The sequence below is a fragment of the Streptomyces sp. MS19 genome (genome assembly GCF_047200595.1).
Lineage (GTDB): Bacteria > Actinomycetota > Actinomycetes > Streptomycetales > Streptomycetaceae > Streptomyces.
This window is the reverse complement of record NZ_JBJZOH010000007.1, coordinates 1-110525: the sequence shown is the minus strand read 5'-3', so window position 1 is coordinate 110525 and position 110525 is coordinate 1. Positions and strand designations below refer to the sequence as shown.

Sequence of the window (110525 nt, the reverse complement as noted above, 5' to 3'; positions counted from 1 at the left end):
TCCCCTCGTCCGTCAACGGCACGGTTCACGCTAGGAACGGGACACCCCCCGCCACATCTGCCGATGGGCAGCGCCCACCCCTGACTTTCGGCAGTCCCCGCACCGGCACCGCTTGACCTCAAGGAAAGTTGAAGTCGAAGACTGGGCCACATGACGCACACCGACACCGACACCGACACCGACACCGGCGCCGACGCCCTGCGCGACCGCGCCGAGATCACCGACCTGCTGAACGGCTTCCTCCTCTCCCTCGACGAGCGCGTCCACGACCCCGCGCGCTTCGACGCGGCGTGGGCCCGCGCGTACTTCACCGAGGACATCGCCATGGAGATGCCCATCGGCACGGTCCACGGGCGCGACGCGGCCGCCGCCCGCATCCGGGCTGGCATGTCCCTCTTCGACCGGACCGTGCACATGGCGACCGGCCCCGTCGTCACGATCGACGGCGACCGCGCCACCGCCACCGGCCCCCAGCTGAGCACGCACATCCTCGCGGGCGGCACGGGCGGCGACGGCGACCTCTTCGTCTCCGCCGGGCACGCCTCCAGCGACCTGGTCCGCACCGCCGAGGGCTGGCGTATCGCCCGCTCGGCGCTGCGCATCGTCTGGACGCAGGGCACCCCGCCACGCGTCCCCGCCGCCCAGTCCTGACACCCGGCCCCGACACCCGACACGACACATCCCCGGCGCACCCGGTGCCCCGCCGCACCGGGTGCGCCGCCCACACCACGGGCCCCCCTTCACACCTCCGGCACGCCGGACGGACATCCCGCCGCATTCGCCACCCACGCGTCGTCAGCGTCGCGCAATGCCAGTCAAGTCATGACCCATGCGCCCGACACCCCCACAGCCCGTCAGGTATGCCGAGCGCTCGGCTGGCCAGGAAGGGAAGGACGCCACACTGTCCGAGGTCGCGGCCGTCCGCCCCCGGCCGGCACCACGCCGGCCACCGGAGCCCCCGCGCCGCGCGGCGGCGACACGGACCCCACGACGACGAGCGGGCACCCCCGCCCACGCGCCCGCCCGCACGCCGGCGGGCACGCCCGAGCGGGAGTTCAACCAGCTGCCACGCTGCCCCTGACCGTCGCCTGACACGGCCGCGGGGGCCGTCGCGCACACCGCGCCACGGCCCCCGCCGGTCCCGCGTCGCTCAGCAGTACTTCAGCGCGCCCGCGTCGTCGAGGTTGCCGTCCCAGATCCAGCCGTTGATCGACTTGTTGTCGAACCGGTTGTAGGCACGGACGTGGGTCCAGGTGTTGTTGGCCGAGTTCCGCACGTAGCAGTGGTAGTAGATGTCGTTGTGGAAGTAGGCGTACTCCCCGTTCACCAGGGGGCAGCCCTCGTTCGGCCCCGTGCGGAGAGCCGCGCGGGACAGGCCGTCCCGCAGGCGGCCCACCCCGGAGTCCTTGTTGGACCAGCTGGGATGCGTGCAGGTCGCCGCCGCGCTCACGTCCGCGACCGCCACCGGCGCCGCCCCCAGCCCCACCGCCAGGAGCATCGCCGACAGACCGGTGACGAGCCAGCGTCTGTATCCGTTCACAGCACACCTCTTCCACATGACAGGCAGCCGGTTCCCCGGCCGACCATACGGTTGCGTATGGAAGGTAGCCCATCCCGCTCCGCCCCCGCACCTTCGGCCGTATGCCGGGAAACGCCAGGTGCCCGCCCCCCTGAGGGGACGGGCACCTGGGTGCGTGCGTACGCGGACGGCGTGCGCCGTCAGGACTCCTTGCCGCCCTCGGGCGACTCGTCCTTCGCCTCGTCGGCGGCCTCGTTCGCGGCCTCCGTCTCCGCGTCGGCCGGGGCGTCCTGCTGCGCCTTGGCCTCGTCCGACTCCTTCACCGAGCGACGGGTCGCGGCCTCGGCCTCGCCCACCGCCTGCTGCTGCACGGTGAGGGCCTCGACCAGCTCGATGACGGCCATCGGCGCGTTGTCGCCGCGGCGCGGACCGAGCTTGGTGATGCGGGTGTAGCCACCCGGCCGGTTGGCGAACTTCGGGCCGATCTCCGTGAAGAGGGTGTGGACCACGCTCTTGTCGCGGATGGTCTGCATCACCTGGCGACGGTTGTGCAGGTCGCCCTTCTTCGCCTTGGTGATGAGCCGCTCGGCCACCGGGCGCAGCCGCCGGGCCTTGGCCACGGTGGTGGTGATGCGGCCGTGCTCGAACAGCGAGGTGGCGAGGTTCGCCAGCATCATGCGCTCGTGAGCGGCACTGCCGCCGAGCCTGCGGCCCTTGGTGGGCGTAGGCATGTCTCTCTCCTGTCATTCCTGAGACCGGCCGTACCAGGTACCGGCTCAGTCCGGTGCCGCCGGGGAGACCCCCGGCGGCGGGAACCGGCCTCCCGGGAGGAGCCGGTCACGTGCTCAGTGCTGCTCGGTGCTGCTCAGTACTGCTCGGTCTCCGCGAAACCGGTGTCGCCGTCGTCCTCCGCGCCGAACGCGTCGGCCGCGGTGGTCGGGTCGAATCCGGGCGGGCTGTCCTTCAGGGCCAGGCCCATGCCGGCCAGCTTCGCCTTGACCTCGTCGATCGACTTGGCGCCGAAGTTGCGGATGTCGAGCAGGTCCGCCTCGGAGCGGGCCACCAGCTCGCCCACCGAGTGGATGCCCTCGCGCTTGAGGCAGTTGTAGGAGCGGACCGTCAGCTCCAGCTCCTCGATCGGCAGCGCCAGGTCGGCGGCCAGCGCGGCGTCGGTCGGCGACGGGCCCATGTCGATGCCCTCGGCGTCGACGTTCAGCTCGCGCGCCAGGCCGAACAGCTCGACCAGCGTCTTGCCCGCCGAGGCCATGGCGTCACGCGGACGCATGGACTCCTTGGTCTCGACATCGACGATCAGCTTGTCGAAGTCGGTGCGCTGCTCGACACGGGTGGCCTCGACCTTGTAGGTGACCTTCAGCACGGGGCTGTAGATCGAGTCGACCGGGATACGGCCGATCTCCTGGCCCGCCGCCTTGTTCTGCACCGCCGAGACGTAGCCGCGGCCGCGCTCGACGGTCAGCTCCATCTCCAGCTTGCCCTTGCTGTTCAGGGTGGCCAGGACCAGGTCGGGGTTGTGCACCTCGACACCGGCGGGCGGCGCGATGTCCGCGGCGGTCACCAGCCCCGGGCCCTGCTTGCGCAGGTACATCACGACCGGCTCGTCGTGCTCCGAGGAGACGACGAGCTGCTTGATGTTGAGGATGACGTCGGTGATGTCCTCCTTGACGCCCGGCACGGTGGTGAACTCGTGCAGGACACCGTCGACGCGGATGCTGGTGACAGCCGCACCCGGGATCGAGGAGAGGAGCGTACGCCGCAGGGAGTTGCCGAGGGTGTAGCCGAAGCCCGGCTCCAGCGGCTCGATCACGAACCGGGAACGGAACTCGTCCACGACCTCTTCGGTCAACGAGGGACGCTGAGCGATCAGCATGTAGAGAACTCCAGTCTTCGGCACCCACTATTTGATGCCGAGCCAGGGGATGAACGGTGGTACCGCACCACCCAGGGTACGGGCGCCCCCGGAGGAGACGCCCGCACCCCGCGCGGTGCCGTACGGCTTACTTCGAGTACAGCTCGACGATCAGCTGCTCCTGCACCTGGGTGTCGATCACCTGGCGCTCGGGCAGCGAGTGCACGAGGATCCGCAGCGTCGTGGGGACCGCCTCCAGCCACGCCGGAACGGTCTTGTCGCCGGCCTCCGCCTTGGCCACCTCGAAGGGGGTCAGGTTGCGGGAGGACTCGCGCACCTCGATGATGTCGCTCGGCGACACACGCGCCGAGGGGATGTCGGTCTTCCGGCCGTTGACCGTGATGTGGCCGTGCCGGACGAGCTGACGGGCGTGGTCACGGGACTTGGCGAAGCCGGCCCGGTAGACCACGTTGTCGAGGCGGGACTCAAGGATGCGCAGCAGGTTCTCGCCGGTCTTGCCCTGCTGGCGGTTGGCCTCGTCGTAGTACCCGCGGAACTGCTTCTCCAGGACACCGTAGATACGCGCGCACTTCTGCTTCTCGCGCATCTGGAGGAGGTACTCGCTGTCCTTGGTGCGCCCGCGTCCGTGCTCACCCGGGGGGTAAGGACGGATCTCGATCGGGCACTTAGCGCTCTCGCACTTGGCTCCCTTGAGGAAGAGCTTCTGCTTCTCCCGACGGCAACGCTTGCAGTCGGCCCCGGTGTAACGCGCCATGATGTCTTCAGTCTCCTACTTCACCTGGTCAGACTCGGCGGCGCTTGGGCGGGCGGCAGCCGTTGTGCGGGGTCGGGGTCACGTCCTGGATCGAACCGACCTCCAGGCCGGTGGCCTGGAGCGAGCGGATCGCGGTCTCACGGCCGGAGCCGGGGCCCTTGACGAACACGTCGACCTTGCGCATGCCGTGCTCCTGCGCACGGCGCGCGGCGCTCTCCGCGGCCATCTGCGCGGCGAACGGCGTGGACTTCCGGGAGCCCTTGAAGCCGACGTGGCCGGCCGAGGCCCAGGAGATCACGTTGCCGGTCGGGTCGGTGATCGAGACGATGGTGTTGTTGAACGTGCTCTTGATGTGGGCGTGCCCGTGAGCGACGTTCTTCTTCTCCTTGCGGCGCACTTTCTTGGCGCCGGCCGTACGGCCCTTAGGAGGCATGGGGTGTTAACTCCTGTGGAGGTGATCGGTCCTGCTACCGGACCCTGACTGGTGGCTCGGTGCGGACTACTTCTTGCCCGGCTTCTTCTTGCCGGCGATCGCGCGGCGCGGACCCTTGCGGGTACGGGCGTTGGTCTTGGTGCGCTGGCCGTGCACGGGAAGCCCGCGACGGTGACGCAGCCCCTCGTAGCAGCCGATCTCGACCTTGCGGCGGATGTCGGCCGCGATCTCACGGCGGAGGTCGCCCTCGGTCCTGAGGTTGGCGTCCACATAGTCGCGGATCTTGACGAGGTCTTCCTCGGCGAGATCGCGGACACGGGTGTCGGGGTTCACCCCGGTGCTGGCCAGGGTCTCCTGTGCACGGGTGCGCCCGATGCCGAAGACGTAGGTGAGAGCGACCTCGACGCGCTTGTCACGCGGGAGGTCGACGCCTGCGAGGCGTGCCATTGGTCCGGCTCCTGATGTTGTCGGCGGAGGTCTGCCGCAGCACCGTTCCCGCAGGGGCCGCGCGATGTGCGCGCCCGCGGGTCCCCGGCCTCCGACCGGGGGTGTCGTCCCCGCGCGCTGCGCGCGAGGGGTCGGGTGACTGCGTATCTCTGAGTGGCGTGTACAAAAAGGTGCTGCGTGGAGTGCGCGGCGTACCGCGAGATCAGCCCTGGCGCTGCTTGTGGCGCAGGTTCTCGCAGATGACCATGACCCGGCCGTGGCGGCGGATCACCTTGCACTTGTCGCAGATCTTCTTGACGCTCGGCCTGACCTTCATGGTTCTGAGGTTCTCCGGGTCGAGAGATCCAACTGATCTCGATCTACTTGTAGCGGTAGACGATCCGCCCGCGGGTCAGGTCGTAGGGAGACAGCTCCACCACGACCCGGTCGTCGGGCAGGATACGGATGTAGTGCATCCGCATCTTGCCGCTGATGTGCGCGAGGACCTGGTGCCCGTTCTGAAGCTCCACCTTGAACATCGCGTTCGGCAGAGATTCGACGACCGTGCCCTCGATCTCGATGGCCCCTTGTTTTTTGGCCATACTTGAGCGCTTCACCTTCCGGGATCGGCTACCTGGACAGCCCTGAACACATGGGTGCACCAGGACCGAAGGGTCAGTTTACGCCTGCCCACCCGAAAAGACGAATCAGAGATCATTCCCCATCCGGCGGTACGGAAAACAGCCGGGAGGCGGAACAACAGCCCGGAAAACCTGACCGTACGCGACCGTATGTCACGCCGCGCGACATGACCGCGGCGGTGGGCTCAGGCCAGCGGGTCCGGGGCCGCCGTGACGCCGAGCGCGGCCAGCCTCTCGCGACCGCCGTCCGGCGCGGTCAGCACGATCGGGCCCTCCTCCGTCAGGGCGACGGAGTGCTCCCAGTGCGACGACCAGGTGCCGTCGTTGGACTTCACGGTCCACTCGTCGGCCAGCACGTGCGTCTTCGGTGTCCCCAGGGTGATCATCGGCTCGATCGCCAGGCACATCCCCGGCACCAGGCGCGGGCCGCGGCCGCGGCGGCGGTCCACGTAGTTCAGCAGGTGCGGGTCCATGTGCATCTCGCTGCCGATGCCGTGCCCGCCGTACTGCTCGACGATGCCGTACTTGCCCGAGACGGGCAGCGGCTGCCGCCGGATGTACGTCTCCACCGCCCGCGAGATGTCCACGAGCCGGTTCCCCTTGCGCATGGCCGCGATCCCGGCCCACAGGGAGTCCTCGGTGACGCGGCTCAGCTCGACCAGCTCGGCGCCGTGGCCCTCGCCGACGAGGACGGTGATCGCCGCGTCGGCGTGCCAGCCGTTCACGATGGCGCCCGCGTCGATCGAGATGATGTCGCCGGACTTCAGGACCGTCTTGCGGTCCGGGATGCCGTGGACGACCACGTCGTTCACCGATGTGCAGATCGTCGCGGGGAAGCCGCCGTAGCCGAGGAAGTTCGGCTTGGCGCCGCGCTCGGCCAGGACCTGGGCGGCGATGTCGTCCAGGTCCTTGGTGCTGGCGCCCGGCACGGCCGCCTCCGCCGTACGGCGGTGCATCTCGGCGACCACGAGCCCGGCCGCGCGCATGTGCGCGATCTGCTCGGGGGTCTTCAGCTCGGCCATGGCGCTCTTCCTCCGTTACGCCGCGCTCAGGCGGCGCGCTCCGACAGGGCGGCGAGGGCCCTGCCGGTCACTTCGCCGACCGGGGCGAGGGCCGGGATCGTGGCGACCAGGCCCTGCTCGCGGTAGTAGTCGATGATCGGCTCGGTCTCCTCGTGGTAGACCGCCAGCCGGTGGCGCACGGTCTCCTCGCGGTCGTCCTCGCGCTGGTACAGCTCGCCCCCGCACACGTCGCACACGCCCTCCTGGCGCGGCTTCTTGTACTGGACGTGGAACGTGTGGCTGCTGTCGTTCCTGCACGTGCGGCGGCCCGCGATGCGCTTCACGACCTCGTCCTCGGGGACCTCCAGGTCGAGCACCGCGTCCAGCCGCTGGCCGGCCTCCCCCAGCACGTCGTCCAGGGCCTTGGCCTGGGCGATGTTGCGGGGGAAGCCGTCGAGCAGGAACCCGTCCTCGGCGTCCGGCCGCGCCATGCGGTCCGCGGCCATCGCCAGCGTGATCTCGTCCGGCACGAGGCCACCCTCACGCAGGATGGACTCGACCTGGCGGCCCAGTTCCGTACCCTGCCGGATGTTCGCGCGGAACAGGTCACCGGTGGAGATGTGGGGGATCGACAGGCGCTCGGCGAGCAGGGCGGCCTGCGTGCCCTTGCCCGCACCCGGCGGACCGACGAGGACGATGCGCATCAGCGGAGGAACCCTTCGTAATTACGCTGGTGGAGCTGGCTCTCGATCTGCCGCACCGTTTCCAGGCCGACACCCACGATGATGAGGATCGAGGTTCCTCCGAAGGGGAAGTCCTGCTGCGCGTCGAACATCACCAGCGCCACTGTGGGCACCAGGGCGATGAGTCCCAGGTACAGCGACCCGGGCCAGGTGATGCGGTTCAGCACGTAGCTCAGGTATTCGACCGTGGGACGGCCCGCCCGGATGCCCGGGATGAAACCACCATACTTCTTCATGTTTTCGGCCACGTCCTCAGGGTTGAAGGTGATGGCCACGTAGAAGAAGGCGAAGAACACGATGAGCAGGAAGTACGTCGCGATGTAGTACGGGTGGCTACCCTGCGTGAAGTACCGCGTCACCCAGTCCGTCCAGCCACCGGAGTCCGACCCGGCGAACTGCACGAGCAGCTGGGGGATGTACAGCAGCGACGAGGCGAAGATGACCGGGATCACACCCGCCTGGTTCACCTTGAGCGGGATGTAGGTCGAGGTACCGCCGTACGAGCGACGGCCGATCATCCGCTTGGCGTACTGCACCGGGATGCGGCGCTGGGCCAGCTCCACGAAGACGACCAGGCCGACCATGGCCAGGCCGCAGAGCACGACGACGCCGAACTCGATCCAGCCGTCCGCCAGGCTGCCCTGCTGCTTGATCTGCCAGAGGGCGGCCGGGAAGCCGGCGGCGATCGAGGTGAACATCAGCATGGACATGCCGTTGCCGATGCCGCGGTCCGTGATCAGCTCGCCGAGCCACATGACGAGCGCGGTGGCCGAGGTCAGGGCGATCACCATCACCATGGTGGTGAAGATGCCGTCGTCCGGGATGATGTCGTTCCGCACCGAGCACGAGGGGAAAAGGGTGCCACTGCGCGCGGTCGCCACCAGGCCGGTGGCCTGGAGCACCGCGAGCGCCATGGTGAGGTAGCGGGTGTACTGCGTGATCTTCGCCTGGCCGGACTGGCCCTCCTTCTTGAGAGCCTCAAGACGGGGGATGACCACGACGAGCAGCTGAAGAATGATGCTCGCCGTGATGTACGGCATGATGCCCAGCGCGAAGATCGTCAGCTGCAACAGGGCGCCGCCGCTGAACATGTTGACCAGACCGAAGAGGCCGGAACCCGCACCGGCGGCGTCAGCCTCAGTCACACACTGGTCGACGTTCTGGAAGCTGACGCCCGGCACCGGCACATGCTGTCCGAGCCGGAACACCACGACGATGCCTAGGGTGAAGAGCAGCTTTTTACGCAGGTCGGGCGTCTGGAACGCCCGTGCGAACGCGGTGAGCACGGCTCCTCCTGCGCCCCCCGCGTCGCCCGCGAGAGGTTTCGGTCTGAATGGCCAACGTAAGTGACAAACGTAAGGGACAGTTGCGGAAGTCTGAAGGTGGCAACGGGGGCCACCTTACCGGCGTAAGGGCCGGGCCGGAACGACTGACCGGGGATGCCCTTGGCGCAGGCATCCCCGGTAAGTCACGCGGCCAACAGAGAGTTCACCGCTTTTGTTCAGGAACGGTCGGTAATGGTTCCACCGGCGGCGGTGATCTTCTCCTTGGCGGACGCGGAGACGGCGTCAACCGTCACCGTCAGCGCCACGGAGATGTCACCCGAACCGAGGACCTTCACCAGCTCGTTCTTGCGCACGGCGCCCTTGTCCACCAGGTCCGCGATCGTGACCTCGCCACCCTGGGGGTAGAGCTCGGCCAGCCGGTCGAGGTTGACGACCTGGTACTGCTTGTGCGCCGGGTTGCGGAAGCCCTTGAGCTTCGGCAGCCGCTGGATCAGCGGCAGCTGCCCGCCCTCGAAGCCCGCCTTGACCTGGTACCGGGCCTTGGTGCCCTTGGTACCGCGGCCCGCGGTCTTGCCCTTGGACGCCTCACCGCGGCCGACGCGGATCTTGTTCTTCTTGGCGCCGGGGGCCGGACGGAGGTTGTGCAGGCCCAGGGGCTCGCCCTGCGCGCCGCCTTCTCCCTTGGAGAGGTCAGCCATCTCAGTCCACCTCCTCGACCGTCACGAGGTGCCGCACGGTGTTGGCCATGCCGCGGATCTCCGGGCGGTCGTCCTTCACCACCACGTCGTTGATGCGGCGCAGCCCGAGGGAGCGCAGCGTCTCGCGGTGGTTCTGCTTGCTCCCGATACGGGACTTCACCTGGGTGATCTTGAGCTGCGCCATCACGCACCCACCCCGGCGCGCGCCCGCAGCAGAGCGGCGGGAGCGACGTCCTCCAGCGGCAGGCCGCGACGGGCCGCGATCTCCTCGGGGCGCTGAAGCCCCTTCAGAGCGGCCACCGTGGCGTGCACGATGTTGATCGGGTTCGACGAACCGAGCGACTTGCTCAGCACGTCGTGGATGCCCGCGCACTCCAGCACGGCACGCACCGGGCCACCGGCGATCACACCGGTACCGGGCGACGCCGGCTTCAGCAACACGACACCCGCGGCCTCCTCACCCTGGATCGGGTGCGGGATGGTGCCCTGGATACGGGGGACCTTGAAGAAGTGCTTCTTGGCCTCCTCCACACCCTTGGCGATGGCGGCCGGCACCTCCTTGGCCTTGCCGTAACCGACACCCACGGTGCCGTCACCGTCGCCCACCACGACCAGCGCGGTGAAGCTGAAGCGACGACCACCCTTCACTACCTTGGCGACACGGTTGATCGCGACGACACGCTCGACGTACGCGGTCTTCTCAGCGGCAGCGCCGCCGTCCCGGCCCTTACGGTCCCGCCGCTCGCCGCCACCGGCGCCGCCACCGCGGCGCTGGGGTCCAGCCATTGGATTACCTTCCTCGTTACTCGTAGCGGGACCGGCTCAGAACTTGAGCCCCGCCTCGCGGGCGGCGTCGGCCAGTGCGGCGACCCGCCCGGCGTACTTGTTGCCGCCGCGGTCGAACACGACGGTCTCGACACCGGCGGCCTTCGCACGCTCGGCGACCAGTGCGCCGACCTGCTTGGCCTTGTCGCTCTTGTCACCCTCCACGCCGCGGATGGACGTGTCGAGGGACGAGGCGGACGCCAGGGTGTGACCGACCGTGTCGTCCACGATCTGGGCCACCATGTGGCGGTTGGACCGCGTCACGACCAGGCGCGGACGCTCGGCCGTGCCGGAGATCTTCTTCCGGATACGGATGTGGCGCCGCTTGGTCGCCGCGCGCTTGCGCGCGTCGCCCTTGGCGATCTTGACACCGTATGCCATGGCTACTTACCAGCCTTTCCGACCTTGCGGCGGATGACTTCGCCCTCGTACTTGACACCCTTGGCCTTGTACGGGTCGGGCTTGCGCAGCTTGCGGATCTTCGCCGCGACCTCGCCCACCTTCTGCTTGTCGATGCCCTCGACGCTGAACCGCGTCTGGTTCTCGACCTTGAAGGTGATGCCTTCCGGGGGCTCGACCACGATCGGGTGGCTGTAGCCCAGGGAGAACTCCAGGTTGGAGCCCTTGGCCTGGACGCGGTAGCCGACACCGCTGATTTCGAGCTTCTTGACGTAGCCCTGCGTGACGCCGGTGATCATGTTGTCCACCAGCGTGCGGGACAGACCGTGCAGGGCACGGTTGCGGTTCTCGTCGTTCGGGCGGGTCACCTGGATGGTGCCGTCCTCGGCGCGCTCGACCGAGATCGGCGCGGCGACGGTGTGGCTCAGGGTGCCCTTGGGGCCCTTCACGGCCACCGTGCGGCCGTCGATGGTGACGTCCACGCCGGCGGGAACCGGGATGGGCTGCTTGCCGATGCGCGACATTGGCTTGTCCTCCGTTCCCTTCCGTTACCAGACGTAGGCGAGGACTTCCCCACCCACGCCCTTCTTCTGCGCCTGCTTGTCGGTGAGCAGGCCGTGCGATGTCGAGATGATCGCGACGCCCAGGCCGCCGAGGACCTTCGGCAGGCTGGTGGACTTCGCGTAGACCCGCAGGCCCGGCTTCGAGATCCGCTTGATGCCGGCGATCGAACGCTCGCGGTTCGGGCCGTACTTCAGCTCAAGGACCAGGGCGCGGCCCACCTGGGCGTCCTCGGTCTTCCAGCCGGTGATGTAGCCCTCCTGCTGGAGGATCTCCGCGATGTGCGTCTTGATCTTGCTGTGCGGCATCACCACGGAGTCGTGGTACGCCGAGTTCGCGTTGCGCAGACGGGTGAGCATGTCCGCGATCGGGTCGGTCATGGTCATGAAACGGCCTTGGGCCTCTCTCGCCGGGGTTTCCGCCTCTCGGGGACCTACGGCGTAGTCGGTGTTACCAGGAGCTCTTCGTGACGCCCGGCAGCTCGCCGCGGTGCGCCATCTCACGGAGGCAGACGCGGCACAGGCCGAACTTGCGGTACACGGAGTGGGGGCGGCCACAGCGCTGGCAGCGCGTGTAACCCCGCACACTGAACTTGGGCTTGCGGCCGGCCTTGGCGATCAGGGCCTTCTTCGCCATCGGTCACGCCTCCTTGAACGGGAATCCGAGGAGACGCAGCAGCGTGCGGCCCTCTTCGTCGGTGTTCGCCGTGGTGACGACGGTGATGTCCATGCCGCGCGTCCGGTCGATCTTGTCGGGGTCGATCTCGTGGAACATGACCTGCTCCGTGAGACCGAACGTGTAGTTGCCCCGGCCGTCGAACTGCTTCGGCGACAGACCGCGGAAGTCGCGGATGCGCGGGAGCGCGAGCGACAGCAGACGGTCCAGGAACTCCCACATGCGGTCGCCCCGCAGCGTCACATGGGCGCCGATGGGCTGGCCCTCGCGCAGCTTGAACTGCGCGATGGACTTGCGGGCCTTCGTCACGGTCGGCTTCTGGCCGGTGATCGTGGCGAGGTCGCGCACGGCGCCCTCCATCAGCTTGGAGTCGCGGGCGGCGTCGCCCACACCCATGTTGACCACGATCTTGGTCAGGCCCGGCACCTGCATGACGTTCGTGTACTCGAACTCGTCACGCAGCTTGCCGATGATCTCTTCGCGGTACCGCGTCTTGAGACGCGGCGCGCTGCTGGTGGCAGTCGTCATCAGATGTCCTCACCGGTACGGCGGGCAACGCGGATCTTGTTGCCCTCCTCGTCGAAGCGGAAGCCGACCCGGGTGGTGACCTTCTTGCCGTCCTTCTCCACCACGAGCGCGACATTGCTGACGTGGATCGGAGCTTCGGTCGTGATGATGCCGCCGGTCTTGGACCCGCGGGCCGTCTGCCCGGCCTTGGTGTGCTTCTTGACCCGGTTGACACCTTCGACCAGGACACGGTCCTCGCGGGGGAAGGCCACGATGACCTTGCCCTGCTTGCCCTTGTCCTTGCCGGTGATGACCTGGACCAGGTCGCCCTTCTTGATCTTCATCGGTTACAGCACCTCCGGCGCGAGGGAGATGATCTTCATGAACTTCTTCTCGCGCAGTTCCCGGCCCACGGGGCCGAAGATACGGGTGCCGCGGGGGTCGCCGTCGTTCTTCAGAATGACGGCCGCGTTCTCGTCGAAGCGGATGTACGAGCCGTCCGGACGCCGGCGCTCCTTCACGGCGCGCACGATGACCGCCTTGACGACATCGCCCTTCTTCACGTTGCCGCCGGGGATCGCGTCCTTGACGGTGGCGACGATGACATCGCCGATGCCCGCGTAGCGGCGCCCGGAGCCGCCGAGAACGCGGATGCAGAGGATCTCCTTCGCACCCGTGTTGTCGGCGACGCGCAGTCGCGACTCCTGCTGGATCATGTCGTTACTTCGCCTTCTCCAGAATCTCGACGACGCGCCAGCGCTTGGTGGCCGACAGCGGTCGCGTCTCCATCAGGAGGACGCGGTCGCCGACGCCCGCCGCGTTCTGCTCGTCGTGCGCCTTGAGCTTGCTGGTGCGGCGGATGATCTTGCCGTACAGGGCGTGCTTCACCCGGTCCTCGACAGCGACAACGACGGTCTTGTCCATCTTGTCGCTGACGACCAGACCCTCGCGGGTCTTCCGCCGGCCGCGCTCGGTCGTCTCAGTCACAGTGTTCTCACTCATCAGGCGTTCTCCACCGCCTCGGCGTCGCCGGCGGGCAGCGCCGACTCGATGCCGAGCTCGCGCTCGCGCATCAGGGTGTAGACCCGGGCGATGTCCTTGCGTACGGCCCGCAGCCGGCTGTTGTTCTCCAGCTGGCCGGTGGCCGCCTGGAAACGGAGCCTGAACAGCTCCTCCTTCGCCTCGCGCAGCTTGACGACGAGCTCCTCGTCGTTCAGCTCACGCAGCTCGGAGGGCTTGGTACCGGCAGCCATCAGGACTCACCTGCCTCGCGCCGGACGATCCGGCACTTCATCGGGAGCTTGTGAGCGGCGCGGATCAGCGCCTCACGAGCGATCTTCTCGTTGGGGTAGGACAGCTCGAACATCACGCGCCCCGGCTTGACGTTCGCGATCCACCACTCCGGCGAGCCCTTGCCGGAACCCATGCGGGTCTCGGCGGGCTTCTTGGTCAGCGGGCGGTCCGGGTAGATGTTGATCCAGACCTTGCCGCCACGCTTGATGTGCCGGGTCATCGAGATACGCGCGGCCTCGATCTGCCGGTTCGTCACGTACGCGGCGGTGACGGCCTGGATGCCGTACTCACCGAACGCGACCTCGGTGCCACCCTTGGCCTGGCCACTCCGCTTGGGGTGGTGCTGCTTGCGGTACTTGACCTTGCGAGGGATAAGCATGGTCTCAGCTCTCCGTTCCTGCTGCGCCGTCGGCAGCCGGGGCGGCGGACGCGTCGGCCTTCGGGGCCTCGGCGGCGGGCGCGCCCTGCTGCTGCGGCCTGCGGCCACCACGACCACCGCGCTCGCCACGGCCACCGCGGGCCGGACGGTCGCCGCCGGCGCCACCACGGGCGGGACGGTTACCGGCGCGGGCGGCGGCGTTCTCGGCGCGGACCTCGGCGATGTTCTTCACGTCGCCCTTGTAGATCCAGACCTTCACACCGATGCGGCCGAAGGTGGTGCGGGCCTCGAAGAAGCCGTAGTCCACGTTCGCGCGGAGGGTGTGCAGCGGCACACGGCCCTCGCGGTAGAACTCCGAGCGGGACATCTCGGCGCCGCCGAGACGTCCGCCGCACTGGATCTTGATGCCCTTGGCCCCGGCCTTCATCGTGCTCTGCATCGACTTGCGCATGGCACGGCGGAAGGAGACACGGGACGACAGCTGCTCGGCGACCGCCTGGGCCACCAGCTGGGCGTCCAGCTCGGGGTTCTTGACCTCAAGGATGTTGAACTGGATCTGCTTGCCGGTCAGCTTCTCCAGGTTGCCCCGGAGGCGGTCGGCCTCCGCACCGCGGCGGCCGATGACGATGCCGGGCCTGGCGGTGTGGACGTCGACGCGGACGCGGTCACGGGTGCGCTCGATCTCCACCTTGGAGATGCCCGCGCGCTCCATGCCCTGCGTCAGCATGCGGCGGATGGCCACGTCTTCCTTGACGTAGTCCTTGTACAGCTTGTCGGCGTACCAGCGCGACTTGAAGTCGGTGGTGATGCCGAGGCGGAACCCGTGCGGGTTTACCTTCTGACCCATTACCGGGTTCCCTCCTTGCTGCCCACGACCACGGTGATGTGGCTGGTCCGCTTGCGAATCCGGTAGGCGCGGCCCTGGGCGCGCGGCCGGAACCGCTTCAGGGTCGGGCCCTCATCGACGTAGGCCTCCTTGACGTAGAGGCTGTCGATGTCGGTGTGGTCGAAGTTGTGCGCGGCGTTGGCGATGGCGCTGTCGAGCACCTTGCCCACGGGCACGCTGGCGGCCTGGGGGGCGAACCGCAGGACGGCCTGCGCCTCGCCGGCGCCCTTGCCGCGGATGAGGTCCACCACACGGCGGGCCTTCATGGGCGTGACGCGGATGTACCGCGCACGGGCCACGGCTTCCATGGTTGTCCCTTCGGTGTTGTTCCGGGAGTCCGGCATGATCAGCGCACCCCGCTCAGCGACGCCGCGACTTGCGGTCGTCCTTGACGTGCCCGCGGAACGTACGGGTCGGTGCGAACTCGCCGAGCTTGTGGCCGACCATCGACTCGGTGACGAACACCGGGACGTGCTTACGGCCGTCGTGCACCGCGATCGTGTGGCCCAGCATGGCCGGGATGATCATCGAGCGTCGAGACCAGGTCTTGATGACGTTCTTGGACCCCGAGTCGTTCTGCGCGTCCACCTTCTTGATCAGGTGGTCGTCGACGAAGGGCCCCTTCTTGAGACTGCGCGGCATCGAAACCTGCTCCTAGCGCTTCTTGTTCGTCTTGCGGCGGCGGACGATGTACTTGTTGCTGGCCTTCTTCGGCGAGCGAGTACGGCCTTCCTTCTTGCCCCAGGGGGAGACCGGGTGGCGACCACCCGAGGTCCGCCCCTCGCCACCACCGTGGGGGTGGTCGACGGGGTTCATCACGACGCCGCGGACGCTCGGGCGGACGCCCTTCCAGCGCATCCGGCCGGCCTTGCCCCAGTTGATGTTCGACTGCTCGGCGTTGCCGACCTCGCCGATGGTGGCGCGGCAGCGGACGTCGACCAGGCGGATCTCACCGGAGGGCATGCGCAGGTGGGCCATGCGGCCCTCCTTCGCGAGCAGCTGCACGGAGGCACCGGCGGAGCGGGCGAACTTGGCGCCGCCGCCCGGCTGGAGCTCGATCGCGTGGATGACGGTACCCACCGGGATGTTGCGCAGCGGCAGGTTGTTGCCGGGCTTGATGTCGGCGCCGGCGCCGTTCTCCACCCGGTCACCCTGCTTCAGGTGGGCCGGGGCGATGATGTACCGCTTCTCGCCGTCCGCGTAGTGCAGCAGCGCGATACGGGCGGTGCGGTTGGGGTCGTACTCGATGTGCGCGACCTTGGCCGGCACACCGTCCTTGTCGTGCCTGCGGAAGTCGATCACCCGGTAGGCGCGCTTGTGGCCACCGCCCTGGTGACGGACGGCCACGCGACCGGCGTTGTCCCGGCCACCCTTGCTGTGCAGGGGGCGGACCAGCGACTTCTCCGGCGTGGACCGCGTGATCTCGACGAAGTCGGCGACGCTGGCACCTCGACGGCCCGGCGTCGTCGGCTTGTACTTGCGGATTCCCATGTCTTAGTCCTCGTCCGGTATCGGACGGACCGGTATCTCCGTCAGGAGAGGACCGGACCGCCGAAGATGTCGATGCTTTCGCCCTCGGCAAGAGTCACGATGGCGCGCTTGGTGCCGGCGCGCCGGCCGTAACCGGTGCGGGTGCGCTTGCGCTTGCCCTGCCGGTTGATGGTGTTGACCCCGACGACCTTGACCGAGAAGACCGCCTGGACGGCCTGCTTGATCTGGGTCTTGTTGGCCCGCGGGTCGACGATGAACGTGTACTTGTTCTCGTCGAGCAGCGCGTAGCTCTTCTCGGACACGACGGGCTTGATCAGGATGTCGTGCGGCGCGGTGAACTCCTTGCTGGAGGTCCCGTTGCCGGTGGTCCCGTCACTCATCAGGCGTCGCTCCCTTCGGGCGTCTCGTCGGCCGTGGCGGACGCGGTGCGGCCGGCCACGAAGCGGTCGAAGGCGGCCTTGGTGAAGACGACGTCGTCGGAGTCGAGCACGTCGTACGTGTTGAGCTGACCCGGGTCGAGGATGTGGACCTGGGGCAGGTTGCGGGCCGACAGCCACGCGTTCTCGTCGGAACGGTCGGCGACCAGCAGGACCTTCTTGCGCTCCGTGATCTTGCCGAACAGGCCGCGCGCGGCCCTCGTCGAGACCTCGCTGTCCACCACGCCGGAGACGACGTGGATGCGGTCGTGGTGCGCCCGGTCGGTGAGGGCACCGCGCAGGGCGGCGGCCTTCATCTTCTTCGGGGTCCGCTGGGTGTAGTCACGCGGCACGGGGCCGTGGACGACGCCACCACCGGTGAACTGCGGGGCGCGGACGGAACCCTGGCGGGCGCGGCCGGTGCCCTTCTGGCGGTACGGCTTCTTGCCGCCACCGCGGACCTCGCCGCGCGTCTTGGCCTTGTGCGTGCCCTGACGGGCCGCGGCCAGCTGCGCGACGACGACCTGGTGGATCACCGGGACGCTGATCTTCGCGTCGAAGATCTCGGCGGGCAGTTCCACCGTGCCGGACTTCTCGCCGGCCGGGGAGAGGATGTCAATGCTCTTCGGGTTACTCATGGCTCAACTCACGCCCCCTTGGCCGCGGTGCGGACCAGGACGAGGCCGCCGTTGGGGCCGGGGACGGCGCCCTTGATGAGCAGCAGTCCCTTCTCCGCGTCAACGGCGTGGACGGTCAGGTTCTGGGTGGTGACGCGCTCGTTGCCCATACGGCCGGCCATGCGCAGGCCCTTGAACACGCGGCCCGGGGTGGCGCAGCCGCCGATGGAGCCCGGCGAGCGGTGCTTGCGCTGGGTGCCGTGCGAGGAGCTGAGGCCCTTGAAGCCGTGCCGCTTCATGACACCGGCGGTGCCCTTGCCCTTGCTCTTGCCGGTCACGTCGACGCGGACGCCGGAGTCGAACACCTCGGCGGTGATCTCCTGGCCGAGGGTGTACTCGGCGGCGTCGGCGGTCCGCAGCTCGACCAGGTGGCGGCGCGGGGTGACGTCGGCCTTGGCGAAGTGGCCCTTGAGGGGGCGGTTCACCTTGCGCGGGTCGATCTCGCCGAAGGCGATCTGGACGGCCTCGTAGCCGTCGCGGTCGTTGGTGCGCACCTGGGTCACGATGCAGGGTCCGGCCTTGACCACGGTCACCGGGACGACACGGTTGTTCTCGTCCCAGACCTGGGTCATGCCGAGCTTCTCGCCCAGGACACCCTTGATCTGCTTGGTCATCTCTCTGCCAGGCCTCTCAGAGCTTGATCTCGATGTCGACGCCGGCCGGAAGGTCCAGGCGCATCAGCGAGTCAACGGTCTTGGGGGTCGGGTCGAGGATGTCGATCAGCCGCTTGTGGGTGCGCATCTCGAAGTGCTCGCGCGAGTCCTTGTACTTGTGCGGCGACTTGATGACGCAGTACACGTTCTTTTCCGTGGGCAGCGGCACCGGGCCCGCGACCGACGCACCCGTGCGGGTCACCGTCTCGACGATCTTCTTCGCCGAGTTGTCGATGACCTCGTGGTCGTAGGCCTTGAGCCGGATGCGGATCTTCTGTCCCGCCATGGCTGGTTCGCAGTCCTGTCTCTTCTTCACGCTCTGGCAGTCCGGCGGCGCCTTCCCCACCCCCGCTCCGACCCACGCGGTCGGGCGTGTCGTACTCACCTTCGGAACGCGCCACCTGGGTTTCACACCGCAGGGGGTTTCCTCCGTGAGGAGTGTGGGGAGAACTTCCACCGGGTGCCTGGCTGGAGCCCCGCCCACGCTTCCCGGAAGATCCCGGTATTTCCGCACCTGATCAGGGGCGACGAATACAGTGGGACTCGCTTCCGGTCCTCCCGGCGGGAGGCGCGCAGCATCGGCTGCCAACCGAGCAACCTGGTCAGTGTGCCACACCGCCCGCCGCCGGGGCCAATCGGCCCAAGGATTCCGGCCCCACCCGGCACCCCGCCGCGCCACGGCGCCTCCGCGCCTGCTATGGACGGCGCCCTCGCACCCCGTACTCGGCCCGCGCGCCCGCCCGTTGACGCGTCCCCCGCCCGGGGCACGGCCCCGCGCCGCGTCAACCCGGCGTGCTGTGATCTCCCTCCCACCGGGCCGACGGGCCGGGGGTGTGGAGGCGGAGCACCGCGCGTTCCGCCCATTCGGGAGGCGTACCGCGCAGCGACACCGCGATCATCACGGCGAACGCCAGCGGCACCGTCCAGGCCGCGGGCTGCGCCAGGAGCACGACGAGCCATCCCGGCCCCGCGTCGGTCAGCACGGACGCGAGCGCCGCGCCCGTCGCCGACAGGACACCGGCGGCGAGCCCCGCCGCGGCCCCCGCCGCCGTCAGCCCGCGCCACCAGATCCCGAGGACGAGCAGCGGGCAGAACGTCGACGCCGCCACGGCGAACGCCCAGCCCACCGCCACGTTGATGTCCACCGCCCGCGCGGGCAGCGACAGCAGCACGGCGACCAGCGCCCCGCCCGCCACCGCGCCCCGCAGCCGGGGCACGCTCGCGCGCGACAGGTCGTGCGAGAGGCCGCCCGCCAGCGCCATCAGCAGCCCGGACGACGTGGACAGGAACGCGGCGAACGCGCCCGTCGCCACCAGCGCCGTGAGCACCGCGCCCCAGCGGCCCGCGACGATCTCCCCCGGCAGGACGACGGTGACGGTGTCGGTGTCCCCGCCGTCCCCGAGCCCCGGCGTGAAGACGCGGCCGAGCAGCCCGTACGCCGCCGGGAAGATGTAGAAGAGGCCGAGCAGCACGATCACGCCCACCGCCACGCGCCGGGCCGTCCACGCGCTGTCGCTGGTGTGGAAGCGCATGACGACGTGCGGCAGCCCGGCGGCGCCCAGCGTGGTGGCCAGCAGCACCGACCAGGTCGCGAGCAGCGGCAGGCCCGCGTCCTGCACGTCGAGCAGCGGGCGGCTCCACTCGCTGAGGTCCACGCGCAGCGCCGCCTCCCGCGCGTCTTCGCCCGCGTGGACGACGAGGAAGACGGCCGGGACCGCGATGAACAGCAGCTTGACCAGGTAGTGGAAGCCCTGCACGTACGTCGCCGAGCGCATCCCGCCCGCCGCGATCGAGACGGTGACGACGGCCCCCGCCAGGACGACGCCGACCCAGTACGGGGTGCCGCTCACGAGGTGCAGCACCATGCCCGCGCCCTTGAACTGCGGCACCAGGTACAGCCACATGATCACCAGCACGATCACGGCGCACAGCTTCCTGATCGCCTGCGACCCGAGCCGGTAGTCCGCGAAGTCGGGCACGGTGTACGCGCCCGAGCGCCGCATCGGCCCGGCCACCAGCGCGGCGACGACGACGTACCCGGCGGTGAAGCCCACCGCGTACCAGAGGCTGCCGATGCCGTCCTTCAGCAGCAGCCCGGCGAGGCCGAGGACCGACGCGGCCGACACGTACTCCCCCGCGATGGCCATCGCGTTCCAGCCGGGGGCGACGCGCTGCGAGGCGACGAGGAAGTCGGGCGTGGTCGAGCGGGTGGCGCGCACGCCCCAGACGCCGATGGCCATGCTGGCGACGACCAGCAGCCCGATCGCGAGCAGTCCCGTCACCGGCGCCGCGCCCCCCGTTCGGCGCGCTCGGCGGCCCGTACGTGCGTGACGGCGATCACGAGCAGCAGCGGGTATCCGGCGGCCATCAGCAGCAGCCAGGACGCGGGGAAGCCCAGCACGGTGACGCGGTCGAGCGCGGGCAGGGCGGCGAGGAGGCCGCTGAGCCCGAGGAGCAGCGCGCCGAGCAGTCCGAGGGCGCGCAGCGCGAGGCGGCGCTGCCGCAGGAAGAGGGCGCGGGCGGCCTGGGTGTCCTGCTCGTCGTCGGCGCCGGGGCCGGGCGGGGGCACGAGGTGCTGGGCCGGGCGATGGCGGCGGGAGAGGGCGATGCGCGTCTGCGGGCTGGTGACGCGGACGCGGCGCGGGCCGCCGCTCACCGGGCGGCGTCCCGGACGGCGGCCATCAGGCGTTCCTTGAGGGCGCGGGCGTGGCGGCGGCTGACGGGGACCTCGCCCGCCGGGGTGCGGGCGAGGAGCCCGGCGGAGCTGGTGGCGCGCAGGTCGCGGACCCAGTGGACGGCGACGAGGTAGCCGCGGTGGGCGCGGACGAATCCGGCCGGGCCCCAGACCTCCTCCAGGTGGGAGAGGGAGAGGCGGACGAGGTGGGTGCCGCGTGCGGTGTGGAGGCGGACGTAGTCGCCCTGCGCCTCGGCGTAGTGGACGTCGTCGCGGCGGACGAAGACGGTGTGGCGGCCGGTCTCGACCTGCACGACGGCCAGTTCGTCTGCGGGCAGCGCGGCCCCGGGGGCGGCGACGCGGGCGACGGCCTCGGCGAGCCGTTCGGGGCGTACGGGCTTGAGCAGGTAGTCGGTGGCGCCGAGCCCGCCGGCCTCGGCGGCGTGCCGTTCCGACGCGGTGACGAAGACGATGGCGGGCGGCCGGGACAGCATCCGCAGCACGCGGGCGACGGCCATCCCGTCCAGGCCCGGCATGGAGACGTCGAGGAAGACGGCGTCGAACGTGCCGGTGCCCAGCAGCCGTACGGCCGCCTCGCCGCCGTCCGCCTCGCGCACGTCGGGGGCCTCGGGCAGGCCGGTGAGCATGCGGGCCAGCTCCTGGCGGGTGGAGGCCTCGTCCTCGACGACGAGCACGCGCAGGCTCACCGCGCCGTCACCCCGCGCATGAACCGGGGCACGCGGATGACGGCCTTGGTGCCGCCGCCTGGCGCCGTCTCGATGACGAGGCCGTGCTCGGGCCCGTAGACGGTGCGCAGGCGCTGGTCGACGTTGGCGAGGCCGACGCGGCGGGCGGGCGGGCCGCTGCCGGCGAGGATCGCGCGGGCCAGCGCCGGGTCCATGCCGACGCCGTCGTCCTCGACCTCGATCACGCACAGCGGTCCCTCGCCGTAGCCGGAGACGCTGATGGTGCCGGGGCCCGGCTTGGGTTCGAGGCCGTGGCGGACGGCGTTCTCGACGAGGGGCTGGACGACGAGGAAGGGGATGGCGACGGGGAGTACCTCGGGAGCCATCCGGACGGACAGTTCGAGGCGGTCGTCGAAGCGGGCCCGTTGCAGCTCCAGGTAGGTCTGGATGGCCTGGAGCTCGTCGGCGACGGTGGCGTAGTCGCCCTTGGCGGAGAAGCTGTAGCGCAGGTAGTCGGAGAAGTCGCCGAGGAGGGTGCGGGCCCGGTCGGGGTCGGTGCGGATGCGGGCGCCGATGACGGCGAGGGCGTTGTGCAGGAAGTGCGGCGATATCTGGGCGCGCAGGGTGCGCAGGTCGGCCTGGGCGATGCGGCCGCGGGCGCGGCGCAGCGCGGCGTGGTCGAGGGAGCGGGCGACGAGCCCGGCGACGGCGGTGAGTTCGGGGCCCGCGCCGCCGTCGGTGACGAGGGCGCCGGACAGTTCGCCGGCGACGGTGAGCGGCATGGCGGACCAGGGCGGGCGGTGTGCGGGACCGCCGTCCTCGTAGGCCTGCCCGAGGAGCGCGGCGAGCGCGTCGGGCGTGGGCGGCGGTCCCGCGGCGGCGACGGGGCGGCCGTCGAGGTCGGCCAGGACGACGGTGCCCGCGGCCAGCAGGCGGCGCAGGCGCCGGGCGGCGGCGGGGGCGCCGCGGCCGGTGAGGCCGTCGCGCAGGTCGGTGTCCAGGTCCTGGACGAGGCCGAGCAGGCGCACGGTCAGGCGCGCGCCGGCCTCGGTGCCGCCGTCGCGCCGCGTCCGTATCCGGTCCAGCATGGCCCGACCGTAGCCGAGTGCGGCGGCGGCCAGTAGGCCCCCGGCAGCCCGCCGTGCGCGGGATCGGCGTTCGGCCGCGCGCTCAGTCCCCCGCCGCGGGCGCGCCGCCCCGTTCGTCCGCCTCCATGGCCTCCACCTCGTGCAGCGGCGGGTGGATCTCGGTCGGGCCGTACGGGTCGACGTCGGACGGGCGGGGCGGCTCGGGGCCGTCGGGGCCGACGCGCAGGAGGCGTTCGACGCGGATGATCTGGAAGTGGCGGCCGAGGACGTCGAGCGAGGAGCGGGGCGGCCCCTCGCGGAACTCCTCGGCCGCCGCCGCGTAGGCCGCCGCGTCGTCGGGGGAGGTGTCGCGCTCCAGGTGGGGCAGGAACTCGGCGAGGTAGTTGTAGAGCGTCGCGCGGGCGTCCGCGGGGCTGGCCTGGAGGCCGGCCATCGGCTCCCAGGAGCCGGTCTTGCGCTCGGCGAACGTGAACGTGGCGGGCAGCAGCACGACGCCGGGGTGGCTGGTGAGGGCCTCGCGTGAGTCGTCGCGGACCTGCCGGGGGATGCGTTCGGCCTGGTAGTGGAGGGTGAGCAGCTCCATGCGCTGGATGCTCTCCATGACGCTGGTGGGCGCCGCGTGGTCCACCAGGAAGCCGATGGTGCGGCTCTCGCTGTCGCGGACGCGGCGGTCGCCGATGTCGCGGCCGGGGTCGTCGGGGTCGGTGGGGCGCGGGCCCTCGATGCCGTCGGGGCCGATGCGGGCGAACTCGTCGGCCCGGACGATGCGGTAGCGCGCGTCGCCGACCGGCAGTTCGTTCACCGGCTCGGTCTCCAGGCGGGCGACGGCGGCGAGCAGCTGGTCGCGCAGCGGGTCGCCGGCGGCCGTCTCGTCCTTCGCCTTGAACCAGAGGTGCGAGTTGAGCCCGTCGCGCGAGTGCTGGGGGAAGCCGTCGGACACGTCGCTGAGGAGCCGCCAGCCCGGCTCGTCCTCGGGGGTCTGCACGGCGTAGCCGAAGACGGGACCGCGCAGGACGACGTGGGGGTAGCGCCCGGCGGCCTGGAGCGCGTCCTGTTCGGTGACCTCCGAGACGGGATCGTCCCGGTGGGTCACCCGGAAGGTCAGGTGGCGCTGCGAGTTCTTCCGGTAATCCTTCATGCGCCCAGTGTGACGGCAGCAGGGGCTACGTTGCTCCCGCTTTCACGGCCTTCACACTTCCGCGCACGAACGGGACGCGCCGCGCGCTCAATAGCCCACGGTGAAACGCTTGTTGAGGTGCGCCGGGCGCTCGATTTCGTCCACCAGTGCGGCGGCGTAATCCTCGGCCGAGATCCGGCTGTCGCCGTCCGCGTCGGTGATCAGCTCATCGAGGCCGGTCCGGTACTCCCCCGTCCTGGCGCCGGGCTCGATGGTCCCGGCGGGGCTGAAGTACGTCCAGTTCAGCTCGCTGGTGATGCCGCGCAGGTACGCGAGCGCGTCCCCGTGCGCGTGCATGATCTGGCGGACCTGGTCCGGCAGCCCCGGCGTGTCCCACACCGGCGCGCCCCCCGGCGTACGCAGCGAGCCCGCGCCGCCGACCATGATCAGCCGCGGGGCGCGCCCGCCCAGCGCGTGCAGCCCGGCGACCAGCGACTGGGCGGACGGCTCGATCAGCGCCGCGTGCCCGGGGCCGTCCCCGCCGCCCACCGCGCTCACGAGGACGTCCGCGTCGCGCCCGACGGCGCTGACGGAGGCGGGGTCCAGGACGTCGCCCGGCTCGACCGTCAGCCGGTCGTGCGGCTCGACGGACCCCCGGTACAGCTCGGGGTCGCGGACGACGGCGACGACCGCGTGCCCCCGGTCGAGGGCCTCGCGCACGACGCGGCGGCCGATGGTCCCGTTGGCTCCGAAGACGGCGATGGTGGCCAAGGCGCTGCTCCCGGTGGTACGGGGCGCCCGCCCGCCGGACGCCCGTCTCCCCCGCAGCCTGCCACCGGGGGGCGGCCGCGTCATGGAGGCGCCCGGGGCCTCGGGTGGGGAAACGCGAGGCCCCGGGCAGGGGAGGGTGGTCCTGGCGGGCCCGCGCGGGGCCCGTACGGGATGCGGCAGGAGGGCGGGTCAGTGCGAGCCGGCGCGCTCCGCCCCCGCGCCGGTGAGGGCGCGCACCTGGAGCCTGGCGAAGCGGTCGGGGTCCGCCTCGCGCGACGTCAGCGTGCCGATGACGGCGCACAGCAGGCCGATCGGGATCGAGACGAGCCCCGGGTTCTCCAGCGGGAACCAGTGGAAGTCCACGCTCGCGGGGAACAGCGACAGGCTGTTGCCCGACGCGTCCTCGCCCTTGCCGGAGACGACCGGCGAGAAGAACACCAGACCGACGGCGGAGATCAGCCCGCCGTAGATGCCGGCGACCGCGCCCCGGGTGTTGAACCGCTTCCAGAAGAGGCTGAAGAGGATCACCGGCAGGTTCGCCGAGGCCGCGATGGCGAACGCGAGGGCGACGAGGAAGGCGACGTTCAGGTTCTGCGCGAAGACCGCAAGCACGATGGACACCGCCCCGACCCCGATGGCCGCGAACCGCGCGACGCGCACCTCCTCCCGTTCGCTCGCCCGCCCCTTGCGCAGCACGCTGTTGTAGAAGTCGTGCGCCAGCGAGGACGACGACGCGATCGTCAGCCCCGCGACCGTGGAGAGGATCGTGGCGAACGCGACCGCCGCGATGAACGCCAGCATGATCGCGCCCAGCGTGTCCCCGCCGAAGTGGTCGCCGACCGCCTCGGCCAGCTGGGGCGCCGCCGTGTTCCCCGCCGTGTTCTGCGCCGTGATCGCCTCGCGGCCGACGAGCGCCGCCGCGCCGAAGCCGAGGACCAGCGTCAGCAGGTAGAAGGTGCCGATGATGCCGATGGCCCAGTTGACGGACTTCCGCGCGGTCTTCGAGTCGGGCACCGTGTAGAAGCGGATGAGGATGTGCGGCAGGCCCGCCGTGCCCAGCACCAGCGCGAGGCCCAGGCTGATGAGGTCCAGCTTGTTCACCATCGTCTGCCAGGCGTCACCGGCCACTTCGACGCCGTACCGCTGCCCCGGCTGGAGGAACGCGTCCCCGGCCCCGCTCGCGTTCGACGCGTCGCTCATCAGGGCGCCGAGGTCGAAGTCGTAGATCGACAGCACCAGCGCGGTCACCAGCAGCGCGCCGCCCATCAGCATCACGGCCTTGATGATCTGCACCCACGTGGTGCCGGTCATGCCGCCGAAGGACACGTAGACGACCATCAGGATGCCGACGACGACGATCCCGACGATCTTCGCCGTGTCCGCGCTCATCCCGAGGTACGTGTCGCCCTCCTCGATGCCGAGCAGCAGCGCGACCAGCGCGCCCGCGCCGACCATCTGGGCCAGCAGGTAGAAGATCGAGACGGTCAGCGTCGACACCGAGGCCGCCGTGCGCACCGGCCGCTGCCGCATGCGGTACGAGACGACGTCCGCCATCGTGAAGCGGCCCGAGTTCCGGAGCAGTTCCGCCACCAGCAGCAGCGCGACCAGCCAGGCGACGAGGAAGCCGATCGAGTACAGGAACCCGTCGTAGCCGAACAGCGCGATCATCCCGGCGATGCCGAGGAACGACGCGGCCGACATGTAGTCGCCGCCGATCGCGAAGCCGTTCTGGATGCCGGAGAAGCCGCGCCCTCCGGAGTGGAAGTCGGTCGCGGACCTGGTCCTGCGGCTCGCGCGCACCGTCACCAGGATCGTCACGGCGATCAGCGCCGAGAACAGGACCATGGTGATCAGCCGCTCCTGCGAGGTGCTCTCCTCGGCCAGCAGCATCATGCGTCGTCCCCCTTCCTGGCGGCGGGAACGCCCGTGCCCGGCTCCAGCTCGTCGCGCAGCTCGTCGGCCAGCGGGTCGAAACGGCGGTTGGCGTAGCGCGAGTAGAGGATCGCGATGCCGAAGGTCGTCACGAACTGGAGCAGCCCGAAGAGCAGGGCCACGTTCGCGTTGCCGATCACCTCGTGCGCCATGACGCCGCGCGCGTACGCGGACATCAGCACGTACAGCAGGTACCAGGCGAGGAACGCCACGCTCGCCGGGAGGACGAAGCGCACCAGCCGCGTCCGCAGCTCCCGGAACCGCGGGTCGTCGTACATGGCGGCGGACCGTGCCTCCAGATCACCGCCCGGCGGATCGCTGGCATCGGGGACGGGCTGCGTCGACGTCATCACCGGCTCCTGTCTTCGGGGGACGTGTGCTCCGGAAACGTCCGAGAGCGTCACACACCCTGCCTGAGCGCCGGGCCCACCTGTCGGCGAACGGTCGATATCCGCGCCGAACGGACGACGGCCCGCCGCCGCGCTGACGCCGCGCCGCGCACGCGCAGGGGCCCCGGCACCGCGCGCACGCGGTACCGGGGCCCCTGGGTGGAGCTGGTGAAGCTGTCAGGTCACTTGATGATCTTGGTGACCTGGCCGGCGCCCACGGTCCGGCCACCCTCACGGATGGCGAACTTCAGGCCCTCCTCCATGGCGATGGGCTGGATCAGCTCGACGCGCATCTCGGTGTTGTCGCCCGGCATGACCATCTCGGTGCCCTCGGGGAGGTGCACCACACCGGTCACGTCGGTGGTACGGAAGTAGAACTGCGGGCGGTAGTTGTTGAAGAACGGGGTGTGGCGGCCACCCTCGTCCTTCGACAGGATGTACGCCTGCGCCTCGAAGTCCGTGTGCGGCGTGACCGAACCCGGCTTGATGATGACCTGGCCGCGCTCGACGTCCTCGCGCTTGATGCCGCGGAGCAGCAGACCGACGTTCTCACCCGCGCGACCCTCGTCGAGGAGCTTGCGGAACATCTCGATGCCGGTCACCGTGGTGGTGGCCTTCTCGGTCTTGATGCCGATGATGTCGACGGTCTCGTTGACCTTGAGGACACCGCGCTCGATGCGGCCGGTCACGACGGTGCCGCGGCCGGTGATCGTGAAGACGTCCTCGATCGGCATCAGGAACGGCTTGTCGATGTCACGCTCGGGCTGCGGGATCGCGTCGTCCACGGCCTGCATGAGCTCCAGGACGCTCTTGGCCCACTCCGGGTCGCCCTCCAGCGCCTTCAGCGCGGAGACCTTCACGACGGGGACGTCGTCGCCCGGGAACTCGTACTCCGTGAGCAGCTCACGGACCTCAAGCTCGACGAGCTCCATGATCTCCTCGTCGTCCACCATGTCGGCCTTGTTCAGCGCGACGACGATGTACGGGACGCCGACCTGGCGGGCCAGGAGCACGTGCTCCTTGGTCTGCGGCATGGGGCCGTCGGTGGCGGCGACCACGAGGATGGCGCCGTCCATCTGCGCGGCACCGGTGATCATGTTCTTGATGTAGTCCGCGTGACCCGGGCAGTCAACGTGAGCGTAGTGACGGTTCTCCGTCTGGTACTCGACGTGCGCGATGGAGATGGTGATACCGCGCTGACGCTCCTCGGGAGCCTTGTCAATGTTCTCGAACGCGAAGCTCTCGTTCACGTCCGGGTACGCGTCGTGCAGCACCTTGGTGATCGCCGCGGTAAGAGTCGTCTTGCCGTGGTCGATGTGACCGATGGTGCCAATGTTGACGTGCGGCTTAGTCCGCTCGAACTTCGCCTTCGCCACTGGGGTCCTCCTGTGGACTGATGCTGTACGCCCCTCGCACTGCGCGGGAGGTTTTCAGAAATGTCGACCGAATCGGCCAGGACCCCGAGGGGGATGCCCTTGACCGCTTCGCTGATGGGCTGGGCGGCCGGGGGCACGAGGCCCCCGGACACCCTCTGGCTCCAGCCTACGGGCTTACTCGCCCTTGGCCTTCGCGATGATCTCCTCGGCGACGTTCCGGGGAACCTCGCCGTAGGAGTCGAACTGCATGCTGTAGCTCGCGCGACCCGAGGTCTTGGAGCGGAGGTCACCGACGTAACCGAACATCTCCGACAGCGGGACCAGCGCCTTGACGACCTTGGCACCGCTGCGGTCCTCCATGGCCTGGATCTGGCCACGGCGGGAGTTGATGTCACCGATCACATCGCCCATGTAGTCCTCGGGCGTGGTGACCTCGACGGCCATCAGCGGTTCCAGCAGGACCGGTCCGGCCTTGCGAGCGGCTTCCTTGAACGCCATGGAACCGGCGATCTTGAAGGCCATCTCGGAGGAGTCGACGTCATGGTACGCGCCGTCGAGCAGGGTCACCCTGACACCGGTCAGCGGGTAGCCGGCGAGCACGCCGAACTCCATCGCCTCCTGGCAGCCCGCGTCCACCGAGGGGATGTACTCCTTGGGGATGCGGCCACCGGTGACCTTGTTCTCGAACTCGTACCCGTCGCCTTCCAGCGGCGCCAGGGCGATCTGCACCTTGGCGAACTGCCCGGAACCGCCGGTCTGCTTCTTGTGCGTGTAGTCGAGCCGGTCCACCGTCTTGCGCAGCGTCTCGCGGTACGCGACCTGCGGCTTGCCGACGTTCGCCTCGACCTTGAACTCACGCTTCATCCGGTCGACCAGGATGTCGAGGTGAAGCTCGCCCATGCCCGCGATGATGGTCTGACCGGTCTCCTGGTCAGCCTTCACCTGGAAGGACGGGTCCTCCTCGGCGAGACGCTGGATGGCGACACCCAGCTTCTCCTGGTCGCCCTTGGACTTGGGCTCGATCGCGACCTCGATGACCGGGGCCGGGAAGTCCATCGACTCCAGGATCACCGGGTTGGCCGGGTCGGCCAGGGTCTCGCCGGTCGTGGTCTGCTTCAGACCCATGACGGCGACGATGTCGCCGGCGCCGACGCGGTCGATCTCCTCACGCTTGTTCGCGTGCATCCGGTAGATCTTGCCGATGCGTTCCTTCTTCTCCTTCACGGAGTTCTGCACCTGCGCGCCCGCCTGGAGCACGCCGGAGTAGATCCGGATGAAGGTCAGCTTGCCCAGGTGCGGGTCGCTGGCGATCTTGAACGCGAGAGCCGCGAGCGGCTCGTCCTCGGACGGCTTGCGCGCGATGACCTGCTCGGGGTCACGCGGCGAGGTGCCCTCCACGGCCTCGACGTCCAGCGGCGACGGCAGGTACTGCACGACCGCGTCGAGCAGGGGCTGCACGCCCTTGTTCTTGAACGCGGTGCCGCAGAACACCGGGGTGATCGTGGTGTCGCCGGTCCCGGTGGAGGCCAGGGTGACGCGGCGGATCGCCGCGACGAGCTGCTCCTGGGAAGGCTCCTCGCCCTCCAGGTACTGCTCCATGACCTCCTCGTCGTTCTCGGCGACGGCCTCGACGAGCTTGGTGTGCCACTCCTCGGCCTGCTCGCGCAGGTCCGCGGGGATGTCCACGACGTCGTACATCTCGCCGAGCTTGGTCTCCTCGGACCAGACGAGGGCCTTCATCCGGACGAGGTCCACCACGCCCTTGAATCCGGCCTCGGCGCCGATCGGCAGCTGCATGACCAGCGGGGTGGCCTTCAGCCGGTCGACGATCATGTCGACGCAGCGGAAGAAGTCCGCGCCCGTGCGGTCCAGCTTGTTCACGAAGCAGATACGCGGCACACCGTAGCGGTCGGCCTGACGCCACACCGTCTCGGACTGCGGCTCGACACCGGCGACACCGTCGAACACCGTGACGGCACCGTCGAGGACACGGAGCGAACGCTCGACCTCGACCGTGAAGTCGACGTGACCGGGGGTGTCGATGATGTTGATGGTGTTGTCGACGTCGTCCAGGATCCAGTGACAGGTGACCGCGGCGGACGTGATCGTGATGCCGCGCTCCTGCTCCTGCTCCATCCAGTCCGTCGTGGCGGCGCCGTCGTGGACTTCACCGATCTTGTAGCTCATGCCGGTGTAGTACAGGATGCGCTCGGTGGTCGTCGTCTTGCCCGCGTCGATGTGGGCCATGATCCCGATGTTGCGGACCTTGGCCAAGTCAAGTGAAGTGGTAGCCATATGGCTTCAGTCTTCTCTCGGTCTCGATGGGGGCGCGACTACCAGCGGTAGTGCGCGAAGGCCTTGTTGGATTCGGCCATCTTGTGGGTGTCCTCGCGCTTCTTGACGGAGGCACCCAGCCCGTTCGACGCGTCGAGCAGCTCGTTCATCAGCCGCTCGGTCATCGTCTTCTCGCGACGGGCGCGCGAGTAGCCCACCAGCCAGCGCAGGGCCAGGGTGGAGGAGCGACCGGGCTTGACCTCGATCGGCACCTGGTAGGTGGCGCCACCGACGCGGCGGGACTTCACCTCGATCGTCGGCTTGACGTTCTCCAGGGCGCGCTTGAGGGTGATGACCGGGTCGTTGCCGGTCTTGTCCCGCAGGCCTTCCATGGCGCCGTAGACGATGCGCTCGGCGGTGGAGCGCTTGCCGTTCAGCAGCACCTTGTTGATCAGCGAGGTCACCAGAGGGGAGCCGTAGACCGGGTCGATGTGAACCGGACGCTTCGGGGCAGGGCCCTTACGAGGCATGCTTACTTCTCCTTCTTGGCGCCGTAACGGCTGCGGGCCTGCTTGCGGTTCTTGACACCCTGGGTGTCGAGCGAACCGCGGATGATCTTGTAGCGAACACCCGGCAGGTCCTTCACACGGCCACCGCGCACCAGCACGATGGAGTGCTCCTGAAGGTTGTGGTTCTCGCCCGGGATGTAAGCCGTGACCTCGATGCCGTTGCTCAGTCGCACACGGGCGACCTTGCGCAGCGCCGAGTTCGGCTTCTTCGGGGTGGTCGTGAACACACGCGTGCAGACACCGCGGCGCTGGGGCGAGCCCTCAAGCGCGGGTGTCTTGTTCTTCTCGACCTTGTCCTGCCGGCCCTTCCGGACCAGCTGCTGGATCGTTGGCACCGTATCTCCGGTTTCTCTGTGCCGATCTCGATAAAGCTAACCTGGGCCACTCCCCGACCCACGCGGTCGGGTGTGTCGGAGAGACTGCGGGTGTCCGAACTCCTCGCGGAGCGGGAGGGACGCAGATCCCGGAGTCCATGCGGCAGGAAAAAGCGCAGGGAACACCCCAGGCACAAGGTCAGAGGGTACCTACCCCGGGGGCTGCGGTCAAAATGATTGGCTGCGCACGCACAATGACCCCATGGACACGCGTGGGGACACAGGAGGGGCCGCCGCGGGCAGCACCACGGCCGGTGGCGAGCGTACCGAAAGAACCGACGGGACCGACAGTCCCGACAGCGCCGAACGGGAGGCCGGCGGCAGCGGAGGGGGCAGCGGGGATGCCGGGGACGGCCAGGACGACGCCGGGGACATATCCCCTGACGGGGACGGTGCGGAGCCCTCCGCCCCCGGCCCGGCGGACGTCACGGCGGCCGCCCGCGGCGAGGAGGACGACGCGGGGGGAGACGGCGGGAAGGGCGGCGCGCGGACGCCGCCGCGCCGCAGGCGCCGCTGGCCGCTGGTGGTGGCCGCCGTCCTGGCCCTGGTGATCGCCGCCACAGGCGCCGCGGCCGCCTGGCTGTGGTGGGAGACCGACGAGGCGCTCGACTCCATCGAACGCATCCCCGACGCCCTGCCGACGCACCTGCCGGCCGGCGCCCAGCCGCCCCGCGTCGAGGGCGACGCGCAGGTGTACCTGCTGATCGGCGTGGACGACGACCGGGCGCCCGACCCGGACGAGCGGTGGCAGGCGGGCGTGGCCCGCAGCGACACGATGATGCTCACCCAGATATCCGCCGACCGCGAGACCGTCTCCGTCGTCTCGCTCCCCCGCGACACGTGGACCGAGATCCCCGGCGCCGGCGAGGCCAAGCTGAACGCGGCCTACTCCTGGGGCGGCCCCGCGCTGCTGGTGGAGACGGTGCAGAACCTCACGGGCGTACGCGTCGACCACGTCGCGGTCATCGACTGGTCGGGCTTCCGCGCGTTCACCGACGCCGTCGGCGGCGTGACCGTGGACGGCGAGCGCATGGACGGCCGCGAGGCCCTCGACTACGTCAGGGAGCGCAAGTCGCTCCCCGGCGGCGACTTCGACCGCACCAGGCGCCAGCAGAACTTCCTGCGGGCCCTGCTCGACCAGACCGCCGGCTCCGGCACGCTCACCGACCCCGGCCGCCTGACCGGGCTGCTCGGCACCGTCGGCGACGTCGTCAGCGTCGACGACCAGCTCAGCAACGGCGACCTGCGCTCCCTCGCCTGGGACCTGCGCGGCATCAGGGGGGACGAGGTCAGCTTCATGAACGCCCCCGTCGCCGGCACCGACCGCCGCCGCGGCCAGTCGGTCGTGCTCCTCGACGACGAGGCGGCGGCGCCCCTGTGGGAGGCCATGCGCGACGACGCCATGGCGGAGTTCCTCACCACCGACGCGGCCCCCGAACAGCTGGGCGACGAGGTGCGCTGACCGCGCCCGCCCGCACCGGCCGCCCGCACCGGCCGCCCGCACGCGCCACCACACGCCCGCGGGCCCGCCACGGGCGGCGACGATGCCGCCCGGACGGGCCCGCGTACTGCTGCTCGCGCGAGGATCAGCCCTGGTAGGGGCCGTAGTCGTAGTCCTCCAGCGGAACGGCCTGGCCGGAGCCGGTGCCGAAGGGCGAGTAGTCGATGTCGTCGTACCCGACGGCCGAGTACATCGCGGCCTTCGCCTCCTCGGTCGGCTCCACCCGGATGTTGCGGTAGCGGGACAGGCCCGTACCGGCCGGGATCAGCTTGCCGATGATCACGTTCTCCTTGAGGCCGATCAGGGAGTCCGACTTGGCGTTGATCGCCGCGTCGGTGAGCACCCGGGTCGTCTCCTGGAAGGACGCCGCCGACAGCCACGACTCGGTGGCCAGCGACGCCTTGGTGATGCCCATCAGCTGCGGACGGCCGGAGGCGGGGTGGCCGCCCTCGGCGACGACGCGCCGGTTCTCGCTCTCGAACTTCGAGCGCTCCACCAGCTCGCCCGGCAGCAGCTCCGCGTCGCCCGACTCGATGATCGTCACCCGGCGCAGCATCTGCCGGACGATGATCTCGATGTGCTTGTCGTGGATCGCGACACCCTGGGAGTTGTAGACCTTCTGGACCTCGCCCACCAGGTAGATCTGCACGGCACGCTGGCCGAGGATGCGCAGGACGTCGTGCGGGTTCGCCGCGCCGACGGTCAGCGGCTGGCCGACCGTGACGTGATCGCCCTCGCCCACCAGCAGACGGGACCGCTTGGAGACCGCGTAGGAGGTCTCGTCCGACCCGTCGTCCGGGGTGACGACGACCTTCTTCGTCTTCTCGGTCTCCTCGATCCGCACGCGGCCCGCCGACTCGGAGATCGGCGCGACGCCCTTGGGCGTCCTGGCCTCGAACAGCTCGACCACACGCGGCAGACCCTGCGTGATGTCCTCACCGGCGACACCACCGGTGTGGAACGTGCGCATCGTCAGCTGCGTGCCGGGCTCACCGATGGACTGGGCCGCGATGATGCCGACGGCCTCGCCGATGTCCACCAGCTTGCCGGTGGCCAGCGACCTGCCGTAGCACATGGCGCAGGTGCCGACGGCCGACTCGCAGGTCAGGACCGAGCGGGTCTTGACCGTCTCGACGCCGTGGCCGACCAGCTCGTCGATGAGCACGTCGCCCAGGTCGGTCCCGGCCGGGGCCAGCACCTTCCCGTCCACGACGATGTCCTCGGCCAGACAGCGGGCGTAGACGCTGCTCTCGGCGTCCTCCGCCTTGCGCAGCACGCCGTCGGGACCCTTGGCCGCGATGCTCAGCTTCAGGCCGCGCTCGGTGCCGCAGTCCTCCTCGCGGATGATCACGTCCTGGGAGACGTCCACCAGACGGCGGGTGAGGTACCCGGAGTCGGCGGTCCGCAGGGCGGTGTCGGCGAGGCCCTTGCGGGCGCCGTGCGTGGAGATGAAGTACTCCAGCACGGACAGGCCCTCGCGGAACGACGCCTTGATCGGCCGCGGGATGGTCTCGTTCTTCGCGTTGGAGACGAGGCCGCGCATGCCCGCGATCTGACGCATCTGCATCATGTTTCCGCGGGCGCCCGAGTCGACCATCATGAAGATCGGGTTGACCTTCGGGAAGTTCTCGCTCATGGCCTCGGCGACCTCGTTCGTCGCCTTGGTCCAGATCGCGATCAGTTCCTGCGTGCGCTCGTCCTTGGTGATGAGGCCGCGCTCGTACTGCTTCTGGACCTTCTCGTCCTGCGCCTCGTAGTCGGCAAGGATCTGCTTCTTGACCGGGGGCACGACGATGTCGGAGACCGCGACGGTGACGCCCGAGCGCGTGGCCCAGAAGTAACCGGCGGACTTCAGGTTGTCCAGCGTGGCGGCGACGATCACCTTGGGGTAGCGCTCGGCGAGGTCGTTGACGATCTGCGAGAGCTGCTTCTTGCCGACGGACTGGTCGATGAACGGGTAGTCCTCCGGCAGCAGCTCGTTGAAGAGCGCCCGGCCCAGCGTGGTGCGCATCCGGAAGCTGTCGCCCTGCTGCCACTCCTCGGACCCGTCGCCCTCGGCGGGCGCGGGCGGGGTCCAGCCGCGGGGCGGCACGGAGCCCACCGGGAAGCGGATGTCGATCTTCGCCTGGAGCGACAGCTCCCCGGCGTCGAAGGCCATGATCGCCTCGGCGGTGGAGGCGAACGACCTGCCCTCGCCCTTGACCTCGCGCTCCTCCTCGTCCGTGGTGAGGAAGAAGAGGCCGAGCACCATGTCCTGGGTGGGCATGGTCACCGGGCGGCCGTCGGCCGGCTTGAGGATGTTGTTCGAGGACAGCATCAGGATGCGGGCCTCGGCCTGCGCCTCCGCGGACAGCGGCAGGTGCACGGCCATCTGGTCACCGTCGAAGTCCGCGTTGAACGCGGTGCAGACGAGCGGGTGGATCTGGATGGCCTTGCCCTCGACCAGCTGCGGCTCGAAGGCCTGGATGCCGAGGCGGTGCAGGGTCGGGGCGCGGTTCAGCAGCACCGGGTGCTCGGCGATGACCTCTTCGAGGACGTCGTACACCACGGTGCGCTGGCGCTCGACCATGCGCTTGGCCGACTTGATGTTCTGCGCGTGGTTCAGGTCCACCAGGCGCTTCATCACGAACGGCTTGAACAGCTCCAGCGCCATCGCCTTCGGCAGACCGCACTGGTGCAGCTTCAGCTGCGGACCGACGACGATCACGGAACGCGCGGAGTAGTCCACGCGCTTGCCGAGCAGGTTCTGGCGGAAGCGGCCCTGCTTGCCCTTGAGCATGTCGGACAGCGACTTCAGCGGGCGGTTGCCGGGGCCGGTGACCGGACGGCCGCGCCGGCCGTTGTCGAACAGCGCGTCCACGGCCTCCTGGAGCATCCGCTTCTCGTTGTTCACGATGATCTCGGGGGCACCGAGGTCGAGCAGCCGCTTCAGGCGGTTGTTCCGGTTGATGACGCGGCGGTACAGGTCGTTCAGGTCGGAGGTCGCGAAGCGGCCACCGTCCAGCTGCACCATCGGCCGCAGGTCCGGCGGGATCACCGGGACGCAGTCGAGGACCATGCCGCGCGGGCTGTTGGAGGTCTGGAGGAACGGCGAGACGACCTTGAGCCGCTTGAGGGCGCGGGTCTTCTTCTGGCCCTTGCCGGTGCGGATGATCTCCCGCAGCCGCTCGGCCTCCTCCTCCAGGTCGAAGGTCTCCAGCCGCTTCTGGAGCGCGGCGGCGCCCATCGAGCCGTCGAAGTAGGTCCCGAAGCGGTCGCGCAGCTCGCGGTAGAGCAGCTCGTCGCCCTCCAGGTCCTGGACCTTCAGGTTCTTGAAGCGGGCCCAGACCTCGTCCAGACGGTCCAGCTCGCGCTGCGCGCGGTCGCGCAGCTGCTTCATCTCGCGCTCGGCGCCCTCGCGCACCTTGCGGCGCACGTCGGCCTTGGCGCCCTCGGCCTCCAGCTCGGCGAGGTCCGACTCCTGCTTCTTGGCGCGGGCCTCCAGGTCGGCGTCGCGGCGCTGCTCGACCTGCTGGCGCTCGACGGAGATCTGGGCCTCCAGCGACGGCAGGTCGCGCGTACGGCGCTCCTCGTCCACGTACGTGATCATGTACGCGGCGAAGTAGATGACCTTCTCCAGGTCCTTCGGCGCGAGGTCGAGCAGGTAGCCCAGGCGCGACGGGACGCCCTTGAAGTACCAGATGTGGGTGACGGGGGCGGCCAGTTCGATGTGGCCCATCCGCTCGCGGCGCACCTTGGCGCGGGTCACCTCGACGCCGCAGCGCTCACAGATGATGCCCTTGAAGCGGACGCGCTTGTACTTGCCGCAGTAGCACTCCCAGTCCCGGGTGGGGCCGAAGATCTTCTCGCAGAAGAGGCCGTCCTTCTCGGGCTTGAGGGTGCGGTAGTTGATGGTCTCCGGCTTCTTGACCTCACCGTGGGACCACTGACGGATGTCGTCAGCGGTGGCGAGGCCGATCCGCAGCTCGTCGAAGAAGTTGACGTCGAGCACTCTCGTCAATCCCTCTCAGGGTCGTGTGTGGTGGTCTGATCGGGGTCGGGGGGCTGGGCCGGGGGCGGCGTGGTGACGCCGTCCCCGGCCGGACCCGTCAGACCTCTTCGACGCTGCTCGGCTCGCGCCGGGACAGGTCGATGCCGAGCTCCTCCGCGGCGCGGAAGACGTCCTCGTCGGTGTCGCGCATCTCGATGGACATGCCGTCGCTGGACAGCACCTCCACGTTGAGGCAGAGCGACTGCATCTCCTTGATGAGCACCTTGAAGGACTCCGGGATGCCGGGCTCGGGGATGTTCTCGCCCTTGACGATGGCCTCGTAGACCTTGACGCGGCCGGTGACGTCGTCGGACTTGATGGTGAGCAGCTCCTGGAGCGCGTAGGCCGCGCCGTACGCCTCCAGCGCCCACACCTCCATCTCGCCGAAGCGCTGGCCACCGAACTGCGCCTTACCACCGAGCGGCTGCTGGGTGATCATGGAGTACGGGCCGGTCGAGCGGGCGTGCAGCTTGTCGTCGACCAGGTGGTGCAGCTTCAGGATGTACATGTAGCCGACGGAGATCGGGTCCGGGAACGGCTCCCCGGACCGGCCGTCGTACAGCCGGGCCTTGCCGGAGGGCAGGACCAGGCGGTCGCCGTCGCGGTTGGGGATGGTGGACTCGAACAGGCCCGCCAGCTCGTCCTCGCGCGCGCCGTCGAACACCGGGGTGGCGACGTTGGTGCCGGGCGCGACCTCGTCGGCGCCGATCGCCGCGAGCCGCTCCTTCCACTCCGCGTCGGTCCCCTCGACCTTCCAGCCCTGCGAGGCGAGCCACCCGAGGTGGATCTCCAGCACCTGGCCGGGGTTCATGCGGGACGGGACGCCCAGCGGGTTGAGGATGATGTCCACCGGGGTGCCGTCCTCCATGAACGGCATGTCCTCGACGGGCAGGATCTTCGAGATGACGCCCTTGTTGCCGTGGCGGCCGGCCAGCTTGTCGCCGTCGGTGATCTTCCGCTTCTGGGCCACGTAGACGCGGACCAGCTGGTTGACGCCGGGCGGCAGCTCGTCGCCCTCCTCGCGGTCGAAGACGCGCACGCCGATGACCTTGCCGGTCTCGCCGTGCGGCACCTTCAGGGAGGTGTCGCGGACCTCGCGGGCCTTCTCGCCGAAGATCGCGCGCAGCAGGCGCTCCTCCGGGGTCAGCTCGGTCTCGCCCTTCGGGGTGACCTTGCCGACCAGGATGTCCCCGGCCTCGACCTCGGCGCCGATGCGGATGATGCCGCGGTCGTCAAGGTCGGCGAGGACTTCCTCGGAGACGTTCGGGATGTCCCGGGTGATCTCCTCGGGGCCCAGCTTGGTGTCGCGGGCGTCGACCTCGTGCTCCTCGATGTGGATCGAGGAGAGGACGTCGTCCTGCACCAGGCGCTGGGAGAGGATGATCGCGTCCTCGTAGTTGTAGCCCTCCCACGGCATGAACGCGACCAGCAGGTTCTTGCCGAGCGCCATCTCGCCGCTCTCGGTGGACGGGCCGTCGGCGATCACCTGGCCGGTGATGACGCGGTCGCCCTCCTCGACCAGGACCTTCTGGTTGAAGGAGGTGCCCTGGTTGGAGCGGTGGAACTTCGCCAGCCGGTGCGTGACGTGCGTGCCGTCGTCGTACTGGATGGAGATGTAGTCGGCGGAGACATCGGTGATGACGCCGTCCCGCTCGGCCTTGATGACGTCGCCCGCGTCCACGGCGGAGCGGTACTCCATGCCGGTGCCGACGAGCGGCGACTCGGCCTGGATCAGCGGCACGGCCTGGCGCATCATGTTCGAGCCCATGAGCGCGCGGTTGGCGTCGTCGTGCTCCAGGAACGGGATCATGGCGGTCGCGACCGACACCATCTGGCGCGGCGAGACGTCCATGTAGTCCACGTCGGTGCCGGCGACGTAGTCGACCTCGCCGCCGCGGATGCGGACCAGTACGCGGGCCTCGGCGAAGCGGTAGTCGTCGGTCAGGCGGGCGTTCGCCTGCGCGATGACGTACCGGTCCTCCTCGTCCGCGGTCAGGTAGTCCACCGCGTCGGTGACGACGCCCTCGGTCACCCGGCGGTAGGGCGTCTCGACGAAGCCGAACGCGTTGACCCGGCCGAAGGCGGCGAGCGAGCCGATCAGACCGATGTTCGGACCCTCGGGGGTCTCGATCGGACACATGCGCCCGTAGTGCGAGGGGTGCACGTCACGGACCTCAAGGCCGGCCCGCTCGCGGCTGAGGCCGCCGGGGCCCAGCGCCGACAGGCGGCGCTTGTGGGTCAGCCCGGAGAGCGGGTTCGTCTGGTCCATGAACTGCGACAGCTGGCTGGTGCCGAAGAACTCCTTGATGGAGGCGACGACCGGCCGGATGTTGATCAGGGTCTGGGGCGTGATCGCCTCGACGTCCTGGGTGGTCATGCGCTCGCGGACGACGCGCTCCATGCGCGCGAGGCCGGTGCGGACCTGGTTCTGGATCAGCTCGCCGACGTTGCGCAGGCGGCGGTTGCCGAAGTGGTCGATGTCGTCGGTCTCGACGACGATCGTCCGGCCGTTCGGGGTGGCCGTCTCGGTCTCACCGGCGTGCAGGCGAACCAGGTACTTGATGGTGGCGACGACGTCCTCGACCGTCAGCACACCGGCGTCGAGCGGCTCGTCCCCGCCCAGCTTCTTGTTGATCTTGTAGCGGCCGACCTTGGCCAGGTCGTAGCGCTTGGGGTTGAAGTACAGGTTCTCCAGCAGCGTCTGCGCGGCCTCGCGGGTCGGCGGCTCGCCCGGCCGGAGCTTGCGGTAGATGTCGAGCAGCGCGTCGTCCTGCCCCTGGGTGTGGTCCTTCTCCAGGGTGGCGCGCATGGACTCGTAGTCGCCGAACTCCTCCAGGATCTGGTCGGAGGTCCAGCCGAGGGCCTTCAGCAGCACGGTGACGGACTGCTTGCGCTTGCGGTCGATGCGGACGCCGACCATGTCGCGCTTGTCGATCTCCATCTCCAGCCAGGCACCCCGGGACGGGATGATCTTGGCCGAGAAGAGGTCCTTGTCGGACGTCTTGTCGATGCTGCTGTCGAAGTAGACGCCCGGGGAGCGGACGAGCTGCGAGACGACGACGCGCTCGGTACCGTTGATGCAGAAGGTGCCCTTGTCGGTCATGAGCGGGAAGTCGCCCATGAAGACCGTCTGGGACTTGATCTCACCGGTCTCGTTGTTCGTGAACTCGGCGGTGACGAAGAGCGGCGCCGCGTACGTGAAGTCGCGCTCCTTGCACTCGTCGATGGAGTTCTTCGGCGGCTCGAACCGGTGGTCCCGGAAAGTCAGGGACATGGACCCGGAGAAATCCTCGATCGGGGAGATCTCCTCGAAGATCTCCTCCAGACCGGACTTCCTGGGTACGTCCTGTCCACTGTCCAGCGCAGCCTCGACGCGGGCCTTCCAGGCGTCGTTGCCGAGGAGCCAGTCGAAGCTCTCGGTCTGGAGCGCAAGGAGGTTCGGAACCTCAAGGGGTTCCTTGATCTTCGCAAAAGAGACACGCAGGGGTGCGGTGCTGGTGCCGTTGTTCGTACTGTTGGTCGAGGCGTTGCGCGAGGCGGCCAAGAGGGGGTCCTTCCGAGGGCTCGGACTCTCTGCGCGCGTACCCGCCCCCCTGGTGACGGGCAGGAGGCAGCTAGGCAGCGCAAAGGGTCAGTGTAGCCACAAGACCCACTGATGTCCAACGCCACTATCGACCATCGAGGAGCCACCCTCGGTGTACTCGTTCCGTGCCTCTCGCGATCCACGCCCGGCCGCCTCGTAGCCGGCTGCGGATCTTCCGTCTGACCGCATCACTTCCCACTCCGCCGAGCATCCATGCCTCGGTTCATGGACGGATCTGGCGGCGCGCCCTGAGAATCGCGCGCCCGGTGCGGTTCGTCAAGGCCCCTGGGAACCGAAGATCACCATACCTGGCCATCCCGTGGGGGCAAGGAGGCGGCCACCACAACGCCCAGGGGCGACCACCCGACTGGGTGATCGCCCCTGGGACGGACCCGCGTGACCTGCGGCGGAGGCCGCGGTCAGCGGGCGGAGATCACTTGACCTCGACGCCGGCGCCGGCGGCCTCAAGGGACTCCTTGGCCTTGTCCGCGGCCTCCTTGTTGACCTTCTCCAGGACGGGCTTCGGGGCGCCGTCCACGAGCTCCTTTGCCTCCTTCAGACCCAGCGAGGTCAGCTCGCGCACGACCTTGATGACCTGGATCTTCTTGTCGCCCGCACCGGTGAGGATGACGTCGAACTCGTCCTTCTCCGGCTCGGCCTCGGCGGCACCGGCGCCACCACCCTGCGCGGGCAGGGCGAACGCGGCCGGGGCGGCGGCCTCGACATCGAACTTCTCCTCGAACTTCTTCACGAAGTCCGAGAGCTCCAGCAGGGTCATGTCCGCGAACTGCTCAAGCAGCTCGTCCTGGCTCAGCTTCGCCATGATGGCGGTCCTTCCATGTCAAACGGGTCAATCGGCAGGTGCCGGGTGAACATCCGGGGTGTTGCGGGCGGGCGTATGCCTACTCGGCGGGAGCGGGCTCGCCGGCACCGCCCTTTTCGACCTTCTCGCGCAGCGCGTCCGCGGTGCGGACCAGCTTCGTGAGCGGGGCCTGGAAGGTCGCCGCGGCCTTGGCCATGGACGCCTTCATGCCACCGGCCAGCTTGGCCAGCAGCACCTCACGGGACTCAAGGTCCGCGAGCTTCACGATCTCCGCCGCGCTCAGGGTGCGGCCTTCGAGGACGCCCCCCTTGATGACGAGCGCGGGGTTCTCCTTGGCGAAGTCACGCAGACCCTTCGCCGTCTCGACCGGGTCGCCGGTGATAAAGGCGACGGCCGTCGAGCCCTTGAAGAACTCGTCGAGTCCGGTGACCCCGGCCTCGTTGGCGGCGATCTTGCTCAGCGTGTTCTTCGCCACACGGTACTGGGCGTTCTCACCGAGGGAACGGCGCAGCTGCTTGAGCTGGGCCACGGTGAGGCCGGTGTACGCGGTGACGACGGCCGCGCTGGAGTTCTCGAAATCTTGCTTGATCTCCGCGACTGCCGCGACCTTGTCGGTACTCGCCATAACCTCGGCCCTCCTTCCGGGACTTTCCGGGTGATTCGCAACCGCACGGAAGGGGGCCGGAGAAAACGGAAACGCCCCGGGCGCGGGCGCTCGGGGCGGACGGGGCCACGGCTCACACGGGTCCGGGAGGAACACACCGGACGGCCGTGGAACACACGGGACGTCGTACACGATCACCTGCGCGGGCCGCCCGCATCCAGCGGTTCCTTCGGCCACCGCGAGCCCCTCAGGGACGCACGGCGACAACCAGCGGTCTTTGGCTTCGTGAGCGAGGGTACGGGACGCGCCGCGCGGCAGGCAAATCGGGCGGCCCCCGCCACCCCCCGGCTCAGCCGCCGAAGCCGGACGCGAACCGCTCCAGGACCTCACCGAACTCCACGGCGCGGTCGGCGGGCGGCTCGGTGACCTCCACCTCGGTGCCCAGGTCGTCGTAGTCCACCTGGTACGTCACCTCGCCGCGCGCGGTCGTGTACTCCTGACGCAGGCGGACCGGGAAGTCGTCCTCGCCGACCCAGACGTCGACGGTCCAGCTCTCGATGCCCTGCTGCTCGACGGCGTCGGACAGCCGCTGCCGCTGTTCCTCGGTCAGCTCGCCCTCCCCGCCGGACGCCAGGGCCTCGTCCACGGAGACGGTGCCGCTGTAGTGCTCGGCCTCGGCGCCGTTCACCTCCTCGGTGCCCACCGCCTCGATGGACTCCGAGCGCAGCAGCAGCGCGAGCTGCCCGGCCGGGTCCTGGGCCGCGGTGTCCAGGGCGGACGCGACGGCGCCCGCGAGCCCGCCGGAGCCGCCAGACCCGCCCGCCAGCTCGGCGAGGTCGAGCCGCAGCCAGTCGCGGCCCTCGAACTCGGCGGCGAACGTCTCGTCGAGCGAGGCCCACAGCGTGTCGTCGAGCCACAGGACGCGGGTCTCCGCGGGCGACGCGGCGCCGAGGCCGAGCGCGTCGCCCTCGACCGTCGCGTCGATGGCCGGGTCGTCGCCCCAGGACATCACGCCGTCCGCCGTCACGCCGCCGTCCTGGGTGCCCGCGCCGGTGAGGGACGCCTCGAACGCGGCGGAGGTGGTCCGCCCGGCGCTGTCGGCCGCCGCCCGCACGGCCGCGAGGACCTCGGGGTCCGTGCCGGAGTGGGAGGCGCCCTCGGTGCGGTCCTCGGCGCCGCCGTCGTCGCCGGAGCCGCCGCACGCCGCCGTACCGGCGAGCAGCAGCGCCGCCGCCCCGCCGAGGGCCACGGCGCGCGCCGCCGTCCTGACGCCCGTCCTGGTCCACGGGTGGAGCTTGTCGGTACGCATGGTTCCCCCTCTCCTGGGGCCGGGGACCGCGCCCCCGTCGCCTCGTCCTGGCCGCACTGCCGTCTCCACGCTAACCCAGCGGGCGCCGGACGCAAACGGAACGCCCGCCTCCGCGCCGCAAGGGCACGGGGGCGGGCGTCAGTTGGGCCGGTACGGCCGTGGCGCGCGCGGCGGCTCAGACGAGGCTGTCCTCGGCGAGCAGGTCGCGGGTGCGGTTGGTGTCCACCGGGATGCCGGGGCCGATCGTGGTGCTGAGCGTCGCCTTCTTCAGGTAACGGCCCTTGGCCGCGGACGGCTTCAGCCGCAGGATCTCGTCCAGCGCGGCGGCGTAGTTCTCCACCAGCTGGCGCTCGTCGAACGAGACCTTGCCGATGATGAAGTGGAGGTTCGCGTGCTTGTCCACGCGGAACTCGATCTTGCCGCCCTTGATCTCGGTGACCGCCTTGGCCACGTCGGGGGTGACGGTGCCGGTCTTCGGGTTGGGCATCAGACCGCGCGGGCCGAGGACGCGGCCGAGGCGGCCGACCTTGCCCATGAGGTCGGGGGTGGCGACGACGGCGTCGAAGTCGAGCCAGCCGCCCGCCACACGCTCGATCAGTTCGTCGGAGCCGACGATGTCGGCGCCCGCGGCCTCCGCGGCCGCTGCACGGTCACCGGTCGCGAAGACCAGGACCCGGGCGGTCTTGCCGGTGCCGTGCGGAAGGTTGACGGTGCCGCGGACCATCTGGTCGGCCTTGCGCGGGTCGACGCCCAGGCGCATGGCGACCTCGACGGTCGCGTCGAACTTGGCGGACGAGGTGTCCTTGGCGAGCCGGACGGCGGAGAGCGGCGCGTACACACTCGTACGGTCGATCCTGGCGTCCGCGCTGCGAAGGTTCTTGCTGCGCTTCACTGCTGCTCCTGCGATTGAGTCGGGAGTCGTGGTGCGGGCCGGCGCAGGCCCTGCCACGGGAGGGTGGTCGTCCGCGGGGGCGGTCAGCCCTCGACGGTGACACCCATGGAACGGGCGGTGCCGGCGATGATCTTCTCGGCGGCGTCGAGGTCGTTGGCGTTCAGGTCGGGCATCTTGGTGGTGGCGATCTCCCGGACCTGGGCGCGCGTGAGCTTGGCGACCTTGGTCTTGTGGGGCTCGCCCGAGCCCTTCTCGACACCGGCGGCCTTGAGGATCATCTTCGCGGCCGGGGGGGTCTTGGTGATGAAGGTGAAGGAACGGTCCTCGTAGACCGTGATCTCCACCGGCACGACCCAGCCGCGCTGCGACTCGGTCGCCGCGTTGTAGGCCTTGCAGAACTCCATGATGTTGACACCGTGCTGGCCCAGCGCCGGACCCACGGGCGGCGCGGGGTTCGCGGCGCCGGCCTGGATCTGGAGCTTGATGAGCCCGGTGACCTTTTTCCTGGGAGGCATGCTCTCGGGTCCTCTACCTCAGTGTGCGATGGGCGCGTCCTCGGGTTGGCGACGCGTGCGCCCCCGGGGAGACCTGGCCGGTGTCCGGACGGAGGCATACCGGACCACGGTAACGGCTGCCGCCCCCCGGCCCAAATCGGTTCCCCGGACCGGGGCGCACGGGAAAGCCCACCCCTGCCCGGAAAGGCGGGGGTGGGCTTGCCTGTGCCGTGCGGACGGTCAGTTCTTCTGAATCTGGTCGAAGCTCAGCTCGACCGGGGTCTCGCGGCCGAAGATCTCGACGAGGCCCTTGACCTTCTTGGAGTCCGGGTTGATCTCGTTGATCGTCGCCTGGAGGGTGGCGAAGGGGCCGTCGGTGACGGTGACGGAGTCGCCGACCTCGAAGTCGAGCACCTGCACCTCGACCTTGCGGCCGCCGCCCGCGCCGCCCTCGGCGGCCGCCTCGGCGGCGGCCTTCTGCTCGACCTCGGGGGCGAGCATCTTGACGATCTCGTCCAGGGTGAGCGGGTACGGGTCGTACGCGTTGCCGACGAAGCCGGTGACGCCCGGGGTGTTGCGGACGACGCCCCACGACTCGTTCGTCAGGTCCATGCGGACCAGTACGTAACTGGGCAGCTTGTTCTGCTTGATGGTGCGGCGGTCGCCGTTCTTGATCTGGACGACCTCTTCCTGCGGCACCTCGACCTGGAAGATGTAGTCCTCGACGTTGAGCGAGACGGCGCGCTGTTCGAGGTTGGTCTTGACCCGGTTCTCGTAGCCCGCGTAGGTGTGCACCACGTACCACTCGCCGGGGAGGGTGCGCAGTTCCTCGCGCAGCGCGGCGACGGGGTCGACCGGCTCGGCGGGTCCGGCCTCCTCGGCGTCCTCCGCCTCCTCGCCCGCGTCGGCCTCGCCCGGCTCGGCGGCGGCGTCGGCGGCCGGTGCCTCGGCGGCGTCGTCAGCGTCGTCCTCACCGATCTCGTCGGTCTCCGTCGCCGCCTCGCCGACGGTCCCGACGGGGCCCGACTCCTCGTCCGCCTCCTCGACGATGTCGCGTGCGTCGCGTGCGATGTCGTCGTCCTCGGCCTCGGGGGACGCGGCGTCGTTGCGGTACGGGTCAGACACGATTGCTGCTTCTTCCTGCGCTTCCGGACACGGGTTTGATGATCAGCCGGAGTCGATGAGCCGGGTGATCAGCCGAAGACGTACTCGACGGCGCGGCTGAATCCCCAGTCAAGCACGGTCAGGATGCAGATGACGACGATGACGAAGACGATGACGGCCGTGGTGTACGTGGAGAGCTGGCGGCGCGACGGCCAGACGACCTTGCGCAGCTCCGCGACGACCTGCCGGTAGAACAGCGCGAGACGGCCGAGCGGGCCGCGCTTGGCACGCTTGCCGCGGCGGCCGGTGCCACCGCCGCCACCGGCGCCCTCGCCCCGGGGCTGGGGCTCTGGCGTCTCCACGGAGTCTGTGATCCCCGCCACTCGTCCTCACCTGTTCCCGGTCATGGTCATAAGCCGCCCGGTCCACCCGGACGGCTGTGTACCTAGCGTCTAGCAGGGCCGGAGGGACTTGAACCCCCAACCGCTGGTTTTGGAGACCAGTGCTCTACCAATTGAGCTACGACCCTTTACCGTGTGGCGTGCCGACAACGTACCGCATCGGGCACCACAGGTGAGGAGTGTACGTGGTGAAGCGCCGGGCGTCGAACGGCTGATGCGTCTTCATCGCCGAACCCCCGCGATCCGCCCCGCTCCCCGTGCGCATTCCCCCACACATCCCCCACCCCCCGCGCCCGTCCCGCCCCCTTCCACCCCTCGGAACCCGCGTGCCCCGGGGCGGGACGGTCTGGGACGATGCGTCTATGAGTGCCTCATCCTCCTCGTCCCCCGCATCCCCCGCGCAGCCGCCGGTCGCGCCCGCCGCCGGGCGCCGCGTCTCGGCCCGTGTCGGCGCCATCTCCGAGTCCGCCACCCTCGCCGTGGACGCCAAGGCGAAGGCCCTCAAGGCGGCCGGGCGCCCCGTCATCGGCTTCGGCGCGGGTGAGCCGGACTTCGCCACCCCGGACTACATCGTCGCCGCCGCCGAGGCCGCGTGCCGCGAGCCGCGCTTCCACCGCTACTCGCCGCCCGGCGGCCTGCCGGAGCTGAAGGAGGCGCTCGTCGCGAAGACGCTGCGCGACTCCGGGTACGGGATCAACGCGTCGCAGGTCCTCGTGACCAACGGCGGCAAGCAGGCGATCTACGAGGCGTTCGCCACGCTGCTCGACCCGGGCGACGAGGTCATCGTCCCGGCGCCGTACTGGACCACCTACCCGGAGTCGATCCGCCTCGCGGGCGGCGTACCGGTGGAGGTCGTGACCGACGAGACCAGCGGCTACCTGGCCACCGTCGAGCAGCTGGAGGCGGCCCGCACCGAGCGGACGAAGGTGCTGCTGTTCGTCTCCCCGTCCAACCCGACCGGGGCCGTGTACAGCCCGGAGCAGACCGAGGCGATCGGCCGCTGGGCCGTGGAGCACGGGCTGTGGGTGCTCACCGACGAGATCTACGAGCACCTGGTGTACGGGGACACCCGCTTCACGTCGCTGCCCGCCGCCGTGCCCGAGCTGGCCGACCGCTGCGTGGTCGTGAACGGCGTGGCGAAGACGTACGCGATGACCGGCTGGCGCGTGGGCTGGCTGCTCGGCCCGCAGGACGTGATCAAGGCCGCGACGAACCTCCAGTCGCACGCCACCTCGAACGTGAGCAACGTCGCGCAGGCCGCCGCGCTCGCCGCCGTGTCGGGCGACCTGTCGGCGGTGGACGCGATGCGCCAGGCGTTCGACCGCAGGCGTCGCACGATCGTGCGGATGCTGAACGAGATCGAGGGCGTGACCTGCCCGACGCCGGACGGCGCGTTCTACGCGTACCCGTCGGTGAAGCCGCTGCTCGGCAAGGAGATCAGGGGCCGCCGCCCCGCGACCTCGCTGGAGCTGGCCGGGCTGCTCCTGGAGGAGGCCGAGGTCGCGGTGGTGCCGGGCGAGGCGTTCGGGACGCCGGGCTACCTGCGGCTGTCGTACGCGCTCGGGGACGACGACCTGGTCGAGGGCGTCTCGCGGCTCCAGAAGCTGCTCGCGGAGGCGCGGGACTGACCCGGGCGCGGGACAGGGGTTCGGGACAGGGGTTCGGGCGTCCGCCCCTGCGGGGCACGCGACTACCGGCCGCCTCCCCGGATGCGGCAAGATCCTCGGATGGATCGTGTACGTGACGTCCGTGCCCTGCCCAAGGCCCACCTGCACCTGCACTTCACCGGGTCGATGCGGCCCGGCACGCTGCTGGAGCTGGCCGACAAGTACGGCGTGCACCTGCCGGAGGCCCTCAGCAGCGGCCGGCCGCCCCGGCTGCGGGCGACGGACGAGCGGGGCTGGTTCCGCTTCCAGCGGCTGTACGACGCGGCGCGCTCGTGCCTGCGGGAGCCGGAGGACATCAGGCGGCTGGTGCGCGAGGCGGCCGAGGAGGACGTGCGGGACGGGTCGCGGTGGCTGGAGATCCAGGTGGACCCGACCTCGTACGCCCCCCGGCTCGGGGGGCTGATCCCGGCGCTGGAGATCATCCTCGACGCGGTGGAGGAGACGTCGCGCGAGACCGGGCTCGGGATGCGGGTGCTGGTCGCGGCGAACCGGATGAAGCACCCGCTCGACGCCCGCACGCTGGCCAGGCTCGCGGTGCGCTACCGGGACCGGGGGGTCGTCGGCTTCGGCCTCTCGAACGACGAACGGCGGGGCCTGGCCCGGGACTTCGACCGCGCGTTCGCCATCGCGCGGGACGGCGGGCTGCTGGCGGCGCCGCACGGCGGTGAGCTGACCGGGCCGGCGAGCGTCCGGGACTGCCTGGACGACCTCCAGGCGGCGCGCATCGGGCACGGCGTGCGCGTGGCGGAGGACCCGGCGCTGATGGCGCGGCTGGCGGAGGCGCGGGTGACGTGCGAGGTCTGCCCGGCGTCGAACGTGGCGCTCGGCGTCTACGAGGAGCTGGCGGACGTGCCGCTGCGGACGCTGTGGGACGCCGGGGTGCCGATGGCACTGGGCGCGGACGACCCGCTGCTCTTCGGCTCACGGCTGGCGGAGCAGTACGAGATCGCGCGCGAGCACCACGCGTTCACCGATCACGAACTGGCGGAGCTGGCGCGGCAGTCGGTGCGGGCGTCGGCGGCGCCCGAGGACGTGCGGGGCAAGCTGCTGCTGGAGATCGACGAGTGGCTGGCGTTGTGAACCGTTGTCAACTTCCCTGTGGACGACGTGTGTTCGCCCTCCGATGGGCGGGCGTGGGCCTACAGTGATCGACAGCATCGGCGGCGGAAGGGGCCAGGTATGGGGTACGGGGACATAAGGGGCGGCGGGGAAGCGCCGGTGCCCGGGATCGATGTGACGCGGCCCAGCATCGCGCGGGCCTATGACGCGATCCTGGGCGGCAAGGACAACTACGCCGTGGACCGCGAGCTGGCGGACGCGATCGTCACCCAGCTGCCGGGCGCGCAGGTCATCGCGTTCGACAACCGGCGCGTGCTGGCGCGGGCGATCGCGGCGATGAGCGCGGCGGGCGTCCGGCAGTTCATCGACATCGGCAGCGGCCTGCCGACGGCGGACAACGTGCACCAGGTCGCGCAGCGGCACGCGCCGGAGTCGCGCGTCGTCTACGTGGACAACGACCCGGTGGTCCTGGCACACGGCCGCGCGCTGCTCGCGGAGAACGACAGGACCACCGTCATCACCGGTGACCTGCGGGACCCGGCGGCGATCATCGGCCACGAGGACACGCGGCGGCTGATCGACTTCGGGCAGCCGGTGGCCGTCGTCCTGTCGGCGATCCTGCACCACCTCAACGACGACGAGGACCCGCTCGCCCTGGCGCGCTACTGGCGGGACGCGGTGCCGTCGGGCAGCCATGTCTACATCAGCCACTTCCGCAGCGAGAACGATCCGGGCTCGGCGCGTCTCGAAGCCATCCTCCAGCAGTCGCTCGGCCGGGGGCGCTGGCGGACGGACGCGGAGATCGAGGAGCTGTTCGAGGGGCTGACGCTGCTTGAGCCGGGGATCGTGCCGTGCGCGCTGTGGCGGCCGGAGGGGGAGGGCGTGCCGGAGCTGAGCGAGTGGCAGCGGCTGATCGTGGCGGGGCTCGCCGTCAAGCCGTGAGCGCGGCGGCGTGCGGCGTCACAGGGTGGTGCCGACGGTCACCGGCTCGTTGACGAGGGTGATGCCGAACGCGGCGTGCACGCCGTCGCGTACCTCGCGGGCGAGGGCGAGGACGTCGGCGGCGGTGGCGGTGCCCCGGTTGGTGAGGGCGAGCGTGTGCTTGCCGGAGATGCGGGCGGGGCCGGTGCCGTAGCCCTTGGTGAATCCGGCGCGGTCGATGAGCCAGGCGGCGGAGGTCTTCGTCAGTCCCTCGCCCGCCGGGTAGGCGGGGGGCAGGATCTCCGGTCCGAGGCGGTCGGCGACGCGGCGCAGGAACGCGGCCCACTCCAACTCGCCCAGGACGGGGTTGGTGAAGAACGAGCCGGCGGACCACGTGTCGTTGTCCTCCGGGTCGAGGACCATGCCCTTGCCCGCGCGCAGCTTGAGGACGGCCTCGCGGGCGGCGCCGGCCGGGACGCGTTCGCCGGGGGCGACGCCCAGGGCGCGGGCGGTCTCGGCGTAGCGGAGGGGGGCGGAGAGCCCGGCGGCGTCCTCCAGGCGGAAGCGGACGCGCAGGACGACGTGGCGGGCGGGGTTCTCCTTGAAGCGGCTGTGGCGGTAGGAGAAGCCGCAGTCGGCGGCGGGGAGGGTGACGGTCTCGCGGGCCACGCGGTCGTAGGCGACGACCTCGGTGATGACGGAGGAGACCTCCTGGCCGTAGGCGCCGACGTTCTGGATGGGGGTGGCGCCGGCCGAGCCGGGGATGCCGGCGAGGCACTCGATGCCGGCGAGTCCTGCCTCGACGGTGTGGGCGACGGCGTCGGACCAGTTCTCGCCCGCGGCCAGTTCGAGGCGGGTGCCGTCGAGGTGGCGGCCGGTGGTGGCGATGCGCAGGGCGGTGCCGCGGAAGCCGTCGTCGGCGATGAGGAGGTTGCTGCCGCCGCCGATGACCAGGAGGGGTGTGGCGGTGGCGTCGGCGGCGTTGACGGCGTCGATGACCTCGTCGTCCGTCGTGGCGGTCACCAGGCGGTCCGCCGGGCCGCCGACCCGGAGCGTGGTGAGGGTGGCGAGCGGCGCGTTGTGGATCTCCTGCACCCGGCCAGCATACGGGCGGCGGCAGGGGGCGGCTCGGGCGATGAGTTCCGGGCGGGGCGCGAGTCGGTACGGGTGAGGGAATGCCAGCGTGCGACCGACAGGAGCGGATCATGCCGAACATCTCGACGAGTCTGTGGTTCGACACGAAGGGCGAGGAGGCCGCCAGGTTCTACGTCTCGCTCTTCCCGAACTCGGAGGTCACCCGCGTCACGCACTACACGGCGGCGGGGCCGCGCCCGGCCGGTGAGGTGCTGACCGTGGAGTTCACGCTGGAGGGGCGGCCGTTCATGGCGCTCAACGGCGGGCCCGAGTTCACCTTCAGCGAGGCGGTCTCGCTGGTGGTGGAGTGCGCGGACCAGGCGGAGGTGGACCGCTACTGGGCGGCGCTGTCCGAGGGCGGCGAGGAGGGCCCGTGCGGCTGGCTGAAGGACCGGTACGGGCTGTCGTGGCAGATCACGCCGGTGCGGGTGAACGACCTGGTGGCCGACCCCGACCCGGAACGTGCGCGGCGGGCGACCGAGGCGCTGTACAGCATGCGGAAGATCGACATCGCGGCGGTCGAGGCGGCGGCGGACGGCGCGGGGGCCTGACGCGCCCGCGGCGCGCGGGCCGGGACCGGACGGGGGTCGGTCCTGGCGCGCGCGCCGCTGCGGGTCGCTCGGTGGTGCGGGCGGGTCAGACGGCGACGGGCGTCCGTTCCGCGGGGGTCTCCTGCGGGGCGGGCGTCCGCCGGGCGCGGCGGCCGGGGGCGATCAGGACGGCGACGGTCGCGGCCAGCAGCGCCGCCACCCCGCCCCAGACGGCGGGGACCAGGCCGTCGGTGAAGCGCTGCGGCGTCTCGTACCCGCCCTGGGCGGCGAAGACCGACGCGAGGACGGAGACGCCCAGCGCGCCGCCCAGCTCGCGCATGGCGTTGCTGACGCCGGAGGCGATGCCCTGCTCGTGCGGCTCGACGCTGGCCATCACCATCTCGCCGATGGCGGCGAAGAACATGCCCATGCCCATGCCGCACAGGACGAAGCCGGGGATCTGGCCGGCGTAGCTGACGCCGGGCTCGGCGAGCACGGTGAGCCAGCCGAGTCCGGCCGCCATGGTGACCAGGCCGGTCGCGACGATGGGCCGTCCGCCGATGCGGTCGGACAGCGCCCCGGCGAGGGGGGCGACCAGCAGGGGCATGGCGGTCCACGGGAGCATCCGCAGGCCCGCGTCGGTGGGCGAGTAGCCCTGGATGAGCTGGAGGAACTGGGTCAGCAGGAAGATCGAGCCGAACATCCCGGCGTACATGAGGAGGTTCGTGGCGTTCACCGCGCTGAAGGCGCGGGAGCGGAAGAGGCGCATCGGCAGCATCGGCGCGTCGGTGCGCAGCTCCCAGGCGACGAACGCGACGAGCAGCAGGCCGCCGAGGATGAAGCCGGTCAGGACGCTGCCGGAGGTCCAGCCGTGCTCGCTGCCGCGGACGATGGCGAGGACGAGGCCGAACAGGCCGGTGCTGGCGAGGACAGTCCCGGGGATGTCGAGGCGGGTGACGCCGGGGGCGCGGCTCTCGCGGAGGCGGGTGGCGGCCAGGGGCAGCAGGACGATGCCGATGGGCACGTTCAGCCAGAAGATCCAGTGCCAGGACAGGTGGTCGGTGAGCGCGCCGCCGACGAGGGGGCCGCCCGCGACGGCGAGGCCGTTGATGGCGCCCCAGACGCCCAGCGCGGCGCCGCGGCGCTCGGCGGGGACGACGGCGGAGATCAGCGTGAGGCTGAGGGGGAAGATCCCGGCGGCGCCGACGCCCTGGAGGGCGCGGGCGGCTATCAGGACGTCGGTGGACCCGGCGAGGGCGGCGAGGGCCGAGGCGGCGGTGAAGAGGGCGATGCCGTACGTGAAGATCCGGCGGCGGCCGAAGCGGTCGCCGAGCGCGGCGGCGGGCAGCAGGAGGCAGGCGAACGGGAGGGTGTAGCCGTTGACGATCCATTCGAGGTCGTCGAGTCCGCCGCCGAGGTCGCCCCGGATGACGGGGAGTGCGGTGGTGACGACGAGGTTGTCCAGGGCGGCCATGAAGGTGGCGGCGCCGGTCAGGATCAGCGTCCAGACGATGAGGGCGCGCGGGGGCGCGGCCTCGCCGGTCGGTGCGGTGGGTCCTGCCACTGTTCTCTCCTGAAAGATTAGTGATTGCTCAATAACTTTGCTGGGCCGAAAAAAGGGCCCGGGACGGGCCGCGCGCTCAGCCGGCGCCCGGCAGGGCCTGCCGGTCGAGGGCCTCGCCGCAGGCGCCCCAGATCTGGTCCTCCGCCGTGAACCCCAGGCTGAGCAGGGTGTTGATCAGCATGCCGTCGCCGAAGAACCTCCCCGTACGCTCCGCGTCGGCGCCGAGCCACAGGTGGACGGCGTCCCACAGACCCCGCCAGTGGGTGCGGACCTCGGCGCCGAACGCCGTGTCCCCCGCGGCCTGGGCCGTGTGCACCGCGACGTACATCTGCATCTGGAACATCACGACGTCCTGGTCGGCGATCAGCTGGTTGTACGCCTCGCCCATCAGGTGCTCGACCTCGCCGGGCGCGGCGCTCTCGGGGGCCTTGCCCACAGCCGCCTCGAACGCCCGCAGTATGTCGCCCGTGCAGCGCTCGGCGGCGGCCAGGAAAATCGCACGCTTGTCCGGGAAGAGCCGGAAGAGGTACGGCTGCGAGACGCCGACGCGCTGGGCGATGGCCGCCGTGGAGGTGCCCGCGTACCCGCCGCGGGCGAACTCGGTGAGCGCCGCACGGATGACGCTCTCACGCCGCTCGTCGGCCGACATCCGGCCACTGCTCTTCGCCATGGAGAGAAAGTTAGTAAGCAATCACTACCTTGTCAACCGCGGAAGCGGCCCGGCCGTACGGGACGGCCGGGCCGGTGCGTGCTCAGGCGAGGCGGACCACCGCGCGGGACAGGCCGAGGACCTTCTCCCCCGCGCTGCGCGCCGTCAGGTCCACGCGGACCGTGCGCGCCTCGTCGTCCAGCCTGGCGCCGACCTTCGCCGTGACCTCGATCAGCGCGCCCGTGTCGTCGTCCGGCACCACGACGGGCTTCGAGAACCGCACGCCGTACTCCACGACCGCCGCCGGGTCCCCGGCCCAGTCGGTGACGACGCGGATCGCCTCGGCCATGGTGAACATGCCGTGCGCGATGACGTCCGGCAGCCCGACCTGGCGCGCGAACCGCTCGTTCCAGTGGATCGGGTTGAAGTCGCCCGAGGCGCCCGCGTAGCGCACCAGCGTGGCCCGGGTGACGGGGAACGACGCGGCCGGCAGCTCGGTGCCCGCCTCGACGTCGGCGTAACGGACGGTCGCGGTCATGCGGCCTCCTCCTCGACGCGGCGGGCGACCAGCTTGGTGACGACCGTCACGACGTGCTCGCCCGACACGTCGTGCACCTCGCCCCTGATGTCGATCATCTCGTTGCCCGCCCGGGAGGTGATCGAGTCGATCGTGGAGGTGACGGTCAGGCGGTCCCCGGCGCGGACGGGCCGCGTGTACGTGAACCGCTGGTCGCCGTGGACGACGCGGCTGTAGTCGAGGCCGAGCGCCGGGTCGGCGACGACGGTCTGCGCGGCGTCGAAGCTGACGGCGAAGACGAACGTCGGCGGCGCGATCACGTCCGGGTGCCCCAGGGCCTTCGCGGCCTCCTGGTCCGTGTACGCGGGGTGCGTGTCGCCGATCGCGACGGCGAACTCGCGGATCTTCTCGCGGCCCACTTCATAGGGCTCGGTGGGCGGGTAGCTCCGCCCTACGAACGACTGGTCGAGTGCCATCGCGCGGACTCGCCTCCATGACAGGGAGATGGGCCGTTCACCACCGCGAACCGTGCACGGCGGGAACGCGTGGACGGACACGGGAAGAGGCCGTCACCCCCACGGGGTGCGGCCTCGTCACGCGCTGGGCGAGCGCCGGGTCAGCGGGTCTCGCGGTGGGCGGTGTGCGCGTTGCAGCGCGGGCAGTGCTTCTTCATCTCCAGGCGGTCCGGGTCGTTGCGCCGGTTCTTCCTGGTGATGTAGTTCCGCTCCTTGCACTCCACGCAGGCCAGCGTGATCTTCGGGCGGACGTCGGTGGCAGCCACGTGAGTGCTCCTTGACGGAATGGACAGAACATCTGATGGAACGATTGAACACAGAGAAGAGTAGCCGATCGGAGGACCGACCCCGCAATCGGCTACTGAGGGTAGCGGCGACCGGACTCGAACCGGTGACACAACGATTATGAGCCGTTTGCTCTACCGACTGAGCTACGCCGCCTCGGAGCGGCCCCTCCCCGTCGCGCGGGAAGTGACGCACTCCAGAGCCCCAAAACGGAATCGAACCGTTGACCTTCTCCTTACCATGGAGACGCTCTGCCGACTGAGCTATTGGGGCGAGCGCTCAAGAGATTACACGGTCACGGCCGTAAGGCGAAATCGATACGGAAGGGCCGCCGGGGAATCGGCCGCTCCGGTACGACTATTCCGTCGCTCCCGCTCCTGGTACCGCCCGCGCCGTACGCTCCCCGTAATGCCTGATGACCGTCTTGTCCTCACTGGGCCTCGCCTCGCCGACGGAAGGACCGTGGACGTCGCGCTGAGCGCGGGCCGTATCGCGGCGGTGGGCACCCCGGGCAGCCTGGCGGGACCGGCCGCCGAGGGCGGCGACCGCCTCGACCTGACCGGCTGGCTGCTCCTCCCCGCCCCGGCCGAGCCGCACGCCCACCACGACACCGCCCTGACCGCCGCGGGCCCGCCCCCCGAGCAGACCCCCACCGCACTGCGCCGCCGCGTCACCGAGGCCGCGCTCGCCCAGCTCGGCCACGGGGCCACCGCCCAGCGCACCCACGTACGGGTCGGCGACGCCGTCGGGCTGACCGCGCTGGAGGCGGTCCTGGAGGTACGCCGCTCCCTCCAGGGGTACGCCGAGCTGGCCGCCGTCGCCGTGCCGCGCGTCCTCACGGGCCTGGCCGGGGCGGAGAACCGGGCGGTCCTGCGCGACGCGGCCAAGATGGGCGCGGGCGCCCTCGGCGGCGCGCCCGACCTCGACCCGGACCCGGCGGGCTACCTGGACGTGGTCCTCGGCCTCGCCGACGAGCACGGCTGCGCCATCGACCTGCACACCGAGGCCGACGACCCGGCCAGGCTCGCCCGCCTCGCCTCGGCGGCCGGCGCGTGCCGCTTCGGGGTGACGATCGGCCCGTGCGCCGGGCTGTCACGGCTGCCGCACGACGTGGCCGCGCAGGCGGCGGACCGGCTCGCGGCGGCCGGGGTGACGGTCGTCTGCCTGCCGCAGGGACCGTGCGGCCTGTCCGCCGGGGGCGGCGGGACGCCGGCGCGGCTGCTCGCGGCGGCCGGGGTGCCGGTGGCGGCGGGCGGCGGGGCGCTGCGTGACGTGGCGAACCCGGTCGGACGGGGCGACCCGCTGGAGGCGGCGTACCAGCTGGCGTCGCACGGCGCGCTGCGCCCGGCGGGGGCGTACGCGGCGGTGAGCGGGCGCGCGCGGGCGGCGATCGGGCTGCCGGACGTGCGGATCGAGGCGGGCTTCCCTGCCGAGCTGCTCGCGGTGCGCGGGGAGACGGTGGCGGGGGCGCTGTCGCTGGCGTACAGCCGTGTGGTGATCCACCGGGGGCGGGTCGTCTCGCGGACGAGCGCGGTGCGGGAGTACTCCGGCACGCCGGGGGACGCGAACGGCGGCCCCGGGCTGCCGCGCCAGTCGACCGGCTGAGGCCGAGAGGGGGCGGCTCGTGCGCGCGGTCTCGTCAGTCCCCCGGTATACCGCGACACTCCCCGTGATCCAGGACATCGGACGTCCCATGTGGGAGGTGCCCGACGGCCGTTCCACCGAGAGAAAGCTGGTGCCGGATGTCCCCCTCCACCGCCGGCCGGCGCGGTACGCCGCCTGGCCGGCCGCCGTCGGCGCGCTGCTCGCCGGTCCACTCCCCCACGCGCACGCGCAGCCGGCGCCGCAGGCGCAGGCCGCCGCGCCGGAGCGGCAGGTGCTGTTCGAGCCGGGCACCGATTCGGGGTACGCCTGCTTCCGCATCCCCGCCCTCGTGCGGACGACGCAGGACACGCTGCTCGCGTTCGCCGAGGGGCGGCGCGACAACTGCGGCGACGCCGGTGACATCGATCTGGTGCTCAAGCGCTCGTTCGACTACGGCAGGACATGGACGCCCCTGGAGGTGATCGACGCGGGCGGCGGCGACACGCACGGCAACCCGGCGCCCGTCGTGGACGCCGCCACCGGCCGCGTCCTCCTCGCCAGCACGCGCAACACCGGCCAGGGCGGCGGGAACTGCGGCGTCCCGTGCGAGCGCGTCCCGTTCCTCTCCTTCAGCGACGACGACGGCGCGACCTGGTCCGAGCCGCGCGACCTCGGCGCCGAGCTGCGGCCCGACGACTGGAACTCCTGGTACGCCACCGGCCCGCTGCACGGCATCCAGCTCCAGCGGGGCGACCGGGCGGGCCGCCTGCTGTTCACCATCAACGCCGAGACGTACGCGGGCGGCCGGGTCACCGCGAACCACGCGGCGCTCGCGTACAGCGACGACGGCGGCGACTCCTGGCGGCTCGGCGCGGTGGACAGCTGGCCGGTGGCGGCCGACGGGACGTTCCGCCAGAAGCCGTCCGAGAGCGCGGTGGCCGAACTGCCCGACGGCTCGGTCCACGTGAACGGCCGTGAGGAGTCGGGCACCGACCTCGGCCACAGGACATGGGCGGTGAGCGGGGACGGGGCGAGAGCTTCGCGGCGCCCTTCCGCGCGCTGCCCGACCTCTACACGCCGCAGGTGCAGGGTTCGCTGCTCCAACTGCCCGGAACCGACCAGCTGCTGTTCGCCGCGCCGTCCGATCCCGACCGGCGGCGTTCGATGATGATCAGGTCGTCGTGGGACGGCGGGCGCACGTTCGATTCCGTGGACCGGGGCTCGCTGGTGACGTCCGACTGGTCCGGCTACTCCGACATGGTGTGGACGGCCGACGAGCGGGTCGGGCTGCTGTACGAGGGCGGCGCGGTGGACGCGCGGGACGAGATCCGCTTCGTCCGCTTCGGCGAGGACTGGCTCGGCCCGCGCCCCGCGCCCCGCGCCCCGCGACCGTGGTCGGCGACCCGGCGGCCACGCCCGGCAGGTACGGCACGGGACTGCCGTTCGACGGCCCGCGGGACGCGGTGCGCCTGCCGTACCGCGACGCACTGCCGCTCGGCGCGCGGGACTTCACCGTCAGCCTCTGGTTCCGCTGCTCCGCGCGGACCGGCACCCACCCGTTCCTGTGGATGGGCGGCGTCGGGGGGAACGCGCCGCAAATCTGGGTGCGCGGCGAGCCGGAGAACGGGCGGCTGCGCGCGCTGCTCACGCCCAGGGAGGGCGCGGCGGCACCCGCGAGCGCGTTCGTGGACTCGGCGGGGGCGTTCGACGACGGGGCGTGGCACCACCTGGCGCTCACGCGTTCCGGCGGGCGGCTGTCGCTGTCCGTGGACGGCGGCGGACGTGCCGGGCTCGGGCAGCGGCCGGACAACCTGATGCGGCTCGTGGGCGCGCTGGACGAGGTGCGGGTGTACGCCCGCGCGCTGACGGCGGCCGAGCTGACCGCCGTGCGCCGGTCGAACGCCTCGCCCGCCGGTGCGATCCTCGCGCTGCCGCTCGACGGCGTACGCCCCGCGCACGGCGGGGGCTGACGTACCGTCGCAGGCATGCGCACAGTGATCGCAGGTGGACATGGCAAGATCGCCCGGCGTCTGGGCAGGCTGCTCGCCCAGCGCGGCGACCGGGTGGCCGGGCTGATCAGGAACGAGGAGCACGCCGCCGACCTCCTCTCGGACGGCACCGAACCCGTCGTCTGCGACCTGGAGACGGCCTCCGTGGAGGAGGTGGCGCGCCACCTCACGGGCGCCGACGCGGCGGTGTTCGCGGCCGGCGCGGGTCCGGGCAGCGGGGCGGGGCGGAAGGACACGGTGGACCGGGCGGCGGCGGTGCTCCTCGCCGACGCGGCGCAGCGGGTCGGCGTGCGGCGCTTCGTCGTCGTCTCGGCGATGGGGGTGGACGGGCCGCCGCCGCCGGACACCGACCCGGTGTTCGCCGCGTACCTGCGGGCCAAGGGCGCGGCGGACGCGGACATCAGGGAGCGGTCCGGGCTGTTCTCGACGATCCTGCGGCCGGGGCGGCTGTCGGACGAGCCGGGGACGGGCCGGGTGCTGCTGGCCGAGCCGCCGGTGGACGGGGGCGCGGTGCCGCGTGACGACGTGGCGGCGGTGCTGGTGGCGCTGCTGGACACGCCGGGGACGGCCGGGCTGACGCTCGACCTGGTCGGCGGGACCGAGCCGATCGCCGAGGCGGTCGCGGCGGTGAGCCGGCCGTAGCCCGGGGCTCCCGGGGCCCGGTGCGGGAGCGCGCCGGGTCTCGGGGGTTGTCGTGGCCGGGGCGGGCGCCTACCGCCGTTGTCGGACGTCCGATGTCCTGTCTCCGGGGTCTCGACGAGGAGGCAGCAGCATGGGAAGAAACGCGCGCACGGTGACGGTCGGCGCCCTGTCCGCCACCGGCGGCGGCGCGCAGGCCCGCGAGCAGGCGCCCGAACGCCCGCCGCGCGGCCGGTGCACCACATCCGTCCCGTTCGTCTCGGGCACCGGCGGCTACGACACGTACCGCATCCCGGCGGCCGTGACGACGCGGCACGGCACGGTCGTCGCCTTCGCCGAGGGCCGCGTCGGCGGCGCGAGCGACACCGGCGACATCGACGTGGTGGCGCGCCGTTCGGACGACGGGGGCTGCACGTGGGGGCCGCTGTCGGTCGTGGCGGCCGGGCAGGGCGACACGCACGGCAACCCGTCGCCGGTCGTCGATCCGGCCACCGGGCGGCTCGTCCCGCTGACGACGCGCAACAGCGGGGAGGTCACGGAGGACGAGATCATGCGGGGCATCGCGACGCCGGAGCAGAGCCGCCGCGCGTTCGTGCAGGTCAGCACGGACGACGGCCGTTCGTTCAGCGCGCCGCGCGAGATCACGGCGGACACGAAACTGCCGGACTGGCGCTGGTACGCGACCGGTCCAGGGCACGCGATCGCCCTCACGCGCGGGCCGCACGCGGGCCGGCTCGTCGTCCCCGCGAACCACTCGACGGCGCCCCCGGAGGGCTCGGCCGACACGGGGCGCGAGGCGAAGTACTACGGCGCGCACGCGCTGCTGAGCGACGACGGCGGCGCGACGTGGCGCATCGGCTACGTGGACGGCTCGTACGACGGCGCCGTCAACTCGAACGAGTCCACCGTCGCCCAACTCACGGACGGGCGGCTGTGGTTCTCCACCCGCGACCAGAACGGGACGGTGGCGGGCAACCGCCTGGGCGTGTGGTCGTCGGACGGCGGCGAGACGCTGGACGGGGCGTACGCCGTGGTGGAGTCGCTGAACGACGTGCCGGTGGTGCAGGCGAGCACGCTGCGGACGCCCGGCGCGGCGGGGCCGCTGCTGCTCTCCGGGCCGTCGGACCCGGCGGCGCGACGGGGGGATGCGGCTGTGGCGCAGCGACGACGACGGGCGGACGTTCACGCCGGTGGAGACGCTGTCGGCGGACCCGGCGGCGTACGCGGAGCTGGTGCAGGTGGACCGCAGGACGGTCGGCCTGCTGTACGAGACGGGCGCGACGAGCCCGTACGAGACGCTCACGTTCCACCGCTTCAGGGACCTCTGACAGGCCGCGGGGTCAGAGCAGCCCCGCGGTGGCGAGGAGGCGGGCGACCTTGGCCACCTCGTCGTCGGAGAGCGGGATCTGCGGCTCGGCCAGCGTCGCGTGGTCGATCACGCCCCGCAGCCGCAGCGCCGTCTTGAACGCGCCGAGCCCCGACGAGCCGCGCCCCATCCGCGCGGGCGCGCCGACGTGCACCATGGCGAAGAGCGCCACGAGGCGTTCCTGCTCGGCCCGCGCCGCCGCCCAGTCGCCGTCCGCGCACCGCCGGACCAGGCTGACGTAGCCGTGCGGGTCGACGTTCCCCAGGCCGGGGACGACGCCGTGCACGCCCATCAGGTGCGCCGCGTCCACGGTGACCTCGGAGCCGGTGAGGACGGAGAAGCCGTCGGGCGCGCCGAGGAGGATGTCCCGCAGGACGCCCTGGTCGCCGCTTGAGTCCTTCAGCCCGGCCAGCGCGCCGTCCGCGGCGAGGCCGGTGACCAGTTCGGCGGTCAGCTTGCTGTGCACGGACACCGGCAGGTCGTAGGCGATGACCGGTGCCTCGACCTGGCGGGCGAGCAGGCGGAAGTGCCGTTCGATCTCGGCCGGGTGGGTGCGGGTGTAGAACGGGGCGGTCGCGACGACGGCGTCCGCGCCCGCCGCGAGGGCGGTGCGGGCGTGGTCGAGGACGCGGGGCGTGGTCATGTCGATGGCCCCGGCGAGCAGCGGCACCTGGCCGCCGGCGTGCCCGGCGACGGTCTCCACGACCGTGCGGCGCTGCGCGTCGGTCAGGAACGCGACCTCGGAGGTCGAGCCGAGGACGAACAGCCCGTCCACCCCCGCGCCGGTCAGATGGTCCACCAGTCTGATCAGCGACGCGGTGTCCACCTCGCCGTCCGGCGTGAGCGGGGTGCAGACGGGCGGGATCACTCCGGTCAGCCGTGCCGGCAAGGTCATGAACGCGTCTCCTGTGCGGTGGCGGCCTGCTGGACCAGGTCGCGGGTGGCTTCACCGTCCCCGACGGGGTGGTGGCAGCGGTAGAGATGTTCCCCGTCGGCGCGGTCCGCGTCCGGCATCGACGCGGCGCACACCTCGTCGGCCTTCCAGCACCGCGTGCGGAACGGGCGGCCGCTCGGCGGGCGGACCGCCGAGGGCATCGGGCCGGTGAGGGGGATCGGCTCGATCGGGTCGAGCAGCCCGGGGGCGGCCGAGAGGAGCGCGCGGGTGTACGGGTGCCGCGCGTGCGCCGTGACGCGGTCCGCCGGTGCCTCCTCGACGACGCGGTCGCTCATGCGGCGGACGGTCTTGATGTCGTGCGAGATGAACACCATGGCCAGGCCGAGGCGGTCCTTGACGTCGAGCAGCAGGTTGAGGAGCTGCGCGCGCACCGACACGTCGAGGGCGCTGGTCGGCTCGTCGGCGAGGCCGGGGAGGGCGAGGACCGCGCGCGGGGGCCGTTCCCCGACGCGTTCTGGGCCGCCTTCCACCGCGTACGCGGCGACCTGCGCGCCGACGACCAGGACCCGCGCGTCGTCTGCGCGCGGCACGAGGACATCCTCGCCGCCCTGGAGGCGGGCGACGGGCCGCGCGCCGCCGTCGCGATGCGGGCGCAACTTCGCGGGCATCAGGCAGCTCCTCGCCGACCACGCCACGGCGGCGTCCTGACGCGGCGGCGCGCGGACACCGGACCCGCCCGGCAGACCCCGCCCCACCGGGCCGGGACTCGGCAGACCGGTGGAGCGGAGCGGCAGCCGCGCCCACGGCGCCGCCGGAACACACGGCGCGCACAGCGGACGCGACGCACCCAGCACGCGCGACACCCACCCGTTCCTTGACTCACGGTAACCGTTCATGGGTTCACCGTAAGCGCTCCGTAGCCGATTGGGTATCGCTCGTACGGGTGAACGCCGCCCCCGGCGCGGGCCGGGGACGGGAGGGCGGCGACCGGGCCGTTCAGGACACGGCGACGCAGTCCTCAAGGCGGTCCGCGAGCGCCGGGTCGGGGCGCGGCACGACGCCGAGGTCGCGGTCGCGCCCGATGTCCAGGCTGCCGAGCACCGCCGCCAGCTCGCCGCGGGGCCGCCAGACGCGGGGCCGCGCGGTCCACTCGTGCTCGCGTTCCAGCGGCTCCAGCTCGGCCGCCTGCCCCGCCCAGTGCTCGGCGTCCTCCGGCTCACCGCGCTGGAGGTGCAGCAGGCACAGGCACAGCGCCGCCGTGGACGTCCCCGCCCCGGCGCTGAACTCCCACCAGAAGCGCGCCCCGTCCGTCAGCCCGCTCAGGTGCAGCAGGCAGGCGAAGACCAGGCCGCCGGCGGGCTCGATCCGCTCGGAGTTGACCAGGCCCGCCATCCAGGCGGGCGCGCGGGCGTCGCGGACGAGCGAGCCGCACAGGGCGAGCAGCTCGCGCGCCGACCGTTCGCCGTCGCTCTCGTACGGCTCCGGCGGGAACGCGGGGGGCGTGGCCGGCGCGGCGTCGTCCAGCACGCGTTCGATGCGGCGCCTGGACGCGGCGATGTCCTCGGGCGTCACCCCACCGGGCACGAACGCCGCCCCGGCCAGCAGGTCATCGATCGGCGTCCGCACCGCGCCCGCCCCCTTCCATCGACAGTTCGCGCGCCAGCGTGCGGCGCGCGAGGTGGCGGTACGTCCGCACCGTCACCTCGGCGATGCCCATGATCCCGGCAGTCTGCGCGGTGCTGTACCCCAGCACGTACTGGAGCACGATCACGTCGAAGTGCCGGTCGGGCAGCTCGGCGATGGCCGCGTACAGACCCAACGCGCTCTCCAGCAGCGACAGTTCGGCCCGGAAGTCCTCCAGGACACGACGACTCACCTGCTGGAACGCGGCGGTGGCGGGCATCGCGTGCCGCCGCCCCTCGAAGATCAGCGCCTCCTCGACGGCGGACTTCATCATCGACCAGGCGGTGGCCTCCGGGGACTCCTCGCGCATCAGCATCGGCCAGTGCCGCGCGAGGTGCACGAAGACGCGGTCCACGAGATCGACGGCGCGGCGCCGTTCGCCCAGTTGCAGTTCGGCGTACGACAGGTACACCGGGTAGTACCGCTCGTGGAACGCCCAGAAGGCGGCGGGCATCGTGACCCCGGCTTCCCGTACGTCCGGCCGCGCCGGTCCCTGCCCGTTCATGCCCGCCCCCCGCCGCGCCGCGCCATGGCGTCGGTGCCGACACGCACGCCGACACCGAGCAGCCACCGGGCCAGGGCCCGTACGTCGGGGGCGAACACGCGCAGCGCGACGGCCAGGGCAAGCACACCGTTCGCGGTGTCGTAACTCACCTCTCGTCCTCCTTCGGAAGATCCGGCGAGAGCGTGATCGCCCTCAGCAATCAGCTAAGCGCGCGGAGTGCCCGAACGTGGAAGAGGGTGACCACCTCGATCCGGAACGTAACCACTCACCCCCACGCATATGCCAAAGGCACCCACCACAACACCTCCCCCACCAGCCCCGAACACCCCGGCACACGCCCGCGCATATGTCACACGCCCGGCGCGAACGTGACGCAGATCACGGCACCTCTCGCGCCCCCTCCACCACCCCCCGTGGGCATACGTGAGTCCGCCAGGCCTGCCTCGGACGGACACGGCCACGCGGAGAGGCAAACAGACGCGCCCCCTCACCCGACGGCAGAGTCACGAAGGTCGCCGCCGCAGCGCCGCACTCCTCGACTGCTCACGGAACCGGCTACTGCACGAGACACTGCGGGAGGCTCTGACCTGGCTCGACCGACCCAACATTCAAGAACAAGCGCCTCCCCACCCTCTTCAGCCGCACACCCCCTCCGCGCGTGCGGAGAGGACCGTCGGGTTCGCGATGCTGCCGGTGCCATCGACGGAACACCTCCGCGCGTGGGGAGAGGACGCCGTACTTCGGCAGCAAAGCCCGCATCGCGACGGAACACCTCCGCGCGTGCGGAGAGGACAGACGTGCCGACCTCTGGTACGCCCTGGGTGTCGGAACACCTCCGCGCGTGCGGAGAGGACAGGCAGGTCGGCGACCCCGGCCCGCGCGTCCCCGGAACACCTCCGCGCGTGCGGAGAGGACCTGCCCGGCGTCGTCTACTGCCCGCTTGAATGCGGAACACCTCCGCGCGTGCGGAGAGGACGCAGTCGTGGCCCTCCGCGACGCGGCGGGGCGCGGAACACCTCCGCGCGTGCGGAGAGGACAACCCGACCACGCACCCGGCGTCCCGGGCACGCGGAACACCTCCGCGCGTGCGGAGAGGACGCGATCCCGTCCGGCCGGGGTCTGCTGGCGTACGGAACACCTCCGCGCGTGCGGAGAGGACCGGCGTGGTCCGTGGGTTGCGCGGTGGCATGACGGAACACCTCCGCGCGTGCGGAGAGGACGACGCCGAGGGGAGACACGGCCGCCGAGACTGTGGAACACCTCCGCGCGTGCGGAGAGGACGGAACCGTCGCCCCGCCCGCGCCCGAGGTCAGCGGAACACCTCCGCGCGTGCGGAGAGGACATGCTGTGCGGCGCGAGGACGCGGAAGCTGTGCGGAACACCTCCGCGCGTGCGGAGAGGACACCAGGGAGATGCCAGCGCGTTGCCCCAGCGGCGGAACACCTCCGCGCGTGCGGAGAGGACCGGGCCCGGCTGGTCGTACTACGCCTGCAAGCCGGAACACCTCCGCGCGTGCGGAGAGGACCCGATCGCCTTGACCAGCACGCCGGTCTCCGACGGAACACCTCCGCGCGTGCGGAGAGGACCAGCGGGCTGTGCCGACCTGTTCGCGATGGCTCGGAACACCTCCGCGCGTGCGGAGAGGACACGGTCTGCTCGTAGGCGGCGGCGGAGGTCTCCGGAACACCTCCGCGCGTGCGGAGAGGACGCCGGATACCGGTGTGCACCCTGTGCACCTGCCGGAACACCTCCGCGCGTGCGGAGAGGACGCGTGTAGATGACGCGCCCGTTGAGGGACATCCGGAACACCTCCGCGCGTGCGGAGAGGACGCCGAGGACCTGCCGACCGAGGACCTCCTCGACGGAACACCTCCGCGCGTGCGGAGAGGACCGAACTAGGGTTTGTTCCAGGTTCGGATCATGTTGGACGGAGGCTGCGGATCCAGATCACGGCACCGCGTAAGTGGAGTCCGGCGAGGTAGCTGGTGGAGGTCTTGTCGTAGCGGGTGGCCAGGCCCCGCCACTCCTTGATCTTGTTGATGCAGCGTTCGACGGTGTTGCGGTCCTTGTACAGGTCCGGATCGTGACCGACCGGGCGGCCGCCGCGCGAGCCCTTCTTCTTGCGGTTGGCGGCCTGGTCGGCCTTCTCCGGGATGACACCGCGGATGCGGCGTTGCCGCAGGTAGGCGCGGTTGGCGCGGGAGGAGTACGCCTTGTCTGCCGCGACGGCGCCGGGCCGGGTACGCGGACGGCCGACCGGACCACGCACCCTGATGCCCTCCAGCACCGGGATGAAGCGGGGGCTGTCGGCGGCCTGTCCCGGTGTGACGATGAACGACAGTGGCCGGCACCGGCGTTCGGCCGCGAGGTGGGCCTTGGTGGTCAGTCCGCCCCGGGAACGGCCCAGTTCAGCCGCGCAGGGCCGGGCTCTGCGCCGCCGCCGTAAACGCCGCCGCTCCTCACGCGCCACGGCGTCGCTATCCTCGTCCGGCGGCACTATTGACGCGCTTTGCCCCTTTCGAGGAGCCCCTTTTCCTCGGTGACAGCCTTCTCCAGCTCGTCCAGCAGTTCGGGATCGACGGCCATTCCCGCCGCGTGATGATGAGCGCGGGCGACCGTGGAATCCACGCTGACCAGGTCGAGATCGACCTGTCCGCGGGCCGCCGCCTCGGCGATCATCCCCTCCATCAGCGTCCGGAAGGTCCCGGCCACCGCCCAGCGCTGGAACGCGCCGTAGACGGTCGACCAGGAGCCGTACTCCTCAGGCACGTCCCGCCAGGGACACCCAGTCCTGAACCGCCACATCACGGCGTTGAACAACCGTCGCAGGTCAGGGACCGGACCGCGCTCGCCCACCGGCAAGAACGGCTCGACCAACCCCCACTCGGCATCAGAGAGATCACCACGCGCCACCCTCGACAACTACCAGGCCCGGCCGTCCGGCGCCGGAGAATCTCCAAACCAGTGATTCGAACCTGGAACAGGCCCTAGGGCGTTGCCGTACTCGTCGCTGATCTGGAACACCTCCGCGCGTGCGGAGAGGACGCAGCGCCAACTGCGGGGGAGCACCGGTAGGGCGGAACACCTCCGCGCGTGCGGAGAGGACGCCGCGTCCCGCAGCCGCGCCAGCTCGGCGGCCGGAACACCTCCGCGCGTGCGGAGAGGACGGGGCTGTGCGGCGGCCTGGGCGGGCCGGGGGCGGAACACCTCCGCGCGTGCGGAGAGGACATCAGCGCCGCCGCCAGCCAGTCCCACGACCACGGAACACCTCCGCGCGTGCGGAGAGGACCCCGGAACCACCTGACGGTTCCGGGCCGGGGCCGGAACACCTCCGCGCGTGCGGAGAGGACCCCTGCTCGTCGAACGCGGCGAAGTACGCCGTCGGAACACCTCCGCGCGTGCGGAGAGGACGAGGAGTCGGTTGGGTCCTGTGTGGGGCAGGGCGGAACACCTCCGCGCGTGCGGAGAGGACGGCGGCGTGGTCCTGGGTGATGTGGAGCCAGGCGGAACACCTCCGCGCGTGCGGAGAGGACAAGCCGATGCCGTAGGCGAGGGGCAGCAGCTGCGGAACACCTCCGCGCGTGCGGAGAGGACAAGCCGATGCCGTAGGCGAGGGGCAGCAGCTGCGGAACACCTCCGCGCGTGCGGAGAGGACCTTCGCGAACAGGTACTTGATCGCCGCCACCGCGGAACACCTCCGCGCGTGCGGAGAGGACTACGTCCTCGTGGAAGGCGAGCTGGATGTTGACGGAACACCTCCGCGCGTGCGGAGAGGACGCCCACACGGCCCACCCCGGCTGCTGGGCCGACGGAACACCTCCGCGCGTGCGGAGAGGACGAAGGGGCGGACGGTCTCGGCGGTGAACTGTGCGGAACACCTCCGCGCGTGCGGAGAGGACACTTTCTGACCTGCGGCGTTAGAGTGGCTTTGCTGTTTCTTGACCTTCCCTTCGGAAGCCGATCAGGGTCAGGCCGTCGAAGTCCAAAGGTGCTCGGCGGCGGGTGCCCGCTGTCTGGAGGGAGAAGCCCTGTTCGTTGGCGTCGGGGTAGGCGAGGACTGCCATGCCATCGCCGATGTTGGCGGAGACCGAAGTCCACAACTCGTCGCGGACACGGGCCGACACCGTACCCACGTACAGCTGCGGAGTGACCTCCAGCAGCCAGCGGCTGAGCGCGCCGCGAAGGTGGTCGGGGACCGCTGTCGCGGAGATCATGACCATGGACGCCACTGGTTCACCCCTCCGTCCCGTGATTCAGGCCGCCCGGAACGACTCCGGCGACCGGGTCCCAGAGGTCCACGAGCTGTTCATCGGGATCCTCGGTCCCGTACTCCCCCGTCGGATCCAAGAGCTCCTGGATGTCGGTGACGATACGCGGCAGCAGTCGGAACAGACGCAGTCCGTCGCGGAAGGAGCGTCGGGCCTGCGCCTCCGGGTCGGTCGCGTCGTGGAGCGAGAACGCCAGCGGGATCGTGAGCCGGGCCTTGTACAGGTCGGCGATGTCGTAGACAAACGCCTGCTGGTTGCCGCTGTGGACGTAACCCAGTGCGGGTGAGCAGCCCAGAGCGACGATGGCCGCGTGGACGATGCCGTACAGGCAGGTGTTGGCAGCGGAGAGCGCGAGGTTCACCGGGTCCTGGTCTTCCCAGGACTCCGGATCGTAGTTGCGGCGGAAGCGGCCGATCTTGTGCTGTCTCGCGAGGAGTTGGTAGTGGGCCTTCACCCGCGCGCCCTCGAAACCACGCAGTTGTTGCAGGGTCGCGTCGGGGGAGACGGTCCCTGGCCCGAAGCGTTTCTCGTACATCGCACGCGCGACGCGGAGCCGTTGTGTGTCGTCCGCCCAGGCCCGGGTCTGGCGTTCCAGCCAGTTCGTGGTGAGGGAGTCGGGCAGCGTGGCGGCATAGCACCGGACGCCGCCCGAGCCGACGACCAGGACGGTGGTCCCGTGGCGGGCCAGGGTGGACAGGGCCCGAGCGGTGATGGACGTGCCGGGGCCCAGGAGGACACAGCTCAACGCGGCGGTCGGCAGGTAGACGGTCTGGGTGCCGTGGCGTTCGCTGGTGATCTCCGCGCAGACCCCCGTATCGTCCTGCTGCACCCGCGCGATATCGAGGTAGAGAAACGACAGGGAGTCGGCGACGCGCGGCAGCATCGCGACCGTGGGCGAGGCCAGTCGGCGCCGTGCCTGACCAGGGGTCTGCTGCCGCCCGCGGCGGGTTGTGGCCGTCACGCCGCGCCGCCGGCCGGTGCGACCGTCAGCAGACCGCAGCCGTAGGATTTCGCACGCCCGACGCCGGCGACGATCCGCTCCCGAAGCAGGTCAGCGTCCACGATCGTCGCGACCCCGTCGAACCGGGTGCGGTCATGGCGCATGCGCTGCTTCGCCGCCGCCCCCTGGGTGCCACGTGGGCCACGTACCGCGTCCAGGGGCTGGGAGAGCACACTCTCCGGCTCCAGACCGGCGGCCGTGGCCTGACGTCGCCACCACTCGTCGGCGGCGCGGCCTCCCAGCGGGACGACCGGCTTGAGTTCGTACACCTCACGGGTGGTGGCGCCCGGTCGCCGCACAGCGTTGGCCACGCAGCGGTAGCGGATACGGCGGCCCGGCTTGAGCGCGTCGAGCAACGGATCGAGGGGGCGGCTCAGCAGGGCACCGTAGCCGTCGGGCAGGCGAGCCGGATCGGGCTCGTGGGTGCTCTGGACGAACAGAGCGCAGCCCCGGGGAGTGTCCTCGACGCGGAACAGCACACCGAACCGGGCACGTGCGTCGTTGGCCTCGATGTCGGGGAAGAGCGACATCACGCGCCGGTGGAGACTGATCGCCGATCCGCCACCCAGCAGGTCGCCGCGAGCCGCGCGCGAGCGGGGGTCGAGCGTGAGGCGGCTGAGCCAGACGGTCATGGGTTCCCCCTCTCGGGGTGGGCGGGGTTCACTGCCAGATGCCTCCGGAGCTGGGCGAGATAGGCGCTGCCGAGTCCGGCGAACCGGTCCTCGGGCAGGGAGACGACACGGCGGTAGAGCTGTCGGCTCAAGTACGTCCGCCGTTTCGGGTGGAAGGACCGCGGGTCGTCGTTGATCGTGCTGGTCGCTCGCGCGGCCTCGGCCTCGGGGGTGGACTTCCACCCGTCGGGCACGGGCAGCGCGTCCAGCGGCGCTTCGGAGAGGAAGACGATGTCCAGCGCCCCCGCGCCCTTGGCCCGTTCGGCGGCGACCGGCAGGAGCACGAGGTCATGGAGCGGACGGTCGCTCCGGGCCAGCAGCACGGGGCCCTCGGGCGGGCAGGAGCGACGCCCGAGGAACAGGGGCCACCGCGGTTCACGCAGGGCCTCGGCGAATCGGTTCACCGCTTCTGGACCGGGTCCGCTCGCGGTACTGGTCAGGGCGACGGTGAAGGCTGCGTCGGCGAGGTAGGCGCGATGGCTCAGCAGCGTGGCGGTCGTGCCGCTGCGCTTTTTCCCCTCGGCCGTGGTGACGGTGTCGCGGGCGGGGAGGCCGCCGCCGACCGTGTGCAGGTCGGTCAGCAGGACGCCCGGCCGGTCCACGCGCACGGTCAGCGACAGGGCCGTCAGATCGTCGAGCGACGCGCCGCGCTCGCGCCCGAGCGCGGCGGCGAGCATCCCTATGACTCCCGAGCGGGTGGGGAACCGGGCGGTGTCCCGATCCGTGAAATGGCTCTTCTCTCCCCATGACTGGAGCGGACCGGCCAGCCGCAGGAGGAGCCCCGGCCGGTTGTCCGTCTCCTGACCGGTCACGCTGTGGCCTCGATGGTCTCCCCGCCCAGGGCGCTGCGCAGGGCGGTCTCGACCAACTCGTCGATCCCGTCGCGCCGTTGCCCCAGTTCGTCCAGCCCGTCGTGCCCGACGCCGGCCCAGCCGGCGGCCAGCAGCCGCTTGCGCCCCAGCATCCGGTTCGCCTGCGCGGCGTAGGCGGCCAAGCGCGCCACGGAGGGAATCTCGAAGCCCTCGCCCCGTGAGGACGCGACCGGCTTCTCGAAGGCGGCGGCGAAGGACAGCGGCCGGTCGGAACGGACCGCGAGGTGGACGAGGCCCGGGATGGTGTGGGGCGCGGTGGAGTTCTTCTTGGCGCCAGGCAGCGATCTGATGAACGCGCCGAGGAAGGCGCCGGTCAGTTCCCTTACGCTCGCTGCGTCGTCGCCGATGTTGCCGGCCAGTTCCCGGAGGTCGACGGTGGCGAAGCGGTAGAACGTGCCGGCGCTGTACTGGCCGTGCCCCATGTGGCCGCTGCCGGTGGCGTCGTCCCAGTCCTGGCTGACGTCGTCCACGGCGGAGAAGTAGTCGAACTCGACGTCCGTCTCGTGGGTGGTGAGGGCGTGCGCCACCTGTACGGCGCCGTCCACGCCCGCGTCGTCCACCTCTGCGAGCATCCGGCCGAAGAGGTTGATCACTCCGTTGCGTGCCTTCAGCACGCCGTCGATGGCCGCCTGCTGGAGCACGCTCTTGTCGGACGGCTTCTTGATGTCCTTGGCGGACTCCAGCTGCTCCCGGTGCTCCTCCGCGATGTCGGCCAGGTCGCGAACGGCCGTCTCCGGGACGTAGACGAGCGCGTTGGTGTACACCTTGTTGGAGACGGTGACGGTGGCGTTCTTGTCCTTCGTCTTCGCCAGCTCGAACTTGATGCTGCTGCCGGCGGCCACGTGCGCGCCGGCCCGCTCGGCGAGCGGGGACGGCCAGCCGCGTTCCTCCAGCTCCCGCGTGACGCGTTCGCCGATCCGCCGCGTGCGCAGGGCCCGCTCGCCGATCTCCTCCTGGAACTTCTCCCGCGTGGCGCGCTTCCAGGACTGGCTGCTCACCCTCGTGCGCTGCGCGTTCCCGTACTGGACAGTCTTCACCGAGTTGGTGTCGTCCCGGTTGAGATTGGCTACCGGGACTGACTGAATCACGTGGATGTCGATGAATCGCGCGGGACGGGTGGTTGGTGACACGGATTTCTCCATACTGCTGGTGTTGATCGGTTCGGAGTCGGTGGAGGCTTCCGGCGGGTTATTCCGGGCTGTCGTCGCCATCGGACCTGTCCTTGTCGTGGTGGCGTCGGCGGTAGTAGTCCTGGAGCCAGCGCCTGGCGATGCGGCCGGAGCGGTCCGGCCAGTCGATCAGGTCGGCCAGGAGCTGTGCCCAGTCCACGGGGACGTCGAGCTGACGCAGATAGAGGACCGACGGTGGCAGGCAGCGGTGGATGCCGCCGGCGCTCTGGCGGGTGAGCATGTTCAGTCGGCTCTCCGCCGCGCTCTCCCTCATCTCATGGTCTCTGCCGGGTGCCTCTGCCACGGCCTCGGCGAACGCCGTGCCCAGGCTGGTCCCCCACCGTTCCGGCCGCTGCGGCTCGTCGGCGGGCTCCGGCTCAGCCTCCTCCGCACCATCAGCCGCCCCGCCTTCGGCTTCCTCGGTGGAGGGCTCGTCCTCCGCCACCGAGCGGGGCCGTGAGGCGATCATGGCGGCGACGGTGAAGTAGGCGCGCTGCGTGGTGTCGGAGGCGTTGACCGGCAGCCACCTGGCGATGTGGCGGTTCATCGCGAAGGTGCTGCGGGCATCGATGTTCTGCCGCAGTCCGGCGCGCAGAGCGACGCGCGCGCCCGGGTCCGTGGCGCAGAGCTGGTCGATCCGCGAGACGTAGTCGAGGTGCATCTGGCGTCGTTTCGCCGCCCGGTCGAGGCCCGGCGACGCGGTGGTGGTCACGTCCTGTTCCCTTCCTGCGTTCTTGCTCGTGCTGGTGCGAGGCCGGTGGGCTCCTGGGCCCCTGTCAGCCCTGATGCGGGTCCTTCTTGGGTGTCCGGCGCAGACCCGCCCGCGCCTCGAACACCGCTTTGGCACCCCGTTGGCTTCCGGTGACCCCGCGCGTCACCTCGTCGAATGCCGCCTCGGCATGGCGAAGGAACGCTCCCCCTGCCTCTTTGTGGTCGAAGCCCACGTCGACTGCCCCGGGTCTGCGGCTCAGCGAGCGGAAGACCGCCCAGAACTGCTCCTCCGCCGCGGGCCAGTACCGGGCGGCGGCGGGCTTCGTCCATGCGTCGGCGTCGCTCTTGGGGTCGCGGACGTATGTGGTCCAGGCCCGTTTCAGCGCGCGGTCCAGGCGGAAGCCGTACGACTCGCCAAGGGCACGCAACCGGGCGATGGGATTGCTGGTCCTCGGCACCCTCTCCTCCACGAACCCGAGGACAGGTGGCGTGGAGGCGTCCACGAACTGCTTGTCCTTGGCCTGCCCGTCCTGTTCGAAGCCCAGGGCGCGTACGCCGAGGTCCTCCGACAGTTCCGCCGCCCAGGAGAAGACCGTTGGCCGCCGGGCCTGTGCGGAGCTCACCGGGTCCTTGAGCAACAGCGCGTCCAGGTCGCGCCAGAGCGCACGCCCCGAATCGGCGGGACGGGCGTAGCGGTTCCCCAGTTGGCTGATCTGCCAGATCAGGAAGTCATCGTCACGGGCCATGCGCCCCGTACGGTGGGCCCAGGTGATGTAGGCGTCACGTACCAGCGTCGGTGTGCCCCGGCCGTCGGACGAGTCGTCGTCGGGCACGAGCAGGAGGGCGTGCTGAGAGCGGCCTGTCAGACGGGAGCACGGCCCTTTCGGCTCCTTGGGCGGCGACGCGGGGTCGGGCAGTTCCTCGGTCTCCCAGGGGCAATGGTCCTCACCGGGCTGATCGCTCCGCCGTGGGGGCACCAGCCCGGCCAGCAGCGTCTCGAACAACGACGCGCCGACAGGGTGATAGGAGAGAGCGGTCCGCAGCGGCCCCGCCACGACGCTGGCGGTCTTCTCGCCGTCCACCTCGCGGGTGGAACACCGCCCGGCGGGTCCCCAGTAGTGCCAGACGAGCAGGTTGAGCACCGCATCGGAAACGGTCGGAAGGTCGGGATCCGCGTCCGATCCGTGCCGGAACCACGCGTGGTTGTTGCCGGCGGGACGCGTCACGATCAGCTTGTTGACCCCGGCGGCCTTGGCCGGGTCGCACTGCTTCTCCAGCCTTGGGTCCTGCATCCACGGCCGACCACCCACCGGGTCGAACACGAGGAACCGGTGGGCATGGCGAGTGGCGTACTCCTCGATACCGCTGGCGGGCAAGCGACCCGCGTCCCAAAGATCCTGCCGCCGCTCGGTCCAGTCCTCCTCCACGGTGCCCACCTGGTCGAGCCCGGTGACACGAATGGTCAGCGCGTACAGCACACGCAACAGCGCGGCGTGCGCGGGTGGTTCGGTGACGGCCAGCCCGGCGATCTCGTGCGCCCGGCTCAACAGCTGGACGAACCCGACTTGTTCGGGCCGCTCTCCCTCCACCCCATCAGCCCACCGGACAGGAACCCACGGCTCCTCCAGCAGATCAAACCCACCCACCGACATGAACCTCCTCGCTTGCGTACCCGCTACGAGCGGGCGACGTAGTTACTGACGTGCTCATCGGCGTCGCTCCAAGCCAAGTGACGAGCTGGTGATGACACCGTCTCCGGCATCGCAGCTCCACGAGTTGCCCTGGCTGTCAGGTGTCATCGGCAGCAGGACCAGTTGACGCAGCAGAGGTTGTTTCTCCCAGCTGGGCGGACGTTCCATGAGGCCCTCTGTCGTCCGGACCCATGTGCCCGGCACGGGAGTCACGAACGTCATGAGCTGCCGCACCGAGTCGCGGGAGGGTTTGGACCGCCAGTCGTCCGGCAGGGACACCGATCCCTCCCTGTCGAGAGTGATGTGGCCGGGCGACTGCTGGTACAGGCAGAGCACCCTGCCGGTGTCCGCTCCGAGTCGTGTGGTCAGCAGTTCCTCGGTGACTCCGATGTCCCGTTGGCTCAACTTGCTCAGGTCGCCGTTCACATCAGCGGGCGCGGCCACGGCGACCGTCTCGGCCATGCTCTGCTCGACCATCGCGCGAGCGGTCCGGTCGAGGTCCATACCCTTCAGTTCGCGCCTCGCAGCCTCGTCCAGACCGTGCGTGAAGTCCTCGGCGTAGACCTCGTCGATAAGGTGCTGGACATCACCGGGGACGGCGATCTCTCCGTCTGGCAGGCCGTCGAGCAGCGTGACGGTGCGGACCAGAAGGCTCGGGTCGTATACGGCGGCCATGGAGCGGGGGATGCCTCGTGCACCGGTGCTTCCGGCGGGCGCCAGGACCACCAGACGAGGGCGTTCCTCGTCGGCGAGCCAAGCGGGCCGCCCGGCCTTCCCCCGCGCATGGCGGCAACCGCGCCCCGCGCGCTGCAACAGCTGGGCCAAGGGGGCCAGATCGCTGACCACGAGGTCGAAGTCGAGGTCGAGCGACTGCTCGACCACCTGCGTGGCCACCAGGATCGACGGAGCGCGAACCGCGGCGCCGTGCGGCTGCCCTTCCTGCGGTTTCCCGTACGCCGCCTCGCACTCCTCGCTGATCCGCTGTCGCTCGCGGGCCGGGAATCGGGAGTGAAGCAGACGGATGCCACCATCGCGCTCCGCCAGTCCGGGGAACGCCTGGCTCACGTCGCGGTAGGTCTGCTGGGCCTCGGCCACCGTGGTGCAGCAGACCAGTGCGGTGCCTCCCCCGGTCGCGACCGGGTCGAGCACCTGCCGGAGGGCGGCACGGCGCCCGCCCACGACCGGCTCGGACATCTGGTCAACGTCCCAGGCAACCGTCCGGAGGTCGATTCCGAGGGTCCTCGTGCGCAGCGTTCCGGTCCGCCGCGGCCTTGTGACCTGCCCTGTCCCGACGTCCGCGAACAGCCAGCCCGGATAGCAGGGTTCGACGGGCTGGGGGTCGCGGGATCCGGCACCACGGCGATAGGCGTCCACCAGCGAACCGGCGGACTGCCCGGTGAGCGTCGCGGAGAGGAGGACCACGGGCGACCTCAGCGCCCCGAGCCATTCCAGCAGCCGCACCAGGTGTTGATGCATCCACGGCCCGTAGGCGTGCGCCTCGTCCAGGATGAAGACTTTTTCCGAGAGCCCGAAGAGCCGCAGGGCGTTGTGGGTGACGGGCAGCATCGCCGTGAGCGCCTGGTCGATCGTCCCGGCGCCGAGGGAAGCCAGGATCGGGCGTTTGGACCCACGCAACCAGCCATCGGATTCGACGACCGTCCCCTGCGGCGCGCTGATCTGGCTCAGCTCGGGGGCGGGGTCCTGGTCACTTTCAGCGGGGTCGTCGGCGTAGACCGGGCTGAGCCACGCCATGGAGTGGAGAAGTGTCAGCGCGCGTTCGCCGGACAGCGCCACGTTGGCGTACCGGCGCACGCGGGGAAACATCCCGTCGGCGGTCGCCATGGTGGGCAGCGCGAAGTACAGGCCGCGGGCGTCAGCCGCGCGCCCCAGGATGGAGGCCGCGTACAGCGCCGCCTCCGTCTTCCCGTCGCCCGTGGGGGCGGTGATGAGCACCAGCCCAGGCCCACGTTCCGCGACCAGCGCGGGGAGTCGCTCGACGATGTCCCGCTGCAACGGATTAGGAGGGAAGGGGAAGATCGCGTCGAACTCCCGGTCGTTGAAGTGCGCACGCCCGAGGCGACTGGCGGCTACCGCCTCCTCGGCCCGGCGGGACGATCGGGCGAAGTGCGCGTCCAGTTGCTCCTGGCTGCCGATCCAGTCCGTCGGCGGGAGCAGCGTCCTGACGCTCGGGGTCTGACTCGCCAGCCAGTCCGCCACGACGACGAGCCCGCAGACGACGACGGCCAGCTCCGGCGGGAGGCCTCCGGCGGGAACGGCTTCAGCGCCGAGAACGCGGCGCACCTCGCCGAGATGGAGGCGCCGTTGCTCGGCCCATCCCTCCTCACCCAGGGCCGGCTGGACGGCGCTCCCCAGCAGCAGTTCCTTCTTGCCGAGCACGCCGCCGAAACGCCCGTGATGCCCGCCCAGCAACTGGGCGACCTGATGCGCGACGGACTGGCGCCGTTTCCCGTAATCCATGGGGTAGCCGACTTCGGCCAGCAGGTTGACCAGAGCCCAGTGGGTGGCCATCTCGTGCCGGAACTCGCGCTGCCTTTCGGCGCCCGGTGCGGAACCGTAGACCGACTCACCGCTCAACCGGGCGAAGGCGGCCGGGACCTGGGCCTGGAAGGGCGGCGTGATCTTGCCGAGATCGTGAAGGGCAGCCCAGAAAGCCGTCACGTCGCGTGCTGCCTCGACGGTCAGACCGAGCGCCGCAGCGATGCGCTCACGCGTCGTAGCGCCCAGCACGGTGTCCCACAACACACGGTAGACCGCCCCGGTGTCCAGCAGGTGGCACACCACCGGATAGGGCCGCTCCAAGCCGTGCTCCTTGCCCCACAGCCGGCAGTCCAAGGCGGTGCACATCGGTGCGGTGAGCCGTTCGTCAGTCACGGGGATATCGATAGCAACGGCCACTGACAATCGCCCCACCTGTTGAGCTTTCCAGCTATGTCCGAGCGCCTGGTGACGAGCGACTACCAGCCACACTGGGAGAGATCACCACGAGCAACCGGATTACCGGACGAAGGACCTGCCTCGCGTCGACCTGCTACGAAGCTGCGCCACCGCTCACTTCACCCGTCACCGGCAGCAGCCACTCACGCTGTTTTCAAGACAACTCCAAGCAAACAGGCCATGTGCGTCCGCTGTCTGAAAATCCCCGCCACCGCACCGACCTGCCCTACGGGCACGCGCTCAGCTTCTGACTTCGTACCGCCCCGAGTTTGCGTCCGACGCCGCCCCTTAGACTTCCCGGCATGCACCCCGGAGCCGGCACAAAGCAACCCGACCTCAACGGCAAAGAAACAGCAAAGCCCTTCTAACGCCGCAGGTCAGAAAGTGTCCTCTCCGCACGCGCGGAGGTGTTCGCGGCGCGGCGGGCACGCGGCGGTGTGGGCGCGGTCCTCTCCGCACGCGCGGAGGTGTTCCGTCCACCCCCGAGCGGCCCCCGCTCTTCACGCCGTCCTCTCCGCACGCGCGGAGGTGTTCCGAAGGCGAGCCCGCAGCTCGTCGCCGCTGTCGCGTCCTCTCCGCACGCGCGGAGGTGTTCCGTGACAGCCGACGCGACACCGATGCCGCTGGACGTCCTCTCCGCACGCGCGGAGGTGTTCCGGTCGCTTTCGGGTCCCAGGAGTAGCCGGGCGCGTCCTCTCCGCACGCGCGGAGGTGTTCCGTCCTCGGCGGGGGCGGGCGCGGGGTCTGTCACGTCCTCTCCGCACGCGCGGAGGTGTTCCGGTCCGCGAGCTGCCAGGCGACGGCGCCGGACTGTCCTCTCCGCACGCGCGGAGGTGTTCCGAACGGCTGCCCGGTCAGGTCGGTGACCGGTACGTCCTCTCCGCACGCGCGGAGGTGTTCCGCCACGGACGGACGGACGGACGGGCAGGGCGGCGTCCTCTCCGCACGCGCGGAGGTGTTCCACCGCCGGGATCACCGTCGAGACGCGCGCCCGCGTCCTCTCCGCACGCGCGGAGGTGTTCCGTCCCCAGATCTCCGTGTCCATGTCCATGATCAGTCCTCTCCGCACGCGCGGAGGTGTTCCGTGGTCGGTCGGCTCCGAGGACGTGCACTGGGCGTCCTCTCCGCACGCGCGGAGGTGTTCCGGGAGAGCAAGCGCTGTACGGCAACCCACAGGGGTCCTCTCCGCACGCGCGGAGGTGTTCCGGTCGACACCAGCGCCGTGTTCGGTGACGGCGCGTCCTCTCCGCACGCGCGGAGGTGTTCCGGAGCCCCGATGACCCTCTCCTCGTCCGAGTACGTCCTCTCCGCACGCGCGGAGGTGTTCCGATCGGGGCTCTCGCCGCGCGCCGGGAGGGTTGGTCCTCTCCGCACGCGCGGAGGTGTTCCGGAGCAGGCAATGCAGCGTACCAACGAGCTGAAGTCCTCTCCGCACGCGCGGAGGTGTTCCGGCCGCGGCCGTCGCGGTGGAGCGCACGGGGCTGTCCTCTCCGCACGCGCGGAGGTGTTCCGCTGACGCTCACCCACGAGCAGTGGGACGTCTTGTCCTCTCCGCACGCGCGGAGGTGTTCCGCTCGCGACCGTCCTCGTGCCCGTCATCACCGAGTCCTCTCCGCACGCGCGGAGGTGTTCCGAGGTAGTCGCCAACCCGGACATCGCCGGGCCACCGGGTCGCCGGGGCGGTTCCGAGCGGCCGGAGAAAGCTGGCGGGTGGATTCGTGCGCCCGTGCTCGGGCACTCATGTCCTCCACATGACGATCACGATGGCGGCGCCCAGGATCAGGACACGTGTCGCATGGCGGATCTGAGGCTTCGGCGGGCTCACGGGGTGCTCGCCAGAAAGTCACGGAGCCGATCACGAACAGATCGGATACTGACGCTGGCCATGGGCACCCACGCCGCTCCCCCCGTACCGGCCGCCGAGACCGACACAGCGCTCGAATGGGCTCGGTAGAGATACCGGAAGCCGATGCGGAGGCGCGGCCCGTACCGGTGCTGACCAGGGCGGGCCACATCGATCAGAAAGGGGCCGCTGACGCCCGGCTCCGCCCACACGTCCCGGATGCCGATCTCCTCGGCGAGCAGCCGGAGCGCTGTTCCGCTGAGGGCGTCGTCCTGCTCCTCGGGTTCTGCTTCGGTGAAGGCGAAGCCGCCACGGTAGCGACGTGCGAGAACGTATCCCCGCTCGTCCAGTACGACTGCGCCCACCGTGATGGCGGGGCAGCGTCCATCATGTGTACAGATTCGACGCTGGGCGTGGTCCCGAGCCGCGTCGTACAACGGCATCATGGCCGTCTGCTCAGCAGGGCGCTCCGCGAGGTAGTGCGACAACTCCCTGACGATCTGGCTCACCTCGACGGTCACGGGAGGTTCAGCCCTTCGCGCTGGGCGTAGATGCACAGGAGGCGGCGAGTGATCAGGGCGGTCTCGTGGAGATGGATGAAGACCCCGAAGGCCGGCGTCTCGTCGTTGGGTCGGCTCCCCCGCTCGATCAGGGAGAGGGCCATGTGGCGCAACGCCCGCGCCTCCCCGTTGCCGACCTGCCCGAGACCCGTGTCCAGGAGGCTGTTCAAATGGCGCAGGACCATGGGGAGAATTTCGTCCATGGCCGGGCGAGTCGTGGTGCCCGTCTCCATGGCCAGGACATGATCGGTCAGCGCGGAGATTCCCTCGACATCGACGGTGTGATCGAAATTCCTGCCACCGACCGCCCCAGATGCTTTGCCGATACTTGCCAACGCCACCACGTCCCCCCGGGCACGTTTTGGAACCGTGCACTCAACCGTAGAGAGGACGACGAGAAGAACTCCAGGAGTGTGCCCGAACTTGCCGTGATCAGTCGAGCGAATTGATCGCTTTGGTTATGAGGTCACGCGCGCCATGGCCGTGGACAGCGAGCTTGGCGAGGTCGGTGAAGGTCTCGACATACATGGCCACCTCGTGCTTCTGCACGACAGTCAGATACGCGGACACCAGTTCGACATTCACGGTGTGCTCATCGAAAAGGAAGAATCCTTCGACAGGCATGAAAGCCCGCTCGACGTCTCGGGGGATGATCCCGATGCTCACCGTGGGCAGAGCCATCACTGTGAGCAGATAGCCGAGCTGTCCGGCCAAAATCTCCGCTCCGCCGACGCGGTGATAGAGGGCATCCTCTTCCAGCAGGATGGCGAACTGGCGATTGCTGTAGACGGCCTTCTGCTTCTCGACGCGGACTTCGACCGCCGTATCGATATCATCCTTCAGGCGGCGACGATCACGAACTGACGTCAGAAGTGCCTTGATGTACGAAGCGGTTTGCACCGGTCCCGGGATGAGCCACGGCGAGTAGAACCGGAACCGCTGAGTGCGCTCCCAGAGCGGCAGGACGGAGCGCTGAGCCCACGTGAGACCAGCGCGCTCCATGCTGTGCCATTCGACGTACATGCCCTCGATGCCTCGGGCCGTCGACACCAGATCCTCAGCCTGGTCGTCCGCTCCGCACGCGTGGCACCAATCGCGAAGGTCGCGCTCCGAGGGCGCACGTGTGCCGCTCTCGAAGCGCGAAGCCTTCGACTCGTGCCACCCGACTCTCTCGGCCAGAGCACGCTTTGTCAGCCCGGCCGCACTCCGGATTTCACCCAGGCGGCGTCCGAGCGCCTTACGCGCTGCCTGGACGCTTGACGATGCGGCTTCCATTTTGCGGTGACAGTCCCGGGTGAAGTCTCAGCGCACTTCGAAGTCTGCATGAGGTGTGGCTTGCTTCCAAACCGCCTCGAAGGCAGACTCGCAGAGCTTGACGATCTCCGGGCCCTCGGTGAGTTCCGGTTCCGTCGGCTCGCCTTCCCCGTCAAAGTGATTGACGTACACAAGGGAGGAGTCGAACAACCAGAAGTCGTTGCCCGGGAGCGTGATTCCCGTGGCGTCTCGCCGCGAGAGCCAGCGCACATCCTCGCCCGCCGCGATGTTCAGACCCGCCGTCACGTCATACTCAAAGCGGATGTATTCGCTCACGGGAGTCGATACCACGCGGGCTCGACGGATCGCAACTCCGCGCGAAACAGACTCACCGACGATGGAGCGCCAGGCCCCCCATCGCTGCGGATCAATGGACTTTCCGGCCTTCCAGTCGATGAACGCCGAGTCCGTCTTTGAATATGCGTCCCGCGTCTCCAGATGAACAGCGCTTCTCTGGCAGTCGTGGAAGAGCTCTTTAAACGTCGGAGCCTCCGCCATCCTTCTCCATCTCCGAGTTGGCGCCCGTACCGAACCTGTCGTCCTCGCGGAAGAACTGCACCATGTAGCGCGGGATCTGCACAACCGTCTCGTGGCCGGGAATGGCCATCTGCCCGAGCCGCTCCGCGTCCTCAACCTTGTAGCCCTGCACGAGATAGCAGTCCAGCTCCTCGTCCAGGTACACGGTCGGACTGTTGCCCTCCGGGCTGTTGGGGTCCTTGCCGAGCATACGCAACGCCATGATGCCCTCCTCCTGAGACCGGTGTCGCCCTGCTTGCCGATGCTGCCCGAAGCGCTGACGCAACGTCGAGTGACATGCCCAAACTTGCCAGAAGTCCTCGGCACCCCCAGGGGCTTGAAGAACTCCAGTGACCAACTCGTCGTATCCAGGCACGCAGTCACGACCGTGGAGACAGATGGCGATGTTGCCTTACTGATCAGTTGAGAACGAGCGCGGCACCAGGCTTGGCTGTGATCGGGGGTCGGCGGAGGACGGGCCTTGCCCATCCCACCGGAGCTGGTCGCCATGCTCCGCTGGCACATCGAGGCATACGGATTCGCCCCGGACGGCCGCCTGTTCCGCACCAACCGGGGAGGGCTGCTCCAGGACACCGGATACGGCGAGGTCTGGGAAAAGGCGCGTAAGGCCGTGCTGCCTCCGCACCTCCTCGGCACCGATCTCGCCAAGGACCCCAGGAGCCTGCGGCCCGCCGGGCTCTCCGGGCAGCTCAGTGCCGGTGTCCCCCCGCAGACCGTCGCCCAGCGCGCCGGGCACAGCGTGGAGGTCCTGCTCCGCGTCTACGCCCGCTTCGTCCACGACACCGACGAGGACGCCAACCGCCGCGTCAGCGAGTGGCTCCAGCGCTGGGGATAGCCCCATCCGGAGCCCGGTTCCCCCCACAAATCCCCCACGCGTGCCCGACAACACGCGGAATCCTGCGGGGTAAAGTGGGACATAGGGGACTTTCTGGCGAGCGGGCCCCGCTGGCCGCATAAGTAAACCCCCGACCGCGTTTCCGCAGGTCAGGGGCTACTTTGAGCAACGTGGCGGCGCCAGGATTCGAACCTGGGAAGGCTGAGCCGGCAGATTTACAGTCTGCTCCCTTTGGCCGCTCGGGCACACCGCCTCGCAACGCGGTAAACGATACCCGATGGGGCGGGGTGGTCCGCCACCCGGTTGTGCGCCGCTGTGGGCGGGCGCGGGGTCGTTAGGCTGTCCGGCGACCCGTGACCGGCGAGTTTCGTGAGGAGCCACATCACCATGGCCGACTCCAGTTTCGACATCGTCTCGAAGGTTGACCGGCAGGAGGTCGACAACGCGCTCAACCAGGCCGCGAAGGAGGTCTCGCAGCGGTACGACTTCCGCGGCGTGGACGCGTCCATCGCCTGGTCGGGCGAGCGCATCGAGATCCGCGCCAACGCGGAGGAGCGCGCCAACGCCGTGCTGGACATCTTCCAGACCAAGCTGGTGAAGCGCGGCATCTCCCTGAAGGCGCTGGACGCGGGCGAGCCGCAGGCGTCGGGCAAGGAGTACCGGCTGTACTGCACCGTCAAGGAGGGCATCTCCACGGACGACGCGAAGAAGGTCGCCAAGCTGATCCGCGACGAGGGTCCCAAGGGCGTGAAGGCCCAGGTGCAGGGCGACGAGCTGCGCGTCAGTTCCAAGAGCAGGGACGACCTCCAGGAGGTCCAGCGGCTGGTGCGCGAGAGGGACTTCGACTTCGCGGTGCAGTTCGTCAACTACCGCTGAGCGGTGCGGAGGGTCACGCGGGACGGGCCGTCGAAGGGGGCGAGGGACAGGACGGTCGCGGGGGTGCGCAGGCCGTCCTCCGCGCGGAAGAGGGTCCGTACCGCGTCGAACGGGACGGTGTCGGAGGAGAGCGGGGCGGCGCGGTCGCAGAGGGCGCGGAGGGTGTCCGTCATTTCCGCCTCGCTGTCCGCGCCCTCGCCCCAGATGTCCCATAGCAGGGTCTCGGTCCTGTTGAGCGCGGCGATGTCGAGGCGGACGTTGCCCGCCACGAACCAGCTGCCGGTCAGCGCGCCGTCCGGGAGGCGCAGGCCGAAGCAGGCGGGGTCCGCCTCGCCGGTGCGCAGGGCCTGCCAGGCGCGGCCGGCGACGAGGAAGCGGTCGCGCGGGATGTCGAGGGGGTCGAAGGCGATGCCGAAGCGGTCCGTGACGAGGGGGTCGGCCAGTTCGGCGTCGGCGAGGAGCCAGCCGCGTCCTGGCGCCCAGTATTCGGTGACCATGTGGTCGTCGTGGAAGCCGTCGGTGCTGAAGTAGCGGGCGAAGCCTGAGCGGACGCGGGCGGGGGTGCCCGTGTGGCGCAGCATCGAGCAGTGCAGCAGGGCGATGTCGCGGCAGATGCCGACGAAGCGGTCGGCGGGGGCACGGGGCTCGGTCAGTGGGGCGGGGTCGCGGGAGACGATGAGGCGGAGGGTGTCGTCGGTGTAGCGCGTCTCGGCGTCGTGGGCCAGGCGGTCGGCGGGGATGTCGTAGCCGTAGAGCGGGCCTTCCATGCGGTGGATCACTAGGTCGCGGGCGACGCGGGCGAGCCGGGCGGGGTCGGCGGGGAGGGCGTCGTACAGGCGGGCCAGGTCGCCGGGGTCGGAGAACGGGCTCTGGGCGGTGTAGTAGGCCGCTTCTGCGGGGTCGAGACGGGGCTCGGGCACGGGTGGACTCCCCTTGGTGGTGCGGCGGTTGGGCCGCGGAGCGCTGAGTGAATCGATCGTACGTTCTATTGCGTGGCGGTGGCGGCCGGGATCAGGCGGTGGTCGCGTTGGTAGACCAGGTTGTGCAGGTCGGCCGATGCGATGGCGCGGAGGGTGGGGATTTCGGCCTCGGCCTGGTGTGGCGCGAAGACGTTGAGCGGCCACTGGCCGACCATGCCGCCCTGGAGGTGGGGGCGATGGAACGTGCGGCCGTAGAACGTGTGCAGCCGGAGCGAGGCGACGCGGGCCGCGCGTTGCTCCGGCCAGGAGAGGTCCCATGTCGCGTCGGGGGTGCGGGGCGGGGTCGTGGCCGTGGGTGCCGTCGCGCAGGTCGGTGAAGTGGCGCAGTAGCGCTTCGGTGTAGGGGAGTGGGGTGGGCGCGGTCATCGGGTGCTCCTCAGCAGTTCGGTGTGGGCTGCGGCGAGGTGTGCGGCGGTGAGGCGGCGGGCGTAGGCGGTCACGTCGTCCGCCACCGGGTCGAGCGCCCCCACCGCCAGGACGGTGGGGGCCAGGCCGGTGAGGTCAGCGGCGCGGAGTGGGGTGTCGCCGCCGTAGGCGCGCCAGGCCGCGGACAGAGTGGCCGGCTGGGGGAAGGCGGCCGGGTCGCGGTGGTAGGAGGGCGCGGTGCAGGCGGGGTCGAGGGGCGGGTAGGCGAGGATCTGGGCGGCCGGTTGCTCGTCGCCGCGGTCCCGGAGGGCCAGGGCGGCGGTGGCGGCGAGGGTGGCGCCCGCGCTGTCGCCGCCGAGGGAGACGGGGGCGCCGTCCGCCTGGGCGCGGGTCCAGTCGTAGGCGGCCAGTACGTCGTGCAGCGGGGCGGGGTACGGGTGGGCGGGGGCGAGCCGGTAGTCGACGCCGACGAGGGCGGTGCCGGCCTCGGCGGCGTAGTCGGCCAGGGCGGGGAACCACGCCGCGGTGGAGCCGGTGTGCCAGCTGCCGCCGTGGGCCCACACGAGCCAGCCGCCGGGCCGGTGGGCGTCCGGGGGGACGACCACCGGGTACCAGGGGGTGCTGTTCATCGGCGGGCGGGGAGGAAGCGGAAGGCGAGGAGGGCGCCGGCGAGGACCAGCGCCGCGTTGATGCCGATGGCCAGGGTGACGCCGGGGAGCACGTCGTCCGGGGCCATGCGGGCGGTGGCGATGGCGCTCATCACCGGGATGCCCATCGTGATGCCGACCTGCTGGGTCATGGTGGCGAGCCCGGTGGCGAGGCCCTGCTCGGCGTCGGGGAGGCCGGAGGTGGCCGTGACCATGAAGCCGGTGATCATCAGCATGTTGCCGACGCCGCCGACGAACGTGGCGGCCAGCACGAGCCAGATCCAGGAGCCGGACGTGCCCAGGGTGACGAGCAGCGCGGTGGCGACGGCCTGGACGACGCCGCCGGTGAGGATCGCGGCGCGGCTGCCGATGCGGGAGACCGTGCGGCCGCCGAGCGTGCCGCCGACGACGGTGCCGAGGCCGAGGACGCCGAACGCGAGGCCGGTCGCGAGCGGCGTGTAGTCCAGGACCTCCTGGAGGTAGAGGGTCAGGAGGAAGACGAGCGACGTCTCGGTGAGGAAGGCGGTCAGGCCCGCCGCGTTGCCCCAGACGACGGTGCGGCGGCGCAGGATCGTGACGGGGACGAGCGGCGCGTCCGCGTTCTTCTCGATGATCCAGAAGGCGATGAGCGCGGCGGCGCCCGCGACGAGGGTGCCGAGGGTGACGGGGTCGGTCCAGCCGGAGCTGTGGCCGTTGTTCATGCCGAAGACGAGCAGCAGCAGACCGCCGGTGACGCTCGCCGCGCCCGGTATGTCGAGCCGGGGGCGCCGGGCGGGGCGCGCGTCGCGGATCAGGGACGGCGCGAGGACGAGGACGAGCGCGGCGACGGGCACGTTGATGAAGAACGCCCAGCGCCAGGAGAGCAGGTCGGTCAGCAGGCCGCCGAGGATGGCGCCCGCGGTGAAGCCGGCGGACATCAGCGCGCCGTTGAGGCCGAGGGCGCGGTCGCGCAGGGCGCCTTCGGGGAACGCGGTGGTGAGGAGGGCGAGCCCGGCCGGGGTGACGGCGGCGGTGGCGAGGCCCTGGAGGACGCGGGCGGTGAGCAGTATCTCGGGCGAGGTGGCGAGGCCGCCGAGGAGGGACGAGGCGCCCAGGACGGCCATGCCGACGAGGAAGACGCGCTTGCGGCCGAGGAGGTCGCCGACGCGGCCGAGGAGGAGGGTGAAGCCGGCGGCGGCGAGGGCGAAGGCGGTGGCGATCCACTGGAGGCCGCCGAGGGAGAAGCCGAGGCCCTCGCCGACGACGGGGAGCGCCACGTTGAGGATGGAGAAGTCCACGGCGATCATGAACTGGGCGCCGAGGAGCAGGGTCAGGACGAGCTTCTGGCGGCCGGTCATGCGGGGTGGCGTGTCGGGGGGTATGTCGCGGGCGGGGGCGGTGGACCGGGTGGCGGTGGGCATGGGCGTACCTCTCAGACCGCCTAACGGGTCTCTGTTTCCGTTAGCGCGAGATGAGCATAGCCCGATGGGGATGACTAATGGAACCTGGTTCCCGTTAATGCTGGGGATGGGTGTAGCCGGAGGCGGGGTGGACACCGAGAGTAATATCCGCAACCAACGCCGAACCGCCGCGCCGCCGGCCGGGACGAGGAGCCCTCCGTGTCGATGATCCGCAGCTTCCGCAGGGCCGTACGGCTCAGCCGGGAACGGCCGACGCTGCCCACCAAGGTGGACCTCAGCCACCCCGCGCGCTCGCCGCTCGGCAACGCCGTCGTCAACTGCGCCGTCTACCTCCAGGGCCACCGCAGCCCGGGGCGGCTGACGACGGACGAGGCGATCGAGCTGGTGCGCAAGCGGCGCGGCGGCTTCGTCTGGATCGGGCTGCACGAGCCGACCGCGGCCGAGTTCGAGGACATCGCCGAGCTGTTCGGACTGCACCCGCTGGCCGTCGAGGACGCCGTCAACGCGCACCAGCGGCCCAAGCTGGAGCAGTACGACGACACCCTGTTCACGGTGCTCAAGACGGTGCGGTACGTGGACCACGAGCGGCTGACGGCGAACAGCGAGGTCGTGGAGACGGGCGAGATCATGGTCTTCACGGGCAAGGACTTCGTCGTCACGGTCCGGCACGGCGGGCACGGCTCGCTGGGGCCGCTGCGGGAGAGGCTGGAGAGCGAGCCCGAGCAGCTCGCCAAGGGGCCCTCGGCCGTGCTGCACGCCATCGCCGACCAGGTGGTGGACCAGTACCTGGACGTCGCGGCGGCGGTGCGGGACGACATCGACGACATCGAGACGGCCGTCTTCGCCGACACCAGGGGGCGCGGCGCCGCGTACCCCGGACAGATCTACCAGCTCAAGCGCGAGCTGCTCGAACTGCGGCGGGCGGTGGCGCCGCTCGACCGGCCGCTGGAGCAGCTCTCCGAGGGCGGGCTGCCCATGATCGACCCGGACATCCGCAGCTACTTCCGGGACGTCGCCGACCACCTGTCGCGCGTCTCCGGGGAGATCAACGGCTATGACTCGCTGATCGACTCGATCCTCCAGGCGAACCTGTCGCAGGTCACGGTCGCGCAGAACGAGGACATGCGGAAGATCACCGCCTGGGCGGCGATCCTGGCCGTGCCGACGATGGTCTGCGGGGTCTACGGCATGAACTTCGACCACATGCCGGAGCTGCACTGGCGCTTCGGCTATCCCCTGGTGATCGGCGTGATGCTGGTGGCCTGCTTCCTGATCCACCGGGGGTTCCGGCGCAACGGCTGGCTCTGAGGCGCGGGCCGGGGCGGGAAGACCGGAAACCGACAGGACGTGAAGGGCTTTGAACGGGGCGGAGATGAGCTGACCGGAGTGGTCCCGGATCTGTCCGTGGTCGGTGCACGGGTTAGACCAAAGTCGTGACGTTCCTAGACGAACGCCAGGTCCGCGGGGCGAAGGGCATTGCCTAGGCTGGGCCCGTGGACAACGCGATCCTGAACGCGATCGAGGAGTTCGTCTCCACCCCCTGGGTGTACCTGGCGCTCTTCGTCGTCGCGAAGCTCGACGGCTTCTTCCCCGTGGTGCCGAGTGAGACCCTGGTGGTCACCCTCGGGGTCTTCGCGGCGACGGACGGCACCCCCGACGTGGGCCTGATCATCCTGGTGGCGGCGCTCGGCGCGTTCACAGGCGACCACATCTCGTACTTCATAGGCAGGAAGTCGGGAGCGCGGATCTACTCCCGGCTCAAACCCGGCAGCCGCACCCAGCGGGCCTACGACCAGGTCGGCAACCTCCTGGAACGGCGCGGCGGCCTGATGCTGATCGTCGCCCGGTACATCCCCGGCGGGCGCACGGCGGCCACGCTGACCACCGGCGCCACCGGCTACCCGCTGCGCCTCTTCTCCCGGTACGACGCGATCGCCGCCGTCAGCTGGGCCGTGTACTCGGCGGGCATCGGCTACCTGGGGGGCCACGCGTTCGAGGACAACCCGCTGCGCGGTGTGGCCCTCGGCCTCGGGCTGGCGCTGGCGATCACCGTGCTGCACGAGGGCGTCCGGCTCCTGCGCAACCGCATATCCGCCGGCCGCGCCTCCGAGGACTGAGCTCAGCTCCAGCGGTAGTGGGGCAACCCGTTGGAGGTCGGCACCACTTCGCGGCCCAGCGGCATCAGCGAGACCGGGATCAGCTTGAAGTGGGCGATGCCGAACGGGATGCCGATGATCGTCAGACAGAAGGCGATCCCGGCGGTGATGTGGCCCAGCGTGATCCAGATGCCGGCCACGATCAGCCAGATCACGTTCCCCACCAGGGACGCGGCGCCCGAGTCGTGCCGCTCGGTGACGCGGTACCCGAAGGGCCACAGCGCGTAGCCCGCGATGCGGAAGCACGCGATGCCGAACGGGATCGTGATGATGAAGATGAAACAGAGGATTCCGGCGATCGCGTAGCCGAGCGCGAGCCAGAAGCCCGAGAAGACAAGCCAGATGATGTTCAGAAGAGTGCGCACGACACCAGCATGGCGTCAGGGGCGGCCACCCGCCATGCGTTCGAGCCTTTCGATGCGCTCGGCCATCGGCGGATGCGTGGCGAACATCCGGGCCAGGCCCTCGCCGCGGCGGAACGGGTTGGCGATCATCAGGTGGCTCGCGGTCTCCAGCTGCGGTTCGGGGCGCAGCGGCCGCGCCTGCGTGCCCGCCTCCAGCTTGCGCAGCGCGCCGGCGAGCGCCAGCGGGTCGCCGGTCAGGCGGGCGCCGGACGCGTCGGCCTCGTACTCCCGCGACCTGCTGACGGCGAGCTGGATCAGCGAGGCGGCGATCGGGCCGAGGAGCATGACCAGCAGCATCCCGACGATCCCCGGGCCGCCCTCGTCGTCGTCGCGCCCGATGGGGATGAACCACGCGAAGTTCACCAGGAACATGATCACGGACGCCATGGCGCCCGCGACCGACGAGATGAGGATGTCCCGGTTGTAGACGTGGCTCAGCTCGTGGCCGATGACGCCGCGCAGCTCCCGCTCGTCGAGCAGCCGCAGGATGCCCTCGGTGCAGCAGACGGCGGCGTTGCGCGGGTTGCGCCCGGTGGCGAACGCGTTGGGCGCCTCGGTGGGCGAGATGTACAGCCGCGGCATCGGCTGCCGCGCCTCCCCGGCCAGTTCGCGGACCATGCGGTAGAGCCCCGGCGCCTCGAATTCGCCCACCGGCCGGGCGCGCATGGCGCGCAGGGCGAGCTTGTCGCTGTTCCAGTAGGCGTAGCCGTTGGTCGCGAGGGCGATCAGCAGGGCGATGACGAGGCCGCCCCTGCCGAAGAAGCTGCCGATGATCAGGATGAGGGCGGACATCCCGCCGAGCAGGGCGGCGGTCCGCAATCCGTTGTGCCGGCGGTGCACGGGAGCCCTCCTGGTTCCGCAGCGTGGGGGTGGCCGGTTGTACCGGAAATCGGGTTTCTCCACTGACAGTGGACACTGCTGAAGGAGACAACGCCATACGGGGGAAATCCGTTCCCACCCCCGGCGCGGCTACACGGCGGTCACCCCGGCGCCCTGTCAGAGGAACGAGCCGGTGGTGAACCCCAGGACGAGCTGCGGCGCGCCGGAGAGCGCGAGACCGGCCAGCGCGGCGAGCCCGATGGCCCCCGCCAGGGGTTTCCCGGGCCGCCAGGCCGGGCCCGCGGAGGGGACGGCGGCGGGCTCGGGGGTGACGGGCTCGGGGGTGACGGGCTCGGGGGCGGGCCGGAAGAGCAGGGCCGCCCAGCGCAGGTAGTAGTACAGCGCCACGGCCACGTTGAGCGCCATGACGACCGCGAGCACGCCGAGCCCCGCGTCCACGGCGGTGCGGAAGACCGCCACCTTGGCGAACAGCCCGATCACCCCGGGCGGCAGCCCCGCCAGGCAGAGCAGGAAGAAGCCGAGCGCCAGCGCGGCGAGCGGCCGCCGCGCCCACAGGCCCCGGTAGTCCGCGAGACGCTGCCCGGGGCTGCGCCGCCCGACGTACGCGGCGACGCCGAACGCGCCGAGGTTCACCGCGGCGTACATCAGCGCGTACGCGAGGAGCGTGCCCATGGCCTCGTCCGCGCCGACGTACGCGCCCGCCGCCACGGGCACCAGCAGGTATCCCGCCTGCCCGACGGACGACCAGGCCAGCAGCCGTACGGCGCCGCCCGGCGCGTCCTCGGTGGCGCGCAGGGCCGCCGCGTTCCCGACCGTCATGGTGAGCCCGGCGAGCACCGCGACGGCCGGGCCCCACAGGTGCCCGTGGTCGGGGAAGCCGCGCGTGGTGAGCACGACGAGGCCCGCGAGCCCGGCGGACTTGCCGACGACCGACAGGTAGGCGGCCACCGGCAGCGGCGCGCCGAGGTAGGTCTCGGGCACCCAGAAGTGGAACGGGACGGCCGCCGCCTTGAAGGCGAAGCCGACCAGCGTCAGCGCCACCCCGGCGTCGGCCAGCGTCGCCAGGCGCGGCTCGGCGGCGGACAGGCCGCCGCTGATCTCGCCGAGGCGCAGGCTCCCCGAGGCGGCGTACACGAAGCTGACGCCCAGCAGCCCCACGGCGGTGGCGGCGACGGAGGTGAGGAAGTACTTGAACGCCGCCTCCGCGCTGTCGCCCTTGCCCCGCGGTTCTCTGCGCAGCGCGACGAGGGCGTAGGTGGGCAGGGTGGTGACCTCTAGGGCGATGATCAGTGTCGCCAGGTCGCGTGAGGCGGGCAGCAGGACGGCGCCGGTGACGGAGGACAGCAGCAGGAACCAGTACTCGCCGCCGGGCAGCGCGCGGTCACCCGATCGGGGATCGGTCTCGGGCAGGGAGAGCAGCGCCGTCAGGAGCGCGCCGCCCAGCACGAGCAGCTGGATGAGCACGGCGAAGCGGTCGGCGGCGTACGAGCAGGCGCCCGGCCCGTCCGCCAGGCAGAACGTCACGCGGTCGCCGTGGCGCAGCGGGATCAGCGACAGCGCGGCCAGGGCCAGCCCCGTGAGGGCGAGCGGGCCGAGGAGCCGCTTGCGCGCGACGGGCAGGAAGAGGTCGGCGACCAGTACCGCCACGGCCGTCACCGCCGTGATGACGGGCGGCGCGACGACGGCCCAGTCCACGCTCTGCGTCAGGTGGTCCACGAGGCTGGTCATCCGGCGACTCCGGGCAGCAGGTGCCGCACCGCGGGATCGGTGAGGCCGAGGAGCAGTGCGGGCCACAGTCCGGCGAGCAGCGTGAGCGCGGCGAGCGGCCCGTACGCGGCGTACTCGTGGCGCCGCAGGTCGGGGAGCGCTGCGGGGGCGCTCGTCGGCAGGGCGTCGCCCATGCAGACGCGGCGCACCACCAGCAGCATGTACGCGGCGGTGAGCAGCGTGCCGACCGCGGCGACGGCGACGTACGTGACGTAGGCGGGGCGGCTCAGTCCTGCGGCCGGGTCGAAGGCGCCCAGCATGGCCAGCAGCTCGCCCCAGAACCCGGCGAGTCCCGGCAGCCCCAGCGACGCGACGGCGGCGAACGCGAGCAGCCCGCCGAACCGGGGCGTGCGCCCGTACAGCGCCGCTCCCCCGGCCCCGGCGAGGCGGTCGAGGTCGGTGGTGCCGGTCCGTTCCTTGAGCGCGCCGACGAGGAAGAACAGCAGGCCGGTGATGAGGCCGTGCGCCACGTTGGCGAACAGCGCGCCGTTGACCCCGGTGGGCGTCATGCTGGCGATGCCCAGCAGGACGAAGCCCATGTGGCCGACCGACGAGTAGGCGATCAGCCGCTTGAGGTCGCCGCCCGCGCCCTGCCGGACGAGGGCGAGGCAGGCGAGCGACGCGTACACGATGCCCGCGACCGCGAACGCGCCGAGGTAGGGCGCGAACGTGCGCATGCCGTCGGGGGCGATGGGCAGCGCGATGCGGACGAAGCCGTAGGTGCCCATCTTCAGGAGGACACCGGCCAGCAGCACGGACCCTGCGGTGGGCGCGGCGGTATGGGCGTCGGGGAGCCAGCTGTGCAGCGGCCACATCGGGGTTTTGACGGCCAGGCCGATGCCGATGGCGAGGACGGCGAGCAGTTGGGTCGTATGGGTGAGTCCGTCGCCGTGCGCGTCGGCGAGGGCGGTCATGTCGAACGTCCCCGCGCGCAGCCCGATCAGCAGCAGCCCCAGCAGCATCACGACAGAGCCGAGCACGGTGTAGAGCACGAAGCGCCACGCCGCCGGTCCGCGTCCCTCGCCGCCCCAGCGGGCGATGAGGAAGTACATCGGCACGAGCACGGTCTCGAATGCCAGGAAGAACAGCAGCAGGTCCAGCACGGCGAAGGTGGCGAGGGTGCCGCCTTCGAGCAGCAGGATGAACGCGACGAACGCGCGCGGGTCGCCCCCGGCGGGCGGGCGGACGTACGCGTGCAGGGTGCAGAGGAACGTGAGCAGCGCCGTCAGTACCAGCAGCGGCAGCGAGATGCCGTCCACGCCCAGGTGCAGCCGCACGCCCAGCGAGGGAATCCACGACACGTCCGTCTCGGCCTGCACGTCGCCGCCGGGGCCGTCGCGGTCGAAGGCGGCGGCGAGGACGAGCGTCAGCAGCAGGACGGCCCCCGAGACCGTCACGCCGTGGCGCAGCACGTCGCGCTCGGGCCCGCCGGGGCCGCGCAGCCCCGGCGGCGCGGGCAGCAGCGCGGCGGCCGCGCCGAGCAGCGGCAGGGCGACGACGGCGATCAGCAGCCAGGCGGTGACGGTGTCGTTCAGCGGGATCACGGGTCGGTCCTCACTCTCCGGCGGCCACGAGGACGGCGGCGACGCCGAGCACCAGCGCGCCCGCGACGACGGCGCTGAGGTACGTCTGGACGTTGCCGGTCTGGGCGCGGCGTGCCAGCGCGCCGAGGCGTCCGGGCGCGGCGGCGGCGCCCCGTACGTAGGTCTCGATCACGGCGCGGTCGAGGAAGCGGACGAGCTGGGCCCCGGCCTGGGTGGGGCGTACGACGGCCGCCGCGTACAGCGCGTCGAGGTGGAAACCGGCGGCGGCCGGGGCGCGCAGCGGGCCGAGGAGGGCGGGCGCCGGGTCGGACCAGGCGCGGCGCCAGGCGGCCCAGGCGGCGAGCAGGCCAGCGAGGGCGGCGGCGACGGCGAGGACGGTGGTGGTGGGCTGCGGGCCGAGGCCGTCGCCGTTCCACCAGCCGTCGAGCCACGGGTAGGCGAGGCCGAGCAGCAGCGACGGCACGGCGAGGAACCACAGCGTCGCCGTCATCACGGGGCCGGCGCCCTCGGGGGCGGGCACCGGGTCGGGGCGGGTGTCGGCGGGGCCGTGGAAGGCGAGCAGGAAGAGGCGGGCGGCGTACGCGGCGGTGAGCAGCGCGGTCAGCAGCCCGGCGACCAGGACGAGCCACCCGGCGACGGCGGGCGCGCCGTGCCCGTCGCCGACCGCGGCGTGCTCGGCGGCGGCCAGCACGGCCTCCTTGGAGAAGAACCCGGCGAACGGCGGCACGGCGGCCAGCGCGAGCAGTCCGATGGCCATGGTCCAGTACGCGTCGGGGGCGCGCCCGCGCAGGCCGCGCATGCGGGACAGGGCGCGCAGCGAGCCGGTGCCCGCCGTGTGGATGAGCACCCCGGCGGCCAGGAAGAGCAGGGCTTTGAACGCGCCGTGGGTGAGGAGGTGGAAGACGGCGGCGTCGCGGTCGGCGACGGCCAGGGCGCCCGTCATGTAGCCGAGCTGGCCGATGGTCGAGTAGGCCAGCACGCGTTTGACGTCGTCCTGGGCGAGGGCGGCGAGCGCGGAGCCGAGGAGGGTCAGCGCGGCGACGGCGGCCAGGACGGTCAGGGCGGCGGCCGACGCGGCGAAGACGGGCAGCAGGCGGGCGATGACGTAGACGCCCGCCGCGACCATGGTGGCCGCGTGGATCAGCGCGGAGGCGGGTGTCGGGCCCGCCATGGCGTCGGGCAGCCAGGTGTGCAGGGGGAACTGCGCGGACTTCCCGGCGACCCCGGCGAGCAGCAGCAGCGCGACGAGCGTGGGGTGGCCGAGCTGGAAGTCGGAGAGGGAGGACGTGAGGCGGGTGACGATGGCGCTGATGCGGAACGTTCCGGCGTCGGTGGCCAGCAGGAGGATGCCGATCAGGAACGGGACGTCACCCAGCTTGGTGACGAGGAACGCCTTCAGCGACGCGGCACGCGCGGCGGGTGTCTCCCAGTAGTGGCCCACGAGGAAGTACGAGCAGACGCCCATCACTTCCCAGCCGACCAGCAGCACGATCAGGTCGTCCGCGTACACCACGAGCAGCATGGCGGCGGTGAACAGCGAGATCAGCGCGGCGTACGACGCGTAGCGCGGGTCGTCCGCCATGTAGCCGATGGAGTACAGCTGCACGCACGTGGCGACGACGGCCACGAGCACCGCGACCAGTACGGCGAACCCGTCCAGGTGCAGGGCGAGGTCGATCGGGATTCCGCCGGTGGGTGTCAGGCGCGTAGCGGCGTCGATCGGGTCGTCGCCGCCCTGGCGGACGGCCACCAGTACGGCGAACCCGGCGGCGGCCAGCGTGGGCAAGACGGCGAGCGGCCGTACGTACCCGGGCGCGCGGCGGCCCGTCAGCAGGATCAGCGCCGCGGCGGCCAGGGGCAGCAGCAGGACGAGGGCGGCGGCGGTCGTGGTGTTCACTCGGTCTCCCGCTGCGGTCCGCGCGGTTCGCGTCCGGCCCGCAGCTCGTCGAGGGCGACCGTGCCGCGCGCGCGGTGGACGAGCAGCACGATGGCGAGGCCGATACCGATCTCGGCGGCGGACAGGGCGATGAGGAAGAGCGTGAAGACCTGGCCGGCGTGGATCGCGTCGCGCAGCCAGACGTCGAAGGCGACGAGGTTCAGGCTCACGGCGGCGAGCATCAGTTCGACCGACATGAGGACGAGGATCGCGTTGCGCCGGGCGAGCACGCCGTACAGGCCGACGCAGAACAGCAGCACGGCGAGCACGGCCGGGTAGACGAGGTGCATCAGCGGTCACCGCCCCCGTGCTCCCGGGCGCGGGCCTGCGAGCGGGTGCGCGAGACGACGATCGCCCCCACCAGCGCGGCCAGCAGCAGCACCGACAGCGCCTCGAACGGCAGCACCCACGAACGGAACAGGCTGTCGCCGACCTGCTCCGCCGTCCCGCGCGGCGTCCCCAGGTCGATCCACGCCGTGCGGAACGCGTCCACCACCAGCGTGACCAGCAGGGCAGCCGCTGCCAGCGCGACGGCCAGCGCCACCGGCCTGTTGCCCGAGTCGGCGTCCGGCGAAGGGCCGATCGGCGCCCGCGTGAGCATCAGGCCGAACAGCAGCAGCACGACCACCGAGCCCAGGTAGATGAGGACCTGCACCCACGCGACGAACTCGGCGGTCAGCAGCAGGTACTGCACCGCCAGGCCGCCGAGGGCGACGACGAGCCACAGCGCCGCGTGCACGAGCTGCTTCGTCGTCACGCACAGCACGGCGGCGCCCAGGACGACGAGCCCGACGAGGACGAAGACGACGTCCTGCCCCGAGGGCGACAGCATCTCCCGGCCCGTCACCCGCCCGCCTCCTGCCCCGTCTGCCCGGTCTGCTCCGCGGCCCGTTCCGCCGCCTTGCGCGCGGCGGCGATCTCCTTGGGCTCCTCGGCGGCCGGGTCGGGCGGCGGCGGCTCGGGCACGGTCCACATCCAGGCGCGCAGCCGGTCGCGTTCGTGTGTCAGCTCGCGGATGTCGGTCTCGGCGTACTCGAACTCGGGCGACCAGAAAAGGGCGTCGAACGGACAGACCTCGACACAGATCCCGCAGTACATGCACAGCGAGAAGTCGATGGCGAACCGGTCGAGCACGTTCCGGCTGCGCTCCCGCCCACCGGGCGCGACCGCGGGCAGCGTCTCCTTGTGCGAGTCGATGTAGATGCACCAGTCCGGGCACTCGCGCGCGCACAGCATGCAGACGGTGCAGTTCTCCTCGAACAGCGCGATCACGCCCCGGCTGCGCGGCGGCAGCGCGGGGGACGTCTCCGGGTACTGCTGGGTGACGGCCCTGCGGGTCATCGTCCGCAGCGTGATCGCCAGCCCTCTGGCGAGCCCGGACCCGAAACTCATGCGGTCACCACCCTGATGATGCCGGTCAGCGCGAGCTGCGCGAGCGCCACCGGGACGAGCACGGTCCACGCGAACCGCTGGATCTGGTCCGCGCGCAGCCGGGGCCACGCGACGCGCGCCCAGATGACGGCGAAGCTGAGCACGCCGGTCTTCAGCAGCATCCACAGCCAGCCGAGGCTGTCGGACGCGGGCCCGTGCCAGCCGCCGAGGAACAGGACGGCCGTCAGCGCCGAGATGACGACGATGCCCGCGTACTCGGCGAGCAGGAACAGCGCGAACCGCAGCCCCGAGTACTCGGTGTACGCGCCGAAGATGATCTCCTCCGGCGCGATCGGCGCGTCGAACGGCGGCCGTTGCAGCTCGGCGAGCCCGGCCGTGAAGAAGACCAGCCCGCCCGCGAGCTGCCACGGCACCCACCACCACGCGAACGCGTCGAGGATGCCGGGCAGGCTGAGCGTCCCGGCGGCCATGGCGACGGACGCGGCGGCGAGCAGGAGCGGCAGCTCGTACGCCATCAGCTGCGCGGCGGTGCGCAGCGCGCCGAGGAGCGAGTACTTGTTGGCGGACGCCCAGCCCGCCATCAGCGAGCCGAGGACGCCGACGCCGAGGACGGCGAGGACGAAGAAGATCCCGGCGTCGAGCGTCTGGCCCACGAAGCCGTCGGGGCCGACCGGGATCGCGATCAGCACGACGAGGTACGGGATCAGCGCGACGGCGGGCGCGAGCCGGAAGATCCGCCGGTCGGCACCGGCCGGGACGGTGTCCTCCTTCTGCGCGAACTTCACGCCGTCCGCGACGAGCTGGGCCCAGCCGTGGAAACCGCCCGCGTGCATCGGGCCGAGGCGGCCCTGCATGTGGGCCATGGCCTTGTGCTCGGCCTGCCCGACGAGGAGGGGGAGGACGAGGAACGCGACGAGGACGGCGAGCAGCCGCCACACGACGTCGAGGACGTCCATCAGCGGTCCTCCTCCCCGCGCTCGCCGCCGGGGGCGTCCGGTTCGTCCGGGGTCTCCGTGTCCGCCGGCTCCTCCGCGCCGTCCGGGGGCTGGAGCCAGGGGGCGTCCCCGGCACCGGCCCGGCGCACTCGCCCGGCCGCGCGCCGTTCCTGCCCTGCCGCGCCCTCACCACCGGCCGCCCGCCGGCTCGCGGAACCGTCACCAGCGGAGCGGTCGCGCCGGGCCGGACCCGCCGCAGCCTCCTCGGCCGTCGAACGGCCGCGCCCCGCCGCGCCCTCCGCATCCTCGCCGGCGGCAGCCCGCTGACTCGCCGAACCCCCACTTGCCGAACGACTCCGCCGCACGGGCCCGGCCGCCCGCCGGCTCGCGGAACCGTCGCCGGCCGAACGGCCCGTCTCCGCCGCGCCCTCCACGTCCTCGTCGGCGGCAGCCCGCTGACTCGCCGAGCCCTCGCCCGCCGAGCGGCTCCGGCGCGCGGGACGGCCCTCCGCGCCCTCGGGCGCTCCCGGGCGCCGGCTCGCGGACCCCTCCCCCGCCGACCGCGCACGCCGCACGGGACGCTCCGGCGCGTCCGCCCGCGCGCGCCTGGCCGGGGCGGCGGGGAGGGTGCCCTTCAGCGGCCCCCACTCGTTCGGGTCCGGCACCCCGGGCGGCAGCGCCTGCCGCCGCCGCGGCCCGCCGTGCTCCGACTCCCCCGGCTCCTTCGCGCCGGGCCACGCCTTCGCGACCCGCGCCGCCAGCACGAAGTCCTTCCGCAGCGGATGCCCCTCGAAGCTCTCCGGCAGCAGCAGCGGCGTCAGCCCCGGGTGGCCGGGGAAGTCGACGCCGAACATCTCGTGCGTCTCCCGCTCGTGCCACGCCGCGCCCGCGTACACCTCCGTCGCCGTCGGCAACGACGCCTCGGCGCGCGGCACGGCCGTCCGCAGCAGCAGCCGCCGCGGCGCGGGGACGTCCGGGCCCGGCAGCGCCACCACGTGCGCGCACACCCGGAAGACGTCCGCCTCGTCCACCGCGCTCAGCCAGTCGAGGAACGTGCACCCCAGCTCGTCGCGCGCGGTGCGCAGCGCGGCGGGCCAGGCGTCGCCGCCCGGCACGTCCACCGTCAGCACCCCGTACGCCTCCGACGCCTCCGCGCCGGGACCGAACAGCCCGGACGCCTGGCGGGGCAGCCAGCCGACCGTCACCGGCCGCCCTCCCCCGGCGCGACGAGCGGGCTGGTGAGCGCGGCGGCGGACGGCGCCGCGGACGGCGCGTAGCGCTCCGCGACCGACTCCTCGGCGATCTTCTCCTGGAGCTTGAGGATGCCCTGGAGCAGCGCCTCGGGGCGCGGCGGACAGCCCGGCACGTACACGTCCACGGGGATGATCTGGTCCACGCCCTTCGTCACGGAGTACGAGTCCCAGTACGGGCCGCCGCAGTTGGAGCACGCGCCGAACGAGATCACGTACTTCGGCTCCGGCATCTGCTCGTACAGCCGCTTGACGGCCGGCGCCATCTTGTCGGTCACCGTCCCGGAGACGACCATCAGGTCCGCCTGCCGCGGCCCCGGCGCGAACGGGATGACGCCGAGCCGGATGAAGTCGTGCCGCGACATCGACGCGGCGATGAACTCGATGGCGCAGCAGGCAAGTCCGAAGTTGAAGACCCACAGGCTGTAGCGGCGGCCCCAGTTGAGGACGACCTTCATCGGCTCGGGGGCGAGCCGCGCGAGCGCGCCGAGGCGGGGCGCGGGGGTCAGATCCATTCCAGTACGCCCTTCCGCCACGCGTAGAGCAGTCCCACGGCGAGGAAGCCGAGGAAGACGAACATCTCCGCCAGCGTCACGGCGCCGAACCCGTCCGCGGCGAAGACGGTGGCCCAGGGGAAGAGGAAGACGGCGTCCACGGCGAAGATCACGTACAGGAACGCGTACACGTAGTACCGCACCTGCGTGTGCGCCCAGCCCTCCCCGACGGGATCGACGCCGCACTCGTACACGAGCAGCTTCTCCGGCGTGGGGGCGGTCGGCCGTAGCAGGGCCCCGGCGCCGAACGCGACGGCGACGAACAGGACGCCCACCACCGCGACCAGACCGACGACGGAGTAGCCGTGGAAGTAGTCGGGCACGTGCGGCCTCCGCGGACCTGTGGGGAGGAGGGGACTGACTGCACGGGAGTCTAGGGGGTGCGGGCCGCGTTGTGACCACGCTGCCCGGGGACCGCGGGGGTGGGGACAACCCCACCCCCGGTCCGCCGACACACCCCATGGCCGCTGTCCTGCGCGTTCGGCACCCTGGAGGCGTGCCGTACCGCTCCGAGAGGTTCCCCGCATGATGACGACGCTGCTGCGCATGCCGTTCGAGCCCCGCACCCTGCGCGAGGGGCTCCACTTGCTGCTGAACGGGCCGCTCGGTGTCCTGAGCATGGTCCTCACGGTGACCTGCCTGGCGACGGGCTTCGGGCTGTCCGTGACGTTCATCGGCCTGCCGCTGCTGGCGCTCACGCTGATCGCGCTGCGCTGGTGGGCGAGGGTGAGCCGGGGGCGTGCGCGGGTGATGCTGGGGGCGCGTATCGAGGAACCGGAGCGTACGGGGGCGTGGCTGCGCCGCGTGCGCCGGGAGGAGAAGGGGTGGCTGGCGGTCCTGGGCCAGGTGCTCAAGGAGGGGCAGTCCTGGCGGGGCGCGGCGCACGCGCTGCTGCTGCTGCCGTGGGGGGCGTTCACGTTCCTGCTGATGGGCGTCGCGTGGGCGGGCAGCCTGTCGATGGTGACGTATCCGCTGTGGTTCTGGCCGCTGCGTGACGCCGGCGAGCCCGGCATCGGCATCGGCACCGACGGCGACGGGGGCGGCTGGGTGTCGGACACCCCGCTCGAACTGGTCCTGGTGGCGCTCCAGGGGGTCGCGCTGCTGCTCGTCACCGCGCCGGTGATCCGGGGCGTGGCGGCGGCGGAGCGCCGGATGACGGCGCTGCTGCTCGGTCCCTCGGCGGCGGCCGCGCGGGTGCGGGAGCTGGAGTCGGACCGCGCCGCCGTCGTGGACACCTCGGCCGCCGACCTGCGGCGCATCGAACGCGACCTGCACGACGGCGCGCAGGCGCGGCTCGTGGCGCTGGCGATGGACCTGGGCATGGCGAAGGAGAAGCTGGCGACCGACCCGGAGGCGGCGGCGCGCATGGTGGACGAGGCGCACGGCGAGGTGAAGGTCGTGCTCCAGGAACTGCGCGACCTGGCGCGCGGCATCCACCCGGCGATCCTCACGGACCGGGGGCTCGGCCCGTCCCTGTCGGTGCTGGCGGCGCGCTGCACGGTGCCGGTGACCGTGGAGGTGGAGCTGGCGGCGCGGCCCGCCGAGGCCGTCGAGGGGATCGCGTACTTCACCGTCTCCGAACTGCTCCAGAACGTCAGCAAGCACAGCGGGGCCCGCCACGCAGGGGTGGAGATCTGGCGGGCGGACGACCGGCTGATGATCCAGGTGCTGGACGACGGGCGCGGCGGCGCCGACCCGGCGGCCGGGTCGGGCCTCGCGGGGCTCGCGGACCGGCTGGCGGCGGTGGACGGCGTGCTGGCCGTCAACTCGCCGCAGGGCGGTCCCACCACCGTGTCGGCCGTGCTGCCCTGGCGCGACCGGGCGGCCGTGGGCGCGCGCCGCGGATGAGATGCTGCACGGGCACAGGACGACCGGCTGACAGGAACGGGGGACGAGCGCCGTGCGGGTGGTGATCGCCGAGGACTCGGTGCTGCTGCGCGAGGGGCTGACGCGGCTGCTCACGGACCGGGGGCACGAGATCGCCGCCGGGGTGGGCGACGGCGAGGCGCTCGTGGCGGCCGTGCGGCGGCTGGCGGACGCGGGGACGCCGCCCGACGTGGTGGTCGCGGACGTCCGGATGCCGCCGACGCACACCGACGAGGGCGTACGGGCGGCCGTGCGGCTGCGGGCGGCTTTCCCGGACCTGGGGGTCCTGGTCCTGTCACAGTACGTGGAGGAGCAGTACGCGACGGAGCTGCTCGCCGGGTCGAGCCGGGGCGTCGGCTATCTGCTGAAGGACCGGGTCGCGGACGTCGGCGAGTTCGCCGAGGCGGTGGAACGGGTGGCGCGCGGCGGGACGGCGCTGGACCCGGAAGTGGTCGCACAACTGCTCGGCCGGAGCCGGAAACAGGATGTTCTCGAAGCGCTGACGCCGCGGGAAAGAGAAGTCCTAGGACTAATGGCCGAGGGACGAACGAACTCGGCCGTCGCGGCGCAGCTGGTGGTGAGCCACGGCGCGGTGGAAAAGCATGTCAGCAACATTTTCGCGAAGCTGGGACTGGCGCAGAGTGACACAGATCACCGCAGGGTGCTGGCGGTTCTCACGTATCTCCATTCCTGAGGCGCACGGGGCGGCCGGGCGGCGTGTTCCGGTCGCGGCGCGTCGCTGACCAGTCGCTTTTCCGACGCGTTCGCCGTCGGCGGACGGATCACGGCCGTGGCCGGGAAGTCTCTCCCCGAGCCACGTCCATCATGTGATCACCATCAGGAAGGCATGCCTTACCCGCGTACCATGGCTGACACGAGCCGCCTCAAGGAGGGCTAAGCAGTGACCACTGAGGTCGACCAGGCGAGCCAGGACAGCGTCGGCGGGAACAGCGGCGCCGGCAAGGACGTCCGGCGTCTGGACCGGGTCATCATCCGGTTCGCGGGGGATTCCGGGGACGGAATGCAGCTGACCGGCGACCGTTTCACCTCCGAGACCGCGTCGTTCGGCAATGACCTCGCGACGCTGCCGAACTTTCCCGCGGAAATCCGGGCGCCCGCCGGGACCCTGCCCGGCGTCTCGTCGTTCCAGGTGCACTTCGCGGACCACGACATCCTCACTCCGGGTGACGCCCCGGACGTGCTGGTCGCCATGAACCCGGCCGCCCTCAAGGCGAACGTGGGGGATCTGCCGCGCGGCGCCGAGATCATCGTCAACACCGACGAGTTCACCTCCCGGGCCGTGGCCAAGGTGGGGTACGCGGGCGACCCCCTGGAGGACGGCTCCCTCGACGCGTACGGCGTCCACCGCGTGCCGCTGACGACGCTGACGGTGGAGGCCCTCAAGGGCTTCGACCTGACGCGCAAGGAGGCGGGGCGCTCCAAGAACATGTTCGCGCTCGGCCTGCTGTCGTGGATGTACCACCGGCCGACCGAGGGGACCGAGGCGTTCCTGCGGGCCAAGTTCGCCAAGCGGCCGGAGATCGCCGAGGCGAACCTCACCGCGTTCCGCGCGGGCTGGAACTTCGGCGAGACCACCGAGGACTTCGCCGTCTCGTACGAGGTGGCGCCCGCCGCGTCCGCGTTCCCCGCCGGGACCTACCGCAACATCTCGGGGAACCTGGCGCTGGCCTACGGCCTCGTCGCCGCCTCGCAGTGCGCGGAGCTGCCGCTCTACCTCGGTTCGTACCCGATCACCCCGGCGTCGGACATCCTGCACGAGCTGTCGAAGCACAAGAACTTCGGCGTGCGCACCTTCCAGGCCGAGGACGAGATCGCGGGCATCGGCGCGGCGCTGGGCGCGGCGTTCGGCGGCTCGCTGGCCGTCACGACGACGTCAGGTCCCGGCGTGGCGCTGAAGGCCGAGACGATCGGCCTGGCGGTCTCGCTCGAACTGCCGCTGCTGGTCGTGGACATCCAGCGCGGCGGCCCGTCCACGGGCCTGCCGACGAAGACGGAGCAGGCCGACCTGCTCCAGGCCATGTTCGGCCGCAACGGCGAGGCGCCCGTGCCGATCGTCGCGCCCGCGACGCCCGGCGAGTGCTTCACGGCGGCGCTCGACGCGGCACGGATCGCGCTGACGTACCGGACACCGGTCTTCCTCCTCTCGGACGGCTACCTGGCGAACGGCTCGGAGCCCTGGCGCGTTCCCGAGATGTCGGAACTGCCCGACCTGCGGACCTCGTTCGCGACCGCCCCGAACCACGAGCTGGCCGACGGCACCGAGGTGTTCTGGCCGTACCTGCGCGACCCGGAGACGCTGGCGCGCCCCTGGGCCGTGCCCGGCACGCCGGGGCTCGAACACCGCATCGGCGGCATCGAGAAGCAGGACGGCACCGGCAACATCTCGTACGACCCCGCCAACCACGAGCACATGGTCCGCACGCGCCAGGCGAAGACCGACGGCGTGACCGTGCCCGACGTGGTGGTGGACGACCCGGACGGCACGGCGCGCACGCTCGTGCTCGGCTGGGGCTCGACGTACGGCCCGATCACCGCCGCGGTCCGCCGCATCAGGCGCGAGGGCGGCAAGGTCGCGCAGACCCACCTGCGCCATCTCAACCCCTTCCCCGCGAACCTCGGGGAGGTGCTGCGGTCCTACGACCGCGTGCTGCTGCCGGAGATGAACCTCGGCCAGCTCGCCCTGCTGCTGCGGGCGAGGTACCTGGTCGACGTCCGGTCGATCACGCAGGTGACGGGCCTGCCGTTCAAGGCCGAGCGGCTCGCGTCCGCGATCAAGGAGGCTCTCGACGATGACCACTGAGGCTGTCCAGGCCGCCGACCGCATCCGTACGGCGCTGTCCCTGGTGCCCGCCGCCACCGGGCGGCAGTCGGCGAAGGACTTCAAGTCCGACCAGGAGGTCCGCTGGTGCCCCGGCTGCGGGGACTACGCGGTGCTCGCCGCCGTGCAGGGCTTCCTGCCGGAGCTGGGCGTGGCGCGCGAGAACATCGTCTTCATCTCCGGCATCGGCTGCTCGTCCCGCTTCCCGTACTACATGAACACGTACGGCATGCACTCGATCCACGGCCGCGCGCCCGCGATCGCCACGGGTCTGGCGACGTCGCGGCGCGACCTGTCGGTGTGGGTCGTCACCGGTGACGGCGACGCGCTGTCCATCGGCGGCAACCACCTGATCCACGCGCTGCGCCGCAACGTCAATCTGAAGATCCTGCTGTTCAACAACCGGATCTACGGACTGACGAAGGGGCAGTACTCGCCGACGTCCGAGACGGGCAAGATCACGAAGTCCACGCCGATGGGCTCGCTGGACACGCCCTTCAACCCGGTGTCGGTGGCGCTGGGCGCGGAGGCGTCGTTCGTCGCGCGCACGGTGGACTCGGACCGCAAGCACCTCACGAGCGTGCTGCGCGCGGCGGCCGAGCACCGCGGCTCGGCACTGGTCGAGATCTACCAGAACTGCAACATCTTCAACGACGGCGCGTTCGACGTCATCAAGGACAAGCAGACCGCGCAGGAGGCCGTGATCCGCCTGGAGCACGGGGAGCCGATCCGCTTCGGCGCACCCTGGGCCGAGGCGGACGGCGGCGACGGCCTGGGGACCCAGGGCGTCGTGCGCGACCGGGCGACCGGCGAGCTGAAGGTCGTGGACGTGACGGTCGAGGGCACCGACGACGTGCTGGTGCACGACGCGCACGCCGCCTCGCCGACCACCGCGTTCGCCCTGTCCCGGCTGGCGGACCCGCAGACGCTGCACCGCACGCCCATCGGCGTCTTCCGCGGCGCCGAGCGGCCCGTCTACGACGAGCTGATGGCGGAGCAGCTGGAGCAGGCGGTCGTGCGGCGCGGCAAGGGCGACCTGGGCGCGCTGCTGACCGGCAACGACACCTGGACCGTCGCGGGCTGACCCGCCCCCGCGCCGGAGCGGCGCGCACCGGTATGACAACCGGGCCGGGCGCGGCGTACCGTCAGCAACGCCGCGCCGTCCGGCGGGGGCCGTACGTGGTGGAAGGGGTCGCGGTGGCGGGGTCCGGGGGAACGGCGAGCAGGTCGGGGATCGCGCTGGGGCTCGGCGCGTTCGGTATGTGGGGGCTGCTGCCGCTCTACTGGGACCTGCTCGACTCGACGGGCCCCGTGGAACTGCTGGCGCACCGCGTCGTGTGGTCCCTGCCGACCGCGCTGCTGCTGCTCGCGGTCGTCCGCGACTGGGGCTGGATACGGCCGCTGCTGCGCCAGCCGAAGCGGCTGGCGCTGGTCGCGGCGTCCGCGACGCTGATCACCGTCAACTGGTACGTCTTCATCTGGTCGGTCGCCGAGGGGCACGTCCTGGAGGCGTCGCTCGGCTACTTCATCAACCCCCTGCTGACCATCGCCCTGGGCGTCCTCGTCCTGCGCGAAAGGCTGCGCCGCGCGCAGTGGGCGGCCGTCGCCATCGGCGGCCTCGCGGTGGTCGTGATGAGCGTGGCGTACGGGCAGGTCCCGTGGATCTCGCTGATCCTGAGCGTCAGCTTCGGGACGTACGGGCTGGTGAAGAAGACGACCGGGCTCGACGGGCTCCAGGGCTTCAGCGCGGACTCGGCGTTCCAGTTCCTCCCGGCGCTGGTCTTCGTGCTGGTGCTGGGCGCGCGGGGCGACGGCACGTTCACCGCCGAGGGGCCGGGGCACGCGCTGCTGCTGGTCAGCAGCGGTCTGGCGACGGCGCTGCCGCTGATCTTCTTCGGCGCGGCGGCCATGCGGGTGCCGCTGTCGATGATCGGGATGATGCAGTACATCGCGCCGGTCTGCATGTTCCTGCTGGGGCTGCTGGTCTTCGACGAGGAGATGCCGCCGGAGCGCTGGGCCGGCTTCCTCCTCGTCTGGGTGGCGCTCACGGTCCTGACGTGGGACGCGCTGCGCCAGGCGCGGGTGAACCGCAGGACGGTCGCCGCCCGCGTCCCGGGCAGGCCGGCGGGGCGGGACGGCGCCGCCGCGCCGGCCGAGGGGCGCCCGGTCGGCTCGTGAGCCGGGCCGCGGGCCGTTCCCTCGGCCGTTCCGTCAGCCGCGCAGGAAGGTGAGCAGGTCCTCGGTGAAGCGTTCCTTCGTGCCGGGGACGAGGGCGAGGCCGTGCGAGGCGCCCGGGTAGACCGTGAGCGTCGCGCCGGGGATGAGGGCGGCGGCCTTGCGGGACGTGGCGTCGAGGGGGACGACGCGGTCGCCGTCGCCGTGGATCAGCAGCGTCGGGATGTCGAAGCGGCGCAGGTCCTCGGTGAAGTCGGTCTCGGAGTACTCCTTCACGCAGGCGATGGCCGCCTTGAGGCCCTGGCGCATGGCCATGGACCAGAAGAAGTCCTCCAGGCCCTGCGAGAACCGGCCGGCGCTCCCGCCGGAGGTCCCCTCAGCGGCGTCCCCGCCGTCCTCGCCGTCGTCCTCCGTGGCGCCGGTGCCCGCGCCGAAGAAGCGGGGCGCGAAGTCCCGCCAGAACTGCGCCCGGTCCGTCCGCAGCGCCTGCCGCACGTCGTCCAGCGCGTCGATCGGGACGCCCTCGGGGTTGGTGTCCGTCTGGAGCATCAGCGGCGGCACGGCCGCGACCAGCACCGCCCTGACGACGCGCCCGGTCCCGTGCCGCGTGAGGTAGCGCGCCAGTTCGCCGCCCGCCATGGAGTGGGCGACGAACGTGATGTCGTGCAGGTCGAGCGCCTCGACGAGCTGGGCGAGGTCGTCGGCCCAGGTGTCCATGTCGTTGCCGTGCCACGTCTGCGTGGAACGGCCGTGGCCGCGCCGGTCGGGCGCGACGCCCCGGTACCCGGCCTCGGCGACGGCGATGAGCTGCTCGTCCCAGGCGTCCGCGTCGAGCGGCCAGCCGTGGAGGAAGACCACGGGCGCGCCGATGCCCCAGTCCTTGTAGTAGATCTCCGCGCCGTCGTGCATGGTCACGGACGCCATGCGTGCCTCCCGGGGGACGAGGGTGAGCCCTGACAGAAGCCATTTAACGCATATCGCACGAAAACACCCGGGTAACGGCGCGTGCGGACGGGGGCCGCGTCACGCGGGAGCGATGGTCAGCGTGTAGATCAGTCCGTCCCGCAGGGTGAAGGAGTGCGCGCGGTCCACCTCGCCGCCCGGGACGTCGCCGGACAGCCGCAGGGTGACCGCGCAGTGGGTCTCGTCGTCGCAGTGTCCGCCGGACAGGATCTCCGTACGGGTGTGGGCGGTGTACGCGCGGGCGAGCCAGGCGGCGATGGCGGCGGTGCCCGCGTGGGTCGTGCCGTCGTCGGTCACGGTGGCGTCCGGGGTAAAGGAGGCCAGGGCGGTCGTGGTGTCGTGCGCGCGGTGGGCGTCCAGGTAGTGGCGCACGGGGGCGGGGAGCGCGGCCGGGGGGATGTCGGGCATGGGCGTGCCTTCGGGTGGGGGCGTCAGACGTGGGGGGACGAGCTGACCATGTCCTGGGAGAGCTGCCACAGGCGCTTGGCGCGTTCGGGATCGAGGGCGTGGGCGGCGACGCCCCGGTCGGTGCCCTCGACGTGGGGGACGGCCTCGTTGCAGTCCTCGAAGTACCGGCCGCCGACGTGCGCGAGCGGAGGGTAGGCGGCGAGCAGCACGGGGGTCGCGGCGCCCTGCTCGGGCGTCTTGAACGTCTCGCCGGAGGAGGTGGCGCGGTCCAGGTCCTCCTGGCTCATGTAGCGGGTGAGGCGGGAGAGCACGGCGCCGGGGTGCGCCGCGTTGACCGTGATGCCGTCAGGTGACCAGCGGCGGTTGCCCTCGACGGCGAACAGGACCGCGGCCGTCTTGGACTGGGCGTAGGCGACGGCGGGGTCGTAGGGGCGGTGCCGGAAGTTGAGGTCGTCGAGGTCGAGGCCGTCGCGCAGGTGGGCGCGCGAGCTGAGGACGACGACGCGGGCGCGGTCGGCGGCGGCGAGCGCGGGCCGCAGGCCGGTGGCGAGGGCGAAGTGGCCGAGGTGGTTGGTGGCGAACTGGAGCTCCCAGCCCTCGGCCGTACGGCTCTCGGGGGTCATCATGACGCCCGCGTTGGCGACGAGGATGTGCAGCGGGCCGTCCCAGGCGAGGGTGAAGGCGGCGACCGAGGCCTGGTCGGAGAGGTCGAGCGGCGCGACGAGGAGCTGCCGGTTGCCGGTGGTGCGGGTGATGTCCTCGGCGGCGTGGCCCCCGGCGGCGGTGTCGCGTACGGCGAGGGTGACCTCGGCGTTGGCGAGGGCGAGCGCGCGGGCGGTCTCGACGCCGATGCCGGAGGAGGCGCCGGTCACGACGGCGCGGCGGCCCGTGAGGTCGATGCCGTCGACGACCTGGGCGGCGGTCGATTCGGCGGTGAACGGCGTGATGATGCGCTCCGGCTCGGTCATGGCGCCCTTCCGTCGGCTGGCCGGAATTCTTCCGGCTTTTCCGACATTATGGGCGAGGCCCCGCGCCGGGGCGGGGCAACACGGTCAGGGGCCGGCGTCGCCGTCCCGGCCGGGGGCGGGGGCCGTGGCGAGGCCGCGCGCGAGGCGGCGCAGGAGCCTGGCGGCCTCGGCACGCTGCCGTTCCGACAGGCCGGCCACGGTCGCGGCGTCCAGCGCCTCCCAGACCCGGCGGACCTCGGGCAGCAGGGCGCGGCCCGCGGGGGTGAGCGCGACGAGGACGGCGCGGCGGTCGGCGGTCGAGGGGGTGCGGACGAGGAGCCCCTTGCGTTCGAGGCGCTGGAGCGTACGGCTGACCGTGGAGGGGTCGAGGCCGAGGGCGCGCACCAGGCGGCTCTGCGGCTGCCCGTCCTCCTCGGCGAGCCGCATCAGGACCAGCTCCTGGCCCGGATGGAGGTCGAGGTTCTTGAGGAGGGCCGCGGCGGCGTTCTGGTGGGCGTGGGCGAGTCGGACGATCAGGTGGCTCGTCTCGCCCTGCTCGGTCATCTGCTCCCCAGTTGTTTGGCGCGCCACATACTACAGGCGTCCCATCTGGGACTCGGCCGCGCCGTCGCGTCGTGTGGGCGGGGCACGGGTTACGGTCGGCCAGCCGGTGAACTCAAGGGCGAGTGGGACGACGGAGGGACGGAACGATGACCGATCGTGCGGACGTGATCGTGGTGTTCGGCGGCACCGGGCGGCAGGGGGGCGCGGTGGCGCGCGAACTGCTGCGGCGGGGGCGGCCGGTGCGCGCGGTGGTGCGGGACCCGTCGTCGGACGGCGCGCGGGCGCTGGAGGGCGCCGGGGCGGAGCTGGTGCGCGGCGACATGGACGACCGCGGCTCGCTCGACGCGGCGCTGCGCGGCGCGTACGGCGTCTACAGCGTGCAGACCTTCACCGGGCCAGGCGGTCCCGCGGGTGAGGCGCGGCAGGGCGCGCTCGTCGCGGACGCGGCGGAGCGGGCGGGGGTGTCGCACTTCGTCTACGCCTCGGTGGGCGGCTCCGACCGGGGAAGCGGCGTCGAGCACTTCGAGTCCAAGGGCAGGGTCGAGCGGCACATCGAGGCGCTGGGGCTGCCCGCGACGATCCTGCGGCCGGTGTTCTTCATGGAGAACTTCGCCTGGGCCGGCCCGCGGCGGCGGGACGGGGAGCTGGTGCTGACGCTGGCGCTGCGGCCCGCGACACCGCTCCAGATGATCGCCGTGGCGGACGTCGGCGTCCTCGCGGCCGACGCGTTCGACGACCCGGCGGGCCACCTCGACCGGCGGATCGAGATCGCGGGGGACGAGCTGACGGGCCCCGGCATGGCGGAGGCGTTCGCGACGGTGGCCGGGGAGCCGGTGCGCTTCGAGACGCTGCCGGACGAGGTGCTGCGGGAGCAGGACGAGGAGACGGCGGTGATGTTCCACTGGTTCGACACCCGGGGATACGCGGCGGACCTCGCCTCGCTGCGGGCGATCCGGCCGGAGCCGACGACGCTGGAGGCCTGGGCGCGCGGCAACTGGACGGTGCCCGAGGCGTGAGGGCGGCCGCTCCCCGGCCGATTGTCAGTGGCTCCGGTTAGGCTCACGTCGCCGCCCGTCCTCGTGGGGGGAGGACGGGCGGCGAAGACGCGTCGCCGGGGCAGTGACGGGCCCCGGAGCGCGGTGGTGACGGCTGGGAAAGGGATGGGAGGTGGTGGGGTGGACATCGCCGACGCGCAGCGGCTCGCGTGGGAGAACAAGCTGGCCAAGGGCTTCAACACCACGGATGTCGCTGTCGAGTTCGGGCTTCTGACGGCGGAGGTCGGCGAGGCGTTCACGGCATGGCTGAAGCAGCGTGACGACCTGGGGGAGGAACTCGCCGATGTCTTCCTGTATCTGACGGCGATCGCGCAGATGCGGGGGATCGACCTGGCCTCCGAGGTGGCCGGGAAGATCGAGAAGAACAGGCGGCGGGTGTACGCGAGGGACGAACGGGGCGTCCTGCACCGGGTCCGGGAGGGCTCGGAGAGCGACGAGGACGAGGGGGAGCGCACGGCGGGGACGGGGAGGACGGACACACCGCGGATGGAGGGCTCCTGAGCGGTCGTGTCCGCCCGCCCGCCGGGCGGCGGGGGGGGGGGGGGGGGGGGGGGGGGGGGGGGGGGGGGGG

Annotated in this window: 116 protein-coding genes, 4 tRNA genes, 4 pseudogenes and 3 CRISPR repeat arrays; of the genes and pseudogenes, 22 read left to right on the top strand and 102 right to left on the bottom strand. The window is 71.2% G+C overall.

What is annotated here, in order from left to right:
* Positions 1 to 150: 150 nt before the first annotated feature.
* Positions 151 to 651 (top strand): nuclear transport factor 2 family protein, encoded by a 501-nt coding sequence (locus tag ACL02R_RS10085; RefSeq protein ID WP_412796503.1) that lies wholly within the window; start codon positions 151 to 153, stop codon positions 649 to 651.
* Between the two features lie 499 nt (positions 652 to 1150).
* Here ACL02R_RS10085 and ACL02R_RS10080 read toward each other — a convergent pair whose 3' ends face one another.
* From ACL02R_RS10080 to rpsL, 44 genes are all read right to left on the bottom strand, one after another.
* Positions 1151 to 1540 carry an SH3 domain-containing protein gene (locus tag ACL02R_RS10080; protein ID WP_412796502.1) on the bottom strand — a complete coding sequence of 130 codons (390 nt, stop codon included), beginning with the start codon at positions 1538 to 1540 and terminating at the stop codon, positions 1151 to 1153.
* Between the two features lie 179 nt (positions 1541 to 1719).
* On the bottom strand, positions 1720 to 2250 hold the full coding sequence (gene rplQ, locus ACL02R_RS10075) for a 50S ribosomal protein L17 (protein ID WP_412796501.1): 531 nt from the start codon (positions 2248 to 2250) through the stop codon (positions 1720 to 1722).
* Positions 2251 to 2384: 134 nt separating this feature from the next.
* Positions 2385 to 3407: a DNA-directed RNA polymerase subunit alpha gene (locus tag ACL02R_RS10070; RefSeq protein WP_362961945.1), complete on the bottom strand. Its 1023-nt coding sequence runs from the start codon at positions 3405 to 3407 to the stop codon at positions 2385 to 2387.
* 127 nt (positions 3408 to 3534) lie between these two features.
* Positions 3535 to 4161: a 30S ribosomal protein S4 gene (gene rpsD, locus ACL02R_RS10065; protein ID WP_412796500.1), complete on the bottom strand. Its 627-nt coding sequence runs from the start codon at positions 4159 to 4161 to the stop codon at positions 3535 to 3537.
* 28 nt (positions 4162 to 4189) lie between these two features.
* The gene (gene rpsK / locus ACL02R_RS10060) at positions 4190 to 4594 is read right to left on the bottom strand and encodes a 30S ribosomal protein S11 (protein ID WP_004571845.1); all 405 of its coding nucleotides are present in this window, start codon (positions 4592 to 4594) and stop codon (positions 4190 to 4192) included.
* Positions 4595 to 4660: 66 nt separating this feature from the next.
* Complete coding sequence (gene rpsM, locus ACL02R_RS10055; protein WP_412796499.1) at positions 4661 to 5041, bottom strand: 30S ribosomal protein S13; 381 nt, start codon at positions 5039 to 5041, stop codon at positions 4661 to 4663.
* Positions 5042 to 5243: 202 nt separating this feature from the next.
* On the bottom strand, positions 5244 to 5357 hold the full coding sequence (gene rpmJ / locus ACL02R_RS10050; protein ID WP_049567412.1) for a 50S ribosomal protein L36: 114 nt from the start codon (positions 5355 to 5357) through the stop codon (positions 5244 to 5246).
* Positions 5358 to 5400: 43 nt separating this feature from the next.
* Complete coding sequence (gene infA / locus ACL02R_RS10045; RefSeq protein ID WP_003948620.1) at positions 5401 to 5622, bottom strand: translation initiation factor IF-1; 222 nt, start codon at positions 5620 to 5622, stop codon at positions 5401 to 5403.
* Between the two features lie 224 nt (positions 5623 to 5846).
* The gene (map, locus tag ACL02R_RS10040; RefSeq protein WP_412796498.1) at positions 5847 to 6683 is read right to left on the bottom strand and encodes a type I methionyl aminopeptidase; all 837 of its coding nucleotides are present in this window, start codon (positions 6681 to 6683) and stop codon (positions 5847 to 5849) included.
* Positions 6684 to 6709: 26 nt separating this feature from the next.
* The gene (locus ACL02R_RS10035) at positions 6710 to 7366 is read right to left on the bottom strand and encodes an adenylate kinase (RefSeq protein ID WP_412796497.1); all 657 of its coding nucleotides are present in this window, start codon (positions 7364 to 7366) and stop codon (positions 6710 to 6712) included.
* Positions 7366 to 8691 carry a preprotein translocase subunit SecY gene (gene secY, locus ACL02R_RS10030; RefSeq protein WP_412796496.1) on the bottom strand — a complete coding sequence of 442 codons (1326 nt, stop codon included), beginning with the start codon at positions 8689 to 8691 and terminating at the stop codon, positions 7366 to 7368. The genes ACL02R_RS10035 and secY overlap by 1 nt, the downstream gene beginning before the upstream one ends.
* Positions 8692 to 8906: 215 nt before the next feature.
* A complete protein-coding gene (gene rplO / locus ACL02R_RS10025; protein WP_412796495.1) occupies positions 8907 to 9389 on the bottom strand; it encodes a 50S ribosomal protein L15 in 483 nt (160 codons plus the stop codon).
* A gap of 1 nt (position 9390) precedes the next feature.
* Complete coding sequence (gene rpmD, locus ACL02R_RS10020) at positions 9391 to 9573, bottom strand: 50S ribosomal protein L30 (protein ID WP_132816532.1); 183 nt, start codon at positions 9571 to 9573, stop codon at positions 9391 to 9393.
* Positions 9573 to 10175 carry a 30S ribosomal protein S5 gene (gene rpsE, locus ACL02R_RS10015; protein ID WP_113689461.1) on the bottom strand — a complete coding sequence of 201 codons (603 nt, stop codon included), beginning with the start codon at positions 10173 to 10175 and terminating at the stop codon, positions 9573 to 9575. Before rpsE ends, rpmD begins: the two co-directional genes overlap by 1 nt.
* A gap of 36 nt (positions 10176 to 10211) precedes the next feature.
* A complete protein-coding gene (gene rplR / locus ACL02R_RS10010) occupies positions 10212 to 10595 on the bottom strand; it encodes a 50S ribosomal protein L18 (protein ID WP_362961962.1) in 384 nt (127 codons plus the stop codon).
* A gap of 2 nt (positions 10596 to 10597) precedes the next feature.
* Positions 10598 to 11137 carry a 50S ribosomal protein L6 gene (gene rplF, locus ACL02R_RS10005; protein WP_362961964.1) on the bottom strand — a complete coding sequence of 180 codons (540 nt, stop codon included), beginning with the start codon at positions 11135 to 11137 and terminating at the stop codon, positions 10598 to 10600.
* A gap of 24 nt (positions 11138 to 11161) precedes the next feature.
* Entirely contained in the window at positions 11162 to 11560 is a 399-nt protein-coding gene (rpsH, locus tag ACL02R_RS10000; protein WP_129840993.1) for a 30S ribosomal protein S8, read from the bottom strand.
* A gap of 64 nt (positions 11561 to 11624) precedes the next feature.
* Positions 11625 to 11810 (bottom strand): type Z 30S ribosomal protein S14, encoded by a 186-nt coding sequence (locus ACL02R_RS09995; RefSeq protein WP_052849158.1) that lies wholly within the window; start codon positions 11808 to 11810, stop codon positions 11625 to 11627.
* Positions 11811 to 11813: 3 nt separating this feature from the next.
* Positions 11814 to 12377: a 50S ribosomal protein L5 gene (gene rplE / locus ACL02R_RS09990; RefSeq protein WP_412796494.1), complete on the bottom strand. Its 564-nt coding sequence runs from the start codon at positions 12375 to 12377 to the stop codon at positions 11814 to 11816.
* On the bottom strand, positions 12377 to 12700 hold the full coding sequence (gene rplX / locus ACL02R_RS09985; protein WP_362961969.1) for a 50S ribosomal protein L24: 324 nt from the start codon (positions 12698 to 12700) through the stop codon (positions 12377 to 12379). Before rplX ends, rplE begins: the two co-directional genes overlap by 1 nt.
* Before the next feature lie 3 nt (positions 12701 to 12703).
* On the bottom strand, positions 12704 to 13072 hold the full coding sequence (gene rplN / locus ACL02R_RS09980) for a 50S ribosomal protein L14 (RefSeq protein ID WP_019433424.1): 369 nt from the start codon (positions 13070 to 13072) through the stop codon (positions 12704 to 12706).
* Positions 13073 to 13076: 4 nt separating this feature from the next.
* Entirely contained in the window at positions 13077 to 13358 is a 282-nt protein-coding gene (gene rpsQ / locus ACL02R_RS09975; protein WP_362961972.1) for a 30S ribosomal protein S17, read from the bottom strand.
* Positions 13358 to 13609, bottom strand: coding sequence for a 50S ribosomal protein L29 (gene rpmC, locus ACL02R_RS09970; RefSeq protein ID WP_362961974.1), 252 nt, complete (start codon positions 13607 to 13609; stop codon positions 13358 to 13360). The genes rpsQ and rpmC overlap by 1 nt, the downstream gene beginning before the upstream one ends.
* Positions 13609 to 14028: a 50S ribosomal protein L16 gene (gene rplP / locus ACL02R_RS09965; RefSeq protein WP_052849163.1), complete on the bottom strand. Its 420-nt coding sequence runs from the start codon at positions 14026 to 14028 to the stop codon at positions 13609 to 13611. Before rplP ends, rpmC begins: the two co-directional genes overlap by 1 nt.
* A gap of 4 nt (positions 14029 to 14032) precedes the next feature.
* Positions 14033 to 14875 carry a 30S ribosomal protein S3 gene (gene rpsC / locus ACL02R_RS09960; RefSeq protein ID WP_362961976.1) on the bottom strand — a complete coding sequence of 281 codons (843 nt, stop codon included), beginning with the start codon at positions 14873 to 14875 and terminating at the stop codon, positions 14033 to 14035.
* Entirely contained in the window at positions 14875 to 15222 is a 348-nt protein-coding gene (rplV, locus tag ACL02R_RS09955) for a 50S ribosomal protein L22 (RefSeq protein WP_052849165.1), read from the bottom strand. The genes rpsC and rplV overlap by 1 nt, the downstream gene beginning before the upstream one ends.
* Positions 15223 to 15274: 52 nt before the next feature.
* Positions 15275 to 15556 carry a 30S ribosomal protein S19 gene (gene rpsS, locus ACL02R_RS09950; RefSeq protein WP_052849166.1) on the bottom strand — a complete coding sequence of 94 codons (282 nt, stop codon included), beginning with the start codon at positions 15554 to 15556 and terminating at the stop codon, positions 15275 to 15277.
* 12 nt (positions 15557 to 15568) lie between these two features.
* On the bottom strand, positions 15569 to 16405 hold the full coding sequence (gene rplB, locus ACL02R_RS09945; RefSeq protein WP_362961979.1) for a 50S ribosomal protein L2: 837 nt from the start codon (positions 16403 to 16405) through the stop codon (positions 15569 to 15571).
* Between the two features lie 41 nt (positions 16406 to 16446).
* Positions 16447 to 16785 (bottom strand): 50S ribosomal protein L23, encoded by a 339-nt coding sequence (rplW, locus tag ACL02R_RS09940; protein WP_362961981.1) that lies wholly within the window; start codon positions 16783 to 16785, stop codon positions 16447 to 16449.
* Positions 16785 to 17459, bottom strand: a complete 675-nt coding sequence (gene rplD / locus ACL02R_RS09935; RefSeq protein WP_412796493.1) for a 50S ribosomal protein L4 — start codon at positions 17457 to 17459, stop codon at positions 16785 to 16787. Before rplD ends, rplW begins: the two co-directional genes overlap by 1 nt.
* Positions 17460 to 17467: 8 nt before the next feature.
* Positions 17468 to 18112: a 50S ribosomal protein L3 gene (gene rplC, locus ACL02R_RS09930; RefSeq protein WP_362961985.1), complete on the bottom strand. Its 645-nt coding sequence runs from the start codon at positions 18110 to 18112 to the stop codon at positions 17468 to 17470.
* 16 nt (positions 18113 to 18128) lie between these two features.
* Positions 18129 to 18437 (bottom strand): 30S ribosomal protein S10, encoded by a 309-nt coding sequence (rpsJ, locus tag ACL02R_RS09925; protein ID WP_016473429.1) that lies wholly within the window; start codon positions 18435 to 18437, stop codon positions 18129 to 18131.
* Positions 18438 to 18933: 496 nt separating this feature from the next.
* Positions 18934 to 20391 carry a cation acetate symporter gene (locus ACL02R_RS09920; protein WP_412796617.1) on the bottom strand — a complete coding sequence of 486 codons (1458 nt, stop codon included), beginning with the start codon at positions 20389 to 20391 and terminating at the stop codon, positions 18934 to 18936.
* 38 nt (positions 20392 to 20429) lie between these two features.
* Positions 20430 to 20807, bottom strand: a complete 378-nt coding sequence (locus tag ACL02R_RS09915) for a hypothetical protein (RefSeq protein ID WP_412796492.1) — start codon at positions 20805 to 20807, stop codon at positions 20430 to 20432.
* Complete coding sequence (locus ACL02R_RS09910; protein WP_412796491.1) at positions 20804 to 21532, bottom strand: LytR/AlgR family response regulator transcription factor; 729 nt, start codon at positions 21530 to 21532, stop codon at positions 20804 to 20806. The genes ACL02R_RS09915 and ACL02R_RS09910 overlap by 4 nt, the downstream gene beginning before the upstream one ends.
* Positions 21529 to 22599, bottom strand: a complete 1071-nt coding sequence (locus tag ACL02R_RS09905) for a sensor histidine kinase (protein WP_412796490.1) — start codon at positions 22597 to 22599, stop codon at positions 21529 to 21531. Before ACL02R_RS09905 ends, ACL02R_RS09910 begins: the two co-directional genes overlap by 4 nt.
* A gap of 82 nt (positions 22600 to 22681) precedes the next feature.
* Positions 22682 to 23737: a DUF5954 family protein gene (locus ACL02R_RS09900; protein ID WP_412796489.1), complete on the bottom strand. Its 1056-nt coding sequence runs from the start codon at positions 23735 to 23737 to the stop codon at positions 22682 to 22684.
* 87 nt (positions 23738 to 23824) lie between these two features.
* A complete protein-coding gene (locus tag ACL02R_RS09895; protein ID WP_412796488.1) occupies positions 23825 to 24487 on the bottom strand; it encodes an NAD(P)-dependent oxidoreductase in 663 nt (220 codons plus the stop codon).
* Between the two features lie 189 nt (positions 24488 to 24676).
* A complete protein-coding gene (locus tag ACL02R_RS09890) occupies positions 24677 to 26380 on the bottom strand; it encodes a cation acetate symporter (RefSeq protein WP_412796487.1) in 1704 nt (567 codons plus the stop codon).
* The gene (locus ACL02R_RS09885) at positions 26377 to 26769 is read right to left on the bottom strand and encodes a DUF485 domain-containing protein (protein WP_412796486.1); all 393 of its coding nucleotides are present in this window, start codon (positions 26767 to 26769) and stop codon (positions 26377 to 26379) included. Before ACL02R_RS09885 ends, ACL02R_RS09890 begins: the two co-directional genes overlap by 4 nt.
* Positions 26770 to 26990: 221 nt before the next feature.
* On the bottom strand, positions 26991 to 28184 hold the full coding sequence (gene tuf / locus ACL02R_RS09880; RefSeq protein ID WP_362962001.1) for an elongation factor Tu: 1194 nt from the start codon (positions 28182 to 28184) through the stop codon (positions 26991 to 26993).
* A 174-nt stretch (positions 28185 to 28358) separates the two neighbouring features.
* Entirely contained in the window at positions 28359 to 30479 is a 2121-nt protein-coding gene (gene fusA / locus ACL02R_RS09875; protein ID WP_412796485.1) for an elongation factor G, read from the bottom strand.
* 38 nt (positions 30480 to 30517) lie between these two features.
* On the bottom strand, positions 30518 to 30988 hold the full coding sequence (gene rpsG, locus ACL02R_RS09870) for a 30S ribosomal protein S7 (RefSeq protein ID WP_052849178.1): 471 nt from the start codon (positions 30986 to 30988) through the stop codon (positions 30518 to 30520).
* A 2-nt stretch (positions 30989 to 30990) separates the two neighbouring features.
* Positions 30991 to 31362 carry a 30S ribosomal protein S12 gene (gene rpsL, locus ACL02R_RS09865; protein WP_049572471.1) on the bottom strand — a complete coding sequence of 124 codons (372 nt, stop codon included), beginning with the start codon at positions 31360 to 31362 and terminating at the stop codon, positions 30991 to 30993.
* A 241-nt stretch (positions 31363 to 31603) separates the two neighbouring features.
* On the opposite strand from rpsL, the gene ACL02R_RS09860 reads away from it, so the two are divergent.
* Positions 31604 to 32863, top strand: coding sequence for an LCP family protein (locus tag ACL02R_RS09860; RefSeq protein WP_412796484.1), 1260 nt, complete (start codon positions 31604 to 31606; stop codon positions 32861 to 32863).
* A gap of 124 nt (positions 32864 to 32987) precedes the next feature.
* Here ACL02R_RS09860 and ACL02R_RS09855 read toward each other — a convergent pair whose 3' ends face one another.
* From ACL02R_RS09855 to ACL02R_RS09810, 10 genes are all read right to left on the bottom strand, one after another.
* The gene (locus ACL02R_RS09855) at positions 32988 to 36893 is read right to left on the bottom strand and encodes a DNA-directed RNA polymerase subunit beta' (RefSeq protein ID WP_412796483.1); all 3906 of its coding nucleotides are present in this window, start codon (positions 36891 to 36893) and stop codon (positions 32988 to 32990) included.
* 97 nt (positions 36894 to 36990) lie between these two features.
* Positions 36991 to 40476, bottom strand: coding sequence for a DNA-directed RNA polymerase subunit beta (rpoB, locus tag ACL02R_RS09850; protein WP_412796482.1), 3486 nt, complete (start codon positions 40474 to 40476; stop codon positions 36991 to 36993).
* Between the two features lie 472 nt (positions 40477 to 40948).
* Entirely contained in the window at positions 40949 to 41338 is a 390-nt protein-coding gene (gene rplL, locus ACL02R_RS09845; RefSeq protein WP_412796481.1) for a 50S ribosomal protein L7/L12, read from the bottom strand.
* 79 nt (positions 41339 to 41417) lie between these two features.
* On the bottom strand, positions 41418 to 41963 hold the full coding sequence (gene rplJ, locus ACL02R_RS09840) for a 50S ribosomal protein L10 (RefSeq protein ID WP_362962013.1): 546 nt from the start codon (positions 41961 to 41963) through the stop codon (positions 41418 to 41420).
* Between the two features lie 328 nt (positions 41964 to 42291).
* Complete coding sequence (locus ACL02R_RS09835) at positions 42292 to 43251, bottom strand: hypothetical protein (protein WP_412796480.1); 960 nt, start codon at positions 43249 to 43251, stop codon at positions 42292 to 42294.
* A 175-nt stretch (positions 43252 to 43426) separates the two neighbouring features.
* Positions 43427 to 44143 (bottom strand): 50S ribosomal protein L1, encoded by a 717-nt coding sequence (rplA, locus tag ACL02R_RS09830; protein ID WP_362962017.1) that lies wholly within the window; start codon positions 44141 to 44143, stop codon positions 43427 to 43429.
* Positions 44144 to 44226: 83 nt separating this feature from the next.
* The gene (gene rplK, locus ACL02R_RS09825; RefSeq protein ID WP_362962019.1) at positions 44227 to 44658 is read right to left on the bottom strand and encodes a 50S ribosomal protein L11; all 432 of its coding nucleotides are present in this window, start codon (positions 44656 to 44658) and stop codon (positions 44227 to 44229) included.
* A gap of 219 nt (positions 44659 to 44877) precedes the next feature.
* Entirely contained in the window at positions 44878 to 45762 is an 885-nt protein-coding gene (gene nusG, locus ACL02R_RS09820; RefSeq protein ID WP_412796479.1) for a transcription termination/antitermination protein NusG, read from the bottom strand.
* A 68-nt stretch (positions 45763 to 45830) separates the two neighbouring features.
* Positions 45831 to 46115 carry a preprotein translocase subunit SecE gene (gene secE / locus ACL02R_RS09815; protein WP_412796616.1) on the bottom strand — a complete coding sequence of 95 codons (285 nt, stop codon included), beginning with the start codon at positions 46113 to 46115 and terminating at the stop codon, positions 45831 to 45833.
* 82 nt (positions 46116 to 46197) lie between these two features.
* Positions 46198 to 46270: transfer RNA gene (locus ACL02R_RS09810), tRNA-Trp, on the bottom strand.
* A 234-nt stretch (positions 46271 to 46504) separates the two neighbouring features.
* Between ACL02R_RS09810 and ACL02R_RS09805 the strand changes: the two genes are divergently transcribed.
* From ACL02R_RS09805 to ACL02R_RS09795, 3 genes are all read left to right on the top strand, one after another.
* A complete protein-coding gene (locus ACL02R_RS09805; protein ID WP_412796478.1) occupies positions 46505 to 47770 on the top strand; it encodes a pyridoxal phosphate-dependent aminotransferase in 1266 nt (421 codons plus the stop codon).
* Between the two features lie 99 nt (positions 47771 to 47869).
* The gene (locus tag ACL02R_RS09800; protein WP_412796477.1) at positions 47870 to 48889 is read left to right on the top strand and encodes an adenosine deaminase; all 1020 of its coding nucleotides are present in this window, start codon (positions 47870 to 47872) and stop codon (positions 48887 to 48889) included.
* A 138-nt stretch (positions 48890 to 49027) separates the two neighbouring features.
* A complete protein-coding gene (locus ACL02R_RS09795) occupies positions 49028 to 49810 on the top strand; it encodes an SAM-dependent methyltransferase (RefSeq protein WP_412796476.1) in 783 nt (260 codons plus the stop codon).
* 18 nt (positions 49811 to 49828) lie between these two features.
* Here the strand turns inward: ACL02R_RS09795 and ACL02R_RS09790 are convergent, their stop codons facing one another.
* Complete coding sequence (locus ACL02R_RS09790; RefSeq protein ID WP_412796475.1) at positions 49829 to 50884, bottom strand: UDP-N-acetylmuramate dehydrogenase; 1056 nt, start codon at positions 50882 to 50884, stop codon at positions 49829 to 49831.
* A 110-nt stretch (positions 50885 to 50994) separates the two neighbouring features.
* Between ACL02R_RS09790 and ACL02R_RS09785 the strand changes: the two genes are divergently transcribed.
* Positions 50995 to 51474, top strand: a complete 480-nt coding sequence (locus ACL02R_RS09785) for a VOC family protein (RefSeq protein ID WP_412796474.1) — start codon at positions 50995 to 50997, stop codon at positions 51472 to 51474.
* An 85-nt stretch (positions 51475 to 51559) separates the two neighbouring features.
* Here ACL02R_RS09785 and ACL02R_RS09780 read toward each other — a convergent pair whose 3' ends face one another.
* The 7 genes from ACL02R_RS09780 to ACL02R_RS09750 form a co-directional block, all read right to left on the bottom strand.
* A complete protein-coding gene (locus tag ACL02R_RS09780; RefSeq protein WP_412796473.1) occupies positions 51560 to 53017 on the bottom strand; it encodes a DHA2 family efflux MFS transporter permease subunit in 1458 nt (485 codons plus the stop codon).
* 76 nt (positions 53018 to 53093) lie between these two features.
* Positions 53094 to 53687 (bottom strand): TetR/AcrR family transcriptional regulator, encoded by a 594-nt coding sequence (locus ACL02R_RS09775; RefSeq protein ID WP_412796472.1) that lies wholly within the window; start codon positions 53685 to 53687, stop codon positions 53094 to 53096.
* An 82-nt stretch (positions 53688 to 53769) separates the two neighbouring features.
* Complete coding sequence (locus ACL02R_RS09770) at positions 53770 to 54204, bottom strand: MaoC family dehydratase (protein WP_412796471.1); 435 nt, start codon at positions 54202 to 54204, stop codon at positions 53770 to 53772.
* Positions 54201 to 54659, bottom strand: coding sequence for a MaoC family dehydratase N-terminal domain-containing protein (locus tag ACL02R_RS09765; protein WP_362962039.1), 459 nt, complete (start codon positions 54657 to 54659; stop codon positions 54201 to 54203). The genes ACL02R_RS09770 and ACL02R_RS09765 overlap by 4 nt, the downstream gene beginning before the upstream one ends.
* 140 nt (positions 54660 to 54799) lie before the next feature.
* Positions 54800 to 54964, bottom strand: a complete 165-nt coding sequence (gene rpmG, locus ACL02R_RS09760) for a 50S ribosomal protein L33 (protein ID WP_077059582.1) — start codon at positions 54962 to 54964, stop codon at positions 54800 to 54802.
* A 102-nt stretch (positions 54965 to 55066) separates the two neighbouring features.
* Positions 55067 to 55139 (bottom strand) — tRNA-Met (locus ACL02R_RS09755).
* Between the two features lie 44 nt (positions 55140 to 55183).
* Positions 55184 to 55256, bottom strand: a tRNA-Thr gene (locus ACL02R_RS09750).
* A 189-nt stretch (positions 55257 to 55445) separates the two neighbouring features.
* Here ACL02R_RS09750 and ACL02R_RS09745 point away from each other — a divergent pair.
* The 4 genes and pseudogenes from ACL02R_RS09745 (at position 55446) to ACL02R_RS09730 (ending at position 60543) form a co-directional block, all read left to right on the top strand.
* On the top strand, positions 55446 to 56588 hold the full coding sequence (locus ACL02R_RS09745) for a hydrolase (RefSeq protein ID WP_412796470.1): 1143 nt from the start codon (positions 55446 to 55448) through the stop codon (positions 56586 to 56588).
* 88 nt (positions 56589 to 56676) lie between these two features.
* Positions 56677 to 58537 (top strand): annotated as a pseudogene (locus ACL02R_RS09740) (exo-alpha-sialidase).
* Between the two features lie 15 nt (positions 58538 to 58552).
* Positions 58553 to 59218 (top strand): NAD(P)H-binding protein, encoded by a 666-nt coding sequence (locus ACL02R_RS09735; protein WP_412796469.1) that lies wholly within the window; start codon positions 58553 to 58555, stop codon positions 59216 to 59218.
* Between the two features lie 130 nt (positions 59219 to 59348).
* A pseudogene (locus ACL02R_RS09730) lies at positions 59349 to 60543 on the top strand (sialidase family protein).
* Between the two features lie 12 nt (positions 60544 to 60555).
* On the opposite strand, the gene ACL02R_RS09725 reads toward ACL02R_RS09730, so the two are convergent.
* Together ACL02R_RS09725 and ACL02R_RS09720 are read right to left on the bottom strand one after the other, a co-directional pair.
* The gene (locus ACL02R_RS09725) at positions 60556 to 61476 is read right to left on the bottom strand and encodes a dihydrodipicolinate synthase family protein (protein ID WP_412796468.1); all 921 of its coding nucleotides are present in this window, start codon (positions 61474 to 61476) and stop codon (positions 60556 to 60558) included.
* A pseudogene (locus ACL02R_RS09720) lies at positions 61473 to 61943 on the bottom strand (oligopeptide/dipeptide ABC transporter ATP-binding protein); the annotation flags it as partial. The gene ACL02R_RS09725 and the pseudogene ACL02R_RS09720, both read right to left, overlap by 4 nt.
* On the opposite strand from ACL02R_RS09720, the gene ACL02R_RS09715 reads away from it, so the two are divergent.
* The gene (locus tag ACL02R_RS09715) at positions 61833 to 62354 is read left to right on the top strand and encodes an FCD domain-containing protein (protein WP_412796615.1); all 522 of its coding nucleotides are present in this window, start codon (positions 61833 to 61835) and stop codon (positions 62352 to 62354) included. The pseudogene ACL02R_RS09720 and the gene ACL02R_RS09715 sit on opposite strands and share 111 nt — an antisense overlap.
* A 118-nt stretch (positions 62355 to 62472) precedes the next feature.
* On the opposite strand, the gene ACL02R_RS09710 is transcribed toward ACL02R_RS09715, so the two are convergent.
* The 17 genes and pseudogenes from ACL02R_RS09710 to ACL02R_RS09630 form a co-directional block, all read right to left on the bottom strand.
* Positions 62473 to 63102 (bottom strand): hypothetical protein, encoded by a 630-nt coding sequence (locus ACL02R_RS09710; protein WP_412796467.1) that lies wholly within the window; start codon positions 63100 to 63102, stop codon positions 62473 to 62475.
* Positions 63083 to 63664: an RNA polymerase sigma factor gene (locus tag ACL02R_RS09705; RefSeq protein ID WP_412796466.1), complete on the bottom strand. Its 582-nt coding sequence runs from the start codon at positions 63662 to 63664 to the stop codon at positions 63083 to 63085. The genes ACL02R_RS09710 and ACL02R_RS09705 overlap by 20 nt, the downstream gene beginning before the upstream one ends.
* Entirely contained in the window at positions 63661 to 63813 is a 153-nt protein-coding gene (locus tag ACL02R_RS09700; RefSeq protein WP_362962063.1) for a hypothetical protein, read from the bottom strand. The genes ACL02R_RS09705 and ACL02R_RS09700 overlap by 4 nt, the downstream gene beginning before the upstream one ends.
* Positions 63814 to 64306: 493 nt before the next feature.
* A CRISPR array of direct repeats spans positions 64307 to 65555; the repeat unit is 29 nt; unit sequence CGGAACACCTCCGCGCGTGCGGAGAGGAC.
* 27 nt (positions 65556 to 65582) lie between these two features.
* A pseudogene (locus ACL02R_RS09695) lies at positions 65583 to 66577 on the bottom strand (IS5 family transposase).
* Between the two features lie 102 nt (positions 66578 to 66679).
* A CRISPR array of direct repeats spans positions 66680 to 67563; the repeat unit is 29 nt; unit sequence CGGAACACCTCCGCGCGTGCGGAGAGGAC.
* 18 nt (positions 67564 to 67581) lie between these two features.
* Positions 67582 to 67893, bottom strand: coding sequence for a type I-E CRISPR-associated endoribonuclease Cas2e (cas2e, locus tag ACL02R_RS09690; RefSeq protein ID WP_412796465.1), 312 nt, complete (start codon positions 67891 to 67893; stop codon positions 67582 to 67584).
* A 4-nt stretch (positions 67894 to 67897) separates the two neighbouring features.
* Positions 67898 to 68815: a type I-E CRISPR-associated endonuclease Cas1e gene (cas1e, locus tag ACL02R_RS09685; RefSeq protein ID WP_412796464.1), complete on the bottom strand. Its 918-nt coding sequence runs from the start codon at positions 68813 to 68815 to the stop codon at positions 67898 to 67900.
* Positions 68816 to 68889: 74 nt separating this feature from the next.
* Positions 68890 to 69564, bottom strand: a complete 675-nt coding sequence (cas6e, locus tag ACL02R_RS09680; protein WP_412796463.1) for a type I-E CRISPR-associated protein Cas6/Cse3/CasE — start codon at positions 69562 to 69564, stop codon at positions 68890 to 68892.
* On the bottom strand, positions 69561 to 70415 hold the full coding sequence (gene cas5e / locus ACL02R_RS09675; protein WP_412796462.1) for a type I-E CRISPR-associated protein Cas5/CasD: 855 nt from the start codon (positions 70413 to 70415) through the stop codon (positions 69561 to 69563). The genes cas6e and cas5e overlap by 4 nt, the downstream gene beginning before the upstream one ends.
* Complete coding sequence (cas7e, locus tag ACL02R_RS09670; RefSeq protein ID WP_412796614.1) at positions 70412 to 71617, bottom strand: type I-E CRISPR-associated protein Cas7/Cse4/CasC; 1206 nt, start codon at positions 71615 to 71617, stop codon at positions 70412 to 70414. The genes cas5e and cas7e overlap by 4 nt, the downstream gene beginning before the upstream one ends.
* 46 nt (positions 71618 to 71663) lie before the next feature.
* Positions 71664 to 72356, bottom strand: a complete 693-nt coding sequence (gene casB, locus ACL02R_RS09665; RefSeq protein WP_412796461.1) for a type I-E CRISPR-associated protein Cse2/CasB — start codon at positions 72354 to 72356, stop codon at positions 71664 to 71666.
* 64 nt (positions 72357 to 72420) lie between these two features.
* Positions 72421 to 74007, bottom strand: a complete 1587-nt coding sequence (gene casA / locus ACL02R_RS09660) for a type I-E CRISPR-associated protein Cse1/CasA (protein ID WP_412796460.1) — start codon at positions 74005 to 74007, stop codon at positions 72421 to 72423.
* Positions 74008 to 74061: 54 nt separating this feature from the next.
* Positions 74062 to 76938: a CRISPR-associated endonuclease Cas3'' gene (locus tag ACL02R_RS09655; RefSeq protein WP_412796459.1), complete on the bottom strand. Its 2877-nt coding sequence runs from the start codon at positions 76936 to 76938 to the stop codon at positions 74062 to 74064.
* A gap of 449 nt (positions 76939 to 77387) precedes the next feature.
* Positions 77388 to 78635: a CRISPR direct-repeat array (repeat unit 29 nt; unit sequence GTCCTCTCCGCACGCGCGGAGGTGTTCCG).
* A gap of 187 nt (positions 78636 to 78822) precedes the next feature.
* Positions 78823 to 79365, bottom strand: a complete 543-nt coding sequence (locus ACL02R_RS09650) for an NUDIX hydrolase (RefSeq protein ID WP_412796458.1) — start codon at positions 79363 to 79365, stop codon at positions 78823 to 78825.
* Positions 79362 to 79748, bottom strand: coding sequence for a hypothetical protein (locus ACL02R_RS09645; protein WP_412796457.1), 387 nt, complete (start codon positions 79746 to 79748; stop codon positions 79362 to 79364). The genes ACL02R_RS09650 and ACL02R_RS09645 overlap by 4 nt, the downstream gene beginning before the upstream one ends.
* An 88-nt stretch (positions 79749 to 79836) precedes the next feature.
* A complete protein-coding gene (locus tag ACL02R_RS09640) occupies positions 79837 to 80679 on the bottom strand; it encodes a helix-turn-helix domain-containing protein (protein ID WP_412796456.1) in 843 nt (280 codons plus the stop codon).
* 27 nt (positions 80680 to 80706) lie between these two features.
* Positions 80707 to 81216, bottom strand: coding sequence for a DUF6879 family protein (locus tag ACL02R_RS09635; RefSeq protein ID WP_412796455.1), 510 nt, complete (start codon positions 81214 to 81216; stop codon positions 80707 to 80709).
* Positions 81194 to 81457, bottom strand: a complete 264-nt coding sequence (locus ACL02R_RS09630) for a hypothetical protein (protein WP_412796454.1) — start codon at positions 81455 to 81457, stop codon at positions 81194 to 81196. Before ACL02R_RS09630 ends, ACL02R_RS09635 begins: the two co-directional genes overlap by 23 nt.
* 258 nt (positions 81458 to 81715) lie before the next feature.
* Here ACL02R_RS09630 and ACL02R_RS09625 point away from each other — a divergent pair, with 258 nt between their 5' ends.
* Positions 81716 to 82090 carry a hypothetical protein gene (locus ACL02R_RS09625; RefSeq protein WP_412796453.1) on the top strand — a complete coding sequence of 125 codons (375 nt, stop codon included), beginning with the start codon at positions 81716 to 81718 and terminating at the stop codon, positions 82088 to 82090.
* Positions 82091 to 82261: 171 nt separating this feature from the next.
* On the opposite strand, the gene ACL02R_RS09620 is transcribed toward ACL02R_RS09625, so the two are convergent.
* A tRNA-Tyr gene (locus tag ACL02R_RS09620) sits at positions 82262 to 82343 on the bottom strand.
* A gap of 134 nt (positions 82344 to 82477) precedes the next feature.
* Between ACL02R_RS09620 and ACL02R_RS09615 the strand changes: the two genes are divergently transcribed.
* On the top strand, positions 82478 to 82966 hold the full coding sequence (locus tag ACL02R_RS09615; RefSeq protein WP_362962169.1) for a YajQ family cyclic di-GMP-binding protein: 489 nt from the start codon (positions 82478 to 82480) through the stop codon (positions 82964 to 82966).
* Here ACL02R_RS09615 and ACL02R_RS09610 read toward each other — a convergent pair.
* The 4 genes from ACL02R_RS09610 to ACL02R_RS09595 all read right to left on the bottom strand — a co-directional run bounded on the left by ACL02R_RS09610 (position 82957) and on the right by ACL02R_RS09595 (position 86359).
* Positions 82957 to 83886 (bottom strand): transglutaminase-like domain-containing protein, encoded by a 930-nt coding sequence (locus ACL02R_RS09610; protein ID WP_412796452.1) that lies wholly within the window; start codon positions 83884 to 83886, stop codon positions 82957 to 82959. The two genes, ACL02R_RS09615 and ACL02R_RS09610, sit on opposite strands and share 10 nt — an antisense overlap.
* A gap of 65 nt (positions 83887 to 83951) precedes the next feature.
* Entirely contained in the window at positions 83952 to 84101 is a 150-nt protein-coding gene (locus ACL02R_RS09605) for a hypothetical protein (RefSeq protein ID WP_412796451.1), read from the bottom strand.
* A 207-nt stretch (positions 84102 to 84308) separates the two neighbouring features.
* The gene (locus ACL02R_RS09600; protein ID WP_412796450.1) at positions 84309 to 84941 is read right to left on the bottom strand and encodes an alpha/beta hydrolase fold domain-containing protein; all 633 of its coding nucleotides are present in this window, start codon (positions 84939 to 84941) and stop codon (positions 84309 to 84311) included.
* Positions 84938 to 86359, bottom strand: a complete 1422-nt coding sequence (locus ACL02R_RS09595; RefSeq protein ID WP_412796449.1) for an MFS transporter — start codon at positions 86357 to 86359, stop codon at positions 84938 to 84940. The genes ACL02R_RS09600 and ACL02R_RS09595 overlap by 4 nt, the downstream gene beginning before the upstream one ends.
* A 204-nt stretch (positions 86360 to 86563) precedes the next feature.
* Here ACL02R_RS09595 and corA point away from each other — a divergent pair, with 204 nt between their 5' ends.
* Together corA and ACL02R_RS09585 are read left to right on the top strand one after the other, a co-directional pair.
* Positions 86564 to 87667, top strand: a complete 1104-nt coding sequence (gene corA, locus ACL02R_RS09590; protein WP_412796613.1) for a magnesium/cobalt transporter CorA — start codon at positions 86564 to 86566, stop codon at positions 87665 to 87667.
* Between the two features lie 185 nt (positions 87668 to 87852).
* Positions 87853 to 88476 carry a DedA family protein gene (locus ACL02R_RS09585; RefSeq protein WP_412796448.1) on the top strand — a complete coding sequence of 208 codons (624 nt, stop codon included), beginning with the start codon at positions 87853 to 87855 and terminating at the stop codon, positions 88474 to 88476.
* Positions 88477 to 88478: 2 nt separating this feature from the next.
* Here ACL02R_RS09585 and ACL02R_RS09580 read toward each other — a convergent pair whose 3' ends face one another.
* The 12 genes from ACL02R_RS09580 to ACL02R_RS09525 form a co-directional block, all read right to left on the bottom strand.
* Positions 88479 to 88880 carry a YccF domain-containing protein gene (locus ACL02R_RS09580; protein WP_412796447.1) on the bottom strand — a complete coding sequence of 134 codons (402 nt, stop codon included), beginning with the start codon at positions 88878 to 88880 and terminating at the stop codon, positions 88479 to 88481.
* 15 nt (positions 88881 to 88895) lie between these two features.
* Positions 88896 to 89759 (bottom strand): zinc metalloprotease HtpX, encoded by an 864-nt coding sequence (gene htpX / locus ACL02R_RS09575; protein WP_412796446.1) that lies wholly within the window; start codon positions 89757 to 89759, stop codon positions 88896 to 88898.
* Between the two features lie 156 nt (positions 89760 to 89915).
* Positions 89916 to 91487, bottom strand: a complete 1572-nt coding sequence (locus ACL02R_RS09570) for an NADH-quinone oxidoreductase subunit N (protein ID WP_412796445.1) — start codon at positions 91485 to 91487, stop codon at positions 89916 to 89918.
* Complete coding sequence (locus tag ACL02R_RS09565) at positions 91484 to 93070, bottom strand: complex I subunit 4 family protein (RefSeq protein WP_412796444.1); 1587 nt, start codon at positions 93068 to 93070, stop codon at positions 91484 to 91486. Before ACL02R_RS09565 ends, ACL02R_RS09570 begins: the two co-directional genes overlap by 4 nt.
* Before the next feature lie 10 nt (positions 93071 to 93080).
* A complete protein-coding gene (locus ACL02R_RS09560) occupies positions 93081 to 94967 on the bottom strand; it encodes an NADH-quinone oxidoreductase subunit L (RefSeq protein ID WP_412796443.1) in 1887 nt (628 codons plus the stop codon).
* Positions 94964 to 95296 carry an NADH-quinone oxidoreductase subunit NuoK gene (gene nuoK, locus ACL02R_RS09555; protein ID WP_412796442.1) on the bottom strand — a complete coding sequence of 111 codons (333 nt, stop codon included), beginning with the start codon at positions 95294 to 95296 and terminating at the stop codon, positions 94964 to 94966. The genes ACL02R_RS09560 and nuoK overlap by 4 nt, the downstream gene beginning before the upstream one ends.
* Positions 95296 to 95838 (bottom strand): NADH-quinone oxidoreductase subunit J, encoded by a 543-nt coding sequence (locus ACL02R_RS09550; RefSeq protein WP_412796612.1) that lies wholly within the window; start codon positions 95836 to 95838, stop codon positions 95296 to 95298. The genes nuoK and ACL02R_RS09550 overlap by 1 nt, the downstream gene beginning before the upstream one ends.
* A gap of 11 nt (positions 95839 to 95849) precedes the next feature.
* On the bottom strand, positions 95850 to 96398 hold the full coding sequence (locus ACL02R_RS09545) for a NuoI/complex I 23 kDa subunit family protein (RefSeq protein WP_412796441.1): 549 nt from the start codon (positions 96396 to 96398) through the stop codon (positions 95850 to 95852).
* The gene (locus ACL02R_RS09540) at positions 96395 to 97354 is read right to left on the bottom strand and encodes a complex I subunit 1/NuoH family protein (RefSeq protein WP_412796440.1); all 960 of its coding nucleotides are present in this window, start codon (positions 97352 to 97354) and stop codon (positions 96395 to 96397) included. Before ACL02R_RS09540 ends, ACL02R_RS09545 begins: the two co-directional genes overlap by 4 nt.
* Positions 97354 to 98538 carry an NADH-quinone oxidoreductase subunit C gene (locus ACL02R_RS09535; protein ID WP_412796439.1) on the bottom strand — a complete coding sequence of 395 codons (1185 nt, stop codon included), beginning with the start codon at positions 98536 to 98538 and terminating at the stop codon, positions 97354 to 97356. Before ACL02R_RS09535 ends, ACL02R_RS09540 begins: the two co-directional genes overlap by 1 nt.
* Positions 98535 to 99098: an NADH-quinone oxidoreductase subunit B gene (locus ACL02R_RS09530; RefSeq protein WP_412796438.1), complete on the bottom strand. Its 564-nt coding sequence runs from the start codon at positions 99096 to 99098 to the stop codon at positions 98535 to 98537. The genes ACL02R_RS09535 and ACL02R_RS09530 overlap by 4 nt, the downstream gene beginning before the upstream one ends.
* Positions 99089 to 99460, bottom strand: a complete 372-nt coding sequence (locus ACL02R_RS09525; RefSeq protein ID WP_362962206.1) for an NADH-quinone oxidoreductase subunit A — start codon at positions 99458 to 99460, stop codon at positions 99089 to 99091. Before ACL02R_RS09525 ends, ACL02R_RS09530 begins: the two co-directional genes overlap by 10 nt.
* 202 nt (positions 99461 to 99662) lie before the next feature.
* Between ACL02R_RS09525 and ACL02R_RS09520 the strand changes: the two genes are divergently transcribed.
* The 5 genes from ACL02R_RS09520 to rarD all read left to right on the top strand — a co-directional run bounded on the left by ACL02R_RS09520 (position 99663) and on the right by rarD (position 106020).
* A complete protein-coding gene (locus ACL02R_RS09520; protein WP_412796437.1) occupies positions 99663 to 100985 on the top strand; it encodes a sensor histidine kinase in 1323 nt (440 codons plus the stop codon).
* A gap of 52 nt (positions 100986 to 101037) precedes the next feature.
* Entirely contained in the window at positions 101038 to 101697 is a 660-nt protein-coding gene (locus ACL02R_RS09515; RefSeq protein ID WP_412796436.1) for a response regulator transcription factor, read from the top strand.
* A 207-nt stretch (positions 101698 to 101904) separates the two neighbouring features.
* On the top strand, positions 101905 to 103824 hold the full coding sequence (locus tag ACL02R_RS09510; RefSeq protein ID WP_412796435.1) for a 2-oxoacid:acceptor oxidoreductase subunit alpha: 1920 nt from the start codon (positions 101905 to 101907) through the stop codon (positions 103822 to 103824).
* A complete protein-coding gene (locus ACL02R_RS09505) occupies positions 103814 to 104926 on the top strand; it encodes a 2-oxoacid:ferredoxin oxidoreductase subunit beta (protein ID WP_412796434.1) in 1113 nt (370 codons plus the stop codon). Before ACL02R_RS09510 ends, ACL02R_RS09505 begins: the two co-directional genes overlap by 11 nt.
* A gap of 176 nt (positions 104927 to 105102) precedes the next feature.
* The gene (rarD, locus tag ACL02R_RS09500; RefSeq protein WP_412796611.1) at positions 105103 to 106020 is read left to right on the top strand and encodes an EamA family transporter RarD; all 918 of its coding nucleotides are present in this window, start codon (positions 105103 to 105105) and stop codon (positions 106018 to 106020) included.
* Positions 106021 to 106053: 33 nt separating this feature from the next.
* On the opposite strand, the gene ACL02R_RS09495 is transcribed toward rarD, so the two are convergent.
* The 4 genes from ACL02R_RS09495 to ACL02R_RS09480 all read right to left on the bottom strand — a co-directional run bounded on the left by ACL02R_RS09495 (position 106054) and on the right by ACL02R_RS09480 (position 108899).
* Positions 106054 to 106941 carry an alpha/beta fold hydrolase gene (locus ACL02R_RS09495; protein WP_412796433.1) on the bottom strand — a complete coding sequence of 296 codons (888 nt, stop codon included), beginning with the start codon at positions 106939 to 106941 and terminating at the stop codon, positions 106054 to 106056.
* 99 nt (positions 106942 to 107040) lie between these two features.
* The gene (locus ACL02R_RS09490) at positions 107041 to 107388 is read right to left on the bottom strand and encodes a nuclear transport factor 2 family protein (protein ID WP_412796432.1); all 348 of its coding nucleotides are present in this window, start codon (positions 107386 to 107388) and stop codon (positions 107041 to 107043) included.
* A 23-nt stretch (positions 107389 to 107411) separates the two neighbouring features.
* Positions 107412 to 108356 (bottom strand): SDR family NAD(P)-dependent oxidoreductase, encoded by a 945-nt coding sequence (locus ACL02R_RS09485; RefSeq protein WP_412796431.1) that lies wholly within the window; start codon positions 108354 to 108356, stop codon positions 107412 to 107414.
* Positions 108357 to 108440: 84 nt separating this feature from the next.
* On the bottom strand, positions 108441 to 108899 hold the full coding sequence (locus ACL02R_RS09480) for a MarR family winged helix-turn-helix transcriptional regulator (protein WP_412796430.1): 459 nt from the start codon (positions 108897 to 108899) through the stop codon (positions 108441 to 108443).
* 146 nt (positions 108900 to 109045) lie between these two features.
* Between ACL02R_RS09480 and ACL02R_RS09475 the strand changes: the two genes are divergently transcribed.
* Positions 109046 to 109915: an NmrA/HSCARG family protein gene (locus ACL02R_RS09475; RefSeq protein WP_412796429.1), complete on the top strand. Its 870-nt coding sequence runs from the start codon at positions 109046 to 109048 to the stop codon at positions 109913 to 109915.
* 159 nt (positions 109916 to 110074) lie between these two features.
* On the top strand, positions 110075 to 110455 hold the full coding sequence (locus ACL02R_RS09470) for a MazG nucleotide pyrophosphohydrolase domain-containing protein (RefSeq protein ID WP_412796428.1): 381 nt from the start codon (positions 110075 to 110077) through the stop codon (positions 110453 to 110455).
* The last annotated feature ends 70 nt before the right edge of the window (positions 110456 to 110525 follow it).

Bases quoted from the DNA above. Each gene is read 5' to 3' on its own strand.
- ACL02R_RS09995 (WP_052849158.1), bottom strand. From the start codon at position 11,810: ATGGCGAAGAAGGCCCTGATCGCCAAGGCCGGCCGCAAGCCCAAGTTC.
- ACL02R_RS09920 (WP_412796617.1), bottom strand. From the start codon at position 20,391: ATGGCCATCGGCGTCTGGGGCGTGCGCGCCACCCGCTCGACCACGCCC.
- ACL02R_RS09735 (WP_412796469.1), top strand. From the start codon at position 58,553: ATGCGCACAGTGATCGCAGGTGGACATGGCAAGATCGCCCGGCGTCTG.
- ACL02R_RS09900 (WP_412796489.1), bottom strand. From the start codon at position 23,737: ATGAAGGATTACCGGAAGAACTCGCAGCGCCACCTGACCTTCCGGGTG.
- ACL02R_RS09805 (WP_412796478.1), top strand. From the start codon at position 46,505: ATGAGTGCCTCATCCTCCTCGTCCCCCGCATCCCCCGCGCAGCCGCCG.
- cas1e (WP_412796464.1), bottom strand. From the start codon at position 68,815: ATGCTGCCGCGCGTCGCCGACTCCCTGTCGTTTCTCTACCTCGATATC.
- ACL02R_RS09630 (WP_412796454.1), bottom strand. From the start codon at position 81,457: ATGGCGTTGCGTATGCTCGGCAAGGACCCCAACAGCCCGGAGGGCAAC.
- rplV (WP_052849165.1), bottom strand. From the start codon at position 15,222: ATGGAAGCCGTGGCCCGTGCGCGGTACATCCGCGTCACGCCCATGAAG.
- rpmD (WP_132816532.1), bottom strand. From the start codon at position 9,573: ATGGCGCAGCTCAAGATCACCCAGGTGAAGTCCCGTATCGGGAGCAAG.
- ACL02R_RS09520 (WP_412796437.1), top strand. From the start codon at position 99,663: ATGATGACGACGCTGCTGCGCATGCCGTTCGAGCCCCGCACCCTGCGC.
- rpsC (WP_362961976.1), bottom strand. From the start codon at position 14,875: ATGGGTCAGAAGGTAAACCCGCACGGGTTCCGCCTCGGCATCACCACC.
- ACL02R_RS09775 (WP_412796472.1), bottom strand. From the start codon at position 53,687: ATGGCGAAGAGCAGTGGCCGGATGTCGGCCGACGAGCGGCGTGAGAGC.
- rarD (WP_412796611.1), top strand. From the start codon at position 105,103: ATGTGGGGGCTGCTGCCGCTCTACTGGGACCTGCTCGACTCGACGGGC.
- fusA (WP_412796485.1), bottom strand. From the start codon at position 30,479: ATGGCTACCACTTCACTTGACTTGGCCAAGGTCCGCAACATCGGGATC.
- corA (WP_412796613.1), top strand. From the start codon at position 86,564: ATGATCCGCAGCTTCCGCAGGGCCGTACGGCTCAGCCGGGAACGGCCG.
- ACL02R_RS09530 (WP_412796438.1), bottom strand. From the start codon at position 99,098: ATGGATCTGACCCCCGCGCCCCGCCTCGGCGCGCTCGCGCGGCTCGCC.
- ACL02R_RS09570 (WP_412796445.1), bottom strand. From the start codon at position 91,487: ATGACCAGCCTCGTGGACCACCTGACGCAGAGCGTGGACTGGGCCGTC.
- ACL02R_RS09545 (WP_412796441.1), bottom strand. From the start codon at position 96,398: ATGAGTTTCGGGTCCGGGCTCGCCAGAGGGCTGGCGATCACGCTGCGG.
- ACL02R_RS09490 (WP_412796432.1), bottom strand. From the start codon at position 107,388: ATGCCCGACATCCCCCCGGCCGCGCTCCCCGCCCCCGTGCGCCACTAC.
- ACL02R_RS09705 (WP_412796466.1), bottom strand. From the start codon at position 63,664: ATGAACGGGCAGGGACCGGCGCGGCCGGACGTACGGGAAGCCGGGGTC.
- ACL02R_RS09905 (WP_412796490.1), bottom strand. From the start codon at position 22,599: ATGCTGGACCGGATACGGACGCGGCGCGACGGCGGCACCGAGGCCGGC.
- ACL02R_RS09835 (WP_412796480.1), bottom strand. From the start codon at position 43,251: ATGCGTACCGACAAGCTCCACCCGTGGACCAGGACGGGCGTCAGGACG.
- rpsG (WP_052849178.1), bottom strand. From the start codon at position 30,988: ATGCCTCGTAAGGGCCCTGCCCCGAAGCGTCCGGTTCACATCGACCCG.
- ACL02R_RS09640 (WP_412796456.1), bottom strand. From the start codon at position 80,679: ATGGAAGCCGCATCGTCAAGCGTCCAGGCAGCGCGTAAGGCGCTCGGA.
- rpsQ (WP_362961972.1), bottom strand. From the start codon at position 13,358: ATGAGTGAGAACACTGTGACTGAGACGACCGAGCGCGGCCGGCGGAAG.
- rplE (WP_412796494.1), bottom strand. From the start codon at position 12,377: ATGACGACTGCCACCAGCAGCGCGCCGCGTCTCAAGACGCGGTACCGC.
- ACL02R_RS09885 (WP_412796486.1), bottom strand. From the start codon at position 26,769: ATGACGTCGACGCAGCCCGTCCCCGATGCCAGCGATCCGCCGGGCGGT.
- rpsD (WP_412796500.1), bottom strand. From the start codon at position 4,161: ATGGCGCGTTACACCGGGGCCGACTGCAAGCGTTGCCGTCGGGAGAAG.
- rpsJ (WP_016473429.1), bottom strand. From the start codon at position 18,437: ATGGCGGGACAGAAGATCCGCATCCGGCTCAAGGCCTACGACCACGAG.
- ACL02R_RS10035 (WP_412796497.1), bottom strand. From the start codon at position 7,366: ATGCGCATCGTCCTCGTCGGTCCGCCGGGTGCGGGCAAGGGCACGCAG.
- ACL02R_RS09540 (WP_412796440.1), bottom strand. From the start codon at position 97,354: ATGGACGTCCTCGACGTCGTGTGGCGGCTGCTCGCCGTCCTCGTCGCG.
- rpmJ (WP_049567412.1), bottom strand. From the start codon at position 5,357: ATGAAGGTCAGGCCGAGCGTCAAGAAGATCTGCGACAAGTGCAAGGTG.
- rpmC (WP_362961974.1), bottom strand. From the start codon at position 13,609: ATGGCTGCCGGTACCAAGCCCTCCGAGCTGCGTGAGCTGAACGACGAG.
- rplC (WP_362961985.1), bottom strand. From the start codon at position 18,112: ATGACCAAGCAGATCAAGGGTGTCCTGGGCGAGAAGCTCGGCATGACC.
- rpsE (WP_113689461.1), bottom strand. From the start codon at position 10,175: ATGGCTGGACCCCAGCGCCGCGGTGGCGGCGCCGGTGGCGGCGAGCGG.
- ACL02R_RS09480 (WP_412796430.1), bottom strand. From the start codon at position 108,899: ATGACCGAGCAGGGCGAGACGAGCCACCTGATCGTCCGACTCGCCCAC.
- ACL02R_RS09485 (WP_412796431.1), bottom strand. From the start codon at position 108,356: ATGACCGAGCCGGAGCGCATCATCACGCCGTTCACCGCCGAATCGACC.
- rplL (WP_412796481.1), bottom strand. From the start codon at position 41,338: ATGGCGAAGCTGAGCCAGGACGAGCTGCTTGAGCAGTTCGCGGACATG.
- rplR (WP_362961962.1), bottom strand. From the start codon at position 10,595: ATGGCATACGGTGTCAAGATCGCCAAGGGCGACGCGCGCAAGCGCGCG.
- ACL02R_RS09550 (WP_412796612.1), bottom strand. From the start codon at position 95,838: ATGCTGTCGCCCTCGGGGCAGGACGTCGTCTTCGTCCTCGTCGGGCTC.
- ACL02R_RS09495 (WP_412796433.1), bottom strand. From the start codon at position 106,941: ATGGCGTCCGTGACCATGCACGACGGCGCGGAGATCTACTACAAGGAC.
- infA (WP_003948620.1), bottom strand. From the start codon at position 5,622: ATGGCCAAAAAACAAGGGGCCATCGAGATCGAGGGCACGGTCGTCGAA.
- ACL02R_RS09475 (WP_412796429.1), top strand. From the start codon at position 109,046: ATGACCGATCGTGCGGACGTGATCGTGGTGTTCGGCGGCACCGGGCGG.
- ACL02R_RS09505 (WP_412796434.1), top strand. From the start codon at position 103,814: ATGACCACTGAGGCTGTCCAGGCCGCCGACCGCATCCGTACGGCGCTG.
- rplF (WP_362961964.1), bottom strand. From the start codon at position 11,137: ATGTCGCGCATCGGCAAGCAGCCCATCCCGGTTCCCGCCGGCGTGGAC.
- ACL02R_RS09615 (WP_362962169.1), top strand. From the start codon at position 82,478: ATGGCCGACTCCAGTTTCGACATCGTCTCGAAGGTTGACCGGCAGGAG.
- cas6e (WP_412796463.1), bottom strand. From the start codon at position 69,564: ATGACCGTCTGGCTCAGCCGCCTCACGCTCGACCCCCGCTCGCGCGCG.
- rplW (WP_362961981.1), bottom strand. From the start codon at position 16,785: ATGAGTGACGGGACCACCGGCAACGGGACCTCCAGCAAGGAGTTCACC.
- ACL02R_RS09595 (WP_412796449.1), bottom strand. From the start codon at position 86,359: ATGCCCACCGCCACCCGGTCCACCGCCCCCGCCCGCGACATACCCCCC.
- rpsS (WP_052849166.1), bottom strand. From the start codon at position 15,556: ATGCCGCGCAGTCTCAAGAAGGGGCCCTTCGTCGACGACCACCTGATC.
- rpsH (WP_129840993.1), bottom strand. From the start codon at position 11,560: ATGACCATGACCGACCCGATCGCGGACATGCTCACCCGTCTGCGCAAC.
- rplJ (WP_362962013.1), bottom strand. From the start codon at position 41,963: ATGGCGAGTACCGACAAGGTCGCGGCAGTCGCGGAGATCAAGCAAGAT.
- rplK (WP_362962019.1), bottom strand. From the start codon at position 44,658: ATGCCTCCCAGGAAAAAGGTCACCGGGCTCATCAAGCTCCAGATCCAG.
- rplB (WP_362961979.1), bottom strand. From the start codon at position 16,405: ATGGGAATCCGCAAGTACAAGCCGACGACGCCGGGCCGTCGAGGTGCC.
- rplO (WP_412796495.1), bottom strand. From the start codon at position 9,389: ATGGCTGACCTCTCCAAGGGAGAAGGCGGCGCGCAGGGCGAGCCCCTG.
- ACL02R_RS10085 (WP_412796503.1), top strand. From the start codon at position 151: ATGACGCACACCGACACCGACACCGACACCGACACCGGCGCCGACGCC.
- ACL02R_RS09770 (WP_412796471.1), bottom strand. From the start codon at position 54,204: ATGACCGCGACCGTCCGTTACGCCGACGTCGAGGCGGGCACCGAGCTG.
- rplD (WP_412796493.1), bottom strand. From the start codon at position 17,459: ATGAGTAACCCGAAGAGCATTGACATCCTCTCCCCGGCCGGCGAGAAG.
- rplQ (WP_412796501.1), bottom strand. From the start codon at position 2,250: ATGCCTACGCCCACCAAGGGCCGCAGGCTCGGCGGCAGTGCCGCTCAC.
- rplP (WP_052849163.1), bottom strand. From the start codon at position 14,028: ATGCTTATCCCTCGCAAGGTCAAGTACCGCAAGCAGCACCACCCCAAG.
- ACL02R_RS09800 (WP_412796477.1), top strand. From the start codon at position 47,870: ATGGATCGTGTACGTGACGTCCGTGCCCTGCCCAAGGCCCACCTGCAC.
- nuoK (WP_412796442.1), bottom strand. From the start codon at position 95,296: ATGCACCTCGTCTACCCGGCCGTGCTCGCCGTGCTGCTGTTCTGCGTC.
- rpsM (WP_412796499.1), bottom strand. From the start codon at position 5,041: ATGGCACGCCTCGCAGGCGTCGACCTCCCGCGTGACAAGCGCGTCGAG.
- rplX (WP_362961969.1), bottom strand. From the start codon at position 12,700: ATGAAGATCAAGAAGGGCGACCTGGTCCAGGTCATCACCGGCAAGGAC.
- ACL02R_RS09600 (WP_412796450.1), bottom strand. From the start codon at position 84,941: ATGAACAGCACCCCCTGGTACCCGGTGGTCGTCCCCCCGGACGCCCAC.
- ACL02R_RS10070 (WP_362961945.1), bottom strand. From the start codon at position 3,407: ATGCTGATCGCTCAGCGTCCCTCGTTGACCGAAGAGGTCGTGGACGAG.
- ACL02R_RS09765 (WP_362962039.1), bottom strand. From the start codon at position 54,659: ATGGCACTCGACCAGTCGTTCGTAGGGCGGAGCTACCCGCCCACCGAG.
- ACL02R_RS09605 (WP_412796451.1), bottom strand. From the start codon at position 84,101: ATGGTCGGCCAGTGGCCGCTCAACGTCTTCGCGCCACACCAGGCCGAG.
- ACL02R_RS09725 (WP_412796468.1), bottom strand. From the start codon at position 61,476: ATGACCTTGCCGGCACGGCTGACCGGAGTGATCCCGCCCGTCTGCACC.
- ACL02R_RS09785 (WP_412796474.1), top strand. From the start codon at position 50,995: ATGCCGAACATCTCGACGAGTCTGTGGTTCGACACGAAGGGCGAGGAG.
- ACL02R_RS09890 (WP_412796487.1), bottom strand. From the start codon at position 26,380: ATGATGCTGCTGGCCGAGGAGAGCACCTCGCAGGAGCGGCTGATCACC.
- rpsK (WP_004571845.1), bottom strand. From the start codon at position 4,594: ATGCCTCCTAAGGGCCGTACGGCCGGCGCCAAGAAAGTGCGCCGCAAG.
- ACL02R_RS09635 (WP_412796455.1), bottom strand. From the start codon at position 81,216: ATGGCGGAGGCTCCGACGTTTAAAGAGCTCTTCCACGACTGCCAGAGA.
- ACL02R_RS09860 (WP_412796484.1), top strand. From the start codon at position 31,604: ATGGACACGCGTGGGGACACAGGAGGGGCCGCCGCGGGCAGCACCACG.
- cas7e (WP_412796614.1), bottom strand. From the start codon at position 71,617: ATGGAGAAATCCGTGTCACCAACCACCCGTCCCGCGCGATTCATCGAC.
- map (WP_412796498.1), bottom strand. From the start codon at position 6,683: ATGGCCGAGCTGAAGACCCCCGAGCAGATCGCGCACATGCGCGCGGCC.
- rplN (WP_019433424.1), bottom strand. From the start codon at position 13,072: ATGATCCAGCAGGAGTCGCGACTGCGCGTCGCCGACAACACGGGTGCG.
- casA (WP_412796460.1), bottom strand. From the start codon at position 74,007: ATGTCGGTGGGTGGGTTTGATCTGCTGGAGGAGCCGTGGGTTCCTGTC.